This window comes from Methylorubrum sp. Q1, assembly GCF_004683995.1.
Classification (GTDB): Bacteria; Pseudomonadota; Alphaproteobacteria; order Rhizobiales; family Beijerinckiaceae; genus Methylobacterium.
Window position 1 is genome coordinate 1 of record NZ_SRHQ01000024.1, and the last position, 83,077, is coordinate 83,077.

At 67.4% G+C, this 83,077-nt stretch carries 73 protein-coding genes, 2 tRNA genes and 3 pseudogenes; 22 read left to right on the plus strand and 56 right to left on the minus strand.

All coding sequences use genetic code 11. The annotated features are described in order from the left end of the window. A partial coding sequence (locus E4V01_RS20065) for an IS3 family transposase (protein WP_135299549.1) occupies positions 1 to 849 on the plus strand: 849 nt, incomplete at its 5' end. A 7-nt stretch (positions 850 to 856) separates the two neighbouring features. On the opposite strand, the gene clcA is transcribed toward E4V01_RS20065, so the two are convergent. The 13 genes and pseudogenes from clcA to E4V01_RS20135 form a co-directional block, all read right to left on the minus strand. After that, the gene (gene clcA, locus E4V01_RS20070; protein ID WP_245517621.1) at positions 857 to 2,044 is read right to left on the minus strand and encodes a H(+)/Cl(-) exchange transporter ClcA; all 1,188 of its coding nucleotides are present in this window, start codon (positions 2,042 to 2,044) and stop codon (positions 857 to 859) included. Positions 2,045 to 2,172: 128 nt separating this feature from the next. Beyond that, the gene (locus E4V01_RS20075) at positions 2,173 to 5,304 is read right to left on the minus strand and encodes an efflux RND transporter permease subunit (RefSeq protein WP_135299550.1); all 3,132 of its coding nucleotides are present in this window, start codon (positions 5,302 to 5,304) and stop codon (positions 2,173 to 2,175) included. A 131-nt stretch (positions 5,305 to 5,435) separates the two neighbouring features. Then, complete coding sequence (locus E4V01_RS20080; RefSeq protein WP_135299551.1) at positions 5,436 to 6,764, minus strand: efflux RND transporter periplasmic adaptor subunit; 1,329 nt, start codon at positions 6,762 to 6,764, stop codon at positions 5,436 to 5,438. Positions 6,765 to 7,845: 1,081 nt separating this feature from the next. Beyond that, positions 7,846 to 8,613: pseudogene (hdhA, locus tag E4V01_RS20090) on the minus strand (7-alpha-hydroxysteroid dehydrogenase). A 255-nt stretch (positions 8,614 to 8,868) separates the two neighbouring features. Beyond that, the gene (locus E4V01_RS20095) at positions 8,869 to 9,012 is read right to left on the minus strand and encodes a DUF2474 family protein (protein ID WP_245517622.1); all 144 of its coding nucleotides are present in this window, start codon (positions 9,010 to 9,012) and stop codon (positions 8,869 to 8,871) included. Between the two features lie 35 nt (positions 9,013 to 9,047). Further along, positions 9,048 to 10,058: a cytochrome d ubiquinol oxidase subunit II gene (gene cydB / locus E4V01_RS20100; RefSeq protein WP_135299553.1), complete on the minus strand. Its 1,011-nt coding sequence runs from the start codon at positions 10,056 to 10,058 to the stop codon at positions 9,048 to 9,050. A gap of 14 nt (positions 10,059 to 10,072) precedes the next feature. Continuing rightward, positions 10,073 to 11,494 carry a cytochrome ubiquinol oxidase subunit I gene (locus E4V01_RS20105; RefSeq protein WP_135299554.1) on the minus strand — a complete coding sequence of 474 codons (1,422 nt, stop codon included), beginning with the start codon at positions 11,492 to 11,494 and terminating at the stop codon, positions 10,073 to 10,075. 561 nt (positions 11,495 to 12,055) lie between these two features. After that, entirely contained in the window at positions 12,056 to 12,802 is a 747-nt protein-coding gene (locus E4V01_RS20110; RefSeq protein WP_135299555.1) for a nucleotidyltransferase domain-containing protein, read from the minus strand. Positions 12,803 to 13,141: 339 nt separating this feature from the next. Then, positions 13,142 to 13,384 (minus strand): annotated as a pseudogene (locus E4V01_RS20115) (IS110 family transposase); the annotation flags it as partial. Positions 13,385 to 13,569: 185 nt separating this feature from the next. Continuing rightward, a complete protein-coding gene (locus E4V01_RS20120) occupies positions 13,570 to 14,352 on the minus strand; it encodes a sulfite exporter TauE/SafE family protein (RefSeq protein ID WP_135299556.1) in 783 nt (260 codons plus the stop codon). Beyond that, positions 14,349 to 14,780 carry a helix-turn-helix transcriptional regulator gene (locus tag E4V01_RS20125; protein ID WP_135299557.1) on the minus strand — a complete coding sequence of 144 codons (432 nt, stop codon included), beginning with the start codon at positions 14,778 to 14,780 and terminating at the stop codon, positions 14,349 to 14,351. The genes E4V01_RS20120 and E4V01_RS20125 overlap by 4 nt, the downstream gene beginning before the upstream one ends. Beyond that, positions 14,777 to 15,670 (minus strand): MBL fold metallo-hydrolase, encoded by an 894-nt coding sequence (locus tag E4V01_RS20130; RefSeq protein ID WP_135299558.1) that lies wholly within the window; start codon positions 15,668 to 15,670, stop codon positions 14,777 to 14,779. The genes E4V01_RS20125 and E4V01_RS20130 overlap by 4 nt, the downstream gene beginning before the upstream one ends. A 2-nt stretch (positions 15,671 to 15,672) precedes the next feature. Continuing rightward, on the minus strand, positions 15,673 to 16,338 hold the full coding sequence (locus E4V01_RS20135; RefSeq protein ID WP_135299559.1) for a peroxiredoxin: 666 nt from the start codon (positions 16,336 to 16,338) through the stop codon (positions 15,673 to 15,675). Between the two features lie 126 nt (positions 16,339 to 16,464). Here E4V01_RS20135 and E4V01_RS20140 point away from each other — a divergent pair, with 126 nt between their 5' ends. Then, complete coding sequence (locus tag E4V01_RS20140; RefSeq protein ID WP_135299560.1) at positions 16,465 to 18,138, plus strand: bifunctional protein tyrosine phosphatase family protein/NAD(P)/FAD-dependent oxidoreductase; 1,674 nt, start codon at positions 16,465 to 16,467, stop codon at positions 18,136 to 18,138. A 246-nt stretch (positions 18,139 to 18,384) separates the two neighbouring features. Next, positions 18,385 to 19,464: a hypothetical protein gene (locus tag E4V01_RS20145; RefSeq protein ID WP_135299561.1), complete on the plus strand. Its 1,080-nt coding sequence runs from the start codon at positions 18,385 to 18,387 to the stop codon at positions 19,462 to 19,464. Positions 19,465 to 19,528: 64 nt separating this feature from the next. Here E4V01_RS20145 and E4V01_RS20150 read toward each other — a convergent pair whose 3' ends face one another. After that, positions 19,529 to 20,404, minus strand: a complete 876-nt coding sequence (locus E4V01_RS20150) for an alpha/beta fold hydrolase (RefSeq protein ID WP_135299562.1) — start codon at positions 20,402 to 20,404, stop codon at positions 19,529 to 19,531. A 141-nt stretch (positions 20,405 to 20,545) separates the two neighbouring features. Here E4V01_RS20150 and E4V01_RS20155 point away from each other — a divergent pair, with 141 nt between their 5' ends. From E4V01_RS20155 to E4V01_RS20165, 3 genes are read left to right on the plus strand one after another with little or no spacing between them, the layout of a single operon-like run. Next, a complete protein-coding gene (locus E4V01_RS20155; protein ID WP_135299563.1) occupies positions 20,546 to 21,595 on the plus strand; it encodes an iron ABC transporter substrate-binding protein in 1,050 nt (349 codons plus the stop codon). Further along, positions 21,592 to 22,641, plus strand: coding sequence for an iron ABC transporter permease (locus tag E4V01_RS20160; protein WP_060771103.1), 1,050 nt, complete (start codon positions 21,592 to 21,594; stop codon positions 22,639 to 22,641). The genes E4V01_RS20155 and E4V01_RS20160 overlap by 4 nt, the downstream gene beginning before the upstream one ends. Further along, complete coding sequence (locus E4V01_RS20165) at positions 22,638 to 23,411, plus strand: ABC transporter ATP-binding protein (RefSeq protein ID WP_135299564.1); 774 nt, start codon at positions 22,638 to 22,640, stop codon at positions 23,409 to 23,411. Before E4V01_RS20160 ends, E4V01_RS20165 begins: the two co-directional genes overlap by 4 nt. Positions 23,412 to 23,420: 9 nt before the next feature. Here the strand turns inward: E4V01_RS20165 and E4V01_RS20170 are convergent, their stop codons facing one another. Genes E4V01_RS20170 through E4V01_RS20185 form a run of 4 tightly spaced genes read right to left on the minus strand, consistent with a single transcriptional unit; the run spans position 23,421 to position 26,638 of the window. Next, positions 23,421 to 24,164: a molybdopterin-dependent oxidoreductase gene (locus tag E4V01_RS20170; protein WP_135299565.1), complete on the minus strand. Its 744-nt coding sequence runs from the start codon at positions 24,162 to 24,164 to the stop codon at positions 23,421 to 23,423. Further along, a complete protein-coding gene (locus E4V01_RS20175; protein ID WP_135299566.1) occupies positions 24,161 to 24,889 on the minus strand; it encodes a cytochrome b/b6 domain-containing protein in 729 nt (242 codons plus the stop codon). The genes E4V01_RS20170 and E4V01_RS20175 overlap by 4 nt, the downstream gene beginning before the upstream one ends. A 13-nt stretch (positions 24,890 to 24,902) precedes the next feature. After that, a complete protein-coding gene (locus E4V01_RS20180) occupies positions 24,903 to 25,499 on the minus strand; it encodes an SAM-dependent methyltransferase (RefSeq protein WP_135299567.1) in 597 nt (198 codons plus the stop codon). After that, the gene (locus E4V01_RS20185; protein ID WP_135299568.1) at positions 25,496 to 26,638 is read right to left on the minus strand and encodes an acyl-CoA dehydrogenase family protein; all 1,143 of its coding nucleotides are present in this window, start codon (positions 26,636 to 26,638) and stop codon (positions 25,496 to 25,498) included. The genes E4V01_RS20180 and E4V01_RS20185 overlap by 4 nt, the downstream gene beginning before the upstream one ends. Positions 26,639 to 26,944: 306 nt before the next feature. Here E4V01_RS20185 and E4V01_RS20190 point away from each other — a divergent pair, with 306 nt between their 5' ends. Both E4V01_RS20190 and E4V01_RS20195 read left to right on the plus strand, forming a co-directional pair. Continuing rightward, entirely contained in the window at positions 26,945 to 27,190 is a 246-nt protein-coding gene (locus E4V01_RS20190) for a hypothetical protein (RefSeq protein WP_060771109.1), read from the plus strand. Positions 27,191 to 27,192: 2 nt separating this feature from the next. Beyond that, complete coding sequence (locus E4V01_RS20195) at positions 27,193 to 27,405, plus strand: hypothetical protein (RefSeq protein ID WP_135299569.1); 213 nt, start codon at positions 27,193 to 27,195, stop codon at positions 27,403 to 27,405. Positions 27,406 to 27,492: 87 nt separating this feature from the next. Here the strand turns inward: E4V01_RS20195 and E4V01_RS20200 are convergent, their stop codons facing one another. Then, positions 27,493 to 28,527 carry an aldo/keto reductase gene (locus E4V01_RS20200; protein WP_135299570.1) on the minus strand — a complete coding sequence of 345 codons (1,035 nt, stop codon included), beginning with the start codon at positions 28,525 to 28,527 and terminating at the stop codon, positions 27,493 to 27,495. A 316-nt stretch (positions 28,528 to 28,843) separates the two neighbouring features. Between E4V01_RS20200 and E4V01_RS20205 the strand changes: the two genes are divergently transcribed. Beyond that, a complete protein-coding gene (locus E4V01_RS20205) occupies positions 28,844 to 29,071 on the plus strand; it encodes a hypothetical protein (RefSeq protein ID WP_060771112.1) in 228 nt (75 codons plus the stop codon). A 59-nt stretch (positions 29,072 to 29,130) separates the two neighbouring features. On the opposite strand, the gene E4V01_RS20210 is transcribed toward E4V01_RS20205, so the two are convergent. The 10 genes from E4V01_RS20210 to E4V01_RS20255 all read right to left on the minus strand — a co-directional run bounded on the left by E4V01_RS20210 (position 29,131) and on the right by E4V01_RS20255 (position 43,062). Further along, entirely contained in the window at positions 29,131 to 29,730 is a 600-nt protein-coding gene (locus E4V01_RS20210; protein ID WP_060771113.1) for a cysteine hydrolase family protein, read from the minus strand. 201 nt (positions 29,731 to 29,931) lie between these two features. Continuing rightward, on the minus strand, positions 29,932 to 31,257 hold the full coding sequence (locus E4V01_RS20215; protein WP_135299571.1) for an efflux RND transporter periplasmic adaptor subunit: 1,326 nt from the start codon (positions 31,255 to 31,257) through the stop codon (positions 29,932 to 29,934). Continuing rightward, positions 31,250 to 34,480, minus strand: coding sequence for an efflux RND transporter permease subunit (locus E4V01_RS20220; protein ID WP_135299572.1), 3,231 nt, complete (start codon positions 34,478 to 34,480; stop codon positions 31,250 to 31,252). Before E4V01_RS20220 ends, E4V01_RS20215 begins: the two co-directional genes overlap by 8 nt. A gap of 301 nt (positions 34,481 to 34,781) precedes the next feature. Further along, complete coding sequence (locus tag E4V01_RS20225; protein WP_135299573.1) at positions 34,782 to 36,116, minus strand: NTP/NDP exchange transporter; 1,335 nt, start codon at positions 36,114 to 36,116, stop codon at positions 34,782 to 34,784. Beyond that, positions 36,113 to 36,850: an NADPH-dependent F420 reductase gene (locus E4V01_RS20230; RefSeq protein ID WP_135299574.1), complete on the minus strand. Its 738-nt coding sequence runs from the start codon at positions 36,848 to 36,850 to the stop codon at positions 36,113 to 36,115. Before E4V01_RS20230 ends, E4V01_RS20225 begins: the two co-directional genes overlap by 4 nt. Next, positions 36,840 to 37,769 (minus strand): aldo/keto reductase, encoded by a 930-nt coding sequence (locus tag E4V01_RS20235; RefSeq protein ID WP_135299575.1) that lies wholly within the window; start codon positions 37,767 to 37,769, stop codon positions 36,840 to 36,842. Before E4V01_RS20235 ends, E4V01_RS20230 begins: the two co-directional genes overlap by 11 nt. A gap of 72 nt (positions 37,770 to 37,841) precedes the next feature. Next, entirely contained in the window at positions 37,842 to 38,396 is a 555-nt protein-coding gene (rsmD, locus tag E4V01_RS20240; protein ID WP_135299576.1) for a 16S rRNA (guanine(966)-N(2))-methyltransferase RsmD, read from the minus strand. A 12-nt stretch (positions 38,397 to 38,408) separates the two neighbouring features. Next, the gene (locus E4V01_RS20245) at positions 38,409 to 40,403 is read right to left on the minus strand and encodes a pseudouridine synthase (protein ID WP_135299577.1); all 1,995 of its coding nucleotides are present in this window, start codon (positions 40,401 to 40,403) and stop codon (positions 38,409 to 38,411) included. Between the two features lie 107 nt (positions 40,404 to 40,510). After that, positions 40,511 to 40,687, minus strand: a complete 177-nt coding sequence (locus E4V01_RS20250) for a DUF1328 domain-containing protein (protein ID WP_012456035.1) — start codon at positions 40,685 to 40,687, stop codon at positions 40,511 to 40,513. A 260-nt stretch (positions 40,688 to 40,947) separates the two neighbouring features. Next, positions 40,948 to 43,062, minus strand: a complete 2,115-nt coding sequence (locus tag E4V01_RS20255) for a bifunctional diguanylate cyclase/phosphodiesterase (RefSeq protein WP_135299578.1) — start codon at positions 43,060 to 43,062, stop codon at positions 40,948 to 40,950. Between the two features lie 274 nt (positions 43,063 to 43,336). Here E4V01_RS20255 and E4V01_RS20260 point away from each other — a divergent pair, with 274 nt between their 5' ends. Then, positions 43,337 to 44,254: an alpha/beta fold hydrolase gene (locus E4V01_RS20260; RefSeq protein ID WP_135299579.1), complete on the plus strand. Its 918-nt coding sequence runs from the start codon at positions 43,337 to 43,339 to the stop codon at positions 44,252 to 44,254. A gap of 5 nt (positions 44,255 to 44,259) precedes the next feature. Here E4V01_RS20260 and E4V01_RS20265 read toward each other — a convergent pair whose 3' ends face one another. The 3 genes from E4V01_RS20265 to purD form a co-directional block, all read right to left on the minus strand. Further along, positions 44,260 to 44,961 carry an SDR family oxidoreductase gene (locus E4V01_RS20265; RefSeq protein WP_135299580.1) on the minus strand — a complete coding sequence of 234 codons (702 nt, stop codon included), beginning with the start codon at positions 44,959 to 44,961 and terminating at the stop codon, positions 44,260 to 44,262. A gap of 72 nt (positions 44,962 to 45,033) precedes the next feature. Further along, on the minus strand, positions 45,034 to 45,477 hold the full coding sequence (locus E4V01_RS20270; RefSeq protein ID WP_060772358.1) for a nucleoside deaminase: 444 nt from the start codon (positions 45,475 to 45,477) through the stop codon (positions 45,034 to 45,036). A gap of 110 nt (positions 45,478 to 45,587) precedes the next feature. Continuing rightward, the gene (gene purD / locus E4V01_RS20275) at positions 45,588 to 46,895 is read right to left on the minus strand and encodes a phosphoribosylamine--glycine ligase (protein ID WP_135299581.1); all 1,308 of its coding nucleotides are present in this window, start codon (positions 46,893 to 46,895) and stop codon (positions 45,588 to 45,590) included. Between the two features lie 106 nt (positions 46,896 to 47,001). Here purD and E4V01_RS20280 point away from each other — a divergent pair, with 106 nt between their 5' ends. Continuing rightward, on the plus strand, positions 47,002 to 47,739 hold the full coding sequence (locus E4V01_RS20280) for a hypothetical protein (RefSeq protein WP_135299582.1): 738 nt from the start codon (positions 47,002 to 47,004) through the stop codon (positions 47,737 to 47,739). Positions 47,740 to 47,825: 86 nt separating this feature from the next. Further along, complete coding sequence (locus E4V01_RS20285) at positions 47,826 to 48,041, plus strand: hypothetical protein (RefSeq protein WP_135299583.1); 216 nt, start codon at positions 47,826 to 47,828, stop codon at positions 48,039 to 48,041. Between the two features lie 284 nt (positions 48,042 to 48,325). Here E4V01_RS20285 and E4V01_RS20290 read toward each other — a convergent pair. Continuing rightward, a pseudogene (locus E4V01_RS20290) lies at positions 48,326 to 48,861 on the minus strand (AAA family ATPase). A gap of 53 nt (positions 48,862 to 48,914) precedes the next feature. After that, positions 48,915 to 49,538 (minus strand): pyridoxamine 5'-phosphate oxidase family protein, encoded by a 624-nt coding sequence (locus E4V01_RS20295; protein ID WP_060772359.1) that lies wholly within the window; start codon positions 49,536 to 49,538, stop codon positions 48,915 to 48,917. A 443-nt stretch (positions 49,539 to 49,981) separates the two neighbouring features. Between E4V01_RS20295 and xseA the strand changes: the two genes are divergently transcribed. Then, positions 49,982 to 51,553: an exodeoxyribonuclease VII large subunit gene (gene xseA / locus E4V01_RS20300; RefSeq protein ID WP_135299584.1), complete on the plus strand. Its 1,572-nt coding sequence runs from the start codon at positions 49,982 to 49,984 to the stop codon at positions 51,551 to 51,553. Between the two features lie 56 nt (positions 51,554 to 51,609). Here the strand turns inward: xseA and E4V01_RS20305 are convergent, their stop codons facing one another. Then, positions 51,610 to 52,074 (minus strand): hypothetical protein, encoded by a 465-nt coding sequence (locus E4V01_RS20305; RefSeq protein WP_135299585.1) that lies wholly within the window; start codon positions 52,072 to 52,074, stop codon positions 51,610 to 51,612. A 127-nt stretch (positions 52,075 to 52,201) separates the two neighbouring features. Between E4V01_RS20305 and E4V01_RS20310 the strand changes: the two genes are divergently transcribed. Together E4V01_RS20310 and E4V01_RS20315 are read left to right on the plus strand one after the other, a co-directional pair. After that, the gene (locus E4V01_RS20310; protein ID WP_003599504.1) at positions 52,202 to 52,429 is read left to right on the plus strand and encodes a DUF4170 domain-containing protein; all 228 of its coding nucleotides are present in this window, start codon (positions 52,202 to 52,204) and stop codon (positions 52,427 to 52,429) included. 169 nt (positions 52,430 to 52,598) lie between these two features. Further along, positions 52,599 to 53,543, plus strand: a complete 945-nt coding sequence (locus tag E4V01_RS20315) for a ribose-phosphate pyrophosphokinase (protein ID WP_003599505.1) — start codon at positions 52,599 to 52,601, stop codon at positions 53,541 to 53,543. Between the two features lie 121 nt (positions 53,544 to 53,664). On the opposite strand, the gene greA is transcribed toward E4V01_RS20315, so the two are convergent. From greA to E4V01_RS20330, 3 genes are all read right to left on the minus strand, one after another. After that, positions 53,665 to 54,129, minus strand: coding sequence for a transcription elongation factor GreA (greA, locus tag E4V01_RS20320; protein ID WP_135299586.1), 465 nt, complete (start codon positions 54,127 to 54,129; stop codon positions 53,665 to 53,667). Positions 54,130 to 54,149: 20 nt separating this feature from the next. Then, entirely contained in the window at positions 54,150 to 55,148 is a 999-nt protein-coding gene (locus E4V01_RS20325) for an MDR family oxidoreductase (protein WP_135299587.1), read from the minus strand. 92 nt (positions 55,149 to 55,240) lie between these two features. Then, positions 55,241 to 55,846 carry a hypothetical protein gene (locus E4V01_RS20330; protein WP_060771134.1) on the minus strand — a complete coding sequence of 202 codons (606 nt, stop codon included), beginning with the start codon at positions 55,844 to 55,846 and terminating at the stop codon, positions 55,241 to 55,243. Between the two features lie 483 nt (positions 55,847 to 56,329). Here E4V01_RS20330 and fdxA point away from each other — a divergent pair, with 483 nt between their 5' ends. The 6 genes from fdxA to E4V01_RS20360 all read left to right on the plus strand — a co-directional run bounded on the left by fdxA (position 56,330) and on the right by E4V01_RS20360 (position 61,661). Continuing rightward, positions 56,330 to 56,668 (plus strand): ferredoxin FdxA, encoded by a 339-nt coding sequence (gene fdxA / locus E4V01_RS20335; protein ID WP_003599509.1) that lies wholly within the window; start codon positions 56,330 to 56,332, stop codon positions 56,666 to 56,668. Positions 56,669 to 57,187: 519 nt separating this feature from the next. After that, positions 57,188 to 57,778: a CarD family transcriptional regulator gene (locus E4V01_RS20340; protein ID WP_060771135.1), complete on the plus strand. Its 591-nt coding sequence runs from the start codon at positions 57,188 to 57,190 to the stop codon at positions 57,776 to 57,778. Between the two features lie 283 nt (positions 57,779 to 58,061). Beyond that, positions 58,062 to 58,934, plus strand: a complete 873-nt coding sequence (locus tag E4V01_RS20345; RefSeq protein WP_056201366.1) for an RNA polymerase factor sigma-32 — start codon at positions 58,062 to 58,064, stop codon at positions 58,932 to 58,934. Between the two features lie 1,175 nt (positions 58,935 to 60,109). Next, a tRNA-Pro gene (locus E4V01_RS20350) sits at positions 60,110 to 60,186 on the plus strand. Positions 60,187 to 60,231: 45 nt separating this feature from the next. Continuing rightward, positions 60,232 to 60,308 (plus strand) — tRNA-Arg (locus tag E4V01_RS20355). A gap of 276 nt (positions 60,309 to 60,584) precedes the next feature. Then, positions 60,585 to 61,661, plus strand: a complete 1,077-nt coding sequence (locus tag E4V01_RS20360) for a tyrosine-type recombinase/integrase (protein WP_245517623.1) — start codon at positions 60,585 to 60,587, stop codon at positions 61,659 to 61,661. Between the two features lie 383 nt (positions 61,662 to 62,044). Here the strand turns inward: E4V01_RS20360 and E4V01_RS20365 are convergent, their stop codons facing one another. The 7 genes from E4V01_RS20365 to E4V01_RS20395 form a co-directional block, all read right to left on the minus strand. Continuing rightward, positions 62,045 to 62,779, minus strand: coding sequence for a DUF3800 domain-containing protein (locus E4V01_RS20365; protein WP_135299589.1), 735 nt, complete (start codon positions 62,777 to 62,779; stop codon positions 62,045 to 62,047). A 257-nt stretch (positions 62,780 to 63,036) separates the two neighbouring features. Then, positions 63,037 to 63,870 carry a hypothetical protein gene (locus tag E4V01_RS20370; RefSeq protein ID WP_135299590.1) on the minus strand — a complete coding sequence of 278 codons (834 nt, stop codon included), beginning with the start codon at positions 63,868 to 63,870 and terminating at the stop codon, positions 63,037 to 63,039. 116 nt (positions 63,871 to 63,986) lie between these two features. Continuing rightward, on the minus strand, positions 63,987 to 67,652 hold the full coding sequence (locus E4V01_RS20375) for a phage tail tape measure protein (protein ID WP_135299591.1): 3,666 nt from the start codon (positions 67,650 to 67,652) through the stop codon (positions 63,987 to 63,989). 4 nt (positions 67,653 to 67,656) lie between these two features. Beyond that, a complete protein-coding gene (locus E4V01_RS20380; protein ID WP_135299592.1) occupies positions 67,657 to 67,908 on the minus strand; it encodes a phage tail assembly protein in 252 nt (83 codons plus the stop codon). Continuing rightward, positions 67,905 to 68,567, minus strand: a complete 663-nt coding sequence (locus E4V01_RS20385) for a hypothetical protein (RefSeq protein WP_135299593.1) — start codon at positions 68,565 to 68,567, stop codon at positions 67,905 to 67,907. Before E4V01_RS20385 ends, E4V01_RS20380 begins: the two co-directional genes overlap by 4 nt. Positions 68,568 to 68,631: 64 nt before the next feature. Further along, positions 68,632 to 69,411 carry a hypothetical protein gene (locus E4V01_RS20390; RefSeq protein ID WP_135299594.1) on the minus strand — a complete coding sequence of 260 codons (780 nt, stop codon included), beginning with the start codon at positions 69,409 to 69,411 and terminating at the stop codon, positions 68,632 to 68,634. 283 nt (positions 69,412 to 69,694) lie between these two features. Further along, positions 69,695 to 69,928: an AlpA family transcriptional regulator gene (locus tag E4V01_RS20395; protein WP_135299595.1), complete on the minus strand. Its 234-nt coding sequence runs from the start codon at positions 69,926 to 69,928 to the stop codon at positions 69,695 to 69,697. On the opposite strand from E4V01_RS20395, the gene E4V01_RS20400 reads away from it, so the two are divergent. Beyond that, a complete protein-coding gene (locus E4V01_RS20400; RefSeq protein ID WP_193763252.1) occupies positions 69,914 to 70,753 on the plus strand; it encodes a hypothetical protein in 840 nt (279 codons plus the stop codon). The genes E4V01_RS20395 and E4V01_RS20400 overlap by 15 nt on opposite strands. 82 nt (positions 70,754 to 70,835) lie before the next feature. On the opposite strand, the gene E4V01_RS20405 is transcribed toward E4V01_RS20400, so the two are convergent. From E4V01_RS20405 to E4V01_RS20460, 11 genes are all read right to left on the minus strand, one after another. After that, complete coding sequence (locus tag E4V01_RS20405) at positions 70,836 to 71,858, minus strand: S49 family peptidase (RefSeq protein WP_135299597.1); 1,023 nt, start codon at positions 71,856 to 71,858, stop codon at positions 70,836 to 70,838. After that, entirely contained in the window at positions 71,855 to 73,444 is a 1,590-nt protein-coding gene (locus E4V01_RS20410; protein WP_135299598.1) for a phage portal protein, read from the minus strand. The genes E4V01_RS20405 and E4V01_RS20410 overlap by 4 nt, the downstream gene beginning before the upstream one ends. A gap of 2 nt (positions 73,445 to 73,446) precedes the next feature. Beyond that, on the minus strand, positions 73,447 to 73,893 hold the full coding sequence (locus E4V01_RS20415) for a hypothetical protein (RefSeq protein ID WP_193763253.1): 447 nt from the start codon (positions 73,891 to 73,893) through the stop codon (positions 73,447 to 73,449). A gap of 51 nt (positions 73,894 to 73,944) precedes the next feature. Continuing rightward, the gene (locus E4V01_RS20420; RefSeq protein WP_135299599.1) at positions 73,945 to 74,727 is read right to left on the minus strand and encodes a hypothetical protein; all 783 of its coding nucleotides are present in this window, start codon (positions 74,725 to 74,727) and stop codon (positions 73,945 to 73,947) included. Positions 74,728 to 75,037: 310 nt separating this feature from the next. Continuing rightward, complete coding sequence (locus E4V01_RS20425) at positions 75,038 to 75,910, minus strand: hypothetical protein (RefSeq protein WP_135299600.1); 873 nt, start codon at positions 75,908 to 75,910, stop codon at positions 75,038 to 75,040. A gap of 149 nt (positions 75,911 to 76,059) precedes the next feature. Then, on the minus strand, positions 76,060 to 78,615 hold the full coding sequence (locus tag E4V01_RS20430) for a bifunctional DNA primase/polymerase (RefSeq protein ID WP_135299601.1): 2,556 nt from the start codon (positions 78,613 to 78,615) through the stop codon (positions 76,060 to 76,062). Beyond that, on the minus strand, positions 78,612 to 78,848 hold the full coding sequence (locus E4V01_RS20435; RefSeq protein ID WP_135299602.1) for a hypothetical protein: 237 nt from the start codon (positions 78,846 to 78,848) through the stop codon (positions 78,612 to 78,614). The genes E4V01_RS20430 and E4V01_RS20435 overlap by 4 nt, the downstream gene beginning before the upstream one ends. A 560-nt stretch (positions 78,849 to 79,408) precedes the next feature. Beyond that, positions 79,409 to 79,804: a hypothetical protein gene (locus E4V01_RS20440; RefSeq protein ID WP_135299603.1), complete on the minus strand. Its 396-nt coding sequence runs from the start codon at positions 79,802 to 79,804 to the stop codon at positions 79,409 to 79,411. A 605-nt stretch (positions 79,805 to 80,409) separates the two neighbouring features. After that, positions 80,410 to 80,634: an AlpA family transcriptional regulator gene (locus E4V01_RS20450; RefSeq protein ID WP_135299605.1), complete on the minus strand. Its 225-nt coding sequence runs from the start codon at positions 80,632 to 80,634 to the stop codon at positions 80,410 to 80,412. 103 nt (positions 80,635 to 80,737) lie between these two features. After that, positions 80,738 to 81,430, minus strand: a complete 693-nt coding sequence (locus E4V01_RS20455) for a hypothetical protein (RefSeq protein ID WP_135299606.1) — start codon at positions 81,428 to 81,430, stop codon at positions 80,738 to 80,740. Beyond that, positions 81,427 to 82,602: a site-specific integrase gene (locus tag E4V01_RS20460; protein ID WP_135299607.1), complete on the minus strand. Its 1,176-nt coding sequence runs from the start codon at positions 82,600 to 82,602 to the stop codon at positions 81,427 to 81,429. The genes E4V01_RS20455 and E4V01_RS20460 overlap by 4 nt, the downstream gene beginning before the upstream one ends. Positions 82,603 to 83,077: the final 475 nt, after the last annotated feature.

Sequence of the window (83,077 nt, forward strand, 5' to 3'; positions counted from 1 at the left end):
CTGACGCCCGGCGCACGGAGAACGGCCGTGAGCTGGGCCATCGAGGAGAAGGGCTACTCGCAGCGTCGCGCCTGCGGGCTGATCGGCCTGGAGCCGAAGACCTACCGCTACGCCTCGACGCGAGGTGACGATGCGGCCGTGCGGGTACGCCTGCGCGGCCTGGCCGGCGAGCGCCGCCGGTTCGGCTACCGGCGCCTGCTCATCCTGCTGCGGCGGGAGGGCCTCACGCTGAACCACAAGAAGCTGTTCCGCCTCTATCGGGAAGAGCGGCTGTCGGTGCGCAGGCGGGGTGGGCGCAAGCGTGCCCTTGGCACGCGGGCACCGGCCGCCGCGCCGCAGGAGCCGAACCAGCGCTGGAGCCTCGACTTCGTCTCCGACACGCTCGACGACGGGCGGCGCTTCCGCATCCTCGTCGTGGTCGACGACTGCACGCGAGAGTGCCTGGCGCTGGTGGTCGACACGTCGCTGTCCGGCCAGCGCGTCGCACGTGAACTCGACCGGATCATCGCCGGCCGCGGCAAGCCGCTGATGATCGTCTCGGACAACGGCACCGAACTGACCTCGCACGCGATCCTGCGCTGGCAGGAGGAGCGTACGGTCGAGTGGCACTACATCGCCCCCGGCAAGCCGCAACAGAACGGTTTTGTCGAAAGCCTCAATGGGCGCTTGCGCGACGAGTGCCTGAACGAGCATCTGTTCCGGAGCCTGCCGGCGGCCCGGACCATCATCGAGGCGTGGCGGGTCGACTATAACACCTGCCGCCCGCACACGAGCCTCGGCGGGCTCACCCCGAATGCATTTGCAACCCGGTCCAAGCAGGACCAGAACCAGAACGGACTCTGGTTATGAACGGGGGCTAACAGGGGGCAAGGTCAACCAAGACCACGCCCACGGCCGGTGCGTGCACCGTTGCGCTGAAGAGCGCGGCCATCGCCACGATGCCGAAGGAAACGGGCGTCACCCCGAGGCCGGACAAGGCTTCAGGGAACACCATCTGCGCGAGCAGGCCGAAGGCCAGACCGATGCAGGTCGCCAGGGACAGGATCGGCGCGAAAATGCCACCCGGCGTGCCGACGGAATAACAGACAGCCGACGTGAAGAGCCGGGCGGCCGCCAGCATCAGGAGCACGCCCGCACTCGGGGTCAGAACGGCGATCTGTGAAATCACCTGCTCCCCGCCCGTCGCGGTGCGCGGGGCGAGGATCAGCAGAACGCCCACGAGCAGTCCGACCAGGGCAGGCCAGACATACGGGGCACGCTTCTGCCATGCGGCGGCGATGTCCAGCATCGCCAGGATGCATCGGTTGAAGAGCACGCCCACGGCACCCAGGATGATGCCCAGCACGGCGAAGGCCGGCAACGAAGCCAGCGCAGCCTCCCCGGCGGACAGCGGCAGGTCCGGTCGTTCGCCCGAAATGATCTGGGTCACCGCCGTTCCGGTGATCGCGGCCGCGAACACCCCCATGTAGTTCCGGAACGTGTAGGGGAACTGCTTGCGCGTTTCCTCGATGACGAACAGCACGGCCGACATCGGGGCATTGAAGGCGCAGGCGAGACCCGCCCCCGCGCCGGCCGCCAGCAGAGCCCGCCGATCGACCTCCCGCATCCGGAACATCTGGCAGGCCGCGAGCGCCGCCGAACCACCCATGTGAATGGTCGGTCCCTCGCGGCCAAGCACCAGGCCCGAGCCGATCGCCGCGATGCCGGCGATGAACTTCACCGGCAGCACGCGCTCCCAGCCCACATGCCGGATGCCGGCGATGGCCCCCTCGATCTCCGGAACCCCGCTCCCGCTCGCTTCCGGGGCGAAGCGCCGGGTGATGAACACGGCAAAGACCGTGGCCGCCATGGTGATGGCGGCGCTCGCCGCGACCAACCGCCAGCCCGCGATATGACCGGCCAGCCATGCCGGCCAATCGACGATCGTGTCGATGGCGAGGTGGAAGAGGCCGCCGAACACGCCCGTGAGGGCACCGGTGATCAGGGCCACGGCGACGAAGCGTGCCTGTTGCCAGGGCGTGGCGGGTTGATCTGCCGGCTTCATCCTCGCCCCTTCCTCTCGCTGATCGCCGGCAACCCCTGGACTTCACGCGGCCCGTCCCCGGAACGGATGTCTCGGCGGGACTCACCGAAGTCCCACGGAGGCGGTTTCGTGGGCGCCCGGACCACCGGTCAGGCGGGCTGACCCTGCTTCGCCTTCCCCTGTCTCGCGCGCTCGCGCAGGGTCTGGACCGTGACGTAGAGCATCGGCACGAGGAAGATGCCGATCGAACTGGCCGCGATCATCCCGCCGAAGACCGCGGTGCCGACGTCGCGACGGCTGATTTGGGCCGCACCGGTCGCGATCACGAGAGGGACGAGGCCGAGGATGAAGGCGATGGAGGTCATCATCACGGCGCGGAACCGCTGCTCGGCGCCGCGGATCGCGGCCTCCCGGATCGGCACGCCCGTCTCGCGCTGATCCTTCGCGAACTCGACGATCAGGATGCCGTTCTTGGCGGCAAGCGCGATCAGCACCACGAGCCCGATCTCGCTGTAGAGGTCGAGCGAAAGGCCGGCGAGCTTGACGGCCAGGTAGGAGCCGAAGGCGCCGACCACGACGGACAGGAGAACCGGAATGGGGATCGTCCAGCTCTCGTAGAGGGCAACGAGGAACAGGTAGGCGAACAGGAAGGCGAGGCCGAGGACGATCCAGGTCTGCCCGGAGGCCTGCTGCTCCTGATAGGCGGTCCCGGTCCACTCGTAGCTGTAGCCTTCCGGCAGGGTCCGGTCGGAGATCTGCTCCATCGCGGCCATCGCGGCGCCGGAGGAGATGCCGGGCGCCGGGCTGCCGTTCACGCTCACGGCGCGGACGTTGTTGTAGCGGGTGAGCACCTGCGGTCCGAGCACGATGCGCTCGCTCGCGACCGAACGCACCGGCACCATCTGGCCCGAGGCGCCGCGGACATAGATGTTCCAGATGTCGCGAATGTCGCCCCGGTTGTCCGCCTCGCCCTCCACGTTCACCTGCCAAGTGCGGCCGTAGAGGTTGAAATTGTTGACGTAGACCCCGCCGAGCGTGGCCTGGAGCGAACTGAAGACGTCGCTCATCGCCAGCCCGAGCACCTGTGCCTTGGTGCGGTCGATGTCGAGGAAGATCGAGGGATTCGACGCCGTGAAGGTGGAGAAGACGCGGGCGAGTTGCGGGTCGCGGTTCGCCGCCGCGGCGAGGCCCCGCACGACCGCATCGATCGCAGCCGGGTCCTGCCCCTCTCGCGCCTCGAGCACGTATTCGAAGCCGCCGCTCGTCGAGAGCCCGACGATGGGCGGAAGATTGAAGGGCCGCACCGTTGCCTGCCCGATCGTCGCGGCCGCCGCGTAAGCGCGCCCGATCAGGGCCTGGGCGGATTCCGCCGCGCTCCGGCGATCGGCGAAGGGTTTGAGCTGCGCCACCAGGAACGCGGAATTCGGCTCGGCCGCCCCGTCCAGAAGCGAGTAGCCGACGATCGCAAGCACCTGATTGACGCCGGGCATGTCCTTCAGGAGCCTCTCGACCTCCGCCGCGACCGCACTCGTGCGGGCCACCGAGGCGCCGTCGGGCAGTTGGACCGAGACGAAGAAGGCGCCCTGATCCTCCTCCGGGAGGAAACCGGCCGGCGTGACCCGCGAGAGGCCGAAGATGCCACCCGCGAACAGGAGAACCAGCACGAGCGAGAGAGCGGACACGCGGACGAGGCGGCGGACGCCCGCCGCATAGCGGTCCCGCACCCAGTCGATTCCGCCGAGCACCCGGCCCATGATGCCCCGCCGCGCGCGCGTGGGACGCAGGAACACCCCGCAGAGCGCGGGCGAAAGGGTCAGCGCGTTGATCGCCGAGATCAGCATCGCGGCGCTGATCGTGACGGCGAATTGCCGAAACAGCGTTCCCGACACGCCGGGGATGAAGGCGATCGGAACGAAGACGGACAGGAGGACGAGCGTGATGGCGATGATGGGGGCCGTGATCTGCGTCATGGCGAGCTTCGTCGCCTCGGCCGGCGACAGCTCCGGATGCTCCTCCATCACCCGCTCGACATTCTCGACGACCACGATGGCGTCGTCGACCACGATGCCGATGGCGAGCACCATCGCCAGGAGCGACACGGTGTTCGCCGAGTAGCCGAGCACGTAGAGCACCGCGAAGGTGCCGATGAGGCTCACCGGCACGGCGATGGCGGGGATCACCGTCGCCCGCAGGTTCCCGAGGAACAGGAACACGACGAGGACGACGAGGACGAAGGCCTCGGCCAGCGTCCGCAGCACCTCGGAGATGGTATCCTTCACGAAGGTCGTCGAATCGTGCACGACCACGTATCGCAGTCCTGCCGGGAAGCGCGCCGAAAGCTTTTCCAGGGTTGCCTTCACGGCGGTTGCGGTCCGCACCGCGTTGGCGCCGGGCACGAGATAGATGGCGACGGGAACGCCGGGCCGACCGTCGAGCCGGGATTCGCTGTCGAAGCTCTGCGCGCTGAGCTCCACCCTGGCGACGTCGCGGATTCGAACCACGGAGCCGTCGGGGTTCGTCCGCAGGACGATCGCGCCGAACTGTGCAGGCGTCGACAGGCGCCCCTGCGTCTGCACGTTCATCTGGATCTGCTGCTCGCTTGTGATCGGCGGCGCGCCGATGCGACCGACCGGCGCCTGAACGCTTTGCGCCCGGATGGCATCCACCACGTCCGACGGCGCGAGATTCAGGCTCGTCAGGCGATCCGTGTCGAACCAGATGCGCATCGAGTAGTTCATCCGCGCGAACAGGTTGGCCTGGCCCACTCCGGCCGTGCGCGAAATCTCGTCGAGTATGTTGATGATGGCGTAGTTCGTGATGAATAGCGGGTCCTGCGCGCCCGTCTCGCTGTAGAGGACGGCAAACAGCAGGATCGCGGAAGACTTCTTCTGCACCTTGAGCCCCTGCAGCTGCACCTCGGACGGGAGCTGCGACAAGGCCGACTGGACGCGGTTGTTGACGCTGACCGTGTTGATATCCGGGTCGGAGCCGAGGTCGAAACTCACCGCCAGGCTGTAGCTGCCGTCATTGGCACTCGTGGACTTCATGTAGATCATGCGGTCGACGCCGATGACCTGCGCCTCGAGCGGCTGGGCGACGCTCGCCTCGACGACCTCGGCCGAGGCCCCCGGATACATCCCCGACACACTCACCTGCGGCGGCACGATGTCTGGAAACTGCGCGACCGGGATCCGGAGCAGCGCCAGCCCCCCCGCGATCGTGATGATCAGCGCGATGACGATCGCGAGCCGGGGGCGGTCCACGAAGATTGCTGAGATCATGACACGCCTCGGGCTCGGTCGCCTGGGACAAACGAAGTGCGATCCGGGACGGGGGGCCGCGGAGCGGGGCAAGGAACGGAGCCAGGGACGGGGCCAGGGACGGAGCGAGGAAGGCGGCGTCCCATGCTGCGCTAGCGCCGGCGGCTCGGGCTGCCGCTCGCGTTCGGGCCGGCGCCGCTGGCTTCTCCGGTCGGAGCTTGTCCGGTCGGCGGCGAAACGGACGCAGCCGGGGCTGTGCGGCCAGCCGGCCCCGCGCTGTCCTCGTTCACGGCTGAATTCCGCATCATCCTCTGCAGAAGGGCGTCGGCGGGTTTGGGCAAGACCGTCTCGCCCGCGCGGACCCGCTGCAAGCCTTCGGCGATGACCTGCTCTCCGACCTTGAGGCCGCTCGTCACAGCCGCGAGCGTCGTACTCGACTGGCCAAGCTGAATCCGACGCTCCTCGGCCTTATTCCCTTGCCCGATCACGTAGACGTAGCTGCCCCGCTGGTCGGCCAGGACGGCGGCGCGGGGAATCGCGACCACCTCGACCGGCTCGACGCCCTCGAGGAACACGGTCACGAACTCGCCATCCGTGAGTTCACGAAGGGTGACCGAGTCGCGGGTTTGACCGAAGATCGGGGGATTCGGCAGCACGCCGCGAAGCAGGATCGTGTCCGTATTCGTCGCGATGGTGTTGTTGACGAAATTGAGCTTCCCGGTGTGGTCGTAGAAGCGGCCGTCCGGCAGTTGCGCCCGGATCAGGACAGCGCCGAATCCGCCCGTCGGCCCATAGCGCGCTCTCAGATTGATCGCTTCGCGGACCGGCACCGGAAACGTCACGAACATCGGGTCCTGGCTGACGATCGTCGTCAGCACCCCGGAGCTCGGCCCGACGACGTTGCCGATCGTCAGGGACGTGCGCCCGATCTGGCCCGCAATCGGCGCTCGGATCTCCGTGTAGCCGAGATTGATTTGCGCCGTGTCGAGCTGGGCTTGTGCGGCTTGGAGCTGCGCCTCCAAGGCAAGCTCGTTCGCGAGGGCCGCGTCGTAGGTCGATTGCTGCCCGGCCGGCCCGCCGAGCAGGGTTCTGGCGCGCTGCGTCGTGAGACGCGCGTTTCCCAATTGCGCCTCAACCTGCGCAATCTGCGCCTTCTGAGCGGCCACGGCCGCCTGGAACGGGCCCTGCTCGAGACGATAGAGGAGCGTTCCTTCCTCGACGTCCGTGCCCTCGACGAAGAGCCGCTTCTCGATGAACGCCGTCACCCGGGCAACGATGTCGACACGCTGCTTCGCCTCGATGCGGCCGATGAACTGCTCCGTCTGGGTGATCGGCTCCTTGCGCGCGGCGATGATGCCGACGACCGGTGGGCCCGTCGGCTCGGCCTGCGCAAACGCCGTCGAAATGGCGGGCGGGCACGAGGCGGAGAGCGTCGCAGCGGCCACCCAGACCCGGAGCTTGAACATGCCGGTCATCGTCATGTTCGCCTCCAGGGGATCGTCCACCGACGCCCGACGAGCGGCCGAAAGCCCTGACCGCCGCGACCCGTCGTCGGCGACGTGCCGGGGGGGCGGGGCGGGGCCGTTGGCGCGGCACGCTCGGAGCCTTGCACGGCCCGATGCCCGTCGCGCGCATCCTCAATGGCGGAAGGCCCCAGGCTCGAACCCTGTGCCTCTTCGCAGACACGGACACCGAATGTGCCGCCCCGAACGCGTGATCCGGGACGACACGAGGGATGCGCGCGCTGCATCATCTGTCCAGACATCAGCGAATGTGTTTTCAAGCGATGCTCGAGCCTTATCCGGCCCGATTGCATCCGGCCGGCGTCTCTAGGTCATTGTTTCAACGCGCTTTCTTTCGCAGAACCGGCGTCCACTTCGTCGGAAAGCGCTCTCAAGCATCGTCCTGTATACCTGATCCAGGACGATGCTTGAGGCTCCTGTTTTTCGCATCATCTTTTTTCCGAAAGCCGGCAACCACCTTTCGGGACGATGCTCTAGAACGACGGCTTATTGCCGATGCATTTGCATCGCTTCGATTTCAGAATCCGGCAGCGGCCGCTGCAGCAATCCCTCGCACTGCGTCCGAGCCATCCATTGCCGCGACACTCGATATTCATGTCGCGCGTCGTCATGATCTGTCCCGGCCGGCTCAGCGCCATCGTGGATGTATAGATACTTACTCCCATCATCATCGCTGGAATAGCGACGAGCATTGCAACGCTTCGCATGGCGCATCCTCCATCAATATTGATCGATTTGTGGCCGTTGATTTGGCGTAGCAACCAATTTTACTATAATACGATCTTTATGAACTATAAAACACTATCCATTGACATGAATGACTTCGTACCGTGCCGGATGTTCAGGGAATCCTGAACGCCGGTCGAAGGAGGAAAGCGGACCGGGTCAGGGTTTGAACCGGGCCTCTTCGTCAGGACGGGCGACGACGGCGACGTGTCTATCCATATCGGCGCCGGCGAACGGATCGAATTGAGGCATGGTCAACCTCCGCAAGACCGGGAGTATAGCCGAGACGGGCAGGCCAGCACCTTGACGGTGATCAATCCAATTCCTGCACGCCCCCACCCGAGATCGTCAGGATCTGACCGCTGATCCAAGAGGCCGCGGGCGAGCACAGGAACTGGGCTGCTCGGGCAATGTCCTCGGGCTCGCCGAGACGCCCCAGCGGCGTGTGCCGCAGCATGAGCGTTTAGGCTTCAGGCGTCAGGACGCTGGCCAAGGCATCGGTGCGGATCGCTCCCGGTGCGATGGCGTTCACCCGAATACCCTGCGGGCCGAGGTCGAACGCCATGTTCCGGGTCAGGTGGTTCACCGCCGCTTTCGACGAGCCGTAGGAGGTCATCCGGACGTTCTTGTTCTCACCGGCCATGGACGAGATGTTGAGGATCGCGCCACGTCCCTCGGCTGCCATCGGCTGTGCAGCCAGTTGCGACAGGCGGAAGGTCGAGAAGAGATTCAGCTCGAAAGCCCAGCGGAAATCCTCCACGGGCATGTCGAAGGGTTTCGGTCCTCCACCGCCGGCATTGTTGACCAGGATTGTAAGTGCACCGAAATGGTCGATCGCAGCCTGCACGGCGGCCTTCAGGTCCTCCTCCTTCGTGACGTTGCAGCCGATCCCGACGGCCCTCCCGCCCGCCTTCACGATGCCAGCAGCGATGGTCTGGGCCGCATCAATGGCGATGTCGCTGACGACGACGGCCGCGCCGGCAGCGGAGAAGGTCTCGCAGATCGCCCGGCCAATGCCGGCGCCGCCTCCCGTCACCAGAGCGACCTCACCCTCCAGGCCGAAACATCTGAGATTGTCCATGCATCGCCTCTCGCGGCGGGTCATTCTTTGCGAGTCTCACGCCCGGCACGATCAATACGTGCCGGCACCCCGCACTGTCCGGACGGAAGAATCGAGAGACAGAATTGCAGCGTGTCGATGGGCCGATGGCGCGATGCTCACGTCATCCTGCCCACGACCGTGGTTGCCGCCGCACAGCTCCGGCGTGCCGGTCAGCCCCCGTGCCCTTCATCGCAGAGGACCGTTCCCGACGGGGCGTGTCCGACGAAGCGCCGATCAGGTCGATTTCAGCAGCCATCGAAGCGGGAGGGCGATGAGCGTCAGGCTGACGACACTCATCGTCCAGAGCAGAACGAACCAGCCGATCCGACGGAACTTGCCGGTTATCGTCGCCCTGCGAACCCGCGCGGCGTCGGGCACGAAGGCAGGCTCCGCCGTCGGCTGATGACGACCCATCAATGATACCCGGATTCCGGTGTGACCTTGCCGCGGAACAGCCAGTAGACGTAGGCCGTGTAGCCGAGCACCATCGGGACCAGCACCACCGCACCGGCGAGGAGAAAGGCTTGGCTGCTCGGATGCGTGGCCGCAGCCCAGATCGAGATGTCCGGGGGCACGATCATCGGCCAAAGGCTGATGGCGAGCCCGATGTAAGAGAGCAGGAAGAAGCCGAGCGCGCAGAGGAAGGGCATGATCTCCTCCCGCCGCTCCAGTGAGCGCTGGAAGCGGAGCGCCAGCAGCCCGACGAGCACGGGCACCGGCGCACCGACGAGGATGCCGGGGAAGGAGAGCCAGTGCTCGCGGAAGGGAGCGCTGAGGACGAGCATCGTGAGCGAGATGATGGCGATCAGGAGCAAGGTCGCCAGGCCCAGAGGGCGGGCGAGGCGGTAAGCGCGGATCTGCAACGCGCCCCCCGTCTTCCAGATGAGCCAGCATGCACCCAGGAGCGCGTAGCCCACCACCAGCGCCACGCCGGTCAACAGAGAGAAGGGGGTGAGCCAGTCCCACCAGCCGCCGGCATAGGCCCGCCCCTCGACGCGGATGCCCTGGACGAGGGCACCGAGCGCGATGCCCTGGCAGAAGGCCGCCACGTAGCTGCCCCAGGAGAAGGCCCGGTCCCACCAGAGCTGCCCCCGAACTGTCACCATGCGGAAGCGCATCTCGAAGGCGACGCCGCGGAAGACGAGAGCGAGCAGCATCAAGATCAGCGGCATGTAGAGCGCCGGCAGGATCGTCACGTAGGCCAGCGGGAAGACCGCGAAGAGCCCGCCGCCGCCGAGGATCAGCCAGGTCTCGTTGCCGTCCCACACGGGGGCGACGGAGTTCACCATCACGTCCCGATCGGCCTTGGCGGACATGGCCGGGAACAGGATGCCGATACCGAGATCGAACCCGTCCATCGCGACATAGAGGAACACGGCGGTCGCGATCAGGAAGGCCCAGATCAGCGTGAGGTCGAGAGACATCGAAACGGCTTCCTTCACTCAGCGGGCTGGGCATTCGGAGCGGCGAGCGCCGGGGCCGGGGTAATGCCGGCGGTGCGCACCGGCTGACCGGTGGGCAGACCCGTCTCGTGCGGTCGCGGTGGCTGATTGAAGAGGTGCAGAAGGAACCAGATGCCGGCCCCGAACACGACGAAGTAGACCACGGCGAACGCGGCCAGCGAGGTCGCGACCGCGGGGGCGGCGATGGGTGAGACGCTGTCGGCGGTGCGCAGCAGGCCGTACACCGTGAAGGGCTGACGCCCGGATTCCGTCACCACCCAGCCCGCCGTGACGGCAACGAGGCCGGACGGGCCCATCGCGACCGCGCAGCGGTGCAGCCATCGCGACGTGTAGAGCCGTTCTTTCCAGCGCAGATAGAGGGAGGCCACGCCCAAGGCGATCATCAGGAAGCCGAGCCCGACCATGACCCGGAAGGCCCAGAACACCAGGGGCAGGTTGGTCGGCCAGGTGTCGCGGGGCAGGGCCTTCAGCCCGCGCACCTCGGCGTTCAGGTCGTGGGCGAGATACAGGCTCGCGAGCCCCGGTATGCCGATCGCCCAACGCGTCGTCTCGGCCTGCGCGTCCGGCCAGCCGAACAGGATCGAGGGCGCGCGCCGCTCGCTGTCGAAATGGCCTTCCATCGCCGCGACCTTGGCGGGTTGGTAGTGGTAGGTGTTGGCCCCATGCAGATCGCCCAGGACGAGTTGGACGGGGGCGACGATGGCCGCCATCCACATCGCCATCGAGAACATCAGGCGGGCGCGCGGGTTCGAGCGGTCGCGCAGGAGATGCCACGCCCCCACCGCGCCTACGATCATCGCGGTGGTCAGGTAGGCGGCGGTGACGGTGTGGGCGAAACGGTAGGGGAAGGACGGGTTGAAGACCGCCGCCCACCAGTCCTGAGGGGCGAAATGGCCGTTGGCGTCGAGCACGTAGCCCGCCGGCGTCTGCATCCAGGAATTGGCCGACAGGATCCAGAAGGCCGAGGTCAGCGTGCCCACCGCGACGAGGCAGGTGGCCAGGAAATGAAGGCGCGGGCCCACGCGCTCCAGACCGAACAACATGACTCCGAGAAAGCCCGCCTCCAAGAAGAAGGCCGTCAGAACCTCGTAGCCCAGAAGAGGACCGAGAATCGGCGCCGTCTTGTCGGAGAAGACCGACCAGTTGGTGCCGAACTGGTAGCTCATGACGAGACCGGAGACGACGCCCATGGCGAACGCGATGGCGAAGATCTTGAGCCAATACCGGTAGGCATCGAGATAGATGCCGCGCCCGGTGGCGAGCCAGAAGGCTTCGAGCACGGCAAGGAAGCTCGCCAGCCCGATGGTGAAAGCCGGAAATAGGAAATGCCAAACGACCGTAAAGGCGAATTGGGTCCGAGCGAGATCGAGTGCGCTGGGGAGGTAATGGTCCGGCATCTCTGAAACTCGATCGGCGGAAGTGAAGTACGAAGCAAATTTGAAACGACGCACCCACGGCGGCTCACGCTACGGCGTCAAGTGTAACCCCGTCGGGATCGATTTTATGTTTTCGTCTGCTTGCGCGCCGTAATCATGAAACACGGCCCCATCAGCGCACATCCTCGATACCTCCTTAATGGAAGGCACCCGCAAAGTACGCCCCAACAGGGAAGCTCATCACGCTGAAGGCCGCATTGATCGAGATCAGGCGGGAGCGTCGCGGCCTCGATGATGGGTCCGCGCTGCGAGCCCCTCCCACAAGGGCCGCTCGAACGACGGCCTTCTGTAATCGGGCCTCCACGTCACGGGGCGTCGTGCTACCGCGCTTTTCAAAAGTACGCACTGGGGTGGAAAATCGTCAGTCCGCATCGGAAGAATCGGCTTACGCGAGGGGAGGCAGGTTCGTTGCCGCCATCGTGGACAATCGGAAGGCTGTCCTGGCGCTTCGGCAAGGTCGCTTTCGAGACGGATGGTCTGCGGTGCCCGACGTCAGAACCAGCCCATCGCCTGCTGAAGCCTTCAAGCACGCCAGTTTGCAGGCGCGGTTCGCCGATCCCCGTCGAACAATCGGCCGCCGTGCGGGGCCAATTCACTCTCCGCCAAAGCGATCACGGGACCTGGCTGACCGGCTTCGAAAAGCGCTCGAAACGCGGTATCGAAGCGATCCCCGAGTGCTTGGTCATTCTTCGCCAGCAGCCGCGGCACCCACTTTCCTGCGCCGCTCCAGTGGCCTCGGCCCCGTAACGCCAGCTCGGCCAGCTTGGGATAGAGCATGATGCCGATGGCCAGACGTTCGGGCGCGTTCCGTTCCCCTCGCAGATCATCGACCGCATCCGTGATCTCGTAGCGAAGCGCGTCCAGCTCGGCCTGCATCAACGCCGGTGGGCCAGCTCTCAACCTTATCGAGACGGATTCCCGGAGCGTTTCGGCCCGATCAAGGGCTCTACCGATGGCATGACCTTCCGCGATCATGTTGAGGATCGAGGGACGGCCCCGCGCGGCGTCATCGTTGACGAACCAGGCCAGCGTACCGGGATCGTGAATGAAGGCTTCCACCGGGACGCCTCTGGAGGTGAAGGACTCGCGGCGCGCGGCCTCTAGTGCGTCGAAGACGATAACGAGATCGATGTCGGACAGGTTCGTGCCCTCGCCTCGCATGATCGACCCGGCGACAAAGGCGAAGCAGGCGCTCGGATATCGCTCGCGTACTATGGCTCCGGCGATCGTCAGGGCTTCGGAAGGCGAGGGGCACGGGCGAACGCTCATGCCCTGGTTTATGTCCGCTTTCGAGCCGGCGACAATATGCCTGGGACGGTCGCAGGGGGGGTCGAGAGCTAGCATTCCCCGGTCGCGCTGGGCGCGCTCGGCGGTTGAGCCACTGCACACTTTGATCTCGCACCCACGGGGCTCTTGGCCTCTGTCCGTGGTCGGCACGGTGGCCGCCACATGATCGCGTTCCGATGAGAGGCAAGCCTATATGCGACAGTGGACTTGGCCCAAGGCCAGCACACCTGTCATTCCGGCTTAACCTCCCGCCCGTCCCCGTGAGGACGACCCTGCGAGGCCCGGCGCGCCCGGCCTCGATCCCTGCAAACCGTGAGACGCCTACGCGGCCGGGGCGACCGGAGCCTCCACCGCACCGAAGCGGAAGGTCGTGCCATCCACCCACATCCGGTGCATCACCACCGCCATCTTGCGCGCCAGCGCCACCGTCGCGCGCTTGCTGCCCTGGCGCTGGGCCACCTTCGTGGCCCACGCCTTCAGCCCGGACCACGTCTTCACCCGGTGCAGCATGACGTGCGCCGCCTCGAACAGCGCTGCCCGTGCCTCGCCGTCGCCGGCCGAGGTCTCGGCCAACGAGACATCCAGACCGGCGTAGTAGCGCACGACCCTGCTCCCGGAAGATCGGTCGCGGGCCTCACGCCGGCGGACCGGATTGAACCACCGAGCCGCTTGCCACGATCCGCGACGCAGGGAAGTCTGGCGAAGGCCCGTACCCGATCTGCTCAGTTCTGGCCGGGCCCTGACGGTCGTTACGTCAAGGCCGCACTTGTCCGGTAGAGCATGTACGCGGCGACCGTGAAGATGAGGGACGCGAAGATCCGATCGAGCGCGCCCTTCCGTCCGGCGAGACGGCAGGCGAGGCGCATGCCGACCCAGCCGCCGATGAGGCCACCGGCGATGTACTGGGCCGCGACCGGCCAATCGATCAGGCCCGAGAGGGCATAGTTCACCGCCGTCGCAAGGCCGAAGGCACCGACCGCGAAGAGTGAGGTGCCGATGGCGTTGATCATCGGCATCCCCGTCGCGAACACGAGACCCGGCACGATCAGGAAGCCGCCGCCGATCCCGAAGAACCCGGACGCCACGCCCACGGCCAGCGCCACCGCGGCCAGTCTCGGCGTGAAGGCGGGGGCGGGCGGCGCGGCGGCCACGGCACGCCCGGAGCCGTTGCGCGTGCCGGACCGCAGCATCAGCAGCCCGACGGCGATCATGATCAGGGCGAACAGGAAGAGCAGACGCTCGCCGTCGAAGGCCTTGCCCAGCGTCGAGCCACCGAGGGCGCCGACGACACCGAAGGCCGCGAACACCAGCGCGCTGCCCCAGCGCACGTTGCCCGCCCGCCAATGGCCGGTGAAGTTCGCCATGGCGCTGACCGCCACCGCGAGCGCGCCCGTCCCGATCGCGACGTGCGGCTGCCCCACGCCCACCACGTAGAGCAGGAGGGGGGTCGCCAGGATCGACCCCCCTCCGCCGATGAGGCCGAGGCTGAACCCGACGAAGCCGCCGGACAGGAAGGCGAGCACGACGCTCATCGCGGGGTTTGCTCCGGAGGATCCTGGCTCCGGCCGGTCGCTGCCGCGCCCGCCTGGGCGAACATGGCCGCCCCGCCATTCCGGCCCCGTCCGCTCGCCTTCCCGCGACGGGGACGGCGCTGCGGCTCGTCCGAACCGAACATCTCGTGCAGGATCTCGACGAGCTCGACCGCACGGGGCGCCGTCAGCGTGTAGAAGACCGTCTTGTGCTCGCGGCGGGTCGAGACCAGCCCGGCCTCGCGCAACTCGCCCAGATGCTGGGAGAGGCTCGGCTGGCGGATGCCGAGTTCGCGCTCCATTTCGGCCACGGAGCACTCGCCGTCGAACAATCGGCTGAGGAGGCGCAACCGTCCCGGATGGGCGAACACCTTCAGGAGGTCGGACGCCTCCCGAGCCTTGTCCTCGGGAAGAGAGGCCGCCGGGCTCATTCCCACACCGCCCCTTCCAGGGCGTTGAGCGGAAACTTGAGATAGCGCCTGCCGTTCGCCTCGGGCTCCGGCAGCCGGCCGCCGCGGATGTTGACCTGCAACGCGTGCAGGATGAGCTTGGGCATCGGCAGAGTGGCGTCGCGCGCCTCTCGGATGCGCACGAACTCCGCCTCGGTGCGCGCCGCGACCATGTGGGTGTTGGCCGCTTTCTGCTCGGCGACGGTGCTTTGCCAGCGCGCCTCGCGGCCGCCCGGCCGGTAATCGTGTCCGGTGAAGATGCGCGTGGCGTCCGGCAGCGCGAGGATGGCCTGGATCGAGCGCCAGAGCGCGACGGCGCTACCGCCGGGAAAATCGGCCCGCGCGGTGCCCGAATCCGGCATGAACAGGGTGTCGTGCACGAAGGCGGCGTCGCCGATCACGTAGGTGACGGAGGCCAGCGTGTGGCCGGGCGAGAACAGGACGCGGGCCGGCACCTCGCCGACCGAGAAGACGTCGCCCTCCGCGAAGGTCCGGTCCCATTGGGAGCCGTCGGTCGGCAGGTCCGGGAAGCCGTAGAGGGCATTCCAGAGCTTCTGAACCTCGACGACCCGCTCGCCGATGGCGGTTGGGGCCCCGGTGCGCTCCTTCAGGTATTGAGCGGCCGAGAAGTGGTCGGCGTGCGGGTGCGTATCCAGGATCCATTCGACCGAGAGCCCCGCCGCGCGCACGTAGTCCAGGATCTCGTCGGCGCATCGCGTCGCGGTCGCCCCCGACTTCTCGTCGAAGTCGAGCACGGGATCGACGATGGCGCAGCGCTTCGTCCGCGGACACGAGACCACATATTGGATGCTGCCCGTTCGCCGCTCGTAGAACCCCCGGACGATGGGGGGCGGGCCGCCCGTCTCCGTCATGGTCACAAGGTTCCCGTTCGAAAGTACCAGTCGCCGGCCTCGCCCTCCGGGCGGGCGGCGGCTCCGTGGAACGTCAGCGGCGGCGCGACGAGGATCGGGTCGCCCGGCCGCCAAGCCTCCGGCGTGACGACGTCCGCCTCGTCGGTGACCTGAAGCGCGGCGACGAGGCGCAGGATCTCCTCGACGCTGCGCCCGACCGTCATCGGGTAGGTGGTGGAGGCCCGGATGATCCCGTCCGGATCGATGACGAAGGTCGTCCTCACGGTCGCGCTCGACACGGCGCCCGGCGGAAGCATGCCGTAGGCGCGTGCGATGGCCATGGAGGGATCCTCCAGCATCGGGAACGGAACGCGGACGCCGAAGCGCTCCTCGATGTTGTGCGCCCAGGCGAGGTGCGACGACAGGCTGTCGACCGAGAGGCCGAGCAGGTCGCAATCCAGCGCCTGGAACCGGGGATGGGCGCGCGAGAAGGCGAGAAACTCGCTCGTGCAGACCGGCGTGAAGTCCGCCGGATGGGAGAACAGGACCAGCCAGCGACCGCGGTAATCCTCGAGCGTCCGCTCGCCCATCGTCGTGCGCGCCCGGAATCCCGGAGCGGGATCGCCCATCACCGGGGGGCAAGCCGGCCGGTCGGTCGCCCTGTCGGACGCTTCAATATGTGAAATCATATATCGATTTCCCTGGCTCTTCGCCCGTACAGAGACAGATAGCGCCCGTATTGCACCAGTGTCAATATTTGATATGCTTTGAGGAATCAAATCAATATGTAATTTTATATATTGACGGAGCCGTCGATGGACGCCCATCACATCACGAGCGACTTGGCCGTCGCGCCACAGATCCGGCCTGACGACATCCCGGCGGTCGCGTCCGCCGGGTTCCGGTCGATCCTCTGCAACCGCCCCGACGCCGAGGCCCCCGACCAGCCGAATTTTCGTGAGATCGAGCGGCTGGCCGGGCAGGGCGGCATCGTCGCCCGCTACCTGCCGGTCACGTCGGGCCGAATCACCGACGCGGACGTCGCGGCCTTCGAGGCGGCGGCGAACGCCCTGCCGAAGCCGGTGCTTGCCTATTGCCGCACCGGCACGCGCTCGGCGACGCTCTGGTCGCTCGCCGAGGCGCGGCGGGGCCGCGCCGTGGCGGAGATTCTGGCGGCCACGACGGCCGCGGGCTACGACCTGAAAGACGCGGCTCCCCGGATGGCGGCACAGGGCGGCGCGGCGACCGAGGCAACCGAGAAACGGTTCGCGATCGTCGTCGTCGGCGGCGGCGCGGCCGGCATCGCGGTGGCCTCAAGCCTGAAGGCGCGCAAGCCCGACCTGGAGGTCGCCGTGATCGACCCGGCCGACATCCACTACTACCAGCCCGGCTGGACGCTGGTGGGCGCCGGCGTGTTCGACCAGGCGGTGACCGCCCGGACCATGGCGTCTCGGATCCCGGACGGCGTGACGTGGATCAAGGCCGGCGTTGTCGCCTTCGAGCCCCAGAGGAAGGCCGTGATGCTGGAGGACGGCCGGACCATCGGCTACGACCGCCTCGTCGTCGCCCCCGGACTCAAGCTCGACTGGGACGGAATCGAGGGGCTGGTCGAAACGCTCGGCCGGAACGGGGTCACCTCGAACTACCGCTTCGACCTCGCGCCCTATACCTGGGAACTGGTCCGGAACCTCGGCGGAGGACGGGCCGTGTTCACCCAGCCCCCCATGCCGATCAAGTGCGCGGGCGCCCCGCAGAAGGCGATGTATCTCTCCGCCGACCATTGGCGGCGCGCGGGCCGCCTGAAGGAGATCGGGATCGACCTCTTCACGGCGACCCCGGGCCTGTTCGGCGTGAAGGAATACGTGCCGCCCCTGATGGAGTACGTCCGGCGCTACGACGCGAAGTTGCACTTCCGTCACAACCTCACGCGCATCGACGGCTCGGCCAAGCGCGCTTGGTTCACCTGCACGGCCGAGGACGGGACCCAATCGACGGTCGAGACCGCGTTCGACATGATCCATGTCGTTCCGCCCCAGCAGGCCCCCGATTTCGTCAGGGAATCCCCCCTGGCGGATCCGAGCGGCTGGGTCGAGGTGGACCCGGCGAGTCTGCGCCACAAGCGCTTCGCCGACGTCTACGGGCTGGGCGACGCCTGCAGCGCGCCGAACGCCAAGACCGCCGCCGCGGCGCGCAAGCAGGCGCCGGTGGTGGCGCACAACCTGCTGCGCGACATGGGCTTCGTCGAGGGGCCGGATGCCATCTACGACGGCTACGGCTCGTGCCCGCTCACCGTCGAGCGCGGCAAGATCCTGCTTGCCGAGTTCGGCTATGGCGGCACGCTTCTTCCCAGCTTCCCGTCCTGGCTCCTCGACGGCACGAAGCCGAGCCGGGCCGCGTGGCTGCTCAAGGAGCGCATGCTCCCGCCCCTCTACTGGCACGGCATGCTCAAGGGGCGCGAGTGGATGGCAAAGCCCAAGCGGGCGGTTTGAGCGGGCATCACCAAGGGGTCATCAAGGCCGTCGCTTGCGTCGATGCGCAGACCGATCCCGGCTTCAGAGCCAAGTTGTGAAGTCACCATAGAACACGCAAGACGTCATTCGCGCGACATAGCTAAGCTTGCTTACACAAATCAATCCACAGACGGCCCATCGGACTTTTTCCGATCACGCATCTTTTTGCAGAACCCTTTTGTCATTTGCGACGTTTCGAGCGTCTCAAGTTTCGGAGGGAACGCCATGAAGACGATTGCAATGGGTCTTGCCGCGCTGCTGATGAGCACGTCGGTCTACGCTCAAAGCGCCGCGACCGGTGGGTCCGAGCGCGGCGGCATGCGGGCCGGTGCCGAGCAGTCCGGCGGGCAAACCGGGATGTCGGGCAGCGAGCGCGGCGGCATGGGCGCCAAGGGCAGCGAGGCGCGCTCGGGTGGAAACGCCATGGGCGGTGAGCGCAGCGCCGCCCGGAACGACCGGGACGGCGGCGAAGCCGGTCGGGGTGGGGCGGATCGCAGTGAGATGGCGCGCGGCGAGCGTGGTTCGGAGCGCGGCATGAGCGGCCGAGCCGGCCGCGATACGGCCGAGCGCGCCGAGCGGAGCGACCGGTTCCAGGATCGCAGCCACGACCGCACGCATGTCAGCAGCCGCACCGATGTGCGCTCCACCACCGTCGATGGCGGCTATCGCCGCGAGGGCCGGTACGTGTTCATCGGCGGCCGACGGGTCGTGTACGGTTCGCCCGAGTATCGCCGCCTGATCGTCACCGAGCGCCGCAGCACCGGCCCGCGCCGCTACGTCACCATCCGCGGCCAGCGCGTGATCTACGGCTCGCCGGAATATCGCCGCCTCGTCAGCGTCGGCGAGACGCGCCGCTATGTGACGATCCGGGGCCAGCGCGTCGTGTACGGCTCGCCCGAGTACCGCCGCCTCTCCACCACCGTCTCGACCCGCGAGCGGCGCGGCGACACGGTCAATGCGGGCTTCCGCGAACGCACCGAGGTGCGTGGGTCGGAGACCCGCACCGATCTGCGCAGCCGCAGCAGCGAGACCCGCGGCAGCGAGCGCAACGCGATGCGTGCCTCGGATCAGGCGCGCGGGGCCGAGCGCGGCGGTCGCTCGATGGAGCAGGGCCGCAGCGGCGAGGGCACGCGCAATGTCGGCATGCGCGGCGAGGGGAACGAGCGCGGCGGCGTCCGCAACGCCTCCGAGCCGGGCGGCGGCATGGGCAACACGGGCGGCAACCGCGGCAGCGCGCAGCGCGGCGGGATGCCATCCGGCGCGCGCGGCGGCACCGAGGGCGGCGCCGGCATGAGCGGCCGCTGATAGGCGGGATTCCAAAGGGCTCATCCCTTTGGCGAGGTGCCGGGGCAGAGCCCCGGCATTCCACTCAACTTGTCGACGACCGTCCCAGAAAGTCGATCAGCGCCGCATTGACCGCCTCCGGCGCGTCGTGCTGCACCCAATGGGTCGCCTGCGGAAAGCGCTGCAGGCGGCCCCGCTCGCACAGGCCCAGGCTCGCCTCGGCCAGGCCCGTCTGGAGCGCCTGATCGCGCTCGCCCCACAGGATCAGCGTCGGCGCCGTGACCTTCGGCGGGTGCCGCTCGCGGGGCAGCTGAGCGAGCGCCCGATACCAGTTCAGCATCGCGGTGACCGCGCCGGGGCGCAGCCATTCGCGCGCATAGACGTCGAGGTCGGCCTCGGTGAAGATGCCGGGCGCGCTCGACCGGCGCATCAGGGCCCGCAGGAGGCGGCCCTCCCGCGCCGTCAGCACCCGTTCGGGCAGCAGGGGAAGCTGGAAGAAACCGGCATAGGCGCTGCGCAGGGCCTGCCCCGGATGGCGCCGGAGATAGGGGCCGAACACGCCGGGATGGCAGGCGTTCAGCACGGCGAGCCGCTCGACCCGCTCGGGGTGGAAGCTCGCGACCCAGAACGCGACGAGCCCGCCCCAATCGTGCCCGACGAGGTTGAAGCGCGCGAGCCCGCAGGCATCGGCGAGCGCGATCACGTCCTGGGCGAGCCGGTCGAGGTGGTAGGCGGCGATGCCCTTGGGGCGGTCGCTCAGGCCGTAGCCGCGCTGATCGGGGATGAGGAGGCGCAGGCCGCTGCCCGCAAGCGGCCCGATCTGATGCCGCCAGCCGAACCAGAATTCCGGAAAGCCGTGCAGCAGGATCGTCGGCGCCCCGTCCGCCGGCCCCGCCTCGGCGACATGCAGCCGCAGACCGCGGAGGTCGATGTGGCGGTGGCTGACGGCGGGATCGGGCATGGGTGCAGGGATACTCGCGCAGGGTCGATGGAGATTCCGGTGCTTGGCCAACCCGGCAGGGCCGGCGCGGTTCGGGCGCGGCGCCAACCGGGGCGGAAGCGGCTATAGGTAGCGTCCGATCACGGGAGACGCCCTTCCCCGATGCCGCTGCTTCGCTGCCTTCTCGCGCTCGTCTGCCTGTGGCCGGCCCTGCTGTGGTCCTGCCTCGCGGCGGCACGGCCCTTCACCGACGCCGCCGGGCGCCGGGTCGAGGTGCCGGAGCGCGTGCTCCGGGTGCTCGCCGCCGGCCCGCCCGCGGCGGTGCTGCTCTCCACCCTGGCCCCCGACCGGATGATCGGCTGGCCGCGGGCGCCGAGCCCGGAGGAGCGCGAATTCCTCAACCCCGCCCTGCGCGACCTGCCCGCCACCGGGCGGCTGACGGGGCGGGGCGGCAGCGCCAATGTCGAGGCGGTGCTGGCGCTCAAGCCCGACCTCATCGTCGATGTCGGCAGCACCGCGGCGACCTACGCCTCCCTGGCCGACCGGGTGCAGGCGCAGACCGGCATTCCCTACGTGCTGCTCGACGGGCGCTTCAAGGCGACGCCCGAGACCTACCGCACCCTCGGGGCCTTGATCGGCGCACCGGAAGAAGGCGAAGCGCTCGCGGGCGAGTCCGAAAAAATCCTGAAGGGGGTGGCCGCAGCGGTGGCCGCGGTGCCGGAAGACAAGCGCCCGCGGGTCTATTACGGCCGTGGCCCCCGCGGGCTGGAGACGGGCCTGTCCGGCTCGATCAACACCGAGATCATCGAGGCGGCGGGCGGGCGCAACGTGGCCGGCGCCGGGGCGGGCGGGCTCGCCGCGGTCTCGCCCGAGCAGGTGCTGGTCTGGAATCCGGACGTGATCATCGCCCTCGATCCCGATTTCCCGAAGCTCGCCGCCGCCGACCCGCTCTGGAACGGGCTGAAGGCGGTGCGCGAGGGGCGCGTCCACGCGGTGCCAACGCTGCCCTTCGGCTGGGCCGATGCGCCGCCGGGGGTCAACCGCCTGATCGGCCTGCGCTGGCTCGCCGGCCTGTTCTTCCCCGAGCAGTTCCCGCAGACGCTCGGCGACGCCGTGCGCGACTTCTACAAGCGCTTCTACCGGGTCGAGCTCACGCCCGAACAGCTCGACCGCCTCCTGCGCGACGCCGCCGGACCGGGGCCGACCCGGTGAGCGAGGCCGCGAGCGCCGCTCAGGCCCGACCCGTATGGCGCCGCCTCCTCCCGCTGGCGGCCCTGGCCCCGGTCGCGCTGATCCTCCTCGTCCTGGTCTCGCTCGGCATCGGCCGCTACCCCGTGCCGCTCGCCGACGTTTTCGGGGTGCTCGTTGCCAAGCTCTTGGGCCAAGCGCCCGCCCTCGATCCCGCCGCGCAGACCGTGGTGCTGAACGTGCGCCTGCCGCGGGTGTTCGGCGCGCTCGTGGTCGGGGCCGGGCTCGCGGCGGCGGGAGCGACCTATCAGGGATTGTTCCGCAATCCCCTCGTCTCGCCGGACATCCTCGGGGTTTCGGCGGGGGCGAGCCTCGGCGCGGTGCTCGGCATCGTGCTCGCCCTGCCGGTGGCGGCGATCCAGGGGCTCGCCTTCGCCGGAGGGCTCGCCGCGGTCGGCGCCGTCTACGCCGTCGGGCTGGCGGTACGACGGCACGACCCGGTGCTGACGCTGGTGCTCGCGGGCGTCGCCGTGGGGGCGCTGCTCGGGGCCGGGATCTCCCTGCTCAAGGTGCTCGCCGACCCCTACAACCAACTCCCCGCCATCACCTTCTGGCTGCTCGGCAGCCTCGCCTCCGTGACTGCGAGCGACATCGCCGCGATCCTGCCGGCGATGGCCCTCGGCCTCGCCCCCCTGGTGCTGCTGCGCTGGCGCGTGAACCTGATGAGCCTCGGCGACGAGGAGGCGCGGGCGCTGGGACTGGAGACGCGCCGGCTCCGCCCGGTTCTGGTGGCGGGCGCGACGTTGGTGACCGCCGCCGCGGTCTCGGTGACGGGCGTCATCGGCTGGATCGGGCTGATCGTGCCGCATGTCGCCCGCCTGCTGGTCGGGCCGGATTTCCGCCGCCTGCTGCCGGCCTCAATGCTGCTCGGCGCGGGCTACCTCACCGCCGTCGATCTCCTGGCCCGCACGGTGGCCACCATCGAGGTGCCGCTCGGTATCCTCACGGCGCTCGTCGGTGCGCCGTTCTTTCTCTGGCTGCTGGCCGCGGGAAAGCGGGGCTGGGCATGATCCTGGAGATCCGCGATCTCGCCTTCGGCTACGGCGCCCGCGCGGTCGGCTCCGGCGTCAGCCTGACGCTTCGGGACAGCGAGGCGCTCTGCCTGCTCGGGCCGAACGGCGGCGGCAAGACCACCCTGTTCAAGACTCTGCTCGGGCTGCTGCGCCCGCTCGCCGGCCGCGTCCTGTTGGACGGCACCGACCTGTCGGAGCTACCACGCCGCGAAGTTGCAAAAAGAATCGCCTACGTGCCGCAGGCGCATGCCGCCTTCTTCCCCTTCACCGTGCGCGAGGTGGTGCTGATGGGCCGCGCCAGCCGGCTTGCCACCTTCGCCAGCCCCGGCCCGGCCGACCGCGCGGCGGCCGAGCGGGCGCTGGCGGCGCTGGGCATCGGCCACTTGGCCGAGCGCATCTACACCGAGATCAGCGGCGGCGAGCGCCAGCTCGCGCTGATCGCCCGCGCCTTGGCCGGCGAGCCGCGGCTCCTCGTGATGGACGAGCCGACGGCGAGCCTCGATTTCGGCAACCAGGCGCGGGTGCTGACCCAGGTGCGGCGCCTCTCTGCCACCGGCATCGCCGTGGTGCTCTCGACGCACGACCCCGGCCACGCCTTCCTCTGCGCCGACCGGGTGGCGCTGCTGCATGGCGGGCGCCTCGTCGCGCTGGGCCCTCCGGCGGAGACGGTGACGCCGGAGACCCTGCGGCTGCTCTACGGGGTCGAGGTCGCGGTGGTTCCGCTGCCGGGGCAGGGGCGGACGGTCTGCACGCCGCTGATCGGGTGAGCCGACCTCTCAGATCCCCGCGTACCAGGAAAATCCCATCTCCGAGACCATGCTGCCCCGGCCCTGGCCGAGCCCGTCCACCCGGTCGGTGGCCTCGATGCTGGCGAGATATTTCAGCGACTTGTAGCCGAGCTGGCGCTCGACCCGCAGGCGGACCGGCGCACCGTGGGCCACGGGCAGGGCGCCGCCGTTCATGCCGTAGGCCAGGATCGTCTGCGGGTGCAGGGCATCGAACAGGTCGTAGCTGTCCCACCAGCCGTCCACCGTGCGGATCACGATGAATCGCGCCTCCGGTTTCAGCCCGACGCTCGCCAGAACGTGGGAGAGCGGCACGCCGGTCCAGCCGCCGATGGCCGACCAGCCCTGCTCGCAACTATGCAGGGTCACCTGCGTGCGGGCCGGCATCGCCCTCAGCGCGGCGAGCGTGAAGGCGGCGGGCCGCTCCACGAGCCCGCTCACCGGCAGGCGCCAGTCGGAGAACCCGGACGCCTTCGAGCGCCGGTAATCGGGGTTGTCCGGATCGGTGGTGTTGATGGCGGGAAACACCGCCGAGATCGCCTCCGGCCCGAACTCCCGCACCAGCGGCTGGTCGCGCAGCAGGAAGCGCTGGGTGGCGAGGGTCAGGGTGTCGCTCAAGCCGTAGAGGCCCGGCCGGCGCGGGCCGTTCTCGATCAGCTCGCAACCGCCGAGAAGGCCGCCGACCCCCATGGCCGAGGAGCCGAGCATCAGCCGGCGGCGGGTGAGATCGCTCATCGCGGGTCCTCCTCCGGCGCCGCCGGCCCGGATTTCGGCCGGGCGGAGCGCCCGGTGATCATGCCCCGCATCAGGTCGAGCGGCCCGTTGGCGAGCACCTGCCAGACATGGATGAGGAGGAAGCCGACGAATCCGGCCGCCGACAGGAAGTGGATCGTGCGCGCCGATTGCCGCCCACCGAACAGGGTGAACAACTCGGGGTAAGCCGCCGTGACGCCGGGCGACATGGTGAGGCCGGAGAGCAGCATCACCGGCGCCAGCACGAGGATGACGGCGAGATAGGCGAGCTTTTGCAGAATGTTGTAGCGGTCGGCTCCCGCGGCACCCGAACCGGTGAGCCGCCAATGCGCGCGGATATCAGCCGCGATGTGCCGGGGGTGGAGCTGGTCCCGGTCGGGGGTCAGGCGGCGCAGGAGATGCCCGCTCGCCAGGGCGACGAGCCCGTAGAGCGCGCCGTTGAGGACGAAGATCCAGGCGGCGAGGAAGTGGAGATTGCGGCCCCAGCCGGTCTGTTCGAGGTTCACCGGCAGCGGCAGGACGATCCAGGCCGGGGCGTCGTTGGCCCCGGTCTCGCCCCAGAACAGCCGGGGCAGGGCGAGCAGGATGGCGAGTCCGCTGACGAGGAGCGCCAGGAAGGCGCCGGTGTTCACCCAATGGGTCAGGCGCACCCAGAGCGGATGGCGCGGGACGGCCTTTTCCGCACGCGCCGTCATCGCGTTCGTCATGGCCTGTCCGCCGTCATGGCCTGTCCGCCCGCCGGAGCACGTCGAGGCGGTAGGCATCCGTGCGGGCGCCGGACAGCACCCGGCAGAACGGGGCCGTGCCCGCGATGAAGCCCTCCGCCGCCGCGTCGCCGGAGAGGGGATAATCGGTCTCGCCGAGCCAGTGCACGAGGACGCAGTCGCCCCCCGGCGCCAGGCTCGCCTCCACCCGTGCGACGAGCCGGGCCAGATCGTCCGTGCTGAGGAAGTAGAGCATCTCGCCGAAGAGGATGAGGTCGAACCGGCCCTCCGGCCAGACCTCCGGCACCGCGCCGCGGACGAAGCCGACCTGCGGGTATTCCGCGCAACGCGCCTGCGCGGCATCGAGCGCCGCCTGCGCGACGTCGAGGGCGGTCAGCGCCCCGCAGCGAGGGGCGAGCGCCCGGGTGAAGACGCCGATGGAGCAGCCGACCTCCAGAGCCCGGTCGTAGCGCGCCCGTGGCAGGGCCTGGAGCGTCGCGGCGTATTTCTCCGCCTCGTAGGCGCTGGAGGTGAAGCGCCAGGGATCGGAATCGGAAGCGTAGATCTCCGAAAAGTAGCGCTCCGGCAGCGTCTCCGTCCGACGGCCGCTCATCCCACACGCTCCGCGGCGCGCGGGGTGGGCTCGTCGGGCCACAGGGCGTGGAGCGGCTCATCGGCCGCCAATGCGTGCGCGGCCATGCCGGTCAGGGCGAAATCCGGGGCCGGCTGGCGCAGATAGGTTGCGAGGTCGCGCATCAGGCGCTCCAGGGGATGGCTTTCGAGGAACCCCGCGAGCCCGATCGAACGCTGCGCCAGGGTGATCACGTCGAGGCCCGCCTGCTCGACTGCGGCGCGGGCGAGGTTGACGTAGGCGATGACCCGCTCGGGGTGGCCGGCTTCCGCGGCAGCGAGGCGGGCGGCGCGGGCGACGAGCAGGCGGCTCGTCTCCGCCGCGACCATGGCCCGCCCGAACCGGGCCTGCTGGTGCGGGTCGTCGGCCCGGCCGGTGGCGGCGAGATGCGCCCGGTGGGTCTCGAGCACCGCCTCGATCCCGCCGAGCTGGACCGCGAGGAAGCGCCACGCCCCGGCGAAGAAGAAGGGCTGGCGCCCATAATCGTCCGGCGCGCCGATCACCTCGCCGTCGCGCAGGCCAAGCCCGGAGAAATCGACCGTACCGGTCGCGGTCGCCCGCATGCCGTGGACGCACCACTCCGACAGGTCGGCCCGTTCGCCAGGTTCGAGGCGCAGCACCAGCATCAGCCGGCGCCCGTCGGCGATCCGCGCCGTCACGAGCGGGCGGGTGACGAAGCCCGCCCCCGAGGCGTAGGTCTTCACGCCTTCGAGGCCGTCCGCACCGTCGAGGACGAGGCCGCCCTCGGCCGGCTCGGTGTTCCAGACTCCGAAGAGCTGGCCCTCCGCCGCATCGCGGGCGAGCCGCTCGGCGACGGCGGCGTCGGCGTAGCGCAGCACCAGGGCCAGCGCGTTGACGTGCCCTTCGTAGAGCCGCCCGACCGCGAGGTCGTCGCGGCCGATCTCCGTCAGCAGGGCCCGCAGCGCGTCGACTCGGGCGGGCTCGCACAATCCGGCGCCGCCGAGCGCTTCGGGCAGGGGCGCGGCGAGATGCCCGGCCCGACGCAGCCGGGCGATGGCCTGCGCGGGAAAGCCGCCCTGCGCATCCGCCGTCTCGTCGCACGCGCCGGCCCGGGGCACCCGAGGCGACCGCGCGAGAGAAAGGAGCGAATGGGGCGACACAAGCGGCTCGGGGTTCGATGAATCGGAAAAGACATCCCACGAACGGTCCGACACCCCTGCGCGGGCGCACTGGCCTGACGGGAAAGCCCTACCGGAACAAAACCTAGAGCGGCAAGGCGCGTCTTCCCATGCGGCGCAGTCGCGGGGGGGTCGATTATCCCCGGCGGTGTCAGGGGCGGAACCGCGGGGCGCCTCACGGGCGTTCACGTCTTTGGCCGGACCGCACAAGCGGCCGGGACGACATCCGGAGGGAGCGATGGCGGACGACACCGAGCGGCTCGGCCTTCTCATGGGCGTGTCGAGAGGGTGCAGACCGTGAGCGAGACCGAACGTGACACCGATCCGGCGCCCGAACCGAAGCTCGCCGGCATCCTGACCTTCCCGCCGGAGGTCGTGGCGGCGCTGGACGAGCATTGCGCGGTCGAGCGCCTGCCGCGGGACCGGGCAATCTGCGAGATCGTCGCCGAGTATCTGCGCTTCAAGGGCTATCTGCGCACCCGCCCGGTGCACCCGCATCGCACGCCCCGGGGCGAGAAGCCGGAGGGTCCCTGACGATGGCGACCTCGTTCAAGGGCCTCTTCCTCTGCCCGCCGAAGCAGCCGCGCCCGAGCCATGTCCGGGTTCGGGACGGGGAGGGCGGTGAGACCACCCTGCCGCTGGAGGAATACGAGGCCCGCGCCGGCCAGCCGCCCTGGCAGAGCCTGCCCTGGGAGGGCGAGGCCGGGCCGGACGACGGCGACAGGCACGGGCCCGAGATCAGCATGTGAGGCCGTTCACGGCTCACCGGGTCGATTGCGGAGGCATCCCCGCTCCCCGCATGCGGGGAGCGAGTTTTTCTGCGAACCCGCCCCGCCTCACCAAGCCGTCGGCTTGGGGTTACGCTCGTCGAAGCCGGTCTGGTGCCAATAGGGATAGATCGGATTTTCCCGGCTCGCCGCGTCGAGGCGGGCGATCTGGTCGGCCGTGAGCGACCAGCCCACCGCACCGAGATTCTGCTTCAACTGCTCCTCGTTGCGCGCGCCGATGACGATGTTGCACACGGTCGGGCGGCTGAGCAGCCAGTTCAGCGCCACCTGCGGCACGGTCTTACCGGTCTCGGCGGCGACCGCGTCGAGGGCATCAATCACATCGTAGAGGTACGCGTCGGAGACGATGGGACCGCCCTCTGCGCCGCCCGCCGTGGCGAGGCGCCCGCCCGAAGCCGCCTGCCCCCGCCGGATCTTGCCGGTGAGCCGGCCCCAGCCCAGCGGGCTCCACACCATCAGGCCGACACCCTGGTCGAGGCCGAGCGGCATCAGCTCCCACTCGTAGTGGCGGCCGATCAGCGAGTAATAGCCTTGATAGACGACGTAGCGGGCGAGCCCGTATTTCTCCGAGGTCGCCAGCGCCTTCATCAATTGCCAGCCGGAGAAGTTCGAAGCGCCGATATAGCCGATCTTGCCCGAACGGGTGAGGTCGTCGAGTGCCCGCAGGGTCTCCTCGACGGGCGTCAGCGCGTCGAAGCCGTGCATGAAGTAGACGTCGATATGGTCGGTCTGGAGCCGCTTCAGGCTCGCCTCGCAGGCGCGGATCAGGTGGTGGCGTGACGAGCCGACCGCGTTCACGTCCTCGCCGACCCGGAACGTCGCCTTGGTGGAGATCAGGAGCCGGTCGCGGCGGCCCTTGACCGCCTCGCCGAGGATCTTTTCGGAATCGCCGCTCGAATAGAGGTCGGCGGTGTCGAGGAAGTTGACGCCTGCATCGAGGCAGAGATCGATCAGGCGGCTCGCCTCGGCCACGCCGGTGCTGCCCCAGTTCTGGAAGAACGCGTCGGTGCCGCCGAAGGTGGCGGTGCCGAGGCTGAGCACCGGCACCTTGAGGCCCGAGCGTCCGAACTGCCGGTATTCCATGTCCGTCACTCCGCTGTGGCTGTCGGGAAACGGCCCCGAGAGGCCGCCTGTCCCCGTCTTGAAGAGCCCGGCGCGCCCCGGCAATGCGGCGGACCGGGCGGGCACCCTGCGAGGCGCGAATGGCGCCGCTGCCATCATACCGCCATCGGACGCCCCTGGTTCCGCCACCGAAAGGGGCTGGTTTCGCAAAGACTTCGTCAACCAAGAGCCACTATTAAAGCTCAAGTTTTAGGAACCCCGATCGGGGCTGCCTCTTCTTTCATCAGATCCGGCGGCAGCGTCGCCAGCCGGTCTTAAACATTGGGAATGTCGCCTCGTGAGTTTCACCGTCAGCGCCGGCACCGCATCCCGCGTCTATTCCTGGCAGCACGGCTCCCTGCTGAGCGCCCTGGAGCAGGGCCTGTCGCTGACGACCTCCGGCATGAGCGACGTCCGCATCGTCGATTCGGAAGGCCGCAGCCACAGCCCCGCCGCGCTCTACCAGCGCGTGTTCGGGCAGCAGCCGACGGACGCAGCCGCGCAGCCCCGCGCCCGCGCGGCCTGATCCCCCCTTCGCGCATCCTCTGTTTCCGAAAGCCGTAACCCGCCTTTCGGGACGATGCTCTACCCCCGGATCGCCGCCGCATCCGGCGCCACCACCGCGAACAGGTCACCGAGCGCCGCGAGGCTTGCGGCCTGCACCGCGGCCGCCGGTACGGTCGCACCGTCCGGCCCCGGCAGGGCGCGGGTGGCGGTGGCCGAGGCCACCACGGTCGGGCGGAAGCCGAGGTTGAAGGCGCTGCGCGCGGTCGAATTCACGCACATATGCGTCATGAAGCCAGCCAGGATCACGTCCTTGATGCCGGCTGCCTCCAGTTGCGCCTGCAGGTCGGTCCCGACGAAGGAACTCGGATAGGCCTTGGTGATGACGGGCTCCCCATCCCGCGGGGCGACCTCGTCGCTGATCTGGCCGATGGCCGCGGTGAGATCGTAAGGCGAGCCCGGCCCGGCATCGTGGCGCACGTGGAAGACGGGGATCCCCGCCGCCCGCGCCCGTTCCAGCAGCGCCTGCGCCTCGCGGATCGCCGGCTCGACGCCCTCCAGGCGCATCACGCCCTCGCGGTAGGTGTTCTGCAGGTCGATCATCACCAAGCCTGAGCCCGACAGGGAAGCGGGCTCCGGCGGCAGGCCGGACAGGCTGCGAAGCGTTTTGAGGTCGGTCATGGCTGGCCCTTCTCGTGGGATGCGTTTCCGGGCGGGATGTGAGCCGAGTGGGGCCGCCCGCGCAACCTGTCGATCAGGCCAACAGACACGAAGGCACCGATCCCCCCGTCATCCCGAGGCCTCCGCTTCGCTACAGCAGCTCGGGATGAGGACGAGGATGGGATCGGCGCTGCCCGAAAGCCTCAGCGCTGCGCGAAATCCTCAGCGCTGCGCGGCTTGCATCGGCTTGTCCGACTTCGGCGCCTGGGGAGCGATGCGGCCGCCGTCCTTGAGATCGGCCGGGGGGCTCAGCACGAGGCGCTCGCCGCCGGAGAGACCCTTGTCCACCTCGACCACCGTGCCCTTGTCGCGGGCGACGTGGACCTCGACCCAACCCACGCGGTCGTCCTCGCGGGCCACCGCCACGCGGGTGCCGGACTGGTTGAACACCAGGGCCTCGGCCGGCACCGCCACCGTGGCGCCGCCGGTGCGGGGAATCGCCAGGGTCACGTAGACGTAGAGGCCCGGCCGCAGGGTGCGGTCGGGGTTCGGCACGTCGACCTGCGTCGTCAGGGTGCGCGAGGAGGCGAGCAAAGCCACCGAACTGCGCTCGACCACGCCGGCAAAGCTGCGGTCGGGCATTTGCGGCACCTTGATCTGGGCCGGGATGCCGGGCTGCACGCCCAACGCCGCGTTCTGCGGCACGTTGACCGAAATGCGCAGCACGTCGTCCCGGTCCATCGACAGGAGCGGCGAGCCGGAGCCGGCATCGGCCTGGACGAGGTCGCCGACATCGACGTTGCGGGTGGTGATCACGCCGTCGAAGGGGGCGGTGACGATCTCGAAGCCGGTCAGCGCCTTGAGGCGGCCGACGGTCGCCTGCTGCGCCTTGATGTTGGCCTGGGCCACCTTCACGTCGGCCTCCGCCGAGGCGAGGTTCGCCTGCTGCGCCAGAACGCCGGCCTGGGTGTTGTCGGCGGTCTGCTTCGAGGCCCAGCCCTGGCCGGCGAGCGTCGAGGTGCGCGAATTGGTGGCCTGGGCGAGGTTCGTATTGGCCTTGGCCTGATCGACCATGGCCCGGGCCCGCAGGAGCTGGGCCTCGAGCTGCCCGAGCTGCGCCTCGGCTTGCGCGAGTTGCTGGTCGAGATCCGGGGCGGCGATGCGCAGGAGCACGTCACCCTTCTTCACCCGCGAGCCGAGATCGACGCGCCGCTCGGCGATGTAGCCGGTGGCGCGGGGATAGATCCGCGCGGTGGCGAAGGGCTCGGTCTGGCCCGGCAGGGTCAGCTCGATCGGCCCGTCGAGGCGCTTGGCCTCCTCGGTGCGCACTTTCGGCACGAACTCCATCTGCCGGGTTCGCGTCGCCTCGGCCCGTGCCGCGCGCTGCCAGTGGCCGTAGCCGCCGTAAGCCAGCAGGCCAAGCGCGATCAGCCCGGCCAGCGCGAAGCCGCCCTTGCCCGGCGGCGGCGGGGCTTTTTTGTCGTCCCCTGTCCGGTCGGGCTGGCTCACGGAACGATCCTTCTCTCGATACCCACGCGCATCAGACATAATCCTCGAGCGGCTTGGCCTCGCCCCGCCGCAGCAGGCTGTAGAGGAACGGCACGAACAGCAGCGTCGAGGGCGTGCCGAGCGCGATGCCGCCCATCACCGCGCGGGCGAGCGCCGCGTTCTGCTCGCCGCCCTCGCCGGTGCCGAGCGCCATCGGCACGAGGCCCAAAAACATCGCACTTGCCGTCATCAGCACCGGCCGCAGCCGCGTCTCGCCCGCGACGATGGCCGCCTCGTGGGCCGAACAGCCCGTCGCCTCCCGGTGTTCCTTGGCGAAGGTGACGAGCAGGATCGAGTTGGCCGACGCGATGCCCACCGACATGATCGCCCCGAACAGGGAGGGGATCGAGAAGGTGGTGCCGGTGATGAACAGGCTCGCCACGATACCGCAGAAGGCGATCGGCAGGGCGGCCAGCACCACGAAGGGGTCGCCCCAGCTCTGATAGTTCACCGCCATCAGGAGGTAGACGGCAATGACCGCGATGCCGAGCCCGATGCCGAGCCGGAAGAAGGCGGCGCGCATGTTCTCGATCTGCCCGCGCACGGAGATCTTGTCGGGGGCCGGCAGGGTCTTCTGCTCCTCGGCGACGATCTTATCGATATCCCCGGCGACCGCGCCGAGGTCGCGGTCCTGCACGGCCGCATAGACGTTGAAGGTCGGCTGCGTGTTGACGTGGTTGATCACCGTCTGCGTCGGCTGGCGGGTGATCGTCGCGATGCTCGACAGCAGCGTCAGCGCGCCCGGCCCGTTGCCGGCATTGGCGCGGGCAAAGAGCGGGGTGTTCTGCAGCGCGGTGAGCGAGGCGTTGCGGTATTCCGGCGTCTGCACCCAGAGCTGGTAGGGGATGCCGGTCTTCGGGTCGGTCCAGAAGTTCGGGTTCACCTGGAAGGAGCCCGAGAGCGACACGTTGAGGCTCTGGGCCACCTGCTGCTGGGTCAGGCCGAGTTCGGAGGCCAGCCGCCGGTCGACATCGACGAAGAATTGCGGCTGATCGACGATCTGATGCAGATGCACGTCGACGAGGCCGGGCGTCTCCTTCAGCCGCGCCTCGATGCGCCGGGCGGCCGCCAGATCCTTCACCGTGTTGCGGCCCGAGACCTGCACGTCGATCTGCGCGATCACGCCGAAATTGAGAATCTGCGTGATGATGTCGGAGGGCTGGAAATAGACGATCATGTCGGGGAAGCGCTCGCGCAGGGTCTCGCGCAGGCGGCGCTGGTACTCGACGACCGGGCCGTGCTCGTCCTTCAGGTCGATGAGCATCTGCCCGTCGTTGTAGGAAACGAAGGAGCCGTCGGAGAAGGCGAAGTTGTAGTTGTTCGAGGGCAGGCCGATGTTGTCGAGGATCTGGTCGATCTCGCCCTCGGGGATCACCTCGCGCACCACCTTCTGAACCTCGGCGAAGGTCTGCTCGGCGGTCTCGATGCGCATGCCCGGCCGGGTGCGCAGGTGCATCGTCATCTGGCTCGATTCGACCTGCGGGAAGTAGTCCTGCCCCGTGAACACGAAGAGCCCGCCGGTGCCGGCAAACAGCAGGACGACGCCGGTCACCGTCGCGACCGGGTGGCGCAGGACGGCGTGCAACAGCCCGACATAGCCGCGGTGGAAGCGGTCGAACCGCACCTCGAAGCCGCGGCGGAAGGCGCCCGCCAGCCGGAAGACGGGGGAGAGCAGCCAAGCCAGCGCCCGCTCGATCCGGCCGCGGCGCGGGGCCTCGCCCTCGCCGCCGTGGTGCTGGAGGTATTCGCGCGCCACCAGCACGTCGATCATCACCGGCACCAGGGTGCGGGTGAGGAGGTAGGAGGTCAGCATCGCGAACACGACCGCGAGCGCCTGCGGCGTGAACAGATACTTCGGGGTGTCGGTGAGCGCGAAGACCGAGACGAAGGCGGCGCAGATCGAGAGCGTCGAGATCAGCGCCGGCTTGGCGATGCCCGCCGCGCCCTCGACCACGGCGTTGCGGAACGGCTTGCCCTCCTCGAACAGGCGGTAGGTGTTCTCGATCGCCACCGTCACGTCGTCGACGAGGATGCCGACCGCGAGCGCCAATCCGCCGAGCGTCATCACGTTGATGGTGTGACCGAGCGCGGCCAAGAGCGCCAGCGAGGTCATGAGGCAGAGCGGGATCGAGACGAGCACGATCAGGGTCGAGCGCCATGAGCCGAGGAACAGCAGGATGGTCAGGCCGGTCAGCGCGGCGGCGATGACGGCCTCGTGCCACACGCCCTCGATCGCGTTCGAGACGAAGACCGACTGGTCGAAGAGCGGCTTGATCTCCATGCCCTCGGGGGCCGCCGCGCGGATGTCGGGGAGCGCCGCCTTGACGTTGTTGACCACATCCAGCGTCGAGGCGGTGCCGTTCTTCAACACCCGCATCAACACCGAGGCGGCGCCGTCGGCGCGCACCACGTTGACCTGCGGCGGGCCGCCGTCGCGGACATAGGCCACGTCGCGCACCAGAACCGGCTGGCCGTTGACGACCTTGATCGGGATCTCGTTGAGCGCCGCGATCGCGTCCGGCGTCGCGTTCATCTGCACCGGGTATTGCTGCTCGCCGATCTTGGCGAGGCCCGAGGGGATCGTCAGGTTCTGCGAGGTCACTGCGTTGGTGACCTCCAGCGGCGTCATCCCGAGCGCCTGGAGCGCGTGCAGGTCGAGATCGACCATGACTTGGCGCGGGGCGCCGCCGAAGGGGGAGGGCAGGGTCGAGCCCGGCACCTGGGTCAGGCGCTGGCGGATGCGGTACTGCGCGTAGTCGTAGACCTTGTTGAGGCTGTCCTTGGCCGAGGTCAGCGCGAGCTGGATCACCGGCACCGAGGAGGCGGAGAAGCGCACGATCACGGGCGGCTGCACGCCGGGCGGCATCAGCGCGCGGATCGAGTTCGTGGAGGAGACGACCTGGGCGATGGCCAGATCGATGCTGACGCTCTGGTCGAAATAGATCTTCATCACCGACGTGCCTTGCAGGCTCGTCGATTCCATTCGGGCGATGTTGTTGACGTTGTTGGAGATTCCGAACTCGGAATAGGTCGTGATCCGCTTCTCCATCTCCGGCGCGGACAGGCCCGTATAGGTCCAGACCACGACGACGACGGGGATATCGACCGCCGGCAGCACGTCCTTCGGGGTCACGACGATGGTGCTGATGCCGCCGAGCATCATCAGCACCGCGAGGACGTAGGTCGTGATGCGGAACTTGAGGGCGTACTGGACGAGTCCCATGGTTCTCCGGTGGATGTCCGGTGATCCTGCCGGAGCTAAGAGTGCCTCACAAAACTCCCGGTCTCTGACCGTTCTCGCTCTGGCGATGACGGCGCGGCGGGAGTTTTGTGAGAGACGCTAAGGCACGGGCGTTGACCCGGCCGATACCGCACGATCACTGTTTCTGTTCTATGTCCGATGATTGCCGGAAACACACGCGTGCTGCGATGCCGCATCACGGTCTTTCCACGACCAGCGCGTTCGTCACATCCGCCGGGCGGAAACAGGGTTAGATTAAAAATAACCTTTGCAACAAGGCGCCTCAGTCCGCGCCGGTTGGCAGCGGCGGCGATGTGTCGTCCGTTTCCGCCGCCTTCTGCCGCCGCGCCTGCGCCCGGCCGAGCCAGAGCGCGTTGAGGAGCCATGCGGCCGAGAGCGGCACCGCCACCACGGCCGCGGCGTGGCCGCCGAAGCCGAGCGCGGAGAGGCCCGTATAGGACCACGCGCCGACCTGATCGCCGAGGCGGTAGACCACCGTGTCGATGAAGCTTTTCGCCTTGTAGCGATCCTCGCGCGGCACCACCGTGAACAGCACCTCGCGCACCGGCCGGGCGATGGCGAAGTTGCCCGCGCGCCGCAGCACGTAGATCACCACCACCGAGGCGACGCTCGGCGAGAGCGCGAGCGCGGCAAACCCGATGACGCTTGCCGCCGGCAGCAGCGCGAGCGTCACGCCGACCCCGAGCCAGCGCGTGATGCGCCCGGTGAGGAAGAGCTGCACGCCGAGCGTCAGGGCGTTCACGGCGAGATCGACATTGGCGAAGAAGGCCGTCTGCGCGCCCCGGCTGGGGAAGTTGTTCTTGGCCACCGCCGCCTGCTCGAAATACAGGAAGGTCGCCGTGACCGAGAACAGCGCCAGGAACAGCGCGATGTTCAGGAGGTAGGGCGAGGCGAATGTGCGCCGGATGCCGGCCCACACGTCGCCGCCGATGACCTCGCCCGCCCGCGAATCCTCCGGCACCTCGTGGAGGCGCCCGATCAGGCGGGCGAGGCCGCGCATGGCGAAGACCGCCGCCTCCAGGAGCACGGCGGCGGCGATGAGCAGCGCCCAGGTCGGCACGTCGCGGGCGAGCGTCGCCGTCACCGCCGAGCCGCAGATGGCGCCGAGCGTGGCACCCGCGGCGATGAAGCCGAACAGGCGCTTGCCTTGGCTCGTCGAGAACACGTCCACCACCGTGGCCCAGAAGATCGAGACCACGAACAGGTTGAAGACCGAGAGCCAGACGAAGAAGGCCCGCCCCACCCAGACCGCGGTTTCGCCCTCGGCCACCGCGATGAGAGCGGCAAAGATCAGGATGTTGAGGATGAAGAAGCGATAGGTGAGGGGCACGAAGCGCGCCCGCGGCAGGCGCTTGACCAGCCACGCGAAGGGCAGGTTCAGCGCGAGCATGCCGACGAGGGTCGCCAGGAACAGCCAGGGCAGGTTTTCCAGGCCGCCCGCCACGCCCATCTGGTCGCGGATCGGGCGCAGCACGTAGTAGCTCGCGAGCAGCGCGAAGATGTAGGCCCAGGACCATGCCAGCGCCGGGCCCTCGCCCGGCCTCACATCGACGAGGCGGGCAAGGCGGTGAGTGAGTGAGGCCGGGGCCTCGCTCAAGGCTTCACCCCGAGCTTCTGCTTCAGCTCCGGCGCCGAGAGGTCGTGGCCGAAGCCGGGCGAGCCCATGGCGAAGGTGTCCGCCGCCTTCAACTCGCCGACCACGACGGGGTCGAAGCCGGCATCCGAGACCAGGGTGCGGGCGGTCTCCAGCGCCTTCGGATCGTTGCCAGCGATCGGCACGGCCATGCGCGGCTCGGGCCGGCCGGCATTCTTCTGGAAGATCTTGTAGTTGGCCGCATTGAAGGCGCGCACCACGCGGGCGCCGGCCAGATACTTGGCCGAGACCGCACCGATGCCGTCGCGCTCGACCTCGTCGGCGACCGCCCCGTCGCGGGCCTTCACCGCATTGCCGGCATCGATCACGACCTTGTTCTTGAGCGCGGCGGTGTTCTCACGCCCCAGCTCCGGATAGGCCTTGTAGGGCACCGCGATCAGCACGGCGTTGCCGAAGGCGATCGCCTCCGCCGGGGTGCCGGCTCGCGCCTTGGGCCCGAGTTCCTCGACGAGCGCCTTCAATTCCTCCGGGTGGCGGGAGGCGAAGAACACCTCGTAGCCCGCCTTGATCCAGAGCCGGCCGAGCGTGCCGCCGATATTGCCCGCCCCGATGATCCCGATTTTTTTGGGATTTTCCGATTGAGCGAGAGCGGGCAGGGCGGGGAGCAGAAGCGTGCCGGCAAGCAGGGCCAGCACCCCGCGTCGAACGGAAGAAATCTCAAAAAAGTCAGACCACATCGATGAAGGCCTCCATCTTGCGCCGCTCGGCGGCATCCGGCAGCCGCCCGGTCGCGGCGGCGAGGTTGTCCTCGACGTAACTCGCCTTGGCCATGCCCGGGATCGGGCAGGTCACGGCCTCGTTGGCGAGCACGTATTTGAGGAAGAACTGCGCCCAGCTCTTGCAGCCGAATTCGGCGGCGAACGCGGGCAGGGGCTTGTCCTTCACCGCCTTGAACAGGCGGTCGCGGCCGAAGGGCACGTTGACCATCACCGCCACGCCGCGCTCAACGGCCAGCGGCAGGACGCGTTCGGCCGCCGCCCGGCTATCGAGGGCATAGTTCACCTGCACGAAGTCGAGCTTTTCCCGCTTCATCACCGTCTCGAGTTCGGGGAACTGCTCGTCGCGCCAGACCGTGACGCCGACATAGCGGATGCGGCCCTTCTCCTTGAGCGCGCGCAGGACCGCGAGGTTCACTTCCGTGTCGATCAGGTTGTGCACGGCGATGAGATCGATCTTGTCCGTGCGCAGGCGCTGGAACGAGCGCTCGGTCTCCGCCTGCGCCGCCTCCCGGCCGCGGGCCGCGACCTTGGTGGCGAGAAAGACCTTTTCGCGCAGGCCTTGGAGGATCAGGCCGAGGACGTCCTCGGCGGTGCCGTAGCTCGGGGCGGTGTCGATCACCTGCCCGCCGAGCGCGACGAAGCGCTCCACCGCCTCGCGCAAGGGCGCCGTCGCCTCGGGCGTCGCCGCCACCTCGTAGCGGCGGGAGGTGCCGATGCCCATGGCCGGCAACCGCTCACCGGAGGAGGGGATCGGCCGGGTGATCAGGGCGTCGGCGGCGCGGGCCGGGCGCGGTGCGGCGGGCGCGAGGCCCGCTCCGGCGAGGGTAGCGGCGCCCTGCAGCAGGGTTCGACGGGAAAGCGGCGGGACGGGCGGCATGGAGGCGGGCTCCTCTCGCGGACGGGCGTGGCCCGAGCGAGATAGGGCAACCTCACGGCGCGGGCGAAGGGCTCAGCCCTCGTAGCGACCGAAGGTCACCGTCGTCTCGCCGTAGCTGCGCCGCTCCAGTTCCTCGAAACCCGGCGGCAGGACCGGTCCGGCCTCCGCGGCCTCCTCGACGAGGACCAGCGCGCCGGGGCCGAGCCAGCCGCCCCCGGCCGCCGCCGTGAGGGCCGCGGGTGCAAGGTTCTTCCGGTAGGGCGGGTCGCAGAAGGCCAGCGTCGCGGGCCGGTCCAGGGCAGGCCCGAGCCGGGTCGCGTCGCGCTGGATCAGCCGGGCGCGGTCCTCGCAGCCAAGGGCGGCGATCGCGGCGCGGATCAGGGTGCCGGCCTGGCGCCCGTCGTCCACGAAGACAGCATGGGCCGCGCCGCGGGAGAGCGCCTCGAAGCCGAGGGCGCCGGTGCCCGCGAACAGGTCGAGCACCACCGCATCCTCGACCGCGTCGTCGTAGGCGTGGGCGAGCACGTTGAACAGAGCCTCGCGCAGGCGCTCGGAGGTCGGGCGGATGCCCTCCGCCTTCGGTCCGACCAGCCTGCGCCCGCGCCATTCGCCGCCGACGATCCGCACGCGCGAGGCCCCTTAGCCCTCGCCGCGCGGCGGACGGCTCGGACGTCCGCCGCGCGGTCCCGCCTTGCCACCACCACCGGGGCGTCCCCCAGGAGCACCGCCGGGCTTGCCGCCGGGACGCCCGCCCGGGCGCCCGCCGGGCCGACCGCCACCACCGGGCTTGAAGTCGCCCCGCGGGCCACCTTTCGCGCCGCCCTTGAAATCGCCTCTGGCGCCGTCGCGGTCACCGCCCTTGAAGCCGGGCTTGCCGCCGAAGCTCTTGCCTGCACCACCGCCGGGCCCCTTAGCGGGTCCCTTGCGGAAGGCGGGACGATCGGCCGCCTCGGCGCCGCGCGGCGGGCGGGCTGGCCGCTCGCCCTCGGCGGCACGGGGCCGATCGCGCGGGGGGCCGCGACGCTCGGGCGGGCGCCCTTCGCTCGGCCGCTCGCGGCGGGGTGCGCCCTCGCCGCGCTCATGGGAGCCACCATAGGAGTCACGCTGAGGCCGGCCCTCGCTCCGCTCGCGCGGCGGACGCCCCTCGAAATCGGACGGACGCTCGCGGGGCGGCCCGCGCCGCTCGGCCGGTGCGGCCTCCCCGGCCTCACGGCGGCGGGGAGGGGCATCGCCCGCGGGGGCGCCGCGGCGGAACTCGTCCCGGCCCGGCCGCTCGTCGCGGGCGCGGTTCTCGCGCGGTCCCTGGCTGCGTGGCCGGTCCTCACGGGGGCGATCCTGGCGCGGCCTGTCTTCGCGCGCCCTGTCGCGGGGGGCGGAGCGCTCCTCCTCGTTGCGGAAGCGGACCCGGCGATGCGGCTCGGGCGCGGGCGTCTCGGGCGAGGGCTGAAGCCGCTCCACCAGCACCCGGCGGTCGCCGGCCGCCTGGATCGCGCCGACCCGCTCGCGGCCGCGCTCGGCCGCCGCCGCGCGGGCGGTCTTGGGGTCCATGCCCCGGCGCGGCACCTTGGAAGCGCGGGGCCGCGTCTCCTCGTCGGCACGCCACACGGTCGGGGAAGGGGGACGCGGTGCCGGGCGTGCCCCGGCGCGGGGGGCGGCAGGGCGGGCGGGATCGCGCGGCGGACGGCCAGCCGACCCGCCGCGAGACCCCGAGCGGGCCTCCGAAGCACCCTCGTCGCGCGCGCCTTGACGGCCCCGCCCCGCGGGCGCCGCGGCCTGCGTGGCGCGGGTTGCCTTCTTCGGGCTGCCGAAGGGGGCGATCGTCTCGCGCACCGGGCTCTCGAAATCGACGCCCGCCTGCTCGGCGAGGTTCTTTCCGAGCTGCTCCTTCAGAACCTTGGTGCGGATCTCTTCGACGAGGCCGACTTCGAGGTCGCCGAGCTGGAACGGTCCGAACGAGAGCCGGATCAGCCGGTTCACCGAGAGGCCGAGATGCTCGAGGATGCGCTTGACCTCGCGGTTCTTGCCCTCGCGCAGGCCGAGCGTCATCCAGACGTTGTCGCCCTGCGCCCGGTCGAGGGTCGCCTCGATCGGGCCGTATTCCATGCCGTCGACGGTCAGGCCCTTCTTCAGCTTGTCGAGATCGGGCTGGGTCACGTCGCCGAAGGCGCGCACCCGGTAGCGGCGCAGCCAGCCGGTATCGGGATGGGCGATCACCTTGGCCAGCCCCCCGTCGTTGGTGAGGAGCAGCAGCCCTTCGGTGTTGATGTCGAGCCGGCCGATGGCGACGACCCGCGGAAGCTCGTCGGGCAGGCCGTCGAAGACGGTCGGGCGGCCTTCCGGGTCGCGGGCGGTCGTCACGACACCGCGCGGCTTGTGCAGGAGCCAGAGCCGGGTCCGCTCGCGGGCGGGCAGGGGCTCGTCGTCCACCGTGATGCGATCGGAATCGGTGACGTTGATCGCCGGCGAGGTCAGGACCTTGCCGTTGAGGGTGACGCGGCCAGCCTCGATCAGCGCCTCCGCGTCGCGGCGGGAGGCGATGCCGGCGCGGGCGATGGCCTTGGCAATGCGCTCACCCTCGGGCGCGGCGGGTTGGTCCGCGGGCACGGCCGGGGAGGTGTCTGGAATGTCGGTCATCCGCGCCCCTTATCAGACCGGAGGGGCGCACAAAAGGAAAAGGCGGCCCGCGAAGGGCCGCCTCGTCCGTCAAGTCCCGCGAAATGCCTCGCGAAACGGCCGTATCGTCACAGCCGCGGGGAGCGCCCGCGCACCGCGCCCATCACCGCCGAGATCAGGAACAGGGCGATGGCGACGAAGAAGACGATCTTGGCCGCTTCCATGGCGGTGCCGGCGATGCCGCCGAAGCCGAGCAGCGCAGCGATCAGAGCGACGACGAGAAAGGTAACAGCCCAACCGATCATGGTATCCTCCTGACGTCCGTCTCAGACGGTGTCTTGCGGTGTCTTCGAAGTCTGTCCTGGCTGTGAAATTGCCAAGCTGCCGGAATCGTTCCGTCCCTGGCGCTGAAAACGGCCGCCGAGGCCGCGCGTTCCCGTCCCCGGATCCGTGCGCCCGTGCCCGCTCGCACGGGAGGAGGGTGGCGGAGCAGCGAGGGCTGCGGGCGCGGAACCGGCGGGCGGGATGGCCCCGCGCGCGAAAAAACGGCCGCCGAAGCGTGGTGTCAGGCCGCGAGCGTCCCTGCCGCCGGCGTTCCTGCCGACAGTCCCTCGGACCGCGTCGAGGTTTCGAGCAGGGCGGCGATCTCGTGGATCGGCCGGGGCGGGCTGAACAGGTAACCCTGGACCTCCTGCGCACCCTCCGCCCGGACGGTGGCCAGCTGCGGCTCGGTCTCCACGCCCTCGACCAGCGTGGTGATGCCGAGGCTCGCCCCCAGGCTCACGATGGCGCGGATGATGGCGCCGGCCTCCGACTGCGCGGCGCAGTCGCGCACGAAGGAGCGGTCGATCTTGATCTTGTCGAACGGGAAGCGCCGCAGGTAGCTGATCGAGGAATAGCCCGTGCCGAAATCGTCCATGGAGATGCGCACCCCGAGCTTGCGCAGGGTATGGAGCGTCTCGAGATTCGCCTCGGTGTCGTCGAGCAGCACGCTCTCGGTAATCTCCAGTTCCAGCCGCGCCGCCTTGAGGCCGCTGCCCGCGAGCGCGCCGAGCGCGCTCTGGACGAAGCCGCGGTGGCGCAGTTGCAGCGGCGAGACGTTGACCGCGACGCTGATGTCGTCCGGCCAGGCGGCGGCATCACGGCAGGCCTGGCGCAGCACCCATTCGCCGATCGGCACGATCAGGCCGGTCTCCTCGGCCAGCGGGATGAACACCATCGGGCTCATGAGACCGCGCTCGGGATGGCGCCAGCGCACCAGCGCCTCCATCCCGGTGATGCGGTTGTCGGACAGGTCCACGAGCGGCTGGTAATGCAGCTCGAACAGGCCCTGCTGGAGCGCCTCGCGCAGCTCGCGTTCGAGGTCGAGCCGCTCGCGCAGGGTCTCGTCCATCTGCGGCTCGAACAGGCGGCAGGTGCCGCGCCCCTCGGCCTTCGCCTCGTAGAGGGCCATGTCGGCCTCCTTGAGGAGGCGCTCGATGTTGTGCGGGCCGCCGTCCTCGGACGCGGCGAGGGCGATGCCGGCGCTCATCCCGATCTCGACGGTGATCCCGTCGAGGTCGTAGGGCGCGCCGACCATCTCGATTAGGCGCTCGGCCAGCGCCGCCGCCCCGGCCGTGTCCTCGACGTGGGACAGCACGGCGAACTCGTCGCCGCCGAGCCGGGCCACCACGTCGCGCCCGCGCACATGCGCCCGCAGCCGCTCGGCCACCGCCCGCAGCAGGGTGTCCCCCACCGCATGGCCGAAGCTGTCGTTGATCGGCTTGAAGCGGTCGAGATCGAGGCAGAGCACGGCGAGGTGTGCGCCGCCCCGCAGCGTCTCGATCAGCTCGGCGCCGATCTCGCGCAGACGGGTGCGATTGGGCAGGTCGGTGAGCCCGTCGTGACGGGCCATGTGGATGATGCGCGCCTCGTTGCGCCGCCGCTCGGTGATGTCCTCGAAGGTCGCCACCCAGCCGCCGCCGGGCATGGGCCGGTGGGTCACGGCGATGATCCGCCCGTCGGCGAGTTCGCGCAGCACCGACTTCGATCCGTCCGCGGTGAGCGAGGTGCGGGTGCCCTCGCTCACCGCATCGACCGTGACGCCGCGCTTGTAGCAGCCGAGCGTCACCAGCGCCTCGATGATCGCGCGCTGGCTCATGCCGACATCGAGCGCGCCTTCGGGCAGGCCGAAGATTTCCAGGTAGCGCCGGTTCCAGACGAGGAGCCGCTGGTCCGCGTCGAACATGCACAGGCCCTGGGTCATGTTCGCCAGGGCGGCGTCGAAGCGCCGGTTCTGCTCGCTCAGTTGGGCATGCGCCTCGACCAGGGCGTGGCGGGTCCGGTGCTGCTCGCTGACGTCGCTGCCGACGCCGCGGTAGCCCAGGAAATCGCCCTCGGGCGAGATCAGCGGCCGGCCGCTGATCTCGAACCAGCGCGCCGTACCGTCGGGATGGCGGTAGACGTAGGTCAGGTCGCGGAACGGGCGGCGGGCGGCGATCGTCTCGCGGTAGACCGCGAGGCTCAGGTCCTCCCGCTCGCAGAACAGCGCGGACCGCTCGACCCCGATCAGGCTCGCCGTCGGGCGGCCCAGCAGGCGCTCCGCCCCTGAGGAAAGGTAGCTGAATCGATCCTCGGAATCCGTCGCCCAGATCCAATCGAAGGCGATTCGCGCCAATTCTTCGAGGTCGTTCAAAGGCATGTCACCACCATAGACTACCCCGATCATCCGGTCGAAGTGTAAACATTTTATCTTGCCTATGCCTTCGCCAACCTGCTTAAAATCCAGTCGATGCCGTGCATCGGCCGCTGCGATCCCCGCAGGATCTTGTGGAGGCCGCATCTCCGCTCGGCGATATCCCGTCTCCACCTCGGGCTGATCTCTGGCCCGCGTGCCGTGGGCGCCCTGACCCCGGAGCCATGACGCCGCGAGATCGTTGTCCGCGACGCATGAAGGGCAAGACGGGAGGACGCGGATGGCAGAGGGCGACGACCTGTTTCCCGGCTTCGCGCCGCTGTGGATCGAGGGGCCGGCGGGCCGCTGGTTCGGCCGGGCCGGCGGTCCCGAATCGGCACCGCCGCTCCTGCTGCTGCACGGCTTTCCGCAGAGCCACGCGATGTGGCACCGGCTGGCGCCGGCGCTCGCCGAGACGCACCGCGTCATCGCCCTCGACGTGAAAGGCTACGGCTGGTCGGCCGCGCCGGATTCGGGGAGCGGGGAGAACGCCTACGCCAAGCGGCGGCTCGGGGCGGAGATCGTCGCGGTGATGGAGCGGCTCGGCCATATCCGCTTCGCGCTGGCCGGCCATGATCGCGGTGCCCGCATCGGCTACCGGCTGGCGCTGGACGAACCCGGCCGGATCGAGCGGCTCGCGCTGCTCGACATCGTGCCGACCGACGTGCAGTGGGCCCGCATCGAGGCGAATCCCGACGCGAACCCGCACTGGCCGTTCCTGTCGCGCCCCGCCCCGGAACCGGAGGAGGCGATCCGCCGCGATCCGGACGGCTATTTCGAGGGGCTGCTGCGCGACTGGACCGCCGCGCACGATCTGACTGCCTTCGACGCCCGCGCGCTCACCCTCTACCGGCAGGCCTGGGCCGTGCCCGAGCGCATCCACGCGATGTGCGAGGATTACCGGGCCGGCGGCGCCGACGGGCCGGACCGCGCCGCCGACCGCGCCGACCTCGCCGCGGGCCGGACCCTGCCGATGCCGGTGCTCGTGCTCGCGAGCGAGGCCTATCTCGATCGGGACAAGCCCGAGACCGCGCTGGCGGCCTGGCAACGGACCTTTGCGCCACGGGCGCAGGGCGCCCGCATCGCCTCCGGCCACTTCATGGCCGAGGAAGCGCCGGAGCCGACGCTGCGGGCGCTAAAGAGCTTTCTCGCAGCGTAAATTCCTCAAAAGCGCTCGACCCACGGCCGGAGGGCGATCTCGTCGGTCCAGGCGCTGCGATCCTGGCGCAGGAGGGCGAGGTAGCTTTTCGCGATGGCGTCCGGATCGAGAGTCGCGTCGGGGCGATCCCCCGGATCGGGCCGGGCGGCGGAGCGGATGGCGCCATCGATCACGATATGGGCGACATGGATGCCCTGGGGTTGCCATTCGCGGGCAAGGCTCTGCGCGAGGCCCCGCAGGGCGAACTTGCCCATGGCGAAGGGGGCCGAGCCCGCAAAGCCCTTCACGCTCGCCGAAGCGCCGGTGAACAGGATCGCGCCGTGGCGGTGGGGCAGCATCCGCCGGGCGGCGGCCTGCGCCACGAGGAAGCCGCCATAGGCCGAGACCGAGAGGGCGCGGGCCACCGCCTCAGGATCGAGATCGACGGTGGCCCCGCGCAGCCGGCCGCTGGCGTTGTAGACCACCACGTCCGGCGCACCGCCCAGCGCCGGTTCGAGCCGGGGGAACAGGGCCTCGACCTGCCCCGGATCGGTGGCATCGCAGGCATGGACCACGGCCCCCGTCTCGGCGGCGAGATCGCTCAGCTTTTCGACATTTCGCGCGGCAAGCCCGACCTTCAGCCCCTCGGCCGTGAACAGGCGCGCCAGCGAGGCGCTCAGACCGGGGCCGGCACCGACGATCAGGGCGCGCTGGTAGGTCGGGACCATGGGAGGGGGCTCCGTGCGGCATCGCGGGACGTGAGCCGAACGCGCCGCGAGCCGCCGCGGTTCGCCTCCCGCTCACCCCCGCCTTTCCGAAAAGAAATCCCTGAGGAGGCCGGCCGCCTCGCCCTCGCGAAAGCCCGAATAGACCTCCGGCGCGTGGTGGCAGGTCGGCTGGTTGAACACGCGGGGGCCGTGCTCGACGCCGCCGCCCTTGGGGTCGGAGGCGGCGTAGTAGAGCCGGCGGATGCGGGCGAAGGCGATCGCGCCCGCGCACATCGGGCAGGGCTCCAGGGTGACGTAGAGGTCGCAGCCGGTGAGCCGCTCGTCGCGCAGCGCGGCGCAGGCGGCGCGGATCGCCAGGATCTCGGCATGGGCCGTGGGGTCGCACAGCGTGCGCGGCCGGTTGCCGGCAACCGCGAGCACGGTCCCGTCCCGCACCACGGCCGCGCCGACCGGCACCTCGCCCAGAGCCGCGGCCTCGCGGGCGGCGGTGAAGGCGAGGTCGAGGAAACCGGGCATCACGCCAAGCTGCATGGAACCCGACCGATGGTCGAACTCCATGCGTCCGGCGGACGCCCGCCGCCGCGCCGTCGCGCGGGCCATCGACGATGAGTCATCATCGATGGGTCTTACGTGCCGGAGGAAGCCGCTTCGCGGGCGACCTCCCGGCCGCCGATATCGCTGCGGAAGAACCCGTCCGGCCAGTCGATGCGCTTCACTGCCGCGTAGGCGCGGTCTTTCGCTTGCCCCACGCTGGCGCCGAGCGCCGTGACCGCGAGCACCCGGCCGCCATCGGCGAGCAGCCGGTCGCCGTCGCGGCGGGTGCCGGCCTGGAACACCAGAACCGTCGCGTCGCCCGCCTCGCCCCCGGCCGCCTCGACGCCGCGGATTTCCGTGCCGCGGGTCACCGCGCCGGGATAGCCCCGCGCCGCCATCACCACGGTGAGCGCGGCGCGGGAGGCGTCAAAGCCGATGGCGACGCCGGAGAGGTCGCCTTGAGCCGCGGCCAGCAGGGCCGGCACGAGATCGTCGGTCAGGCGCGGCATCAGCACCTGCGCCTCCGGATCGCCGAAGCGGGTGTTGTACTCGATGAGCTTCGGGCCCTCCGCCGTCAGCATCAGCCCGGCATAGAGGATGCCGGCGAAGGGCGTGCCGCGGGCGGCCATCCCGGCCAGCGTCGGCGCGATGATCCGCGTCATCACCGTCTCGGTGATCTCCGGCGTGACGATGGAGGCGGGAGAATAGGCGCCCATGCCCCCCGTATTGGGGCCGAGGTCGCCGTCATGGACGCGCTTGTGGTCCTGCGCCGTCCCGATCGGCACCGCACGGGTGCCGTCGCAGAGCGCGAAGAAGCTCGCCTCCTCGCCGAACAGGCATTCCTCGATGACGAGCGCCCCGCCCTCGCTGCCGTCGAGGATCGCCCGCACGGCGGCCTCGGCCTCGGGCAGCGTCTCGGCCACGGTCACGCCCTTGCCAGCGGCGAGCCCGTCGGCCTTGACCACGATCGGCGCGCCGCGCGCGCGCAGATAGGCCAGCGCCGGATCGAGGTCGGTGAAGCGGGCGAAGGCGGCGGTCGGGATGTCGTGCGCGGCGCACAGATCCTTGGTGAAGCCCTTCGAGCCTTCGAGCTGCGCCGCTTCCTTCGTCGGCCCGAAGGCGGGGATGCCGGCGGCCTGAAGGTCGTCGACGAGGCCCGCCACCAGCGGCGCCTCCGGCCCGACCACCACGAGGCCGACCCCTTCCGCCCGGCAGAACGCGACGACGGCGGCGTGGTCGGACACCGCGAGGTCCGGCCGGTTCTCGCCGTGCTGCGCCGTGCCCGGATTGCCGGGGGCGATGAACAGCCGCGCGCAGAGCGGCGATTTCGCGATGGCCCAGGCCAGCGCGTGTTCGCGCCCGCCGGAGCCGATGAGCAGGATGGAGAAGGGCTCGGTCATGAGAAGAACCCTATCCAAAAAATTTTGGGCCGGGGAAAGGGCGTTTCGCGTTTGCCCCGGCGACGCGGCCGGCCATGCACCCGGCCAGCAAGGGAGAAGCCGCCTCATGGCGCCGCAAGATCGTCAGCCGGACCGTCACGAGGGGCCGGGCCGACAGCGCCGCGGGCTCGGCCTGGAAGGCGCCAACACCCTGGTGCAGACCTTGGCGATCCTCGGGGCAGGGGCCTGGGGCGTCTACACCTTCGTCTACGAGGCGCGGATCAAGCCGGGGCTCGCCCCGCCCTCGGTCTCGGTGAAGACCGATCTGGCCCGGGTCGGCGTGCGCGGCGACCGGGTGGCGATCCGCTCGACCGTGACCCGCACCAATGTCGGCCAGGCGGGCGTGCGCGTACTCGGGCTGACCTACACCGTGGTCGGCATCCGCACCCGCTTCTCCGAATCGAGCGACGATACGGCGGCGCGGGAGGCCGCCTTCCGGGACTCGCTCTCCGGCACGGCGAACGTCGATGCCGCCCGCGACTACGTGCGCGAGAGCGGCGGGATGCCGATCCTGCGCCAGGGGTTGCTGTTCTCCGGCGCGACGCCGCTTCCGAGCGAGCCCTCCGACCTCAATCCGGGCGAATCCGTCTCCCGCGACGTGATCGTCTATGCCGACCGCAAGACCTTCGACGCGGTGCGCTTCGAGGTGCGGCTCGCCTACGCCAAGGAGGACGACCCGCCCGTGCGCCTGCGCTTCGAGGCGGGGGCGGACGGCGTGCTCGCGACCGTCGCGGCCGAGCCCTGTCCCGCGCCGAAATGCCCGCTGCGGACCACGGATTTCGCCACCGAATTCTCGCTGTGGTGAGCGCGTCGGCGCGGCCCTCCACCGGGATCGCTTTATCCCGCGCGCCGGACGGAACGGTTGGCCGGGCTCGCCTGTTGATGAGAGCCATGCCGATCTGTCGCCACTCGATCGCCTCCCCCGCCCGCCCGCCCCGCGAGCAACCCGTCGTTCGGCTGTCGCACTACGTGGTGCAGCGCCGCTCGGTGCCGAGGGCCGCCAACGACAACCGCCGCTCGCGTCTCGCGCCGGTCTGGCCCTGGGCCATGGCGGCCGCCGCCGCCCCGGCCGTGACGGCGGTGCTGATCCTCACGCGCCTGATCTGAGCACTGGGCGCCCTCGTCGCACCCGCTGCCGTGTCTGATTGACTTCTCCCCGCGAGAATCCAGCGCGGTCGAAGTTCTATCCATTGCGCATGTCTTCTGCTCAACACTACCTGGGCAGAACGCTGGATTTCCGTAGTGATATGAATGACTTAGCAAAAGCGGGCTGATGGGCTAATATTTTGATCTGAAACATTTTTCTGCAGAATCTCCCCAGATCGAGCTAATCGCGTTATCAGAGTGGGGCCATGAGTGCCCTGTTCTCACAGCGGATCGAAGAGTGGGAATCAGCCGATCAGGTTGCGGACGAACACCACCCGATCGGTGATCGACGTGAACGGTAAGGGTACAAGCTCGTAACCCAACCCGGAATAGGCATTCACCATCGCATGATAGGTGTTTTCGGCTTCTGCGATCGTCTGCCTACGCTCGGCATCCTGCTCGAAGATGGCCGGCCAGTGCGGAGCTATGAAGACCTTCCTCGCATAGCGTCGCTGCTCGGCCGCCCGCAGCGCCTGAGCCGGTACGGGCAACCCGCATAACCGCAGATTGCCGATAACGGCGGGGATGCCGCGATCGAAGATGATCGGGCCGGGAGCGTTCGCGGCCTCGTGGTGGGACCGCATTTCCCATCCGAGCATCAACGCCGCGAAGGCTTCCCGATTGTCCCACGGCAAAGTGGTGCCGCCGATATTCCTCGGTCCCGAATTATCGATCTCCCAGCCTCCGGCATGTGCCGGAGGCCCGCACCTGCAAGGGCCTCGATCAAGCTCGTTTTGCCCGATCCTGGGCCGCCCGTAATGACGTGAAGATGGTCGGTCATGCTTCGTGCGGTCGTCTCGTAGGCATGTTTTGGGAACGCCGCGTGCTGGCGCGTCAGTAGAGGGTATCGGCCAGACGCTGGGGCAATGCCCGATCATAGGCATCCCCATCGAACTCCGCACGCGACAGTGTTCGCAGGATGGAACCCGCGCTGGGAAGGTCATCCCGCGCGATATGGCTTTCCTGCTTCCAAAGTCCGGCGCGGATCACCGCACGACTGCACTGGAAGAACACGCTGCTCACGGTGATGCGGAGGATGGTTTTCGGGAGTTGCCCTGCCATTGTGAAACGCGCGAGCTGTTCGGTCCCCGCCAGTATCTCTGCCGTTCCGTTGACCCGCAATGTTTCGCCGATGCCGGGCACCATGAACAGCAGCGCGACGCGCGGATCGGCAATGATGTTGCGCAGGCTGTCGATCCGGTTGTTCCCGCGCCTGTCGGGCAGCATCAGCGTCTTCTCGTCCTCGATGTGAACGAAGCCCGCTGGGTCGCCACGCGGCGTGGCGTCCAACCCTCGCGGCCCGCACGTTGCCAGAACAGCGAACGGCGCCGCTTCGATGAAGGGGCGATAGATGGCGTGGATATGGTCCACCTCCTTGATGACCGAGGGGGGAGCCACGGGACCGTACAGAGCCCCAAGCTCTTCCAGCGTTCTGACGCTGTTGTTATCGGCCGCCATCACCATTTCTCCTTTTCAGGCCACCGCGTTTGCGAGAAGGGTGCGAGCGTGGTCATTGCTGCTGATCCAAGACGATGATTTAGGCTCTTGTTTTCGCATCATCTTTTTTCCGAAAGCCGGCAACCACCTTTCGAGACGATGCTCTAGACTGAATTTCGGCAAGAACCTCAGTATGGACAGTTTCGCCGTACTGCTCAACGTACGCCTTCCAGAGAGCCTGTTCGACCGCTCGCTTATACTCGGCGCGCACATTGAGCCCAGGGCAGGCGCGCCTCGCGACGAAGAGCTTGTCGCCGAAGGATGCTGGTAAGGATCGCGGTACAGTCAACCTCGGAGTCGGCAAGGGTAACCACGCGGCTCCGGCGCAACACCCGCACGCCGTTCCCCAGCCGATCGTGCGGTCGGCCTTTACCTCACCCGGCCTGTTCCCTAGCGTCCGGCCCATGCCGCTCGTGCCCCCGCCACGTCCTGCGACCTCTGCCGCCGCCGTGCCGCCGCCGGGGGAGCCGGCGCCCTCGGCGCTGCTCCAGGCCAACACGCCCGAATGGTCGGTCGGCGATCTCGCCGCCGCCCTGAAGCGCACCCTGGAGGATGCCTTCGGGCATGTGCGCCTGCGCGGCGAGATCACGGGCTATCGCGGGCCGCACGGCTCGGGTCACGCCTACTTCTCGCTGAAAGACGGCTCGGCGAAGATCGACGCGGTGGTGTGGAAGGGCGTGCTCGGGCGCCTGCGCCAGAAGCCCAAGGAAGGGCTCGAGGTCGTCGCCACCGGCAAGATCACGACCTTCGCCGGAAAATCCTCGTACCAGATCGTCATCGACTCGATGGAGCCCGCCGGCATCGGCGCCTGGATGGCGCTGCTGGAGGAGCGCAAGCGCCAGCTTGCGGCCGAGGGGCTGTTCGAGGCGGAGCGGAAGCGGCCGATCCCGTTCCTGCCGCGGGTGATCGGCGTCGTCACCTCGCCGACAGGCGCGGTGATCCGCGACATCCTCCACCGGCTGGAGGACCGCTTTCCCCGCCCCGTGCTGGTCTGGCCGGTGCGGGTGCAGGGGGAGGGGGCGGCGGAAGAAATCGCCGCGGCGATCCGGGGCTTCAACGCGCTGTCGCCCGATGGCCCGATCCCGCGGCCGGACGTGCTGATCGTCGCCCGCGGCGGCGGCTCGATCGAGGATCTCTGGGCCTTCAACGAGGAGGCGGTGGTGCGCGCCGCCGCCGAGTCCGAGATCCCGCTGATCTCCGCCGTCGGCCACGAGACCGATACGACGCTGATCGACTTCGCCTCCGACCGCCGCGCCCCGACGCCCACGGGCGCGGCCGAGATGGCGGTTCCGGTGCGGGCCGAACTCGCCGCCCAGGTCCACGATCTCGGCGCCCGGCAGGCGGGCACGATGCTGCGGCGGATCGAGCGCGAGCGGGCGGATTTCCGGGCGCTGGTGCGGGCGATCCCCGGCGCCGACGCCTTCCTCGCCGTCAAGCGCCAGCGCCTCGACCTCGCCGACGCGCGGCTGCGGCCGGCGCTCGCCGCCAACGCCCGCGATTCCCGCGAGCGCCTGAACCGCCTCGCCGACCGCCTCACCCGGCGCTCCCCGGCGATCGCGCTGGCCGAGGCGCGGGCACGGCTCGCCGCCATCGACCACCGTCCGCGCACCGCCATGAGCCGCATCGTCGAGCGCCGCCGCGACCGGCTCGGCGCGCTTGGCAGCCTGCTCGGGGCGCTGAGCTACAAGGCCGTGCTCGCCCGCGGCTACGCGCTCGTGCGCGACGCCGACGGCCTGCCGGTGCGCTCGGCCGCGGCCGCTGCCCAGGCCGCGCGGTTCCAGCTCCAGTTCGCGGACGGCGCTCTTTTTGCGCGCCCCGAGGAGGCTCCGGACGACCCCGTTGCGCCCCCCCTCGCCGACGCGCCGCGCTCGGCGCCGCGCCCGAAGCGCGCGCCCCGCCGGGCCGCGCCCGAGCCCGCACCGAAGCCTGAGAAGGCGGCGGCCGAACCGGCCGCGCGACAGGGGTCGCTGTTCTGAGCCATCCGAGCGGCTTCAATTATAGCGACTGGGCAAGCGCGGAGCCGTCCCCCGCCTCATGAAGTCCAGCGCAAGCGATACAGCAAGCGAGCGAACCCAAGCGCAAAGCCAAGCGTCACGAGCGCCGGCAACGCGACAGGTAGGGAGAAGGGCAGGAAGCTGACTGTCACGAAGCTTCCCCAAGTCCACCACCACGCAATGTTCAACCACAACGTGGGAAAACCATCTCGGCACTCGATGAAGATGATTAGGGCATCGGTGAAGTAACACTTTGCGCCCGGGGGAGGTGGGAAGTAGGGCAGGGCGAAGGACAAGTAGGTGCCCAAGCCGACGACGCCGACCCAGAGCACGAAACAGGCGAGCTGAGCGGCAGTCAGGATCGGACGCTCAGCGAACCTCCGGCGGAGTCTCCATCGCCATCCGCGCTCGACCATCGCAACCTCCTGATTCGAGCCTCGCGCGAGACTACGAGACATCAGGCCTTCACAACCAGAAGGATTGTCCATCTCAAGGACAACCATCCTTAGGCTCCCGCATCATCCCCTCCTTGCGCGGCGGGCACCTTGACCGGCACGGCCACCTCTGCGACCGAGCGGCACGGCTCCTGCCTCACCGGCGGCGGGCCCCGGCATCCCGCAGGAGAGACGCGTGACCACGACGATCGACTCGGACCAGAAGCTCCACCTCGTCTTCGGCGGCGAGCTGGAGGATGTCTCGGGTGTGCGCTTCCGCGACGTGAAGGATCTCGACATCGTCGGCGTCTTTCCCGACTACGCCTCGGCCCAGACCGCGTGGCGCTCGAAGGCGCAGGCCACCGTCGACAATGCGCAGACCCGCTACTTCATCGTCCACCTGCACCGCCTGCTCGAACCGTGATGGGGGCGGGGCAGGGCTTCGCGCCCTGAAGTCCTTCTAACGAAGCCATTGTGAGGGCTGGGCCCCACTGGTATGAGCCGCGCGGCCGGATGCTTGTGCGGTCTCGGACGTAATCGTTTCGCGTAGCGTCCCGCGAATGACTTGCAGAGTGAGCCGAGAGACGCCCGGCATGACGTCGTCCATCAAGATCATCGCCGGCAACGCGAGCCGTCCGCTGGCGGAAGCGATCGCCGGCTACCTCGAATTGCCGCTCGCGAACTGCATGGTCCGGCGCTTCGCCGACATGGAGATCTTCGTCGAGCTGCAGGAGAACGTGCGCGGCGAGGACGTGTTCATCGTCCAATCGACCTCGTTCCCGGCCAACGACCACCTGATGGAATTGCTGATCATGATCGACGCGGCGCGTCGGTCGTCGGCACGGCGCATCACGGCGGTGATCCCCTATTTCGGCTATGCCCGGCAGGATCGGCGCACCTCGGGCCGCACGCCGATCTCGGCCAAGCTCGTCTGCAACCTCATCACCGAGGCCGGCGCCGACCGGGTGCTGACGCTCGATCTCCACGCCGGACAGATCCAGGGCTTCTTCGACATCCCCACCGACAACCTGTTCGCCGCCCCCGTGATGGTGCGCGACATCAAGGAGCGCCTGGCGCCCGGCGAGCGCATGGTGGTGTCGCCCGACGTCGGCGGCGTGGTGCGCGCCCGTGCGCTCGCCAAGCGCATCGACGCATCGCTGGCCATCGTCGACAAGCGCCGCGAGCGGGCGGGCGAATCGGAGGTGATGAACATCATCGGCGACGTCGAGGGCCAGTCCTGCATCCTCGTCGACGACATCGTCGATTCCGGCGGGACGCTGGTGAACGCGGCCGAAGCCCTGCTCAACGCGGGCGCCAAGGAGGTCTCGGCCTACATCACCCACGGGGTGCTGTCGGGCGGCGCGGTCTCGCGCATCGCCGCCTCGCGGATGAAGGAACTCGTCATCACCGACTCGATCCTGCCGACGCAGGCGGTCAAGCTCGCCCGCAACATCCGCGTGATCTCGATCGCGCCGCTGCTCGGCGAAGCGATCGGGCGCACGGCGACGGAATCGAGCGTGTCGAGCCTGTTCACCTGAGCCTGTAGCGGGATTCCAAAGGGATCATCCCTTTGGCGAGATATCCGGGCAGCGCCCCGGTCTTCCTCCAGGGCTCTGCCCTGGACCCGCGAAAGGACTTGTCCTTTCGAAGCCTTCGACCTCAGCGGATCGCGGCGATCTCGAACTCGTGGTCGTTGACCGTCACGGTGTCGCCGACGCCCTTGCCGGTGAGCGCTTGGGCCAGCGGCGCGACGTAGGAGATCGAGCCGGCGGTCGGATCGGCCTCGTCCTCGCCGACGATGCGGAAAGTCTGCCGCGTGTCGTCCTCGCGCAGCACGGTCACCGTCGCGCCGAAACGCACGGTATCGCCCTCCAACGCTTCGACCGGTTCGGCCGAGTTCTTCCGCGCGGTCCAATAGCGCAGATCGCGCGAAACACGGGTGTGGTCGGCCTTGTCCTGCTGCGGCGAGAGGCCGGACAGCTCCGCCTCCAATCGCGCCACCTCGGCTTCGATCTGCGCAAGGCCCTCGGGGGTCACGTAGTTGGTGTGGGAGGAGATGGGCCGATCGGGAAGATCCTCGAAGGCCTCGCCACCTTCCGGCTCACGGACGAATGCTCTGCTCATAAAATATGCAATGCCTAACCCTAGGCTGCGGTTCCACCGATGGCGACGACGGTCCGGCCCCGCACCTGACCGTCGAGCAGGGTTTCGGCAAGGCCGCCCGCTTCTTCCAGGGGAACCGTCCGCGTCATGGCCTTGAGCCGATCACGGTCGAGATCGCGTGCGAGCCGGGCCCAGGCCTCGCGGCGGGGGCCTTGCGGCGTCGTCACGCTGTTGATGCCGAGCAGGGAGACCCCGCGCAGGATGAAGGGAGCGACCGAACTCGGCAGATCCATGCCCCCGGCATTCCCGCAGGCGGCGATGGCACCGCCGCCCTTCGTCATGGACAGGACGTTGGCGAGCACCCGACCGCCGACCGCGTCGATGCCCGCGGCCCAGCGCTCCTTGGCCAGAGGGCGCGGCTCGCCCGCAAGCGCCTCGCGCTCCAGGATCTCGGCCGCGCCGAGACCTTTCAGGTAATCGGCCTCGCCGCTTCGCCCCGTTGCGGCGATGACGTGCCAGCCGGCGCGCTTCAGCAGCGCCACCGCCACCGATCCGACGCCCCCGGAGGCCCCCGTCACCAGCGCCGGCCCGGCCTCGGGGTTCAGTCCATGCCGCTCCAGGGCGAGAACCGAGAGCATCGCCGTGTAACCCGCGGTGCCGATCGCCATCGCCTCGGCCGGGCTCAGGCCCTCGGGCAGCGGCACCAGCCAGTCGCCGCGCACCCGGGCGCGTTCGGCCAGACCGCCGAGATGGGTCTCCCCGACGCCCCAGCCGGTGAGCACCACGGCGTCGCCGACCTTGTAATCGGGATGCGCCGAGGCCTCGACGGTGCCGGCGAAATCGATGCCGGGGATCATGGGGAAGCGGCGGACCACCGGCATCCGGCCGGTCATGGCGAGCCCGTCCTTGTAGTTCAGGCCCGAATGCGAGACCCGCACGGTGACGTCGCCGTCCATCAGGTCGGCCTCGTCGAATGCGCGCAGGGCGAGGCTCTGGCCGGCCTCGCCCTTCTCGATCACCCAGGCCCTGAACGCCGCCATGGTCCGCTCCTCCCGTCTCGCGTCGGGAAGGGAGCTACGGCGAGCCGGCCTCGAATCAAGGCCGCCGAGCAAAGACGACGTGGCAACGGGCCTCAATAGCCGTCGTAGATACTGCCCTGCGAGAAGCCGAGGCCCACCGCCACGTCCGCGGAGGAGGCGCCGGCGATGCCGAGGGCGTCCGGGATCGACCCGACTCCAAGAGGGCCATAGCCGGGGCCATCGCCGGGGCCGGGCCCGAAATCCGGCCCGCCCGCGGGCACCCAGGCAGCGCGGGCGGGCTGCACCAGCACCCGGCGCTGCGTGGTGGTGTAGACCGGCGGCAGGGTGTGCGGGATCGCTTCCGGCGGCCGCACCAGTACGCGGCGGGTCTGCACCGCGTAGCGCGGCGGCGTGGTCACCCAGCAGCCGACGAGTTGGCCGTAGGCATCCATGCGCGTCTCCCAACGGCGCGCTCCGGGGGCGACCAGCACCCGCTCGGACACCGTGTCGTAGATCGGCGGCGTGGTGCGGTAGACGGTGCGCGGCGGCTGGACCAGCACCCGCTCCGCGACCGTATCGTAGACCGGCGGCGTCACGACGCGGCGGTAGCACTCCGCGCTGACACAGCCGCCCCCGGCTTGCGCGGGCGCGGAAAGGGCGATCATCGAGGCGACGGCAAGGGACGGGAACAGGCTCGATCGGGGCAGGGGGATGGCCATGGAACAACCTCGGAACGCGACTTCGATACGATTTCGACGCCGCCGCGAGTCCCGTGCGGGCCTCAGCGTGGCATAACATTCGACGTACAGAGTGCGGCCAAGGTTGCCTGCCGGACAAGCTCGATTGTCAAATACAGTAAAATTAACCAATGACTAAGACTACGCAGATCTAAACATCGGGCTTCGACTTCAAAATCCAGCCGACCGGCGGGATCGCGCCGGATCGGAGACGGCGGCGGGGGCGTTGCCGAAAAACCCTTCGCGCCGCGCAGGGGAGGGCGGGCGGCAGGGCGCGCTTGTCAGCCCATCGGCCAAGGGCTAGAGCGCTTCCAAATCGGGCGGCGGCGGCGGCGTCCGGAACGCGTGAAACCGCCGCACGAGGGGATCGCATCCGCGAGCGGGTGACGGGCCGGTGAGGAGCGCGCCCGACCCCGCCCAGGCAAGCCCCCACCCAGGCACGCGGATTTAAGGACCGAACGGCCCATGACCTACGTCGTCACCGACAACTGCATCAAGTGCAAGTACATGGACTGCGTCGAGGTGTGCCCCGTGGATTGCTTCTACGAGGGCGAGAACATGCTCGTCATCCATCCCGACGAATGCATCGATTGCGGCGTCTGCGAACCGGAATGCCCCGCCGAGGCGATCAAGCCCGACACCGAGGGCGATCTGGAAAGCTGGCTGAAGCTCAACGCCGACTACGCCAAGACCTGGCCCAACATCACCCAGAAGAAGGACGCACCCTCCGACGCCAAGCAATGGGATGGCGTGAGCGGCAAGCTGGAGGCCCATTTCTCGCCCAATCCCGGCTCCGGCGACTGAGACCCTCCGCCCTGCGCTCACAGGCAGCACGGTGGGGCAGGCCCTGGAAACGCGGCGGCCTCTCGTCGCAGGCGGTTCATCCGGGGCCATGATCCGAACGCATCACAGCCTCCCTCGAAAGATCCACCGGAAGTCCCGGCGACGCTCTTTTCGAGCCGCGAAAAACCTTCGATCCTCCCCTGCGGAGATGCGCTCGCGCGCCGGCAATCCTTTGATTCGCCGGCCCGTTCGTGTTACATAAGGGCTCGCCGTCGCTCACGCCCGATGCGCCCCCTCCTGATCGCCCTCAAAGCGAGTTCCGTCTTCCTGGAAAAGAGGTTGGCTGCGATCGACCGCCGGAAGCATCTCGCTCCCGGTGGGTGCCTTCGTGTGGTGTGAGCAACGCGAGACCCGGGAACCGGCCAGCGCCTTGACGGCGCGCCGTCGGACAGAGGTATGCGCCGGGTGTCCCGCCCCGGAGGTGACGAGCGTGCGGGCGTGGACGCGCCCCGCGTGGATGACAGTGGAGGCTCATTCCGCATGACCACAGCCAAGAAGACGACGGTAGCAGGCCGCCAAGGCTTCAAGACCGGCGAGGCGGTCGTGTATCCGGCGCACGGCGTCGGGCGGATCACCGCGATCGAAGAGCAGGAGATCGCGGGCTACAAACTCGAACTGTTCGTCGTCTCGTTCGAAAAGGACAAGATGGTCCTGCGCGTTCCCACCGCGAAGGCCAACAGCGTCGGCATGCGCAAGCTCGCCGAGCCGGAACTCGTCAAGAAGGCCCTCGACGTGCTGACCGGCCGCGCCCGCATCAAGCGCACGATGTGGTCGCGCCGCGCCCAGGAATACGAGGCCAAGATCAATTCCGGCGACCTGATCTCGGTCACCGAGGTGGTGCGCGACCTCTACCGCTCCGAGGCCCAGCCCGAGCAGTCCTACAGCGAGCGTCAGCTCTACGAAGCCGCCCTGGACCGCGTCGTGCGCGAAATCTCTTCGGTGAACAAGATCACCGAGACCGAAGCGCTCAAGCTGATCGAACAGAGCCTCGCGAAATCGCCGCGCCGCGCCAAGGCCGATGCGGAAGCCGATGCCGAGGGCGAGGACGACGTGCAGGAAGAGGCCGCCTGAGACGGCTTCGGTTGGCGAATCAGATCGCTGCACGATTCGCAAATGCGAACCAGAGGGCCCAGCGCCACGCCGGGCCCTTTTTTCATGCGCCGCCCGTACAGCTCTTGATCCTTTCGTCTCCGACGTTACGCGCCCGCAGGGAACAAGCGTCGCATGGATGTGTTGTGCCTCTGCCACGGATGGCTTGCGCCATCGTCCTGTCCGGCATGTCGCCGACCAACGGGGCCGATGCGCGTCGATCCGAAACGCTCGAACCAAGAATGCTCGAACGAGAGAGGCGGGGATGGCAGAGATCGCGGGGATGCGGCGTCAGTTCATTCGGACAGCGATGGAGGCGCCGTTCCTTGCGAGGGATGAAGAGCGTGGGCTGGCGGTGGCCTGGAAGGAAGCGCGCGACGAGCGTGCCCTGCACCGTCTGATCTCCGCGCATATGCGCCTCGTGATCGCGCTTGCCGGCCGCTTCCGCCATTACGGCTTGCCGATGGCCGACCTCGTCCAAGAGGGCCATGTCGGCCTGATGGAGGCCGCGGCTCGGTTCGAGCCGGAGCGCGAAGTCCGCTTCTCCACCTATGCCACGTGGTGGATCCGCGCCTCGATCCAGGATTACATCCTGCGCAACTGGTCGATCGTGCGCGGCGGAACGAGTTCCGCGCAGAAGGCCCTGTTCTTCAACCTGCGCCGCCTGCGCGCCCGGCTGATGCAATCGACCGAGGAGCAGGTCGGCTCCGAGATCCACGGACGGATCGCCACCGCGATCGGCGTCTCACGCGAGGACGTGGCGCTCATGGATGCGCGCCTGTCGGGCCCGGACATGTCGCTGAACGCCCCGGTCGGTGAGGAGAGCGAGGCGTCCTCCGAGCGCATGGACTTTCTGGTCGACAATGCCGCCCTGCCTGACGAAACGGTCTCGGCCCTGGTCGATGGCGAGCGGCGATTGGTCTGGCTGCGACAGGCCCTGACGGTGCTCTCCGAGCGTGAATTGCGGATCCTGCGGGAAAGGCGCCTCGCCGAGGATCAGGCCACCCTGGAAGCGCTGGGCCATCGCCTCGGCATTTCGAAGGAGCGCGTCCGCCAGATCGAGAACCGCGCCTTGGAAAAGCTGCGTCGGGCACTCGCCGAGAAGTTCCCGCAAGCACCGAGCAGCGTCTACGCCTGATTGATCGAGGCAGATCTGATTAAGGGCGGCACAAATGTGCCGCCCTTTCGCGTTTCAGACTGCGATCGAGAGGAGAGGGCCGACCGCTCGACGGACCGAGCCACCCGTTCCCGCCGTCTCACGGCCTTCGACCTGCCCCCGGCTTGCCGTATCTATACTCCCGACTTGTGCGTAAACCCGCAATCTTCAGCCGCCCCAAAGGGTTTAAGAGCATCTAACAGAACTGCTTGATCTGGTTGCAAATGATGAGGCTGGCAGAAGGGCGGTGAAAGCCTCGTAGATTGCAGCCTGGCCCTCATATCCGATGGGGCGGCGGAAGCAGTTAAACCAAACATCGGAACGCTCCGCACCCCACCGCGACGGCCGAGCTTTTAACCGCTCCTGATACCGTTGTGGGAGGCTGCGCGGCGCGATCCCACGCGCCCGGCATTCCTGTCGGCGTGCCCTGGCATCATAGGCCCTGCCGACGTGCAGTCGATCTGGGCGCCGACGCGACCCTCCGGGTCGGTCGCTGCCGGGTATGCAGGCACGACATCGAGGAGGCGCCATCTGCGGGCCGTCCTGCCGGTTGGCGCCTGTCGGCCTCAGACCGAGCGACGGGCGCACGCGTCGGTGACGAGGTGGCGCTTCGTGCCCGGCTTGCCCCGGTTCGTTGGGCTCGGGCCGCCGGCAGGGTCTCCCCTCGTTGGCCGTGACGGCGGACACTGCCCAGACACGCCCGGCTCCGGTCGATCTCGCCGGCCGCGTGCCAGTCACGCAGACGGCGCCGGCCATTCATGCCGCAGGTAGAGACGCGGACGCGCTTCGGCCCCTGCCAAGCCGGAGGCCTGCCTCGGGCTTGACGCGCCCATCACCGATCGCGGCAGGGGCCGCACAGCGGAGCGTGATGCGACCGCGCAGATGCCAACCGTCGCGGTCATAGCGTCCAGACGCGACAAGGCCTTTGCTCGCAAGGGACGCGGTGTGGCCCGGTTCGGCTATGACGCGACGCCTTCGGGCAAAACGCTGATTTTTAAATACCCATATTTGTCAGAAGCTTACTCCCAAAATTGCCGAATTTCGAGGGTGAAACGCCGTCCTTGCCGCGCAATAAGGGCCACGAAGCGCACCGACCCGCTTGCGACCGCGAAAAGTGCCGGCTATAAGCCCGCTCGTCGGCCCTCGGGGGCCGGCATCGGAGTGTAGCGCAGTCTGGTAGCGCACCACGTTCGGGACGTGGGGGTCGCAGGTTCAAATCCTGCCACTCCGACCAAGAAAGAAGAGAAACGCCCCGCAAGGGCGTTAAGACGTAAAAAGGGCGCCCGTAGCTCAGCTGGATAGAGCACCAGACTACGAATCTGGGGGTCAGAGGTTCGAATCCTTTCGGGCGCGCCATTTACTTCAGGTACTTACCTCCCGTAGCGGGGACGGGGTGCTTACAGAAACTCTCCGAAAGTAAGCATCTGTAAGCGGCGGACGGTTGGCCGCGCGCGATGGCGTTTCCGGTCGTCGCATGTCGGCGGGTCCGTCCATCAGGGCCGGCACGGGTGCTTTCCCGAGCGGCCTTCACAGCGGCGAAGCATCCATCAAAGCCCAACGGCCCGAAGCTCATCGGGACTGATGCCGCACCATCTGCCACTCTTCTCCCGCCATCCAGGGGGAGAATCGAAGGTGCCTCAAAGCTCGCTTCCAGGCGTGAAGATCGTCCGCTCGAAGCTCGCAAGCGGCGAGCGCGCGACGTACTACTATCACCGGGCGACGGGGATGCGGCTGCCGGCCGATCCGAACTCGACCGCGTTCAAGCTCGCCCTCGAAGGGCTGAACCGACAGGTCGAGGCCGACAAGGCACCGCCGGTCGAGGTCCCGACGATCGGCAGCCTGATCCGCCAATATCAGGGTGCGCCGGACTGGAAGGACCTCGCCGCGAGCACGCGCGAGATCGAGCAATTCAACATCAACGCGATCGAGAAGGCGTTCGGCGAAATGCCGCTCGCGGCCGTCGAGCGGAAGGGTGCCCGGTCCGTCTTCCTCGAATGGCGCGACGACATGGCCGAGGACACGCCGCGCGCCGCCGACGCGAAGCTGACCCGGCTCGCCCGAATCCTGAAGTTCGCCTTCGATCGCGAGATCATCGATCGGCACCCGCTGTCGACGTTCAAGCGGGTCTACAAGGTCGACCGCTCGGAAATCCTATGGCTTCCCGAGCACTTCGCCAAGCTCAACGCCACGGCGAGCGAGCCGATCCGGCTCGCGGCCTTCGTGGCGCTCCACACCGGCCAGCGCCGCGGCGATCTGATCGCGCTCCGCTGGTCGCAGTATGACGGCGAGGCGATTCGGCTTCAGCAGTCCAAGACCGGGGCGAAGGTCTTCATCCCTTGCACGGAGGCGTTGAAGGCCGTCCTCAATGCGCTCAGGGCCGCCAGAACGGCCAAGGCTGCGAGAGCGGACCTCGGCGCCCTATCGATCCTGAACTCGGCTGGCGGGCACCCCTGGACGATCGAAGCGTTCAAGCACGCTTGGCGGGCGGCGTTCCTGCAAACCGAGATCGAGGAAGACCTTCACTTCCACGACATCCGCGGGACGGCCGTGACCATGCTCGCCGAGGCGGGATGCACGGTGCCGGAAATCTGCTCGATCACCGGCCACACGCTCGCGAGCGCGACGAAGATTCTTGAACGGTATCTCGCGCGGACGAACGTCCTCGCGAAGAGCGCCATCGCGAAACTTGAGCTTCGGCTTGCCTCGTAAGGCGGGCGGACGGGGCTGGCACCGAATGGGCCGGACGCTCAGCGCCACCCAAACCACTCGCCTACTGAGCACGTACTTCGCATCTTGCGATACGGCCAGACTTCTAGGTTCAAGCCGGAGCCAAGATACCAATCAGGCTCGGTCCGCCGAGAAGCCGCCGAAAAGGCGGCAGCCTGTGGATTAAAATCCAATTAAAATCTCAGAAAAATGCGATAATTCGCTGATAGCAATGCGTTATTCCCGATATCGCACGCCCTACTGTGGCCTACTTGCAATAGGCCACGATCCCCCTATGTTCATTTGCACTCTCGCAGCCCGAAGCCACTGCCTCGGCAGTGGACCCGCCCAAGGCGGCGACCCAATGGGTCTAGGGCTGCGAGACATCAACGTAGCCGGCGATGCCAAATAGTGAAGCGTCCCGAAGCTGCGGTATCTCTCATAACGTCTTTTATGCCTGCCCTCGCGAGCACATGTTCACACAGCGACCGCTTTGCTTGAGATGCATCGGGCGCCTGATCGTGTCCGTTCAGGCGGTAAGCTATGGCACCAATCAACAAATCCACTAGCTGAAGGGCTACCTCAGCATCCGAATCCCTGAAGTGAATTCGTCTAAACGGATAATCTCGACGGTCGCCAGATTTCAGTGCGCCGCGATTGACTATAACCCTCAAGTCTTCAGGCGCATTTTTGGTGCTTCGACGATCTGGATAAACATGAAATAGACACCCGCTGTGCAGCCTCCGAAATTTCATCAGAAGTTGATATATTTCTTTATTAAAACCAGTATCTCGACAGCCCTGGTTGTACTTTCTATCATTCAGCTTATGAGTGTCGACAATCAATGAGTGAAACTCGAATCGATTGATGTCCTTTCGATCGAAGAACGTGTCGACCACTCTCAAATAAGCATCAAGCTTCGATCGGGAGACCTTGACCCACTTCATCTCTCCTTTTGGCAATTCTGGCTGCCTAGCAGCCCATATGCTCTCTGCTAGCCCATCGCAGCTTTCACTAGGCAGTATTATCCCGCCAAGCACCAGATATTTGTGCTTTGTTTGACTCGATTCATCGACATAGATGTTTGAAATCTGCGATGGTTCAGGTGCAACCCGCGGCATTCGTATTTCTTAGTGGCGCCGGAAAGATAAAAGGCTAACCATTCAAATCAGGAAGGAGCAACAAAAAACGCTCCTACCCTGTGGACACGGCCATTTAGCCAATTTTCTCAGCAACATAAATGGCTCGAAGTGGGCGTGATCCGCGCGTCACTCTTACTGATTTACTAATGTGGCTAGGCGCGCAGCGGTTGGGTTGCCGAATCGCCCGCCGGCCGAAGCGAAGCGGCACCCACGAGCTTGGGGCGGGCGGACGATCTTCACGCCTTCCACGGCTTCGGTCCTTTCTTCGCCAACCACGCGGCGAGAGGGTCTTCTTCGACGGAAGGAGGCGCAGCCTTGGCCGGCGCCGTGAGCTTGCCGAGCTTCTTCATGTCCTCAATCGCCGCATCGATATCGACGCGGTCCCATCGAGCGGTTCCGGGCAGCGGGTCCGGCATCATGCCGTCCTTGCGCCAGCGATCGAACCGGGCGGGAGTCACGTCGCAATAGCTCGCTGCGAGGGCCTTCGAGAGCAGGCGTGGCGCCAGGATCACCGCGACCTCGCCGGGCCGGAGAGAAGTCGGCAACGGGGCGACAGTCGGCGGCTTCGGCGTGTAGGCGCGCTCGAAGCGGGGCAGAGGATGCCGATCGAGCAGGCCGGTGGTAACGGCGAACGCCAGGATGCGGGACAGGCACGAGAGCCGAGCATCAGCATCCCGCGGGTGCTCGACGCCACGCTCGGCATGCCAGCCGAGAAGGGCAGCGCGCGCCGGCTCCTGAGCAGCTTCGGCAAGAGTCATGTCTCCGAAGGCCCGCAGGATCGCCGCGATGTGGAATTGATTGGTCTCGCGCGTGCTCGGCTTCAACGAGGTCCAAGCCGGCGCAGCCTGATAGGCGCTCACGAGGTCCCCGATCGTGAGGACGGCGGCAGCCGGCGCCTGATCGGCCTCGGCCTGCCGATCCGCTTCCTCAAGCGCCTGCCGGAACTCCGGCGATCCCGGCTCCCCACGTAGCCGTTGGCCGGTCGCCCGGTGATAAAAATACGCTGCGGTGCTGCCGTCGGCCTGCTTGGTCCGCACGACCTTCACGCCCGGTATCGAGTTCTTCCGCACCGCCGATTCTCCCGCCGCATGGCGCCGGGAGAGTGGCAGGAGTCGCGGCGGCAGTCTCGCTCGCCCTTGCGCCGGCCGCTCCTGCTCATAAGGCGGGGAGCGGCCGGCGTCGCCACTCAGTCGCTCAAAAGCCCGCGCTGCTCCGATTCATGCTGCCGGATCATGTCGGCGAACCTCGCCTCGACCTGACGCTGAACGTGCGCGGGGTTGTCAGCGCCGTGGATATGCCACTCGTTGTGGATGCTGGTATCGCCGCGCGTGCTGATGCTGCCGCCCTGCGGCCGAAGCTCGGCGACGGTCTTCGGCGATGGCGCGATCGAGGGAGAGCGTCCGCCCTCGTCGGCCGGCACCGTCCGACTGCCGATGTCAGCAAGCCGGTTGAGCGTCGAGTTCGTGGAGATGCCGCCGCTCGCGCCGGGCGTGAAGATTTCAGGGCCGCGCTCGCCGACGAGATAGGACAGGCCGCGGGAGACCGGGCCGCCCATCGCCCGAGCGCCAGCCAGGGCCACGGGCTCGGTTTTCGGCACTGCCTTCACAGCCGCCGCGGCAGGCTTGGCTGCCGGGCTCTTCCCGATGCCGTCCCATACTCCGACCTTGTGGTGGGCACGGCCATACCACGCCTTCCAGCCGTGCTTGGCGGCGTGATCGAGCGCATAGTCGACCTGAGCCTTGTAGGTCGACGGGTCGCGCGCGTGGAGCCCGGTCGCCTTCGTGAAGGCGTCGCCGAGGCCGCGCGCTCGGTTGGCGCCGGTCCCGCCCGAGTAGTGAAGCTGGAACGGGCCGTGCGACGTGCCCTGATCGCCGACGACCGGCCGATTCGGGCCGAAGCCGCGCAGTCCCTCGCCGTCGGCCACCGCGAGGGCCGTGTTCGGGTTGATCCCGCGCACAGCCGCCGCCGCCCGGATGTAGGCGACGACCTCGGGGTTCATGTCCCGCTCGTTGAGTTTGCCGGTGAAGGCGCGGCCGTTGCCCTTGCCAGGGCCAACGAGCGACCGACCGACGCGAGCGGCAGTCGAGGCAGCAGCGCCGCCCGCCCCGCCCTGGCCGCCGAGGCTGATGTTTCCCGCGCCGACGGTAGCGAGGACCGCCTTCAGCCGCTCGGCCGCCGCCGTCGCCGCGTCGATCGAGGACGTATCGACGACCGGCTTGCGAGTGGCATCGAGCGCGGCGTGAAGCTGGGCGCCGGCCGCCTTCGCCGTCTTACCCGCTTCCTCGATCGCCGTCGCATCAACGCCGACCGTCAGGCCATTGGCGCCCGTGGCTCGGCCGCCTGCCTTCGAGAGCGAGTTGAGGACACCGTTCGTCTCGATTCGGCCCGCCGCGCTCGGCACGAAGATTTCCGGGCCGCGCTCGCCCACGAGATAGGGTTGCCCGCCACGGACCGGACCGCCGAGCGCGCGGGCTTCCAGCTTTGTGCCGGGCACCGCGGCCTGCGGCTTCGCTGCCTCAGCCGCCGAGCCGCCGAAACCGAGATTTTTCTTCGCCGCCTCCCATGCGCCCGAGACCGCACCCTTCAGCGCCTCCGCAAGCGCGCCGGCCGCTCCGGTGATGCCAGAGGCGATCTTGTCAACGAGCGCCTTGCCAGCCGCGGCCCACTCGAAGTTCACGAGCGCGTCATAGCCCTGCTTGGCGAGCGCGCCGATCTTCTCCGGTAGGCCGGTGAGGGCGGTCACGATCGCGCCCGCCGCCGCGCCCGCCGCGGTGCCCCAAGACGCCCACTTCTTGCCCGTCTCGTCGATCGGCCCGAGCAGGTTGTTGACCCACTGCCACGCCTGCTTGAGCCACCCGACGATAGTCGTGATGTTCTGCGACGCCTCCGGTCCGAGCGCCTTCATGAAGGCGTCGCCGAATGACGTGAAGAAGGTCCCGATCCCGCCGAGGTTGTTGTAGACCCACAGGCCGAGGGCCGCGAGCGCGGTCGTCACGGCCGCGACCGCAATGCCGATCGGCGAGAAGAGCGCCGCAATCCCGACGAGTGCGCCCTTCAGCATCACGAGCGGAAGCGCCAGGATCGCGCGACCGAGCATTGCAACCGAGCCGGCCAGGGCCGCCAGGACGGCCCGAGAGCCGCCGACGGCGCCGAGCGCGATGATCCCCGCCGCAAGCGCACGAAGGCGCCCCACGGCCGCCAGCGTCGACGCCACGGCGATGGCCTTGATGCCGGACGCCACGGCGACGAGCCGGGTCGCCAACCCGAACGTTGCAGCGGTCCCGAGCAACCCGAGTCCTCGCACGAGCAGTCCGGTGACACGGACCGTTGCGCCTGCGGCGATCAGGAACGGGCCGAGGGCTACCGCGCCGATGCCGACCGCAGCCGCGAACTTCAGCATGCCGGGGGTCGACTCCGAGAGGCGCCCAACCCCGCCGGCGAACGCTGAAATGCCTTTCGCGAGCGTCGGGAACGAAGCCCGTCCAAGCGCAACCGAGAGCTTTTCGAGCGCGGCGCTCAATTCGTAGACAGGGCCGACGATGCCCTTCAGCATGATCGCGTAGCGCGATTCGGCGTAGCCTGCGGATTCGGTTTCGACCTGTTTGATCAAGTCCGCAAGGTTCGACTGCATGATTGCCATGTATCTTGAGGCATGTCTGCCTTCCAAGATCGTCGCGATATGCCCGAGACCGATCTTGCCGCTGTTAAAGCGAGTTGTAAGGTCGGTGAAAAACTTGGTTATATCGATTTTTGATCCAGAGACCGTGATCGAGTCCTGAACGCTCTGCGCAATGGTCGAAGCATCAATCGCGCTCCCGGCGCTGTTCATGGCACCCTGAACGAGCTTCGTGATATGTGCGGCCAGCTTCACCGGAGAGCCGACGAGCGCCTTGTTGTTCAGGGCAGCCTCAATCTGCTTCTTGACCGGGCTCCCGTCGATGCCATCGGCCTTAAGACCGGAGAGCACGTTATCGGCCGTCACCTTCCGACCGCCGCTGACATAGTCCCCCAGCTTCATGCCCGCCGCTTCGAGGGCCCCGAGCGCCTTGGGCGGCATCTTCACGAGCCGCACGATCGCGGAGCGGAGCGCCACACCGGCATCGGAACCGACCGACCCGTTCTTTGCCATTGCCATTAGCAAACCGGTGGTGGATTCTAACGAGATGCCGCCAGCGGACGCCGCGCCGCCGACGTATCGATACGCTTCGCCCATGTCCTTCAGGGAGGCCGTGGTTCGCACCGCAGCGAAGGTCATCTGATCGGAGACGCGCTGCGAAGAGCGCATGGCCTCTTCGTAGGTCTTCATCGGAAGCTGGAACGAGTTGATCGTTCGCGCCATCATGTTGCCGACCTCGGCCGGCGCCATGTCGCCGAGCACGGCAGTCTTCAGCGTTTGATCGAGCGCCCCCTTCATCTGCTCGAAGCTGAAGCCGCCCTTCAGCATCTCGTTTCCGGTATTGATGATACCAGTCAAGGTTTGCGGATACTTCTTGTTCAGTTCATTGGCGAATGACTCGAATTCCTTCCGCTGTGCGGAAGTGACATCGCCCAGCGCTTCGAGCGCATTGCCCGCCTTTTCGAACTCGAAGGCCATCCTACCAGCGCCGAAGGCAAGCAGGCCGGTGGGGGCAGAGATGCGCGAGGTCGCGGTTCGCCCGGCCTCGCCGATCCGTTTGCCGGCCGTGTCGAGGCTCTGAGCCGCGCGCGCGAAAGTGCCAGACGTGCCGGCGTTGACTGCCGCCATGCGCCGGCCGATGCGGGCAAGAATCCCCTCGGCCTTCGCAGCCGCGTCCGGCAAGCTGTTGTTGAGCTTACCGCCGATCTCGACGAAGACGCTGAACTTTTTTGACACAGCGCTACTCCGGCCAGTGCTGTTCGAGGTAGTCGTTGACCTTCTTTTTATCCTCCGGCACCAAAGCAACCAGAAGCTTCCGGTTGCCGCCGGTGACGCGCAGGATAAGCTCTCTTCCGCGTGCGTATGGCGTCACGTAGGCCAACCCAACGGAAGCGATATCGAGGTTCGTCGGCGGCCGGATCGGGATCGAAGTGTGCAACACGCCTTCGATCAGGAGCGGCTTGGAGAGCGTGATTTGCGTCGGCGCGTTCATTGGGCAGTCCTCGGCCAGAAAGCCGCGGCATCGATCCGGGCGGCGGGCAAGCTCAGGCCGTAGGTTGGCGGCAGCAGCGTCCGCCCTCTCGGCCGCCTCCAATCTTTCGGCTCGCGAGCGCTGTCATCCTCGGTGCGAAAGCGCGCCGTGGAGTCGATGACAAGCTCGGGATGCGAGCCGGCCGGGTCGGCCTTCCGAGCCCGCGCGATGGCTTCGTTGGTCTCGGCGACCTCCGTCTCGATCGCCTGAAGCGCCGCGGCGATCTCGGCAACCTCCTCCGCCCTGGCCTCGTATCTGGCGATCAGAGGCATGTGCTCAGTATCAACCCGCTTCTGAGCGGCAGCAGCACGGGCGCGGAGGGCTTCAGCGTCGGCCCGCGCCTGAGCGGTGGCCTCTTCCTTGGCCGCGTGCTCCCGAACGGTTTCGAGATGCGCGATCTGCGCCCGGAGCCGGACTTCGGCACGTAGGGCCGTGGCGAGTTCAGCGTCCGCAGCGGCGTGCTCGTCGTCGCTCATATCGGCAACGTTGCCGAGCGCTGCCCTGGCGCTCGCGATCCGTGTCGAGGCAGATGGAAGCTGCGCTCCAAGATCAGCGATAGCCGCGGCCACCATCGCGACGGTCGGCGTCTTGCCGTCAAAGAGATCGGTGAGGAACGACATAGCTCTCTCGGTTGGAAATCGGACGGATATAGGGGGGGGAAGACAGGGGCTTTGCCCCCGATCATCACTTCGGCATCGGCCAGAAGGCCGGGGCGTCGAGCCGAGCGCCGGGAAGTCGCAAGCCGTAGGTCGGGCAGGGCGTAGCGCGACCCTTGTGCGTCTCGCCCTTGATGACTCGTTTGACTTTCCTCAGTTGTCTAGTGCCGTTTACCGGAATACGCTTTCCATCCTCGCCGATTCTGAAAACACTTGCGGGGCTATATCCAGAATCGTGATCGTAATCATACCAGACCTCGTCGATCACTTCACGATCTGGCTCGACGACATCGGGGATCATTCGAAACTTTGCCGTAGGACCCACGACCGGATCAGGGTGCGCGCCCTCGGGTTCCACCCGCCGAGCCAGAGCAATCGCCCGGTTCGCCTGCTCGACCTCGACCTCGATCGCCCGAAGCTCTCCCGCGATCTCGACGATCTCGCGAGCCTTGGCCTCGTAACGCTCGATCAGGGGCAGGTGGTCGCGATCGACACGCTTTTGAGCGGTAGCGGCGCGGTCTCGGAGGGCAGCCGCCGCCTCGGCCTTGGCCGCCACGGCATGTGCGGCGCGAAGCTGCTCGATCTGTGCAGCAAGGCGGGCTTCCTCGCGCCGGGCGGTGGCGACTTCAGCTTCGGCAGCAGCGTGCTCCTCGTCGTTCAGGTCAGCGAGGTTCTTCAGCTTGGACTGAGCGTCGGCGATCCGGCCGGGGAGGGCCTGAAGCTGCACTTCGAGATCAGTAATGGCAGAAGCGGCCGTTGCCACGGTCGGCTTTTTGCGGCCGAAGACGGTGCTGAGAAAGGAGGGCATGGGACGAACTCAGTTGAGGAGGCCGAGGGCGAGGGCGCGAGCATCAAGCACGGCCTGCGCGGCACCTTCGGGGGTGGCGGGATAGGTTTTGGGCGATTGGGGAGCCGCGTGGCCGCCGGCCGTAAGGATCGCCGCCACAGCAGCGTCCACATCAGCATCAGGCGCGGCCGGGCTGCCAGCTGCCGCCGCAAGGCGGGCTTGGCGGCTCGCCTCTCGGCTGTCCGCGTTCGACTTCACGAAGGCGTCGAAAACTGCTCGATCTGAATAAGCCATTGTTGCCCCCTCACCGACCGGCGGGGAGGTCGAAGCCGGGGCGAAGCTCGGCCGGCGCCGAGACGCCGATGCCATTCATGAACTGCGCGACCTCGTCGGGGTGGTAGCGAACGGTGCGATAGCCGAGGCGCATCGGCTTCGGTCCATTGCCTTCGCGCTCAAGGCGTTGCACCGTCCGTGCGCTGACGCCGAGCATTCGGGATAGGTCATCCCTTGTCAGGCAACGCTCGTGCTGGGACCTCATGTGCCGGTATCCTCGTCTCCAATGACGACGATACTTGCGCCATTCGCGACAGATGTCGGGGGTGTTTTGATCGCCCTGTGGTCCAATCCAACGAGCTTACTGGGTCAGTTGGCGGCACACCCTGCCACCTATCAAGAATCGAAATTTGGACTTAAACACCGGATCACAGCGATCGATTCAGGCGCATTCGGCATGACCTCGACTCATAACATCGACAAATTGGAAGGCGCTCGCCGACTAATAGAAACTGCTATAGATCTATTTTTTGATAACAAAGATAGTCTATCTGTTCACAACCTCGCATATTCTGCATTCAAGGTACTGTTCGATCTATACCCGCACAAAAGTGGTGACGGGTTTTCGAAACAGATTGACGAATTGATTGGTCGCGAAGGCTGGAAATCAATGTCCGGCATAGCCAATTTCCTTAAACATGCCGACAAAGACCCGGACGCTCTTCTTCAATCACATCATCCCATTCAAGGCATGATAATAATAGTTTTTGCGGTCATACTTTTTAGGAGAATCTCTGGAGATTTGAGCCTAAAAATGAAGGCGTTCGACTACTGGACGGATGAACTAGCTTATGACGAAATAGGCATAAAAGAGGTCGACGAGAACGCCGAGCGTGCAGCCCTGTTCAAGCAGATCCGCGACAACATAAAATCTCTGCCATTCGATCATCAGATAGCAATTGGCAAAAAGATGTACAAAGATTTCATGGAAACGTTTGAACGTGCCACTCGAATGATTGAAAAGGGGCAGTCGAAAGGCTTGAGTTTCACTCAGATATTGGACGAACATTTAGGAACATCGAGAATGTGAAGTAAAAATATTTTATTCACTGAGCATAATTGGGGCGGAAAACGCTGTTGAAAAGCTTCACCTCCGCCGACATGATTGCTGATCACTCGCCTTCGCCTAGAGCTAACCGACGGGCTTTGAGCATGGCGAGAACAGCATACTCGGTCTCGATTTTCTCGATCTCGGCCGCGGAAAGCTGACGCGGTGCCGGCACGACAGGCAGCGTTACCGCCACCTTCGGAGCCGGCGCCGGCAAGCTCGCACGAGGCGGCTGCGGTCGAGAGGACCGGGGCACAAGCGGCTTCGACGACGCGAGGTCGGCGAGCACCGACTCGAAGGTGCCGAGGCCGTCGGCCATGCCTGCGGCGACCGCCGCGGCGCCGATCAACACATCGCCCCGGCCGAAGCCGTCGAGGACCTGAGCCGCCGAGACGCCGCGATTGTCGGCCACGGCGTCGACGAAGACCTGAGCCAGCGCGTCGACACGCGCTTTGATCCTGGCGTTACCGTCTTCGGTCGCCGGGTCGTTGACCTTGAAAGGGGACTGCGAGGACACGAAGTCGAAGCGGCGCACGCCGGAGCGCGCATCCCGGTCGCGCGTGTCCGCTATGCTCATACGCACGCCGATCGAGCCGAGCGCCGCGCTCGGGCCGCAGATGATCCGATCGCAGGCCGAGGCGATCCAGTAGGCCGCCGAGGCGCCCACGTCGGCCACGTAAGCGACGATCGGCTTCCGGCCGCGTACGTCCGCCACGGCCGCCGCGAACTCGGCGCAGCCGGCCGCCTCGCCGCCGGGAGAGTCGATCGCGAGCAGGATCGCACGAACGCCAGGATTGCCGACAGCGGTCGCGAGGTCGCGCCGGAGCACATCGTAGGAGGTCGCTCCGCAATGTTCCGTCATGAGGCTGGCACGCTTGAACAACGGCCCCTCGACCCGCAGGATCGCGACGCCATTTCGCACCGTGGCGCGCTCACCCCGTTCCAGGGCTTCAGCCCTGTAGGCTTCGAGCGCTTGCGGGGTGATCGGGTGCTCGCGCGCGGCGATCTCGAAGAGCCGCGTCAGGGCGATCTCTTCCATCGCCCACGCGAAGCCGATCGCCGCATCCAACACGATCGTCATCGTCATTTCCTTTTCGTATCGCGGGGGGCGGGCTCGCGTCGCTCGGCCGGCTCTGGCTTCACGCCGAGGACCGGCGGTTCCAGGCGGACCGCGACGCGAGCGGCGTGCTCGCGGGACCGTTGCTCGGTCTTGGCCTTCCAGTCGCCGCCGGTCCGCTTCAGCGTGACCTCTTCGAGCGTGGTCGCGCCGAGGTCGATGCCGGCCTTGTCGCCTTCCCATTCCTTAACGGGATCGAGCACGAGGCCGGTCGGAGGAATCCAGTTGGTGCCGAGCCACGCGGCCCGCCGCGCGGGGCTCTCGAAGAAGCCCGGCGCCTCGATCAGGCCGGAGAGGATCGCCGTCGAGACGAACCACTCGTAAACCGGATCGCAAAGGTCGCTGACGATCCAGTCCCGGCGCTCGGCGAAGAACTTCGTCGCGATCTCGATCGCCGCCCTCGACGCCGTGTAAGACGCCGTGAAGTGCATGATAAGCAGTTCGTAGGGGATGCCGAGCGCGACGCCGATCTGACGCACGATCGCCGAGAAGAAGGCGTCGAAGTTGCTGTTCGAACGACCGGGGTTGGCCGTCACGACATCCTCGTCGGAACCGATGCTCATGACCGAGCCCGGCCCCATCACGACTTCGTCGGCGCCGGTCGACATGCCCGGCACACTTTCTCCGCTCGGGAGCGACGAGTTGTCATTCGTCTTCAGGAAGACCGTGAAGAAGCTCGACACGACCGCGGCCATGATCTCGGCTTCGGAATAGCGGTCAAGTTGCTTCAAAATCTCGATGATCGGCGCAAGCTCAGGAACGCCGCGCGTCTGGTACGGCCGGTGCTTCTGGTAGACGTGGAGCGCCATGCGCTCGCCGGAGTTCTTGCCGTAAGCCTGAACTTCCGTGTAATCGAACGCCGTTTGCGAGACGAAGTCGCCTGGATGATCGTGAAGCACGTAGAATGCCACGGCCATTCCGTCGTCGTCGACGCGCACGCCGGAGCGAACGTCGGGGTCGGCCTGCTTGTCGGTCGGCGTCGCGATCCGGTCCGCCTCGATCACGGACAGCGCCAGCGGCACCACGGCGGCGGTCTTCGGCTTGCGGCGCAGAATCAGGCAGTCGCCGCTGTCCCACACCGCGTCGAAGATAAGACCCTGAAGCTGGTAGAAATTCTGCTTCATGGACACGTCGCACGACTTCGAGCGCGCCCACAGGTCGAATAGGGTCTCGGTCTTCCTCTCCCACGCGTTCGCCTGCTCGACCGACAGCCCGAGGATATCGCGGTTGATCGTGGAGCGGACAGCCAGGCCGGCGCCGACAGTGTGCGCGCGCCCCGTCCGACCGGCGCCCGCCGCGATAGGATTGTTGCGCCGGAGGTCGCGCGAGCGTGCCCGCAGGGCGGGAAGGTCGCCGAGAGCGTCCGCGTCAGCCGAGCCGGCAAACGTCCGCCACGCCTTCAGGGCGGTCTTGTTCGACTTCGCCCCGGCATACTGCCCGGCGAAGGTCATTGCTACGCGGGCGCGGTAGCGCCGGGCGGCGTATTCCGGCGCGACCGCCATGATCGTGCGATCGAGCAGCGTCGGGGTCGGCAGGGTGAGGGGGGCGGGCGGCATGCTCAGGCTGCCGCGGCGGGCTCGGTCGGAGGCTCGGACGGCTCCGATGCGACCGGCTCCGACAGTCCGTCGTGAATGCCGGTGATGACCGAAATCAATCCCTGGATCGTCTCGGGCATGCTCATGCCGTAGCGCTCCGCGATTTCCGCCAAGCCGGCGCGCATATCTTCGGGAAGAACCTCCTCGCGGGGGACTGGCACGAAGGTCCAGCCGAGGGAATCAAGCACGGCTCCGAGCGAATCCAGGCCGGGGGCATTCTTGTGTCGCCACGCCTTGAGGGTGGGAAGAAGAACCCCACTCCGCTCAGCAACCTGCCCGTACGTCAGCGATTGCCTCTGCATCTCGGCGAACACGAGCTTGACGTGAGGGGACACGCCGTCGGGGACTGTGATGCGGCTGATCCGCCCCGGCTTGGGCTTGCGGCGACGGCGATAGCTGGGCTGTTCCATGCCGCGACTGTGCGGCGAGGGGATACCAGATAAGAGCCTGTTTCGGTCGCCCTACCACCAAATCGGTTTATTCATCACAACCTCATCCTCACCCCCCATAATGCTTACAGCCTCCTGCTTACTTATTGGGTAAGCATGTAGAGTTTTTGATGACATTTCTATATCAAAACAAATGTGATCCAATTCCTTTCCGGCCTTAAATCCAACAGGGTAGGCAACCTCAAATGCTATCCTCGTGTTGTGCTGCCCAAATATAGACCGCCACACCTTCGATCGCACATGGCCATACAAGGCACCAGACTCATCATTAGCAGATATATAGTCCTCAAACTGGTTGACCGAATTTGGGTCATCGTAAAAAGTTGAGTCATTAAAATAATTAATCATCCATTGGGCAAAGCCATTCTTAAGCCTATCGGGCTCATAGTCTTCCAGAAACAAGGAAACAGATCTGTTTTTCAACGACCGGCGGACAATTTCTTTTTCGTCACTGCCTATATAGTGCTTGCCGTTATAGCTTGGCGACAGGTATGTGATTTTAGCAATTTTGTGCGCCCTCATGCAGTATTCATTTAGCGCATCAGCCCTCCTAAACGCAATATTATCGCGCACTTCGCGCCAATCTATACCAGATCTATCGAAAACGCTTTCGTCAGACTCTGCCATCGCTCGTATAACAGCCTGCTCATCCCCACGAAAACAGAATTTTTGGTGGCAGTAATACCAGTCCATTTTGTGCCAAGCATCCGTCACAGCCGTGATGTCTGGGAAGATTGCGTCCCAATCATCGGGACACTGCATCAGCCCTTCGATTTCCTGCCGATGGTCGCTCAATTTATGACCTCTTTTGATTTCGTGCTGATACTGCTACCCATACCCAAATATTTGCCGCCACTTACAAATATCAGAAGCGCTGCTTATTCAAGTAATAAATCGGGCAAAAATTCTTTGCGCCTAGCGGAGTGCCGGGGTCGCGCGTCAACCGCCCCCCACGGCCCCCCAGAGGGACCCATGACTGTTGCGGCTATGCAACAGTTGCGCGAAAGGCACAAATCGGCAGGAATGCCACGTAGCATCCACGCAACAGTTGCACAAATGGCACGGCCGGCGGCATCCGGCTCAGGGTGCGCCATGCCCGGCGCTCCTACTCGGCAGCTAGTCCCGCGGCGGCGTCGGACAGGCCGGCAGGGGCAGCGAAGAAGCGGACTGCCGGACGACCGCGACCGCCCGACCGAACCTCTCGCTCCGTCACGCGCCCGTCGGCCGTCAGTGCCGCGAGCACTGCGCTCACGGCTTCCGCATCGGGCTTCGGCCGGATCGCATCCATCAGCCGGGTCCTCGTCGCACCGGCCGGTCCCGCGGCAGCGATGTGCTCGAATGCCTTCTCGGTCAGCGACAGGCCGTTGGGTAGCCGCTTCGCCTTGGGCGCCTTCTGCGGCTCGTCCAGGGCATCCGCAACGGCCTCGGGGGCAAGGCGGGCCTCGTACCGCGTCAGAGCCTCTATGGCTGCGGGAGAGAAGACATCGTGCATGGCATTGCGGATGTCCGCTAGCGCGAGCCCTTTGATCGCGTGGCTTCGGACTATCGGCACGATGCGGGAACAGTGAACCTGCCCTTCGCCCGCCAGCCTACAGCTTCCCTCCTGATCACCGTTCTCGGACGCGTGCCGGCTTGCGGCCTCGGTGCGGGCTAAAGCCAGCATATGCCCGGCAATCGCTTGGCAAAGGGCGCCAGACGCCTCTGCAACAGTATCCTTCGGAATCGCGATATTCTTGGGCCGGACGCCAAACACCCACACAGACCCGCGCGAGCGGCGCACCCAGGCAAGCCCCCGACGATTGAGAAGCGTCAGGACCTCACCGATCAGCGTCGGCTCCACGTCAGGAAAGAGGACCGCATCAGCGTATGCCGCGCCCGTCATCCCCTCGGTCGGAATCGAAGAGCGATAGGCACGAGCGCGATGCAGAATGATCGGCCACCGGCTTCCAAGGTGGCGCTCAACGGGTGAGGTCGGCATAGCCCCTGCTCTCCGACAAAATTATTTCTTTCATAGAGGTAGGGGAGGGGTACAAAAACGTTTAGAATTTAAACCTGATCTTACCCATATAATACCCCCCTATCTAACTAAATAAATAATTGCCCCCAAGCCCTGCGGCTCCGGGCTGTTCACGCGGCACCGTGGCCGTCGAGTGCCCGGACTGCGAAGTAGCGCTGGCTCGGGCGCCCCGGCCCCGACGCTGGGGGGCGCACAACGCACACGACCTCCCGCGAATCTTCTTCGAGTGACTTCAGGATGTCGTCGAGGCGGCGCCGGTCGAAGCGGCCGTTCACGCGCTTCGAGATCGCGGTGCGGGAGACGCCATCGGGACCGGCTTCCAGAATCCAGCGCTTCACGTCGACGTGCTCGCGCTGGCGGTCGTTGTCGGCGAGCCGGCCGGCGATCTGATCGAGGGTCATCAGCGTCGAAAGCTCGACGATGCGCCGGGCGAGTTCCAAGGTCCCGCGGTGGATGCGCGGCCGAATCGGATCGCGCCCCGCCTCGATCACAAGGGCGAGCTTCAACGTGTGCTCGGCCGTGCGTCCCCACAAACCGCCTTCCTCCTCGCCACGATCGAAGCCTCGTCGTTCAAACTCGCTCTCGATCTCGCAATAAAAATCGTCGATCGCGGCATTGGCCCACGGCACCATCAGCGCTTTGCAGGAGGTCGTGCCGTCGGAGAGCACGCCGTTGAGGTTGCCGCCGGTCTTGGAGATCGTCAGGTACTGACAAGCCTTGAGAAGGTCCGAGGGTGGGCTGTCCCAACTGGCGGATGGCCGAACGCGATCAGGGAGGTCGCCGCCGACGGGGAAGATCAGCATCCGGGCGAGCAGGCCATCGGCGACAGAGAGAGCCCGGCATGACTGCCAGAAATCAGACGGCGTCGACGTGCCATAGAGGCAGACGTTCGGGTTGTGAATCGGCGTTGCAAGTTCAGCCGCATAGTCGGCGCCGCGGAATGTACCGGCCGCTGTCGAGAAGAACTTGAGCAGGTCGTTGCGGATTTGGAAGCTGTGCGGCATCTTCGTGTTGTTGATGTCGCGCATGAAGCCGCCGAACTCGTCGACCAAGTAGAGGCACGACGGCTGCGCCCCGACGCGCTTCCGTAGGGCCGAGCCCGACATGATCTGCTCGCCGCCCATGAAGCGGCCGAGATTCGCGCGGTCGACGATCTCCCCGATCACTTTGCGGGCATGGTCCTTCCCGAAGCCAGACGGGGCCAAGCCGAGGGTATAGAAGTTTGTCCTCGCCTTGGTCGGCGCCTCGTAGTTCCGGCCTGCGAGGGTGCCGACGAAGGCGACCGAGGCCGCGAAGGCAAGGGTTGCGTTCGGCTTGCGCGACGTGATCCGCATCCATTCGACGAGTTCGCCGACGAGGCCGGGCACGCCTTCGACGAGGTCGCGCATCTCTTCCTCGTGCGACCGCGGCGGGGGCGCGTCGTCGATCTCGGGGAACTCGATCACGGTCGCCGGGACCTCGGCGGGCGGCGGCTCGTCGTCAGGCACCGCGGGGGCGCTGGGAACGTCCGTGGCGGGCGCCACGGGCTCCGGGGCGGCAACCGGAGCCGGCGCGGGATCGTCAGTCTCCTGAGCCATCCTGTAGAGCCGGGCTGCCTCGTCGCGCGGCGAGAGCTTCGGCCGGTTCCGGTTGAGCACCATCTTCGGCGCGAAGTCGTAGCCGATCGCCTCGCCCAGCCACACGGCCGCGCGCGTCAGGTCCGACTCGGGGATGCCGAGCGCGACCATCACGAGGTTGATCGCGGTATAGCCCTTCTCGCAATCGCCGTAATCGACGATCCCCTTCGGGTCGATCGACAGATACAGGTTGCGCTTGTGCAGCGGCTTGCCCGTGGTCGATGGGCGCCACTCGGCAACTGAGCGGTATCCGTCGCCGGAGCGCTGCAGTCGGGTCAGCCCGAGTCGCGGCACCCACGCGTGGAGGTCGGCGAGGGCGTCTTCGTTGAGCTTGCGGAACCACTCGGCGGTGGACGTGGCCGCGTCCGCGACCTCGATTCCGCGCGCCTCGACCGGAAGGATCGTCTCGGTTGCCTCGTAGCCGTGCGCGCGAAGGACCTCGATCACGGCCTCGACGTGCTCGACCGTGATCTCGGTCAGGTCGGCGGGCGGCGTGTCGAGAAGCGTGCGCTCGGTCGTCCAGACGTAGGGCGCGGCCGTATCGGGATGGATCGAGGGCGGCACGACGGTTTGCTTGCCGTCGGCGATCAGGTCCATCATGCCTTCGCGGTCGCGCGGATCGGCCGATCCCGGCCGCTGCCGCTTGAAGCCGCGCGAGCGAATGGCGCTCGTGTCGCCGCGGAAGAACAGGGTCTCGCCCTTGCGACCGCGCTTCGCCACGATGCAAGGCGGCAGGACCGCCTTGATCGGCTCGATCAAAAAGTCTTGGTCGATGTCGAAGGCCAGGACGCCACGGCCGCAGGCGATGCCGACGTTCGCTTCCGGCCACTTCGACCACATCGTGACTTCGAAGCCGGTTGGGAGCACGACACAATGCCGGCTCCAGTCCTTCATCGGCCACCACTCGCCGCCGGAGAAGCGACCAGGCATCTTCTCGGCCGGCGAGATCGGAATCGCCGAGTAGCCGAGATCGACGAGGGCCGGGCCTGCCGAGGCGTAGGGGCTCAGGTCCGAGCCCTCGCGGGTGCCGTCCGGATCGAAGCCGCTCATGACTGCAGGCCCGGAAGCGGATTGTCGCCGTCAACGCCGAGTTCCGGCGTCTCCCTCAGCATGTACCGTGCGTCACTGGCCGCATCGCGCCATGCGAGATGGTCGCGTGGATAGAAGCAGCGGACGATACGGCAGCCCGACCGGAACACGAGCGTGATAAGCTCCATGTCCCTCAGATCGGAATGATGGGCGCCCAACGGTGGAGTGCCGCGCGCGCGGCGATCGTCGCTCATGCGCCACGGGCGCGCTCGAAAGCGTGCCGAAGGGTGCTCGACGAAGTATGCCGAGTCGTCACCCTCCGGCAAGCGCCAGTCGAAGCGCCACGGCTTTCCTTCAGTCGCGACTATTGCCGCTTGCACGCGGCAAGGAATTGGCGTAGTCATTTCGCACCTTAACTTGTGATTTACGAACCTGCTTAGCCGGCCAGGGCTGAGCAGGTTCTTTTTTGTCTGCTACGCGGCGGCCGCAGCCGAAGTCGTGCAGTGAGAGGCATGCACGCCATTGGTAGCCGGCGCGCCTTCGAGGTAACGACGCCAGTCTTGGGCCAAGACCACAGTCGCACCACCAACCCTTCGCATGATGAGGCGGCCTTCCGCGGCGTGCTTGTACAGCGTTGACCGGGCAATCGGCCCATTGGGCTTTGCCAAGTCTTTGATGCGATAAGCGTGCATAGGACCTCCTCACGATGCCCAGGCCATCTATTTCGGGCCAGCGGCGTCCAAATATGTCCACGCATTCGCGAGTCGCTGGGAGGCAGTTTGAATCGCTCCCGGCGCTTCGAACGCGCGCTGGGTCAGGTCACGGTCGTTGGAACGGCGCCCGCCGCAAGCGTGAGAGCGATCTGGCCGACAAGCGGACCATTCGCCCCCTCGAAGTCGACAGCGTGCCCGAGCAACGCAATCCGTTCGAGGGCATCCCCCGGCGCAGCAATGGCGGTCTCGATCGCTTCTCGCGCTACAGAGCGGATGACCTCGACCGCTTCACGGATGCTACCGGCAGGCCCATGAAGAGCGGCGCCCAGCAAGGCTTCCTCCGCGGTCAAAACGGAGGCGAATGCATCCAGTATAGTCGCGACAATCGCGATGTTCTTACGCCCCGCACCACTATCATCAAATCGGCAGACATACGCTTCCGGCCCGACCGGAGAGCCAAAAGGCGCCCCGGCCAGTTGAGTGGACTGGCAATCCATGTGCTTAACCCCGATGCGGCGGCGCCTTGGCTGCTGACCTAAGGCATCCTGTCGAGTCGCTGCTCACCGCAAGACTGCGCTAACCCAACATGTTCCCACAGTAAACCACACATTTACTCTAAATGTCGACGGATATCCGCCACTCATCCGTCGGCTCAACGGATCATCCGCCACCCTTACTGCATCTAGAAGCGGCCACCCTAGATGCACTTCGCTTCTTGAAAGCCTCTATTTCGTCGTGGCTGAAGTATCTGCGTCTCTTGATGTAGATCGGGCGCGGAAAATCCAAGCGATCATCAGCAAGCCATCGAGCTAGCGTCATGTCACAAATGCCGCCAAATTCAGCCATCACGGATTTTGCGGTCATGTAACCCATAGGCACCCTGTCTTTCCTTTGCGCCATGACACGGCTCTACCAGCACCACTGCAACCAAAACCCGCGACCATCAGGGTACAAGCGAAGTATCTATCATGCCACCGGCGCCAACGGACAAAGCGACGGATGCAACGGATAGATTTTGCTTGATCTCTTTGGCAAAGAGTCTCTGTTTTCAGTGTGGCTTTTATGCCATCAAAGCTCAAGACGACTAGGCGCAATGTGGCAACTATCCCCGCTCTTGCGCGGCAATCCAGTCGGTCAGCGCGCCTGCCTTCCAGCCGAACTTGCGCTCTCCGATTCGAAGCGGCGGGGGAACCTTTCCAGCGCGATAGAGGCGTCGAAAATGCGTGAGGCTGAAGCCGAGCAGTGCCGCAGCTTGCCCACTGTCGATCAGCCTGTCTCTCTCAAGCGAGGGCGGCAGGGATACCCGTCGTGCGGCGCTGGTCTGCATCTTCATTCTCCCAAGCCGCACCGTGCGGCGTCGGGACCATTGGTAACCAGGGCAAGCCATAGCAGCCCGACGCAATGGGATTTTCGGGATTAATAGCCGGCGCTCATTGCTGCCACCCGATCTTCTTGAAGAGATTTCCGATCTTTTTCCTCACTGTCTCGGCATCGTAGGGCCGATCCATGTTAATGGCGGCCCACTGTGCCATGTGTTCGGTGTAACCGGCCTGCCCGCCCTTCACGCCGCCTTCCGTAACGAGGCGGCATACCTCTATCCAGAAGTCATCAACGCCAGGGTTCGGCCTCCTACCTGCCTTGCTCGGCGCCGCGATGGCCATTTCCGCAACGCGGGCTGGACCGGCAGCGGGGGAGGGTGGGACAGGCTGGCCCGCGAGCACAGCGTCGAGGTTCGCGCCCGCAATCAGCACGTCCCCTCGCGCCGCAGCACCGCTTGCGACGATGAACACGGCAGCGCCCTTCAGCACCGCTTCGACACGATCCGCTCCGCTGGCTTGCCAAGATACCGCTTCGATGGGCTCCGGCGCACCCGTGGTCACCCTGAGCGATGCCGGCAACCTCCCATCGGCCAGCATGGGGCGTAGAGCCGCGTAAGCCTTCTCGGCGAGTGAGTTCGGCCCCGCCCAAGCCCCGGCCCAAGTGCTTTTCAGCGTTGTGCCATCGGCGAGAAGGGACCTTGCTTCAGGCTTGGCGCTGGCCCACGCCTCCGGGCACAACGTCTCGGCTGAACGCGCCAGTGCGGCCGAAAACGAAACCATGCCGGGGGGGAGATACTCGGTCATTCATCCGGGCCAGTGAGCCTTGCGACATGTTCGGCCCATAGTGTGAGGGCCTGCCGCTTTTCCTCTCGGTAGCTCGCACGATTGTAGATGCCCGCGACGCCGGCCCGATGGCCGCTGACGTGATTCAGCACTGCTTCGACGACGTGCGGGAGCACGCCGAGGGTAGCCATGCCTGTCGCGGCCGTCCGTCGTAAATCATGAAGCCGCCAGGGGCGAATTGCGTCACCATTCTCGCTGATCCGCGCGTCAAGCTCGGCCTTCGCCTTGCTCCATCCCGAAAAGCCGTTGTCCCGCGCGCCGAAGATCAGGTCCCGCCCGCCGCGGAGTGGTGTCGTAAGGATGATTGCAAGCGCGTGCGAGGATAGCGGCACATCGTGAGGCCGGCGATTCTTCGTGCGCAGGGAAGGGATTGTCCACATATCGCCCGTGACCTCAGAGAGAGCCATGCAGCCGACTTCGTCGCGGCGCTGGCCGGTGAGGATGAGGAGGCGCACGATTCGGCCATGATGATCGTCTCCGCACGCCTGCCATATTGCACGCAATTCGTCGTCGCTGACGACATGATCCCGCGAGCGCTCGTCGGCGGCCTTGTTGGTTCCAACAACCGGGTTTGTCTCGCATAGCCCCTCTCCCATGCCCCACGCGAACATGGCTGATAGAGAAGCACGGGCTCGATTAGCGGCGATCTCGCCACGGTCGCTAGCGATCTGCCGCATCACGGCGGCCACGTCAGCGCGCTTGACCTGATGCACGGGCAGGGCACGTAGCGGCTCCCAATGCTTTGCGAGATGCCGCGCAACCTCGGCATGCGAGCGGGCCTTCAGGCGGCTTTCCGAGGCGCGCAGATAGGCATCTGCCACGCTACCAATTGTGATCGAGGCGCGCGCCTTGGCCTTGGCCTCCTCCTCGGCCGGGTCGTAGCCGTGAACCGCTTTCGCCAGCGTCGACCGCGCAAGCCGGCGGGCGTCGTCGATCGACATGGCCTCGTATCGACCGAGGCTGAGACGTTTCGTGGCTCCCCTGCCGTTGCGATATTGAGCCACGAAGCTTCGCGTTCCCCCAGCATTGATGCGAACGCCGAAGCCGGGCAGAGCGCCATCCCATATGATCGTTGAGTCCTTCCCCTGCGGAACCTCAGAATTTTCAATCAGAGCACGACTCAGCCGGGCCATGGCCTCAATCCGTAAGCATCAGTAAGCGTCGTGTGCCCTCAAACGATCAGCCATGACAACAAAAATCTGGTGCCCATAAGTGATCATCGCGCTTACGAAAGCTTACGGCAAGCTATGATCACCTAAATCATAAGACTACGAATCTGGGGGTCAGAGGTTCGAATCCTTTCGGGCGCGCCATTTACTGCTTGCAAGTCAGCGACTTAGCAAGCGATGAGCTTTAACCTGCCGAGCGTTCATAGCTGGGGCATGGTTCAGGGTACGGCAAAGCGACGGTTTCAATCCGTAGGCATCGCCCCATTCTTTTCCATCTCGCAACGACCTGTAGCAGGTCGTGTTCAGATCGGACGAAGCTGAAACAGCACACCCCGCTCGGTAGGGCGCTTAGGCTTTGGTCTCGCACTGGCACGGCCGCACTGATCTGGCCTGCTGCCGGTTTGGTGGACACCGTCCGAAGCTAATTGGGCTCGGTTTT

Excerpts from the sequence above, each read along its gene's own strand:
- E4V01_RS20105 (WP_135299554.1), bottom strand. The coding sequence starts at position 11,494 with ATGCCGGACCATTACCTCCCCAGCGCACTCGATCTCGCTCGGACCCAA.
- E4V01_RS20165 (WP_135299564.1), top strand. The coding sequence starts at position 22,638 with ATGATCCTGGAGATCCGCGATCTCGCCTTCGGCTACGGCGCCCGCGCG.
- E4V01_RS20140 (WP_135299560.1), top strand. The coding sequence starts at position 16,465 with ATGGACGCCCATCACATCACGAGCGACTTGGCCGTCGCGCCACAGATC.
- E4V01_RS20170 (WP_135299565.1), bottom strand. The coding sequence starts at position 24,164 with ATGAGCGATCTCACCCGCCGCCGGCTGATGCTCGGCTCCTCGGCCATG.
- E4V01_RS20345 (WP_056201366.1), top strand. The coding sequence starts at position 58,062 with ATGGCAGAGATCGCGGGGATGCGGCGTCAGTTCATTCGGACAGCGATG.
- E4V01_RS20295 (WP_060772359.1), bottom strand. The coding sequence starts at position 49,538 with ATGGCGGCCGATAACAACAGCGTCAGAACGCTGGAAGAGCTTGGGGCT.
- E4V01_RS20305 (WP_135299585.1), bottom strand. The coding sequence starts at position 52,074 with ATGGTTGTCCTTGAGATGGACAATCCTTCTGGTTGTGAAGGCCTGATG.
- E4V01_RS20380 (WP_135299592.1), bottom strand. The coding sequence starts at position 67,908 with ATGAACGCGCCGACGCAAATCACGCTCTCCAAGCCGCTCCTGATCGAA.
- E4V01_RS20415 (WP_193763253.1), bottom strand. The coding sequence starts at position 73,893 with ATGGAACAGCCCAGCTATCGCCGTCGCCGCAAGCCCAAGCCGGGGCGG.
- E4V01_RS20255 (WP_135299578.1), bottom strand. The coding sequence starts at position 43,062 with ATGCCTTTGAACGACCTCGAAGAATTGGCGCGAATCGCCTTCGATTGG.
- E4V01_RS20390 (WP_135299594.1), bottom strand. The coding sequence starts at position 69,411 with ATGCCCTCCTTTCTCAGCACCGTCTTCGGCCGCAAAAAGCCGACCGTG.
- E4V01_RS20285 (WP_135299583.1), top strand. The coding sequence starts at position 47,826 with ATGCCGATCTGTCGCCACTCGATCGCCTCCCCCGCCCGCCCGCCCCGC.
- E4V01_RS20405 (WP_135299597.1), bottom strand. The coding sequence starts at position 71,858 with ATGACGATGACGATCGTGTTGGATGCGGCGATCGGCTTCGCGTGGGCG.
- E4V01_RS20150 (WP_135299562.1), bottom strand. The coding sequence starts at position 20,404 with ATGCCCGATCCCGCCGTCAGCCACCGCCACATCGACCTCCGCGGTCTG.
- E4V01_RS20245 (WP_135299577.1), bottom strand. The coding sequence starts at position 40,403 with ATGACCGACATTCCAGACACCTCCCCGGCCGTGCCCGCGGACCAACCC.
- E4V01_RS20110 (WP_135299555.1), bottom strand. The coding sequence starts at position 12,802 with ATGAGCGTTCGCCCGTGCCCCTCGCCTTCCGAAGCCCTGACGATCGCC.
- fdxA (WP_003599509.1), top strand. The coding sequence starts at position 56,330 with ATGACCTACGTCGTCACCGACAACTGCATCAAGTGCAAGTACATGGAC.
- E4V01_RS20385 (WP_135299593.1), bottom strand. The coding sequence starts at position 68,567 with ATGTCGTTCCTCACCGATCTCTTTGACGGCAAGACGCCGACCGTCGCG.
- greA (WP_135299586.1), bottom strand. The coding sequence starts at position 54,129 with ATGAGCAGAGCATTCGTCCGTGAGCCGGAAGGTGGCGAGGCCTTCGAG.
- clcA (WP_245517621.1), bottom strand. The coding sequence starts at position 2,044 with ATGAAGCCGGCAGATCAACCCGCCACGCCCTGGCAACAGGCACGCTTC.
- E4V01_RS20425 (WP_135299600.1), bottom strand. The coding sequence starts at position 75,910 with ATGCCGACCTCACCCGTTGAGCGCCACCTTGGAAGCCGGTGGCCGATC.
- E4V01_RS20145 (WP_135299561.1), top strand. The coding sequence starts at position 18,385 with ATGAAGACGATTGCAATGGGTCTTGCCGCGCTGCTGATGAGCACGTCG.
- xseA (WP_135299584.1), top strand. The coding sequence starts at position 49,982 with ATGCCGCTCGTGCCCCCGCCACGTCCTGCGACCTCTGCCGCCGCCGTG.
- E4V01_RS20230 (WP_135299574.1), bottom strand. The coding sequence starts at position 36,850 with ATGTGGTCTGACTTTTTTGAGATTTCTTCCGTTCGACGCGGGGTGCTG.
- E4V01_RS20235 (WP_135299575.1), bottom strand. The coding sequence starts at position 37,769 with ATGCCGCCCGTCCCGCCGCTTTCCCGTCGAACCCTGCTGCAGGGCGCC.
- E4V01_RS20220 (WP_135299572.1), bottom strand. The coding sequence starts at position 34,480 with ATGGGACTCGTCCAGTACGCCCTCAAGTTCCGCATCACGACCTACGTC.
- E4V01_RS20075 (WP_135299550.1), bottom strand. The coding sequence starts at position 5,304 with ATGATCTCAGCAATCTTCGTGGACCGCCCCCGGCTCGCGATCGTCATC.
- cydB (WP_135299553.1), bottom strand. The coding sequence starts at position 10,058 with ATGTCTCTCGACCTCACGCTGATCTGGGCCTTCCTGATCGCGACCGCC.
- E4V01_RS20215 (WP_135299571.1), bottom strand. The coding sequence starts at position 31,257 with ATGTCTGATGCGCGTGGGTATCGAGAGAAGGATCGTTCCGTGAGCCAG.
- E4V01_RS20260 (WP_135299579.1), top strand. The coding sequence starts at position 43,337 with ATGGCAGAGGGCGACGACCTGTTTCCCGGCTTCGCGCCGCTGTGGATC.
- E4V01_RS20200 (WP_135299570.1), bottom strand. The coding sequence starts at position 28,527 with ATGGAATACCGGCAGTTCGGACGCTCGGGCCTCAAGGTGCCGGTGCTC.
- E4V01_RS20175 (WP_135299566.1), bottom strand. The coding sequence starts at position 24,889 with ATGACGAACGCGATGACGGCGCGTGCGGAAAAGGCCGTCCCGCGCCAT.
- E4V01_RS20080 (WP_135299551.1), bottom strand. The coding sequence starts at position 6,764 with ATGACGATGACCGGCATGTTCAAGCTCCGGGTCTGGGTGGCCGCTGCG.
- E4V01_RS20250 (WP_012456035.1), bottom strand. The coding sequence starts at position 40,687 with ATGATCGGTTGGGCTGTTACCTTTCTCGTCGTCGCTCTGATCGCTGCG.
- E4V01_RS20330 (WP_060771134.1), bottom strand. The coding sequence starts at position 55,846 with ATGGCCATCCCCCTGCCCCGATCGAGCCTGTTCCCGTCCCTTGCCGTC.
- E4V01_RS20435 (WP_135299602.1), bottom strand. The coding sequence starts at position 78,848 with ATGAGCGACGATCGCCGCGCGCGCGGCACTCCACCGTTGGGCGCCCAT.
- E4V01_RS20155 (WP_135299563.1), top strand. The coding sequence starts at position 20,546 with ATGCCGCTGCTTCGCTGCCTTCTCGCGCTCGTCTGCCTGTGGCCGGCC.
- E4V01_RS20460 (WP_135299607.1), bottom strand. The coding sequence starts at position 82,602 with ATGGCCCGGCTGAGTCGTGCTCTGATTGAAAATTCTGAGGTTCCGCAG.
- E4V01_RS20210 (WP_060771113.1), bottom strand. The coding sequence starts at position 29,730 with ATGACCGACCTCAAAACGCTTCGCAGCCTGTCCGGCCTGCCGCCGGAG.
- E4V01_RS20195 (WP_135299569.1), top strand. The coding sequence starts at position 27,193 with ATGGCGACCTCGTTCAAGGGCCTCTTCCTCTGCCCGCCGAAGCAGCCG.
- E4V01_RS20395 (WP_135299595.1), bottom strand. The coding sequence starts at position 69,928 with ATGAGGTCCCAGCACGAGCGTTGCCTGACAAGGGATGACCTATCCCGA.
- E4V01_RS20270 (WP_060772358.1), bottom strand. The coding sequence starts at position 45,477 with ATGCCCGGTTTCCTCGACCTCGCCTTCACCGCCGCCCGCGAGGCCGCG.
- E4V01_RS20450 (WP_135299605.1), bottom strand. The coding sequence starts at position 80,634 with ATGCAGACCAGCGCCGCACGACGGGTATCCCTGCCGCCCTCGCTTGAG.
- purD (WP_135299581.1), bottom strand. The coding sequence starts at position 46,895 with ATGACCGAGCCCTTCTCCATCCTGCTCATCGGCTCCGGCGGGCGCGAA.
- E4V01_RS20430 (WP_135299601.1), bottom strand. The coding sequence starts at position 78,615 with ATGAGCGGCTTCGATCCGGACGGCACCCGCGAGGGCTCGGACCTGAGC.
- E4V01_RS20325 (WP_135299587.1), bottom strand. The coding sequence starts at position 55,148 with ATGGCGGCGTTCAGGGCCTGGGTGATCGAGAAGGGCGAGGCCGGCCAG.
- E4V01_RS20125 (WP_135299557.1), bottom strand. The coding sequence starts at position 14,780 with ATGAGCCCGGCGGCCTCTCTTCCCGAGGACAAGGCTCGGGAGGCGTCC.
- E4V01_RS20120 (WP_135299556.1), bottom strand. The coding sequence starts at position 14,352 with ATGAGCGTCGTGCTCGCCTTCCTGTCCGGCGGCTTCGTCGGGTTCAGC.
- E4V01_RS20315 (WP_003599505.1), top strand. The coding sequence starts at position 52,599 with ATGACGTCGTCCATCAAGATCATCGCCGGCAACGCGAGCCGTCCGCTG.
- E4V01_RS20455 (WP_135299606.1), bottom strand. The coding sequence starts at position 81,430 with ATGACCGAGTATCTCCCCCCCGGCATGGTTTCGTTTTCGGCCGCACTG.
- E4V01_RS20180 (WP_135299567.1), bottom strand. The coding sequence starts at position 25,499 with ATGAGCGGCCGTCGGACGGAGACGCTGCCGGAGCGCTACTTTTCGGAG.
- E4V01_RS20440 (WP_135299603.1), bottom strand. The coding sequence starts at position 79,804 with ATGGATTGCCAGTCCACTCAACTGGCCGGGGCGCCTTTTGGCTCTCCG.
- E4V01_RS20365 (WP_135299589.1), bottom strand. The coding sequence starts at position 62,779 with ATGCCGCGGGTTGCACCTGAACCATCGCAGATTTCAAACATCTATGTC.
- E4V01_RS20340 (WP_060771135.1), top strand. The coding sequence starts at position 57,188 with ATGACCACAGCCAAGAAGACGACGGTAGCAGGCCGCCAAGGCTTCAAG.
- E4V01_RS20280 (WP_135299582.1), top strand. The coding sequence starts at position 47,002 with ATGGCGCCGCAAGATCGTCAGCCGGACCGTCACGAGGGGCCGGGCCGA.
- E4V01_RS20410 (WP_135299598.1), bottom strand. The coding sequence starts at position 73,444 with ATGCCGCCCGCCCCCCTCACCCTGCCGACCCCGACGCTGCTCGATCGC.
- E4V01_RS20265 (WP_135299580.1), bottom strand. The coding sequence starts at position 44,961 with ATGGTCCCGACCTACCAGCGCGCCCTGATCGTCGGTGCCGGCCCCGGT.
- E4V01_RS20135 (WP_135299559.1), bottom strand. The coding sequence starts at position 16,338 with ATGATTTCACATATTGAAGCGTCCGACAGGGCGACCGACCGGCCGGCT.
- E4V01_RS20130 (WP_135299558.1), bottom strand. The coding sequence starts at position 15,670 with ATGACGGAGACGGGCGGCCCGCCCCCCATCGTCCGGGGGTTCTACGAG.